The sequence below is a fragment of the Massilia aurea genome (genome assembly GCF_040790145.1).
GTDB lineage: Bacteria > Pseudomonadota > Gammaproteobacteria > Burkholderiales > Burkholderiaceae_D > Telluria > Telluria aurea_C.
This window is the reverse complement of the sequence record NZ_JBFMMP010000010.1, coordinates 57,672-171,113: the sequence shown is the minus strand read 5'-3', so window position 1 is coordinate 171,113 and position 113,442 is coordinate 57,672. Positions and strand designations below refer to the sequence as shown.

Below are 113,442 nucleotides of genomic sequence, written 5' to 3'. Positions count from 1 at the left end.
GCGCCACCTGCAGCGCCTTCATCGTGTCGTCGCGGCAATCCGGGTAGCCGGAGAAATCCGTTTCGCACATCCCGCCCACCAGCACGTTCAGCCCGCGCCGGTACGCCACCGTCGCCGCCACCGTCATGAACATCAGGTTACGTCCAGGCACGAATGTGTTCGGCAAGCCATTTTCTTGCATCTCGATCGCAACATTGCTGGTCAAAGCCGTGTCAGAGATCTTGCCGATCAGGGACAGGTCGATCATGTGATCGTCGCCCAGGCGCGTATCCCAGTCAGGGTTCAGCGCGCGCAGCTTGGCCAGCACGCCGGGGCGCACCGCCAGCTCGATCGCATGGCGCTGGCCGTAATCGAAGCCGATCGTCTCCACCCGCGCATACCGTTGCAAAGCCCATGCGAGGCAGGTCGTGGAATCTTGGCCGCCGCTGAACAGGACGAGTGCGGTATCGGTGGAGAGAATGGTCATGGTCGTATAGAAATAAAAAACGGCAGTCAACCGCGAATTCTGGCACAGATCGCCGCCGCCGTGGCCGGGAACCTGCGCTTGTCCAGACGCGCACGCGCAACGTTTCACGTCCGACATCGACTTTGCCAATCAGTTAAGATGCCAATGAGTATCCCAATGGAGCGTCACGTTGTCACGATCGAATCCCCACCAGCGCAAGGGTCCCCGCCAGCGCACCCTTCCTCCGCTGCTGCAACGTTCCCTGCTGGGTGTCGGCGCATTCGTGTTTGCCACTGCCGTGTATGCCCAGAGTACGACCGCTGTCGACTACACGGTGCGCATCGATGCACCGCGCGCGCTGGAGACGCTGCTTGAAGAAAACCTCGACCTGATGCGCTGGCGCGGCAATGCGCGCGTCGACCTCGACCAGCTGCAGCGCCTCGTCAAAGAGGCGCCGGCCCAGGCCACCAGCCTGATCGCCACCGAAGGCTACTACTCACCCAAAGTGTCGGTCGGCCTCGATACCAGCGGCGCCCGTCCGGTCGCGCGCGTGATCGTCGATCCGGGCCAGCCGGTGCTGGTCGGCGACGTCGACCTGGTGCTGCAGGGTTTTGCTGCCTTTGAAGAAGGCGGCGCACCGTTCGACGCCGGCGCCCTGCGCAACCGCTGGACGCTGCCGGTGGGCAGCCAGTTCCGCCAGGCCGACTGGGAAGGCGCCAAGAAGGGCCTGGTGCGCGATATCGCACAGAGCCGCTTCCCGCGCGCGCGCCTGGTCGAAACCAGCGCGACCGTCGACCCGGACTCGCGCCGCGCGCTGCTGCGCGTGGTGATCGATTCGGGCCCCGAGATGCGCTTCGGCGACTTGCGCATCCGCGGCCTGAAACGCTATCCGGCCCAGGTCATCACCAATCTCAACAAGATCAATCCGGGCGACCAGTACAGCGAAGCGGCGCTGCAGGCGCTGCAATCGCGCGTGCAGGACACCGGCTACTTCGCCAGTGTCGAAGTCAGCACCGACATGCGCGCCGTGCTCAATGCCGAAATCGCCGACATCAAGGACGACGCCGACAGCGACGCCAACCCTGCCACGCCGGAACCGGCAACCGGCCCGACCACGCTGCCGGTGGTCGTGCGCGTGACCGAGAACAAGCAAAAGAATGTCGAGGTCGGCGTGGGCTTCTCGACCGACACGGGCGGGCGGGCGCAGCTGAGCTACGACGACCTGAACGTGTTCGGCAAGCGCTTCAAGAGCGACCTGATCTACGAACAGAAACGCCAGACCGCCAAGGGCGAATTCTTCTGGCCGACCACGGCCAAGGGCTACAACGACAGCATCAGCGCCGGCGTCGAACGCGAAGACCTGCGCGGCGAACTGACCACGCTGGCCAGCGTCGCGGCGCGCCGCGCCTGGGGCACGCCGCTGCTCGAACAAAGCGTGACGCTCGAAGCGCTGACCGAAGAGCGCGAAGTGCAAGGCCTCGAGCCCACCCGCACCAAGAGCCTGCCGCTCACGTACAGCATCACGAAGCGCAAGCTCGACAGCCTGATCCTGCCAAACAACGGCTACGTGGTCAACGCACAGCTGGGGGGCGCCGTGCTGCCGATCCTGACGGATGAAAAATTCCTGCGCATGTACCTGCGCGGCATTTACTACAAGCCGGTCGGCACCGCCGGCACGCTGATCCTGCGCGGCGAAACGGGCGCCGTGGCCTCGAAGGAAAAGCTCGGCGTGCCGAGCACCTTCCTGTTCCGCGCCGGTGGCGACCAGTCGGTGCGTGGCTACGGCTATCAAGAACTGGGCGTGCAAGAAAACGGCGCCACCGTTGGCGGGCGTTACCTGGCCACCGCCAGCGCCGAATACCAGTACTGGTTCAAGCCGCCCTGGGGCGTGGCCGTGTTCTATGACGTCGGCAATGCCGCCGACAAGTTCGGCGACCTCAATCCCAAGTCGGGCTACGGCGTGGGCGCGCGCTGGCGCAGCCCGGTCGGTCCGATCAATGTCGACCTGGCCTATGGCCATGCAGTGCGCAAGGCGCGCCTGCACTTCTCACTCGGATTCACGTTCTGATGGATACACCTGACACCAATTCGACGCCCGATCAACCGCAGCCGGGCAAGCCGCGCCGCTGGCCGCGCCGCGTGGCCATTGGCCTGGTCGCCACCGGCGTCATCGTCGGCGGCACGCTGTGGTACCTGGGCCGTGAAACCACGCTGCAGATGATCGCCCAGCGCGTCGCCAGCGCCACCGGTGGCAAGCTCACGCTCACCGGCATTACCGGTTCGCTGTACGGCAAGATGTACATCGAGCGGCTGGTCTGGCGCACCGACGAACAGGTCGTTACCGCCAACAAGATCGCCATCGACTGGTCACCGAGCCAGGTGCTGTCGGGCGGCATCCTGATCGACCAGCTGTGGGCCGCCAGCGTGCGCATGCAGACGCTGAAAGAAACCGACGAGCCGTCCGTGCTGCCAGCGAGCCTGGCCCCGCCGTTCCGGGTCGAGGTCGACGATGGCCGCTTGAGCAACATGACGATGGTGAACATGGCCGGCGCCGAGACGCGCATCGACAATATCCGCGTGCGCGCCAAGGGCGACAAGCGCAGCTGGGTCGTGCAGAATGCGGCGGCCACCACGCCGTGGGGCCAGGTGGCGGCCAACGCCACCGTCGGCGCGGCGCGGCCTTTTAAAATCGACGCCTCGGCCAGCCTGACCCAATCACAGGCCAGCGCTGGCGCCCGCGCCGCGCAACTGCAATTGAAAGTCGGCGGCGACATCGAAAACGCCACGCTGATCGACGCCACCGGCACGGCCGGCCGCGCCATCGGCGACGCCCACTTCACGATCGCGCCGTACGCCGAGATTCCGCTGCGCGCGCTGCGCATCAATGGCCGCAACGTCGACCCGGGCTTCTTCAACCCCGCCCTGCCGACGGCCGACCTGACCTTCGCGGTGACCGGCAAGCTCGATGAACAACGCAATATCAGCGGCAGTGTCGACATCACCAACACCGGCCCGGAAGGCACGATCGACCAGCAACGCCTGCCGCTGCGCGCGGCGCGCGGCCAGCTGGGCGGCAATTTGTCGGCGCTGAACGTCTCGAATGTGCTGCTCGACTTCGGCGCGGCCGGCAAATTCACCGGTACCGGCGGCGTGCAGCGGGCCAAGGACGAAGAAGGCATCGGCACCGCGCGCTTCGCGCTGCACACCGACCGCTTCAACCTGCGCGAGGTGCATTCGGCCATGAAGCCAACCGCGATCAAGGGCGATATCGCGGTCACCAACGAAGCCACGCGCCAGACATTGGAGGCCAACCTGATCGACGCCGGCCTGCGCCTGAGCGCCCTGGCCACGCTCGAAAACAACGTGGCCACGCTGCGCGAAGCGACGCTGCGCGCCAGGCGTGGCAGCGTGACCGCCAGCGGCACGATGAACCTCGAAGGCGACCAGGCGTTCAAGGCCACGGCCAGCGCAAATCGGTTTGACCCATCAGAATTCGGCGACCTGCCGGCGGCCGACATCAACGCCACGGTCAACGCCGCCGGCATCTTGAGCCCCGCGTGGAAGGTCGATGCCGACTTCGCCGTGCGCCAGAGCCGCTTCATGAATCAACCGCTCAGCGGCAAGGGCAAACTGACGGCCGACGCCAAGCGCTTTGCCGGCATCGACGCCAGCCTGGCCCTGGGCCAGAACACGGTGGATCTGAAAGGCGCCTTTGGCGGCGCCGGCGACCGCCTGCAATGGCGCCTCGATGGCCGCCAGCTCGCCGCCGTGCGCGCCGACCTGTATGGCGCCGTGGTGGCCAATGGCGTCGTCACCGGCACCATGGCCGCGCCGCGCACGACCTTCGACGTCAACGCGCGCAACCTGGGCTGGGTCGATGCCCAGCGCAAGAACAATAGCGGCGTCGTGCGCGCCAAGGGCGAAGCCTGGCTCGGCGGCCCGGAAGACGCACGCGTGGTCGAAGTCAAGGCCACTGGCGCGACCGAACGCTTCAACCCGGCCGCCTTTGGCTCGCCATTGGCCGGCAATATCAACTCGACCTTCAGCGGCAACGGCCGCGCCGGCGCCGACTGGCGCGGCGCGCTCGACCTCAAGGTGGTCGACTCGACGCTGGCCAATTCGCCGTTCTGGGGCCATGCGCGCCTGGCGGCCGACCGCCGCCACGTGTCCGACGCCAATGTCGACCTGCACGTCGGCCCGAACGTCATCGCCGCCAATGGCAGTTTCGGCGCCGCGCGCGATGCGCTCAACTGGCGTATCGACGCGCCCCAACTGGCGGCATTCGGCCCTGAGTACGGCGGCGTGCTGCGCGGCTCGGGCGTGTTGTCGGGCACCGCCGATACGCCGTCGCTCACTGCCACCATCGCCGGCCAGAACCTGCGCGCGATGGGCACGCACACGGTGCGCTCGCTCAAAGCCAGCGCCAACCTGGGCTCCGGCCGTGGCGCGAGCGATCCGCTCGTCACCAACGTCGAGGTGCTCGATTACGCCAATGGCGATACGCGCGTGGCGTCCGTGCGCTTGACAACCGACGGCACGCGCGGCGCGCACACGCTGCGCCTGGCGGCGATGGGCGATGCGTTTGACGCCAATACCGAACTGCGTGGCGGCTTCACGAAAGACACCTGGAGCGGCACGCTGGCGGCGCTGCAAAATCGCGGCCGCTACGCCATGAACCTGCAAAAGCCGGTGCCCCTGAGCGTCAGCGCCGCGCCGGGCGGCGGCCTGGCAGGCTTGGCCAGCCCCGAACGCATCGCCTTCAACGGCGCCGTCATCGCGCTGGCCAACGGCAGCATCACGGTCGACACCTTGAGCAAGGACGGCGCGCGCTGGGCCAGCCGCGGCCACGCCGACAACGTGCCGCTGACGTACCTGGCCCAATTTTCACCGGCGCTGGCCGACAACGCGCGCGGCGACCTGACGCTGGGCGCCGCCTGGTCGGTCGACATGCGCGCGCCGCAGGCGCAAGGCGCCGCGCCTTCGCTGGCCGGCAATGTGCGCGTGTTCCGCGAAAAGGGCGACGCCATCGTCGGTGGCGACACACCCGTGGCCCTTGGCCTGCGCCAGCTGGAAGCGCGCGCCGAAGTGGTCGGCAGCAGCCTGCGCGTGAACCTCGACCTGGACGGCGCCCGCACCGGCGTGGCCAAGATCGAAGCGAACGCGCAGATGATCAACGGCCGCCTCGAGAGCGCCAGCCCGCTGCGCATGACGGCCGACGCCAACCTCCCGTCGATCGCCTGGCTCGCGGCGCTGGCCGGCCAGCCGGGCCTGGAACTCGATGGCGCGCTGCGCCTGGCCATGACGGGCGGCGGCACGATTGGCAAGCCGAGCCTGAACGGCAATCTCGACGGCGACAAGCTGGGCGTGCGCTGGGCCGATCAGGGCGTCAATCTGCGCAATGGCGAACTGCGGGCGCAGCTTGCAGGCGACCAGCTGCGTCTGGAGAAGCTGGCGTTCCAGGGCCGCCAGGGCGGCGCCGCCGCCAGCGGCTACGTGCGCTTTGCCGATGGCGCGCCGACGATGGACATTCGCCTGAACATGGACAAGCTCGAAGTACTTGCGCGCCCGGACCGCACCGTGATCCTCAGCGGCCAGGCATCGCTCGTGCGCGACGCCAGCCGCTTTGCCCTCGAAGGCAAATTCCGCGCCGACCGCGCCCTGATCGAATTCGCGCCGCAAGGCACGCCGACGATCTCGGACGACGTGATCGTGCTGGGCCGCGGCACGGCCAAGCCGACGCCGAAGACGAGCGAGAAGGAAGTGCCGCTCACGGTGGACCTGGCGGCCGACCTGGGCGACGACTTCCACATCCGCGCGATGGGCATCGACGCCTACCTCGCCGGCACGGCGCGCGTGCGCATGACCGGCAGCGGCCAGCCGCGCATCAACGGCACGATCCGCGCGCTCAATGGCACGTACGCCGCGTATGGCCAGAACCTGTCGATCGAGCGCGCCGTGATGACCTTCAGCGGGCCGTACGACAACCCGTCGCTCGACATCCTCGCGGTGCGCAAGCGTCCCGAAGGCGAGCAGCTGTCCGAGACCAACGTCGAAGCCGGCGTGCAGGTGCGCGGCACGGCGCAGTCGCCGACCGCGCGCCTGGTGTCCACGCCGAACGTGTCCGACAGCGACAAGCTGTCGTGGCTCGTGCTCGGCCAGGGCATGGAAGCGGCCAGCGGCGACCAGAAAGGCGTACTGGCCGCTGCGGCCGGCGCCCTGCTGGGCGGCAGCGGCGGCACGGGCGGCATCCAGTCGAAGATCGCCAATTCGCTGGGCGTGGATGAACTGGGCCTGAAACAGGGCGCCGGCGGCGGCGACGGTTCCGGGCTGGAAAGCACCGTGGTCACGGTCGGCAAGCGCATCTCGCAGCGCGCCTACCTGAGCTTCGAGCAAGGCACCAGCACCGCTTCGAGCCTGGTGCGCCTGCGCTACAAGCTGACGCCGCGTATTTCGCTGCAGTTCCAGACCGGGACCAACAGCGCGCTCGATGTGCTGTATTCCTGGGCCTTCGATTGATGGGCTAACGGGAGAGCGCCATGCAGACGATTCGCTGGGTGGTCGGTGCATGGTGTGCGACGTTGGCGCTGACTGCGCCGGCGCAGGATCGCGATAACCTGCTGCAGGCGCGCGACCGCGTCGAATGGGACGCCGGTGGCCTGTACGAAGGCCGCTTCGCCGACGGCACGCTGTTCCAGATCGACGTGCCCTACCCGGCGCCCGCCGGACTGCATGCCGACGGCAAGAACGTCATGCAGGGCGCTTACTGGTACCCGCGCCATTTCACCGGTTCAGTGCTGGCGCTAACGGTGCAACCAGGGGTGGGCGACATCATCGAACTGGCGCCATCGCACGACACCGGCGCACAAAGCGGCGAACGGTTCGCGCTCACGCTCGACGGCGGCAAGGTTGGTGGCACCGGTAGCTGGACCTCGGCCACGCTTGGCCGCCAGCTCACGTTTTCTCTGAAGCGCCTCGTGCTGTACCGGGCGGTGGCGCTTTCTCGCCCTTCGCCCGAAGCCTTCGCCGAAGGCAGCGACCGGCAATTTTCGTTTACCGCCCTGTTCCCCGTGCTGCCCGACGGCAGCGTCGACGACTGGGTGCGCACGACCGTCGCCGATTGCAGCGCCGACCTCGAATGCAGCAACAAGGTGCTGGTGCGCTCGCACTCGCCCACGCTGATGTCGCTTGAGGCGAGCACCTGGACCTACTCATATGGCGCGGCGCATGGCCAGTATCGCAGCGCGCTGCGCCACTACGCGCTTGGCAGCGGCGCACCGGTCCACACCCGCTTCACCAACTTTGTCGCCGCGAGCACCGCGTGCCGCGACAAGGTGTCCACTGCCCTGGTGACGAAGCTGCGCGCGCAACGCCTGTCGTGGCCGGAGCAAGGCGCGCTCGCCGACCTGCAAGAGCCGAAGTTCTTGCCTACCTCGACCGGCATTGCGTTTCAATGGGATCCGTACGAAGTGGGCAACTACGCCCAGGGCGCGCCCAGCGTGTTTCTCACGCAGGAAGAACTGGGTCAGTGCGTGGGCAAGCTGCCGGGTTACGACTGAAGCAGACGGCCGCGTCGCGCGCCAGGCGCCCCAGGAAGAAGCCGTTGAACAGGCCATAGACGAAGCAGATGGCCGGCGCACACCGCAGCGCCAGCGCCGGTTGCACGACCAGCAGCACCGACGTCGCATACTTGGTCACGAAGATCGCCAGCATGATCGCCAGCGCACTGGCACTGCCTTTCACGTGCACGTGCCCGGCGGTCGTCCCGGCGACGACGCGAATTGCGCCGAAGCGCCAGGCCAGCCATCCCGCCAGCATGCAACCGGCCGTCCACATTCCAGCAAGCGTCAAGCCGAGGTCGAACTTGCGCGTCATGTCGTGCAGCGACAGCGCGAGCATCACTGCCGGCAGCACGAACAGCCTGCGTGGTGCGACATCGCGATCGCGCATCTCGACCGCGCCACGCCACAGCAAGAACGCGAGAATCGCCCAGACGTAAAGGGGCGTATGGGTCAGGATCTGGATCAGCATGGTGCGCTCCGTGGCAGGTGAAAGGTGTGGCCAGTATGCGAGCGGGCCAGGCGCTGCGGGAGCGCATGCGACGAACCGGCCCTGCCTTGGCGCGAACTGCGCGCCACGCGGCGCGAACTTCGCCCTGGCCGGGTAGAATCCTGCCATGGCAAGCAAACACCCCATCTATCCCGGCCCTCGCACCGCACGCGGCGCGGTGCTCGCCGTGCTGTTGTCCAATGCCGACCAGGCAGGCAGCGAGCCGCTGCGCGGGCGCGTCACGCTGGCCGCGATCGTGCGCGCGCTGAAACGCAAATACAACTGGCCGATCGAGACCACCAGCTTCCCGTCCAACGATATCGATGGCCGCGCTACCTGGGCCACGGTGTACAGCCTGCCCCAAGGCGTGATCGATACGGCGCTGGCCGGCAAGGGCAGCGACTGGCTGCGCAGCACGAGCAGCAGCTCATGATTTGCATGCATGGATGCACGCATCATTTGATGATCCTGTATCATCAATAGATGGCCCGTGACAACATCAACGATATCCTCGTCTTCATCGCCGTTGCGCGCGAGCGCAGCTTCACCCGCGCCGCCGCCAGGCTGGGGATGAGCCAGTCGGCGCTCAGCCACATCGTGCGTGCGCTCGAAGAACGCCTTGGCGTGCGCCTGCTCACGCGCACGACGCGCAGCGTCTCGCCCACCGAAGCAGGCGAGCGCCTGCTGCAGAACGTGGGGCCGCGCCTGGAAGAAATCGATGCCGAGATCATCGCCATCAGCGATATGGGCGACAAGCCGGCCGGCACCGTGCGCATCACCGCGATCGACCATGTGATCGACACCGTGCTGTGGCCGCGCATCGCGCCGCTGCTGCCGCAGTATCCCGACCTGCACGTCGAAATCAGTTCGGATTACCGCCTGGTGGACATTGCGGCAGAACGCTTCGACATCGGCGTGCGCCATGGCGACCAGGTAGAAAAGGACATGATCGCGGTGCGCCTGTCGGCCGACGTGCCGATGCGGATCGTCGCCGCGCCGGCCTACTTTGCGCAGCGCGCCAGGCCGGCGTCGCTGCAGGACCTCATGCAGCACAACTGCATCAACCTGCGGCTGGCCAGCAGCGGCGGGCTGTATGCGTGGGAGCTGGAACACGAGGGCCAAGCATTCGAGGCGCGCGTGCGCGGCCAGGCAGTGTTTACCAACGTGCACCACATGCTGGCCGCAGCGCTCTCCGGCGTTGGCGTGACCTTCCTGCCCGAGAGCCTGATCGCGCCGCATGTGCAGGCCGGTCGCCTGATCAGCGTGATGGAAGACTGGTGTCCGAGCTTCCCCGGCCTGCACGCCTACTATCCGAGCCGCCGCCATTCGTCGCGCGCGCTCGGCCTGGTGATCGACGCGCTGCGCTATACCGGTTGAATTACACCGGCTGAACTACAAGGGTTGAGCGGCGCGGCCGGCGCGCCCCGCCAGCAGCGCCAGGACAGCGCCGGCCACCAGCACGGCGGCGCTGAAGCCGAAGGTTGCGACATGGCCGCTGGCGTCGAACAGCAGGCCGCCGCAGGTGGCGCCGAGCATGATCGCCAACTGCACCACCGCCACCATCAGGCCGCCGCCGGCTTCGGCATCGCGCGGCAGCGTGCGCGCCAGCCAGGTCCACCACCCGACCGGCGCCGCTGTCGCCACCAGGCCCCAGACCGCCAGCAGCAGCAGCGTCGCCGCCGCCGACTTGCCGACGACAAGCAGCGCCACGGCGATAACCGCCATGATCAGCGGGATCGCGATCAGGACCGTATACATGCGCGCCTTGAGCACGGCGCCGATCAGCGTGGTGCCGATAAACCCGGCCACGCCCAGTGCAAGCAGCATCAGCGACAGCGTCGGCACGTCGACGCCGGTGACCGTTTCAAGGAACGGCCGCAGATAGGTGAACAGCGCGAACTGCCCCATGAAGAACAGGCTCGCTGCCGCCATGCCGAGACAGACCTCGGGACGCTTCAACAACCCGAACATGCCGCCGGATGCATGCCGGTTTTCGGGACGCAGCGCCGGCAGGCTGAACCAGAGCCAGGCCAGGGCCACCGTCGCCACCGGCACCAGGCAAAAGAAGGCGCCACGCCAGCCAATCACCCCGCCCAGATAACTGCCCGCCGGCGCCGCAATCACGGTGGCCAGCGCATTGCCGCCATTGAGAATGGCCAGGGCGCGCGGCACGTCGGCCGACGGCACGAGGCGCATCGTGGTGGCTGCCGACATCGACCAGAAGCCGCCGATGGCAACGCCGATCAGCGCCCGGCCGACCATGAACAGCGGATAGTTCGGCGCGAACGCCGCGACGGTGCCGGAGGCGATCATCAGGCAAGTCAGCGCCAGCAGCAGCGTCTTGCGGTCAAGCCGGCCCACGACCGACGTCAGGCACAGGCTGGTCACCAGCGCGAAAGCACCGGAAATGGCGATCGACTGCCCGGCCTGGCCTTCGGTGATGCGCAGGTCGGCCGCCAGTGGCGTGAGCAGGCTGACCGGCATGAATTCGGACGCGACCAGGGCAAAGGCGGCGAGCGACATCGCCATCACGGCGCCCCATGCCGCAGGTTCGGCGGGCTTGCTGTCGCAAGCGACGGTAACAGTTGGATTCATTGGTTATGCAAGAGTAGAAAAAAACGCACCTCCCGCGCCGGAGGCACGGGAGGTGCGCAGAAAAAGGCCCGCTACGGGCCGAAGTTGGGCGAACTTGACCGAAGTTGGCCTACGCCGCCAGCGAGGCGCTGTCGATCACGAAGCGATACTTCACGTCGCCCTTGAGCATGCGCTCGTAGGCGCCATTGATCTCGTCGGCGCGGATCATCTCGATGTCCGACACGATGCCATGTTCGGCGCAGAAATCCAGCATCTCTTGCGTTTCCGGTATCCCGCCGATCATCGAACCGGCAATGGCGCGGCGCTTCATGATCAGGCTGAACACCTGTGGCGACGGGTGCGGCGAATCCGGCGCGCCGACCAGCACCATGGTGCCGTCGCGCTTGAGGATCTGCAAGAACGCATCGAGGTCGTGCGGCGCGGCGACCGTGTTGATGATCAGGTCGAGCGTCCTGGCCTGCGCGGCCATGGCGGCGGCATCCTTCGAGATCACGACTTCATCGGCACCCAGCGCCAGCGCGTCCTGGCGCTTCGATTCGGACGTGGTGAACGCCACCACGTGCGCGCCCATCGCGTGGGCCAGCTTGATGCCCATATGGCCCAGGCCACCAATGCCGACGATGCCGACCTTCTTGCCGGGACCGGCGTTCCAGTGGCGCAGTGGCGACCAGACGGTGATGCCGGCGCACAGCAGCGGCGCCACGGCGGCCAGCTGCTCTTGCGGGTGGGTCACGCGCAGCACGAAGCGCTCGTGCACGACGATCTGCTCGGAATAGCCGCCCAGCGTGTGGCCCGGTGCGTCGGCGGTCGGCGCGTTGTAGGTGCCGACCATATTGTCGCAATAGTTTTCCAGCCCTTCGCCGCAATCGGCGCAGGCCTTGCACGAGTCGACCATGCAGCCGACGCCGACCAGGTCACCGACCTTGTGCTGCGTGACGTGCGCGCCGACGGCCGACACGCGCCCGACGATCTCGTGGCCCGGCACGCACGGGAACTGCGAGCCGGCCCATTCGCCGCGCACGGTGTGCAGGTCGGAGTGACACACGCCGCAGAAGTCGATGGCGATCTGCACGTCATGCGCGCCCGGCGCGCGGCGCGTGATGTCCATTGATTCGAGAGGTTTGTCGGCAGCGTAGGCGCCGTAGGCTTTGACGGTCATGGGGTTCCTTGTGATGGTGCGATCGCGGCGCGGGCGCAGCGATCGGCTGAACAATCGACCAATATATAACCGAACGCGCGCGCGAGTAAGGCTATTTGATACATTGGGCATATGACGCCAGAACATGAATCCGCAGCCAGGGTGCGCACGTGGCGTCGCGCCATGGCACGACGTCTGGTGGCACAATACGCGCAGAGGACAGATTCGATTCATGCAGGGGCGGCGTTGCAGACAATGCCGCATTCCACACAGCTGAGGCGCATTGACACCATCCACCGACAATTCGGCGCTCGATTTCCTGCGCTTGTCCAGCAAGCGGCGGCCCGTGGCGCGCTTCGTGGTTGCCGCGACCGTACTGGCCTGCATCCTGCTGGTGGCGTTCGCCGCGTGGTTCATCTGGACCACGCGCCAGGCGCAGATCGCGCAGACCGCGATCGCCACCAGCAACGTCGCGCGCATGGTCGGGGCCCAGGTCGAATCGGCCATGAAGACGACGAATATGGCGCTGGCCAACGTCGCCGAGCGGGTCGAGCACGACGGCACCAGTCCTGCGGCCCTGGCGCGGCTGCAAGCGCACCTGGTCGAGCTGACCCACACCACACCCGAGCTGCATGGCATCTTCGTGTACGGCGAAGATGGCGCCTGGCTGGCCACGTCGCTGCACCAGACTATCGTTGGCAACAATGCCGACCGCGCCTATTTCCAGTACCACCGCGAGCGTCCGGGGCGCGAGATCCACGTGGCCCATCCCGTGCGCAGCCGCTCGACCGGCATCTGGGTATTACCGGTGTCGCGCCGCATCGACCATGCCGATGGCAGCTTTGCCGGCGTCGTGCTGGTGACGCTGAAGGTCAACTTCTTTGAAAAGATCTACGACGAACTCGATGTCGGCCGCACCGGCACGGTGCTGCTGGCGCTGGACGATGGCACGGTGGTCTACCGCCGCCCGTTCGACGAAAAAGTCATTGGCACCAACCTGTCGCACGGCGTGGTGTTCCAGGCGATTCGCAACAAGACGGCCGGCGCCGACTTCCTGACCGCCACGGTCGACAAGATCGAGCGGCTGTACAGCTACCGCCGGGTGGACCGCTTCGCCTTCGTCATCGCTGTCGGCCAGACCAAGGATGAATTGCTCGGCGACTGGAAGCGTTCGAGTCTGCTCATTGGCGCCGTCACGCTGCTGATCGCGGCGCTGTTCACCCTGTTCGCGCGCAAGCTGGTACGCCAGATCACCATCCGCGACCGGCTCGACCAGACCTTGCGCGCCTATTCCGAAGACCTGCAGCGCGACAACCTGGGCCTGCACGAACTGGCGCACACCGACAAGCTCACGCAACTGGCCAACCGGCGCCGCTTCGATGAAATGCTCGACCACGAATGGCGGCGTGCGCTGCGCAGCAAGGCGCCGCTGGCGCTGATCCTGATCGACGTCGATTACTTCAAGAAGTACAACGACCATTACGGCCATCCTGCCGGCGACGCATGCCTGCACAGCGTGGCGGGCGTCCTGACGGACAGGCTCAATCGCACCGGCGACCTGCCCGCGCGCTACGGCGGGGAAGAATTCGCCGTCATCCTGCCGGCGACCGACCTGCAGGGCGCAATGGCGGTGGCCGAGCGCATTCGCCAGGAAATCCTGGGCTTGCGCATCGCGCATGTGCAGTCGCCATTCGAGATCGTCACGGCCAGCTTCGGCGTGGCGTCCTTCGAACCCGATGGCAAGGATTCGCTGACCACCGCCGACCTGGTCGTGCGCGCGGACACGCAGCTGTATCAGGCCAAGGCTGCGGGGCGCAACCGGGCGTGCGGCGAAGCGTTCAGCGCCGCCGGCGTCGGCGCCGGGGTCAATTCAGGCGAGCGCCAGGCGTCGCAGTGAGGCGTCCACGCCGTGCAGGCTGTCGACTTCGCAGGTGGGGATCGCTTGCGATTCGTTGGCCAGGCGGCCCGGATTGAACCAGCAGCTGTCGATGCCGAAGCGGTTCGCGCCCAGGATGTCGGCGTCCAGGCGGTCGCCCACGATCACGGTATCGAGCTTGGCGAAGCTGCGCGCCATCTTGCTGGTGTAGTCAAAGAAGCGGCTATCCGGCTTGGCAAAGCCGCAGGCCTCGGATGTCGCGACGAACGACAGCGACGGCGCCAGGCCCGAACTGGCGATGCGCCGGTGCTGGACCGAATGCGCGCCGTTGGTGATGATGCCCACTTCGCCGATACCGGCGAGCCGCTCGCACAGCTGCACGGCGCCGTCGATCAGCACCACGGTATCGGCCAGCGCTTCGCTGAAGACATCGCTGGCCACATGCGGATCGAGGTCGATGCGATTATCGGCGAAGGTTTTGCGAAAACGTTCGATGCGCAGGAAGTCCTTGGTGACGGCGCCCTGTTCGAAGAGGCGCCACAGCGCGACATTGATCGCCTGATACTGCGCAAACAAGGCGTCGAGGCCATCGCGCAGGTCGAGGTGCGCCATCGTGCGCTGGAATGAGGCTTGTTCGGAAGCCCGGAAATCGAGCAGAGTGTCGTCGAGGTCAAACAGGAAAAGGCGGTGTTTCATTGCGTCCAACAGAAGAGCGGCAATGCTCCATGGTAGCACTCGCCGCCAACCTGCGTCAGCTGGGGTTTGGATCGGGCACCGGCTCTTCATCGTGCGGCAGATGGCCCGGCTGGTGGTGTGGATGCGGCGTCTCGAACGGCTCGGGCATCGGATCGTCGACGGGCGCCGGGTCGGGCGCGCGATGGGCGTGGATCGAAAACGGTGCGCGACATTGCGGCGCTGATGGCGCGGGGTAGCCTGCTTGCATGATGCGGTCCTCCAGGTGGCTGCTGGTCAAACCTACCTTAGCATGCCCGCCCGCGGCGCGGCGCGCGCCGGCAGTCGGCTACAATGCGGTCTTTCCGAACACCGCTGATTGCCGCCCCATGGAATTTTCGATCACGACCCTGGCCCTGCTCGTCCTGCCCCCGCTGCTGGTCTGGCGCATCTACGCGCGCATCAAGAAGCAGATGCTGCGCCAGCGCTCGATCTACCAGCGCCACTACACGGGCATCCTGGTGTTCAGTGCGATGATCGTGGTGCCGGCGGCGCAGCTGTTCACCAATCCCTACAACCTGGCGGCGCTGCTGGTGGGCGCCATTGGCGGCATCGGCTACGGCGTATGGGGCTTGAAGCTGACGCGCTTCGACGACACGCCCGAGGGTTATTATTTCACGCCGAATGCCCGCCTGGGCCTGGTGATGGCGATGATCCTGGTGGCGCGCATCCTGTACATCGGCGTCGAGATCTACGCCAACCAGGGCAAGGACTTGCCCACGCCGCAATTGAGCGACAGCCCGCTGACCATGCTGTGCGTGGGGCTCACGAGCGGGTATTTTGCGTGTTATTCGGCCGGGTTGCTGCGCTGGCGGCGAAAGATGAAGCGGGCGAGTTTGCAGGGGTGAAGTTGGGGTAGTACTTGGGTTCCCGCCTGCGCGGGAACGACGTTGTTTTATGCTGGAGGCACGCTACCTTGCGAGCTTCGGACACGTACCCAAGAACGTCGTTCCCGCCTCGGCGGGAACCCAAGTTCGCAGCAAACCCGAAACCCGAAAATCAAGCCGCTTTCGCCGCCTCTTTCCTTCGCTGCAGCACGAAAATCGGCTGCGCCCACTGCTGGTCCTTCTTCTTCTTGCTCGTGATGAGCGTCAGTTCCGACGGATCGTAGACGTCCGTGTTGTGCGTCAACGGCGTCGTCATCAGGTACTGGGCGTCGGTGTTCTTCAGGAACTCGCCGACCAGCTGGATGTTACGGATATCAAGGTGAGCGAACGGTTCATCGATGAACACGAAGCCGCCCGAGCCTTCCTCGGATTTCAACAAGCCAATCAGCAGCACCAGCGACTTCATGACCTGCTGGCCGCCCGACGCTTCGCCGTCGTTCATCCCGATCTGGTCCTTGCCGTCGAACTTGAAGCGAACGTGCAGGCCGGCCTGCGCCAGTTGCACGTCGTCGTTCTCCAGCCGCACCGGGTCGGCCTGCACGTCGATGCCGGCCAGGCCACCCAGTTCGCGGATGTTCTTGGTGTAGGTCTTGATCGTGTAGCGCAGGCGCTCGATGTAGGCGCCGCGTGCATTGCCGGTCGCTTCGATCGCGCGGTTGTTCTGGTAGCGACGCTCTTCGGTTTCCGTCTGGCGGCTGTCGAGCTGGTCGTGCAGGCGCGCATACTGGTCGATGACGGTGGCGTCGAGCTCCCAGTCTTCGCGCGCCAGCGAGCCTTCGAGCGACCCCAGGCGCAGGTTGACCTGGTGCGCGTTCTGGTGCTTGGCCACCAGGTCGCCGCGCCAGTTCGGGTTCTTCCACGCGCCGGGCACCGCGCGCCAGCTGCGGCGCAGTTCCAGCAGCGCTTTCGCGTGTTCGGTGCGCTGGTCGATCTGGCGGCGATGGTTCAGGCGCATGCCCGCCTCGGCTTCCGACAATGCCATGCGCGCGTTCTGCCACACGGTGTCGGCGCGGGTGCGCGCGACGGTGGCGTTCTTGCTCAGGGTTTGCAGCTCGCCCAGGCGCGCGCCCACGTCCATCCGCTCGGCTTTCAACGGCGCCAGTGCGCGCGCGGCTTCCTCGAATTCTTCCTGACGGGCAGACAGTTCCTTGGCCGCGTCCACGCCCGCGATGCGCGCTTTCAGGCCGCCCACTTCGGCGGCCAGCTTCGAAATCGCCAGCGTCAGCGCGTCTTCTTTCTGTTCCAGTGCCGGCAGCGACTTCTGGATCGCTTCCAGGCGCTGCGTTTTACCCGCCGCGCCGAAACGGTAGCGCGACGCTTCCACGAACAGCGAGCGCCCGCCGCGACGTTCGCGGTGGTAGGCGTCCGGCGTGATCCATTCGTCCGAGCGGCTCTTGAAGCCGTCATCGACCGAGTCCACGCGCACGATGCGCTCCAGCTGATCGATCAGCCAGCCCGGGGCCTTGCCAGAAAAACTCACCACCGACAGCAGGCTGTCGTCTTTGACGACCGGGGCGTTCACGCAGTCGGGCACGATGAAGTGGCGATAACGCTCCTTCTCGGCCAGGCGGTAGGCATTGGCTGCATCCGATGCTTTTTCGAGCAGCACGACCGACGCGTAACCACCGAGCACACCCTCGACCGCGCCCTGCCATTTCGGGTCGGTCACCTCGACGATGTCCGACAGCATGGCGTGGGCGATGCCCTCGTCGCGCAGCGCGCGCCGCATCAGGCGCTGCGCTTCAGGCTCGGGCATCGCGCTCTTGCCCTGCAGCTGGGAGATGGTCGCCATCTCGCCCGCGATTTTCGTCGACACGGCGTCGCGCGCGCTCTTCTGGCGCGCCAGTTCGGCTTCTTTTTCACCGAGCTGCTTGCCCACTTCGGCGATGTCGGCGCCAGCGTCAGCCGACAGCTTTTGCAGGCGGTCGCGCTGCTCGAGCAGGCTTTCCAGGGGTTTGAGGCGCGTGTTGACTTCGGTGAGCCGCTTGGCCAGCTCACCGCCCTCTTGCTCCAGTTGCGTTTCCTGTTTCTGCGCTTCGGTCAGCGCGCGCTGCTGGCTGGCCAGCTGGCTGCGTTTCTCGGCCAGTTGGCCATCGGCCTGCACCAGCGGCTTTTTCGCTTCGCGCAGCGTGCGCGAGACAAGCAGGGCTTTCTCGCGCGCCTCGTGGTATTGCAGCGCCGGCAGTACTTCTTCGTGCAGCTCGCGCTTCTCTTTGTGCAGATCCGACCACTGATGGTGGTTCGCCACGCGCAGGCGCAAGCCTTCGAGGTTGGTGCGCGAGGCTTCCAGTTCGGCCTCGAAGCGCTTCAGCTCAGTTTCAGTGTCGCGCTGGTGGCGCTTGGCTTCGTCGTAGGCGTCCAGCACTTCCTTGTCGCCGAAGACCTGGAACACCAGATCGAGCAACTGGCGCGGCGCGTATTCGCACAGCTTGTCGGTCTCGCCCTGCTCGAGCGCCAGCACTTTCGACATCGCCGGCGACAGGCCGGCCGACGCCAGGCGCTTGCGATAGTTTTCCACGCCGAGCCAGTCGGTCGCTTCGGTCACTTCCTCGATCTCGACGTTCCCCGGGCGCATCAGGTACTGGCGCTTCCAGTCGCCGCCGTTCTTCTGCACCTGGCAGAACAGCGTCACTTCATCGTCGGCGAAAAAGCCCGAGTGGCGAAACGGCCGGTTCGACAACTGGCGGCCGATCGGCTTGTTGTCGACGACCGCGCGCAGCCAGGCGCTTTGCTGGCCCGAGTGGCGCGCATAATGTTTATAGGTGCGGCCCATCGAACAATCGAGCCCGAACAGGGTGCGCATCGCGTCGAGCAGCGTGGTCTTGCCCGAGCCGTTCTGGCCAGCGATCGTGATGATCTTGGCGTCGAGCGGGATGTTCTTGATCCGCTGCCAGTAATCCCAGTGGACCAGTTCGAGTGATTTAATGTGGAACATCGGCTATCTCAATTCGGGGTCGGGGTGTCAGGAGCATCTGTGACGTCGGGGACGTCATCGGGCGGGACGGGATCGTTGGCGGCGTCAAGATCGACCGCATCTACTGGGGCCACGCGGCGCGGGGCCGCCGCCAGCGGGGCGCGCTTGAACACCTCGGACAGTGCGCCGTTGATGATGCGCTCCTTGAGCACGTCGGTGTCCATCATCAGGTCGAGCAGCGGGCCTTCCAGGATCACGTCGCCGCGGCGCTCGATGAAGCCCAGTTTCGACAGCACGCCCAGGTTCATGTCCATGCGTGTCTTCTTGCCCAGCTTGTCGCCGAAGTCCGACAGCAGCGCCGTGTACGAAATGCCGATCGACGTGTCTTCGGCGCGCGGAATCGACAACTCCTTCTCGAACATGTCGTTCTGGTCGTCGTCGATCATGGTGTGGGTTTCCTGGCGCTCGCGCTTGGGCAGGATGATCTGCGCCCACAGCACGACCAGCAGCGCCACGCCGTCGCGCGTCAGGCCGAAGTTATTGTTCTGCCAGATGTCCTTGGCCCCGAAGATCTTCGGCTCGACGTTGCGGTGCAGGGCCACGGTGACGTGGTCGGCGTAGACGTTATCGAGCAATTTGAGGCCCGATTCGAGCAGGCGTTTGTCGACTTCGGCGCGGAACTGGTCGTCCGACAGCGCGCGCTTGACCATCTTGTCGTCGCGGCGCAGGGTCTGGTGCGTCAGCAGGCGCGCGATCAGGATTTGTGCATCGTCATTCATGGGGCGGACTGTCCATCAGGAGTGGATTCGGCATTCAGTGAAAGGGTCGCGACCGACATGGCCGCCACTTCCGGGTCGTTCAGCTGGACCATCTCGTCGAGCGAAACAAACGTGAGCGGCAGGCGCGCGAGTTCGGCGGTCGCACCCTGCAGGCTCGCTTCGGACGCGTCGCCCAGCAGCGGCAGCAGCGACGCGCGGTACGAGGCCAGCGCGAACGTGGCCGGCAGCAGCGACTCATGCAGTTGCACCCGGCGCGGGCCGACGCTCGAAAATTCGGGGAAGTTGCCCAGGTTGGCGAAATCGGCCAGCTTGTTGATCCAGTCGTTCAGCTCGAGCTGCATCGCCGGATTGTCGTTGACCGTCAGCGGCGCATCCTGGCCGCTCGGCAGGCCTTTCGGGCCGGTCGAGATGATGCGCTCGGCCAGCAGTTCGGTTTCGGCCACGTCGATCATCTCGGCCGGCGTGCCGAACAGCGGCGTGACCGGGCGGTCGATGGCGCCGGCGGCCAGGCTGGCCAGGTCGTCGTGCGCCAGCAGCCAGCGTTTCACATCGGTGGTCGACAGGCCCGATTGGCCCAGATGCACGCGCTGGCGCTCGATCTGGTTCAGCGCGCGCGAGAACATGCCCTGCATATTCAGCAGTGCACTCTGCGCGCGGCCGATCGCCTGCGCCGCGCGGTGGGTGGCGGCGTCGGCCCGTTCGTCCGAGGTAATCGCGCGCAGGATGACCGAACCCTTCTCGACCCAGTCGCAGGCCATATGCCACTTGGCCTGCGAGGTGCGCAGGCGAAATTCGGAGCCGGATGCGATCGCATCGCGGAACTCCTCGGTAAGTTCGACCAGGCGGCCGAGCAGGTGTTTCAACTGGTCGACCGTGACACCGCCCACGGCCTGGGCGCCGGCCACTTGCGACAGCAGGAAGCCCATCTCGGCTTCGTCGCCTTCGGGTTTGCCCAGCGCCAGCAGCGTTTCGAGGGCCGACAGCACATTGCGCGCCAGCGGCGTGATGCGGTACACGGCGGCCGGGGCGTCCCAGGCCAGCAGGCCGTGGCCGCGCAGGCGGTTGAGCACCGTTTCCAGGCTTTCCGGGACCAGGTAGGCCAGCTTCTGGTTAATGTCGGCGCGCGAGAAGGCCGAGGTGGAGGCATCGCCGGCCAGTTCGCGCAGGACGAGCAGACGCACCAGCACGCCATCTTGCGTACCGTGGAACAAGGCGGTGAAGGCCGACAGCATCGGCTGGGCGCGCTTGAGGTGGAAGACTTGCTCGATTTCGTCGGGAGCAACGCCTTCCTGGAAGTGCACCTGCAGCGGATCAAGTTCCTGCGCTGTCGTCAGGGCGTCGGCAGCGTGGGCCGCGCCGGCTTGGGGGTCGATCATTGTGTAGTTGCCACTCTATAACCAGTCTCGTGCGCGGTCGAGACGGGTCTGTAGTGCATTTATTACCACAGACCCGGCCGGCTTCGCGGGGGCGTCAGTATAACAGTTCAGACTGGGCAATCCGGGAATGGCTGCCCGGAAAGGTGGCATCCGATACGTCGTTCCAGCGAAGGCTGGAACCTAATTCTGTTGCGAATAGCTAACATTCCTGTGGCTTGCGGCAAGGAACTTGGGTTCCAGCCTCCGCTGGAACGACGGGTTTGTGCTATCAGTTACGCCAGCATTACAACTTGGTCACGCTCTTGAGCGTCTGCTCGATGGTTTCGTCGCCGCCTTCCGTGAAGCGGATCTTGACGGGATACCACTCGTGCGCCGGCGCCAGCCAGACGTCGACGCTCTGGTCGCGGCTGCCCTTGAGCGCTGCGCGCGTGACGAGGATCGCATCGACCTCGCCCAGGCCCGTCTTGACCTTCTCGCTGCGCACGACCTTGAAGGTCCAGGCTTCAGCGCTGCTGCGCCCGGCCACGAAGAACGGCCACTCCGAGCCCGGCTTGAACTTGTCGCCGGCGGCGCGCGCCACGGCGGCCAGTTGCCAGGTGATCGAGACGCGGTCCTGCTCGCCGCCCTTGAGCGGGTAGGTCTTGTCGCCTTCCGAGAAGCTCATGGCCTTGGCCGAACGGTCGAAGGTGATCGAGGTGGGGTCCTTGCGCATGCGCTTTTCGGAAAATTCGGTCGGGGCCAGGCCGTAGGCGTCGATGACGCCCTGGCTGCGGTTGTCGAGCAGCGTGCCCAGAATCGCCACGCGCGACTCGATCCGCACGTCATACTTGCCGTCGCCGGCGCGCCAGGTGACGGTGGCGTCGCCTTTCAGCGCGAGGCCCTTCTGGCGCGCAGCCAGGTCGTAGGCCAGGTCGGCCGACGGCGGCAACTCGAACGCACGCTTGACGGCCGGATGGGCGGACTGGGCGGACGCGCCACCCAGTGCGAAAGTCAGCGCCAGGGCCGCGCCGATGTGTCGAATTTTGCTCATAGTCATATCAAGATCCTGAATGGTCCAAGGCGATATTATTCACTGTTTGCGTGGTTACTGCTCCATTGGGTTCGCTATTGCGAATCCGCACCGGGTACCAGCCGTGTGCGGGGGCCAGCCAGATGTCCAGGCGCGACTTGTAGGAACCCGGTTGCGGCGGGCGCGTCAGGTGCCAGGTTTGCAGTTTGCCGAGCCTGGTATCGATCTCTTCCTGCCCCACTACCTTGAAGCGGTAGATCGCCGCATCCTTGTCTTCGGCCACGAAAATATCGATGTCGCCGCTGAGCTGCTTCGGATCCCCGCGCGCGATCGCCGTCAGTTGCAGCGGGATGCTGGCTTTGTCCTGGGCGCCCGGCGGCAAGGGATGCGTCGCTTGCGAGGCCGAGAACGTCACCCGGGCCGAGCCCCAGTTGAAATGGGTGGCCGTCATGGCGCGCCCGCGCCGTTTTTCGGTCATGGTGATCGGTGCGAAACCCGTTTCGGCCACCGCGCCCTCGCTTTTCAAGACCACCAGGTTGACCCGCGCGAACACGACGCGGATGCCGGCTTCGACCTGGATCCGGTAGCTGTCCTCGTTCAGTTGCCAGGCCAGCACGGCCTCGCCCGACCACTCGGTGCCGTCGGCGTCGGTGCGCGCCACGTCGAGCGTGATCTTCGCGGGCGGGGGCATGTCGATGGTGTAGCGGCGCGTTTCGGGCGGCGGCGGCGGCCCTGGTGCCGGCATGGCTGGCGGGGCTTCGGGCGCCGGCGGCGTTGGCGCGGCTGGCGTTGGTGCGACCGGCGCAACGGCCTCGCCTGCCGGTTCGGCCGACACCGGCGCCGGCGCGGCGGCTTGCGTGATGCCGGCCGGGTTGCCCGGCAAGGCGACGTCCAGGGCCACCGGTGCGATTTCAAGCAGCGGCGGCGGGCCGGATTCGGCCACCGGCAACGGCACGGGCGCCGGCGTGACCGGCGGCGCGGTCTCGGGCAGCAACTGCGCCATCATCGTCGTCGGGCCGCTGTCGACACCAACCTGGCGCGGCAGGCCGAGATTGACGTCCAGCAGATCGAGCACCAGCCAGTGCAGCACGACGACCAGCGCAGCCATGACGAAGGAACTGCGGCGGCGGTGGAGGATGAACGGTGCTGGATGCATCCCGTTAGTGTAGCGCGGGCCTGCCTGGGCCGTTGTCCGGGTGGCGTGCCGGTGCGTAGTTTGCCAGCCCATAATCTGCTACGCTAGTACGACAACACCACGGAGACCGCTATGCTCAAGCCGCCCATGCCCGGAATGACCGACACCCTCGAATTCGTCAAGAACCTGTGGGGCGGCATGCATATTCCCGGCGCCATGCCGGGCATGACCGGCGTACCGGGCATGCCGCCGCTGCCCGGCGCCGGCATGTCGGTGGAAGACCTGGACAAGAAGATCGCCGACCTGAAGGCCGTCGAATCCTGGCTCACGCTCAACCAGAACATGCTGCACGGCTCGATCCAGGCCCTTGAAATCCAGCGCGGCACGCTGGCCACGCTCAAGGCAATGGGCGACAGCATGGCCCAGGCTATGGGCCAGAGCAACGTCGGCGAATCGTCAGTCGCGCCGTTCGCGCAATTCTTCGCGCAGATGGCGCAGGCCGCCACGCCGGCTGCCAGCACGCAAACGACGCCGACGCCGCCAACGCCGACCCCGCCGCCACCTGCGCCGGCGCCGGAAGCAGCGCAGGCTGTGCCCGACGCCACGGGCGCCGCCATGCCGGCCGCCGTGGCCTGGTGGAACCTGTTGCAAGACCAGTTCCGCCAGGCGGTGACCAGCACCATGCCGGCCGAGGGTACGGACGGCGCCGCTGCGCCGTCCAGCGCGCCCGACGCGCCAGCCGCGGAACCGGCCACGCGTGCCCGGCGCAATGGGCGCAGCAAGGCCGACAAGCCCTGACGCAACGCCGCTGCAAAGCCGCTTCCAGGGCTGCTTCTGACGCCGCTTCTTGATCGAGCGGGTAGTACACGCGCATAAACCGTGCTGAACTGATCGGGCGGCCCGCCCTTCCCCGGCCGCATTCCCGTTCAGCCGGAGCGCCCCATGCTACCCAGTGACCTGTCCCACCTGACGCCATCGCAGGTCGACGACCTGCGCCGCAAACTCGCCGCCGCCGGCTGCCAGCCACCACCCAACGCGCACACGATCAGTGAACTGCACGACGCCTTCGCGCTGCTGCGCCGCCGTCATAACCTGGCGTCATCGAACAGCATCGATGCCGACACCCTGCGCTGCCTGGACCTCGGCGCCGGCCTGCTGTTCGGCGAGGTGCTGCGCGATGAACTCGATCTGCTGCGCCCCGCCAGCAGCGAACCGCTCGACGCCGGCGTGCCGCCTGACCGCGCACGCCTGCATGCACGCGCCCACGGCGGCATGCTCGCCGGCCTGGCCTTGTCCGGCGGCGGCGTGCGCAGCGCCACGTTCGGGCTGGGCGCCCTGCAGGCATTGGCGCGCCACCGCTTGCTGGGCCGGATCGATTACCTGTCCACCGTCTCGGGCGGCGGCTTCGTCGGCGGCTGGCTGGCGCGCTGCCTGCACGCGCATGGCGGTGACATCCACAAGGTCGAAGCGCTCCTTGCACCGCCGGCCGGCAGCAGCGAGGCGCCCGAACTGCGCTTTCTGCGTCAGTACAGCAATTACCTGTCTCCGCAGGGCGGCATGTTCAGCGCCGATACCTGGACCCTGCTTGGCACCTATGTGCGCAACACAGGGCTGAACCTGACGATGCTGGTGGCGTGGCTGTGCGCCCTGCTGCTGTTGCCGCGCTTTGCCGTCTGGGGCATGCACCGGGTGGTGGCGCCGGACGGACCGTGGGCGCGCCTGGGCGATGTGGCCTGGATCGCGGGCGTGCTGCTGTTCTTGTGCGCCGTGTTCTGCATCGCGCTGTCGATCTCCAGCAAACCCGAAAGCTCGCGCGGCGTGCGCCGCTTTCCGCTGTCGCAGGGCGCGGTCCTGTGGTGCATTAATCTGCCGCTGCTGCTGGCGGGCTTTCTCGGCAGTCTCGCGCTGTGGCGCCACGGCGGCGCGGCGCCGGCGACGCTGCTATCGCCGCAACTGGCGGCCCGGCCCTACTGGCTGCTCGCGCCGGGCGTGGTCTACTTCATCGTCTGGGCCTGCGGCTGGTATCTGGCGCACGACCGGGCCAGTCCCTTCCGGCGCGCCGGCTACACCGTGTGCAGCGCCGGCGGCCTGGCGGTGCTGCTGGTGCTGCTCGAAGCCGCGCGCGCCTTTGCCCCCGCAGTGCTGGCGTGGCTGCCGGACGGCGGCGCGCAGCTGTCATGGTGGTTGTGCGGCGGCGCCGGCGTGCTGCTGGTGCTTGCCGCCTGGCTGGTCATGTACATGCACCTGCGCGCCGATCCGCCGCTGCGCGACCTGACGCGCGCCGATCTGGGCGAAGGCCTGTCGCACTTCGCCTGCGCGATGGGCGCGCTCACGCTGGGCACCATGCTGCTGCTGGTGGGGCTGGCGCTGCTGCCGTCGCCCAGCGCGCATCCGCTGCTCAATAACGCGATCGCCCTGGCCACCTTCGGCATGCCGTTGATGATGGCGCTGTTCGCCGTCACCATGAACCTCATGATCGGCCTGATCGGCCGCCAGTACAGCGACGCGAGCCGCGAATGGTGGAGCCGCCAGGGCGCCTGGAGCGCGATCTTCGCGCTCGGCTGGCTGGCCGCGTACGGCATCTGCTTCTTTTTCTCACCGCTGCTGCACTGGGCCTGGCTCACCTACGAGCCGTGGTCCAACCTGGGCACGCTGCTCGGCTGGCTGGCAATGACCGCCTTCGGCCTGAAAGCCGGCAGCGGCGGCGCCACCGGCGCGCGCGCCGCGCGCGATCCGAAGCTCGAACTGATGGCGCGCCTGGCGCCGTACGTGTTCACGATCGGGATCTTCGCCCTGCTCAGCAGCCTGGTGCAGCTGACGGTGGCGCCCCCGCGCCTGGACTGCCCCGGCGCCACGCTGGCCTGCGTGTTCGAGGCCCACGCCGATGCCACGCTGGCCACCGACGGCAGCACGCTGCTCGTGGCCTTCGCCTGCTTTCTCGGCGCCGCGCTGGTGCTTGGCTGGCGCGTCGACATCAACAAGTTTTCGCTCTACATGCTGTACCGGAACCGCGTCGTGCGCGCCTGGTTCGGCGCCGCCAACCGCGCGCGCCGCCCGCATCCGTTCACCGGCTTCGATCCCGACGACGACATGCTGCTGGCCGAGTCAAAGCACGCACGCCCGTACCCGATCGTGAACACGGCGCTGAACCTGGTGGGTGGCGAAGAACTGGCATGGCAGACGCGCCGCACCGCCTCGTTCGCATTCACACCGCGCTGGTGCGGCTATGAGCTGTCAGGTCCCGGGGGCACGGGGTGTTATCGCCCCACCGCCGCCTATGCCGCGCGCGCCGGCGTGGGCCTGGATGACGACGCCGGCGTGCGGCTCGGGATGGCGGTGGCGCTGTCGGGCGCCGCGGCCAGCCCGAACATGGGCGCGCATTCGTCGGCGCCGCTGAACTTCCTGATGACGATGTTCAATGTGCGCCTGGGGCGCTGGTGTCCCAACCCCGCGCGCCCGACCTGGACCAGTTCATCGCCGCCCATTGGCTTGTTCAGCCTCTTGTCCGAGCTGTTCGGCCAGCAGGGTGCCGATGCCGGCTACGTGCACCTGAGCGATGGCGGCCACTTCGACAACCTGGGTATCTATGAACTGGTGCGGCGCCGCTGCCGGCTGGTGATCGCGGTCGACGTCGGAAGCGATCGCGAGCACGCGTTCGAAGACCTGGGCAACGCGATCCGGCGCTGCACCACCGACCTGCACGTGCGGATCGACCTGGACGTGTCGCGCCTTGGCATCAAGCCGGACGACGGCTTGTGCCGCGCCAGCTGCGCCGCCGGCAGCATCCGCTACAGCCAGGCCGACCGCGACGCCGACGATGGCGTCATCCTGTACATCAAGCCGGCGATCGTCGGCAACGAGAATGCCGACCTGCTCAATTACCGCAAGCTGCATCCCGACTACCCGCATGAAAGCCTGGCCGACGGCTGGTTCGATGAAGCCCGGTTTGAAAGCTATCGGGCGCTCGGCGAACACGTGGTCGGGTGCGCGCTGGCCGAGGCGGCGCAGGCGGCGACGCCCGCCGGTGGCGATTGCGATATTGGCGTCCTGTGCGCGCAGCTGCTGCGCAAGCACGGGCCGGAGCGCCCGGGCGGCGCGTGAGCGGCCTACCCGAAGCGGTTGCTGTGCGTTGGTTTAGGAACCGGCGCTGGCTCGGGCGGCGCTTCGGCGGCCACTTCTTTCTCGTCTGGCGCATCGGCCGGCGTGGGCGCAGCAGGATCGGCTTTCGGGCGCAAGCCGCGTAGTTGCTCCATCAACTGGGCGAAGCGCTGCTGGCCCGGCTGCAGCTTGTCGACATGCTCGAGCACCGTGCGCGCCTCGACGTCGAGTTCCTCGTCGTAGCCGCTCTGCTGCATGTGCGAGATCGAGATCTGCACGGCGTTGAACAGCACCCGCACATTGTCCGGCAGCCGCTCGCGCGCCATGCGCATCCACTTGACCGCGTCGGGCAATTTGCCGCTCTTCCACAGCACGACGCCCTGGTTCATCAGGTCCACCGCTTCCTTGCGCGCGGCGCGGATGATGGCCGCGCCCTCTTCGCCCAGGCGCGCCTTGTCGAAGATGGCCTGCACCTCATCCTGCAGCAGGCTGTTGTCGTGGTTATTGCGTACCACGTGGGCCAGCACCTCGCCCGGCGTCTCTTTCACGCCCACCGCGAACAGCAGAATCGCCAGCTCGATGCAGATCGCCGTGCCGGGGCGCTTCGGGTCGGCGCCCAGCATCGTTTCGAGTTCATCCCCGGCGCGGCGCGCGTTGCGGTAGTCGCCGCTCTCATGATGGATCAGGCCTTCGGTGATCTTGGCGCGCAGCGCCATGTCGTCGTATTCGCTGCCGAAATCACGCTGGGCCAGCAGCAGCAGTTGCAACGCATCCTTGGTATTGTTTTTCAGGCCGCACACGCGCGCCAGGCCAAGGTAGGCGTCGGGCGTCTTGCGGATCGAGTACTCGCCGATCACCAGGCATTTGCGAAACGCCTTTTCGGCCAGCGCGACATTGCCCAGCTTGAGCGCGGCCTGGCCCAGGTTGCGCTGGCGCGGCACCGAGTTGGGCGAGAGCTTGGCCGCGCGCTCGAGGATCGCGGCAGCTTCGTCGTGCCGGCCCAGGCCCTGGTAGGCCAGCGCCAGCTGGTCGTAGGCGTCGATGTAGTGCTGGTTCTCGGCGATCACGGTCTGGAACATCTGGCGCGCCTGCTCGAAGTCGCCATCGGCCAGGCGGATCTTGCCCAGGCCCGCGCGCGCCCAGTGGTATTCGCGCTGGCCCAGCACCTGCTCGTACACCGCGCGCGCCCGCGCCGGCTGGCCGCTGCGCTCGAGCATGCGCGCCTTCATGCGCAGCAGCTCGATCACGTGCGCCCGATTGGCGGCGATCTGCTCGTCGCACAGGTGCGCCGCGCGCAGGTAATCCTTTTCCACGAAGGCCTGGTCGATCAGGCGGAAGATCTGCTTGCGGCGCCACACGCGGTTCAGGCGCGAGAGCAGCACGCCCTCGGTGATCGGCTTGACCAGGTAGGCATCGGGCTGGTGCTCGGCCGCGCCCATCACCGATTCGACGCTCTTTTCGGCCGACACCATCACGAACACGCTCGATGGCAGCAGCAACTGGCGGATGCGCGCTTCTTCGAGCACCTGCTGGCCGTTCTTGCCTTCGCCCAGGTTGTAATCGCACAGCACGACGTCGTAGCGGGTCCGGTTCAAGAGGTTCATGGCCTCGCCGCCGCTCGATGCCTGGTCGATATTGCGCGCCCCAAGGCTGCGCAGGCTTTCGCGCAGCAGCTGGCGGATGCCGGCGAAATCGTCGACGATCAGGTACTGCTTAGTGGCCCAGTCGATCTGCTCGAGCACCTTGGGCAGCGCAGACTCGGGCGCGGCGGGTGCAGCAGGCGCAGTGGCCGGCGTAATCATCGGCGCGCCAGGCGCGCCAGGCGCTGCGGACGTGGTCATGGCAGGGTCAGGATGAAGCAGCCGCCGCCAAGCGCGCCACCGTTCTCGAGCCGCACGGCGCCATGGCGCCCGCGATGGTGGTGCATGCGCGCCACCTCGCTCGAAAAATACAGGCCCAGGCCCGCGCTGTTGGTGGCGAAATTAACGCCGATGTCGCCGCTTTCGGGCGTGCCGGCCGCCAGCAGAGACGGCGGAAAACCGGCACCATTGTCTTCGACACGGATTTCAAGCTCGCCATCGACCTCGCGCGCGGCCAGCAAAATACGGTCGCGCGTGTAGTGAAGCGCGTTATTGACCGCATGCGAGACGACGCCGACGACCAGGTCTTCGTCGACATGCGCGATGACGTCGGCGTCAATCTGGAGTTCGAGCCGGATGCCGCGCGATTCAAGCAGCACGCGCGACAGCGCCACCACCTGCTCGACCACTTGCCCCACTTCGAGCGGCTGCGCATCGAACGGGTAGCCGGGCTTGCCGACCTGCTTGTACAGCGCAAGAAGCTGCATCAGGTTGTCGTTCAGGCGGCGCGTCTGGTACAGCATCTGGCCCATCTGGCCATATGCCTTCTCGGTCTCGGGCGTGGCGCCGTCGAGCAACCGCTCGAGCGTGCCGGACAGCACGCTGATCGAGTTCTTCATGTCGTGCGCCGTCACCGCGAGAAACAGGAACAGCTCGGGCGAATGTGGTGCATCTTCCATCGCGAACGTGTCTCCTTCGGCGGTTAAGAGTTGCTAGCGATAAATTATACCGGCTCGACCGGCACAGTTTGGACGCGTTTGCCCGGCTTGAGCGCACATTTGCGGCAACGCAACAACTAAACGTCAAAAGCGGTGTTGACGGGCTGGCGACCGCCACGGCGTGCGCGCAGCACGAACCGGGCCGGATCGAGTGCGTCGACCAGCGCCATCTCCAGCGGCAGCGGTTCGCCTTCCAGTTGGGCCGCCAGCAGCTCGGCCGCCAGCGGCGCCCAGATCAGGCCGCGCGAGGCATAGCCCAGCAGACCGTAGAGGCCCGGATGGCGCGGCACGTCGCGCAGGCGCTCGGTGCTGCCTGCGGCAGCGAAGTCGGGCAGACGGCCGACCAGCGGCAGACGGTCCGGCGCCACGCAGCGAAAGCCCACGCGGCCCGCGAGCGGCGCCGCCTCGGCCGCATGCGGATCGGATACCAGCGCGCGCAGGCGCGTGACGTTTTCACGCTGGCTGCTGGTACGCAGCGCGGGATCGGCGTCGAGGTCATAGGTCGCGCCGGCGCACAGCACGCCCTGCGCGGACGGCGTCAGGTAGGCTTCGCGGCACAGCACCAGCGGCAGCTGCGGCGCGGCGCCCGGCGCCAGGTGCGTGACCTGGCCGCGCAGCGCCTGCAGCGGCAGATCGGCGGCAAGCGCCATGCGGCGCGCGCCGGCGCCGCTGGCCAGCACCGCCGTCGGCGCCTCGGCCAGCACCGCGCCATCGGCGGCGCGCGCCAGCCAGGTCTCTTCTTCGTACTCCAGCGTCACGTCGCCCGCGCCGAAAAGTCGCGTCAGGCGCGCGCCGCACGAGGCCAGCAGCGCCTCGCACACGCTGCCCGGGCGCGCCCAGCCGCCTTGCGGGAACAGCCAGCCGCCGTCTGGCGCCGGCAGGCCAAGCAATGCTTCGGCATCGGCGGATTCGAGCCAGCGCGCGAAGTCCGGCGGCACGGTGTGTTCGTCCGCGATGACGCGGGAGACCGCCGCGTGATCGGCGTCGCGCGCCAGTTGCAGCACGCCGCAGGCAGCGCCGTCGAAGGCCTGGCCGACGCCGCCCAATTGCGCCCACAAGCGCAGCGCGTACAGGTAGGCGGCGCGCGTCAGGCGGGTCGGGACGTTGTCGTCGCGCGAGAGCAGCGGCATGAAGATGCCGGCCAGATTGCCCGAGGCTTCCATCGCCACGTCTGGATGCCGCTCGATCAAGGTGACGTGCCAGCCGCGCGCGCACAGACGCGCGGCCAGTGCGCAGCCGGCCAGGCCGGCGCCGAGCACCAGCGCATGGCGGACTGGCTGGGGCGTGACGGGCAGGCGCGGTTTGCGGCTGGCGAAGACCGCGTGGCCGGGATTCTCGAACACGAAGCCCTGCGCTGTCAGGGCGGCGCGCTGATCATCATCGAGTCCGGGCGCGGCCAGGCGCGCGCCAAGCGTCGTCAAGCGCGCCAGTGGGCGTGCGAACGCGCTGCCGGTTGCATCGTGCAGCCGGATGAGATCGAGATGCGCGTTGAGTTCGGCCAGCGCGGTGTCCAGCGGCGCCGCGAGCAGGTCGAGCGTAACGCCGGCATCGGGTTGCGGGATACGGTGAAAACCCGGCTGCAGATCTGTGGCCAGCGCCACCACGTGCAGGTACTGCGGGCGTTGCGGGTCGGCGCCCCAGGCCGCGATCAGGGCGGCGACGTGCGCGCCGTCGCCATAGTCGCTGTCGAAGACGGTGTAGCGCGTACGGCCCTGCCAGTGGTCCTGCACCTGCATGTCAGCGCCGCGTGCGACAGACGCAGTCGCGGTCATGGTCGTCGACCATGCCGATGCCCTGCATATACGCGTAGACGATGGTCGAGCCGACGAATTTGAAGCCGCGTTTGGCCAGGTCTTTGGACAGGCGGTCGGACAGCTCGGTGCGCGCCGGGCGGCCGCGGTCGGGCCAGTCGTTCACGATCGGCGTGCCGTCGACGAAGCTCCACAGGTAGGCATCGAGCGTCAGGCCCTGCTCGCGCATGGCCAGGTAGGCGCGCGCATTGGTGATGGCCGCCGCCACCTTCAGGCGGTTGCGCACGATGCCGGGATTGGCCAGCAGCTCGGCCTTCTTGTCGTCGTCGTAGGCCGCGATCTTGTGCGCATCCCAGCCATCGAACGCGGCGCGGTAGGTGTCGCGCTTGTTTAGGATGGTCTCCCACGACAGGCCGGCTTGCGCGCCTTCGAGATTGAGCATCTCGAACAGCGTGTTTTCATCGTGGCATGGCACGCCCCATTCGTGGTCGTGATAGGCGATGTAGCGCGGGTTGGCCATATTGGCCCAGGCGCAGCGGGTGATGGTCATCGCTTGGCACCGCGCGGCGGCGTCTTGCGCAGGCAGGCCAGCACCTCATCGACGCGGCCGGCGGCAACCAGCTCGGCCGGCGTGGTCTCGCCCAGCCCGGGCTGGATCGTGGTCATCCAGCGATCGGCTGCATCGTCGCTGCCGAGCAGCTGGCGTGCCTCGTGCATGACGGCGTAATGTGTCTGGGCCTTGCGCGAATGGTCCTGGAAGCGGGCTTGCAAGGCGTTGATGCTGTCCGGGGAAAGGCGGTCGGGATCGGTCATGGTGGTGGTCTCGGTGGCGTTCGGGGCATCATACCTTGCGGCGGCGCGAGCAACAGCCTTCTAAGCTGTGGGTCGGGGATTTGATTTCCTTAGGGCGGGCCACAATCTTCAATCTGATCAAGTGCTTAGCCTGCCGCGAGACCGCTTTCTTTTTAGGCATCGCGATATTCAATATGCCTTGTGCTATTCAAATGCCCAATTAAATAGTTCGCTTGGTTATCCCGCTGGACGAAACCTGTCTTGCTTTATCAAAATGATCGGCTGCTCTTGTTCCTTCCGATCTAATTGCATCGCTCCGCTGGTATCACGGCTTTAACCATACGCTTAGCCTGCTATGAGGCGCCCACTTCGTCACTCTCGTCCTGATCGCCACTTCCGACCTTTTTTACCCACCCCTGCTTTAAAGCCCACCGCACTTCAGTGCGCCAGGTGATGCGCCGGCCTGTTCTAGTGGTGTTCACCGGATCCGGCGCCTTCCCTGCCAGTTCTTCGAAAGAGGAGCAGCCCCAAATGATCTTCCAGAGCGCCCACTTGGCGGGATCGGTCTCTTCGTTTGCTTGTAGGCGATTCTTGATGAGAACGATGTAGCCTCCCTCAAGCCCTACTGGTTGTGTGCGTGCCATCAAGCTGACTTCGCCTCGCAAAGCTGTTGCCAACGCTCGCGGAAGATTTCTTCCTCAATCAGTTCGTCCATGCGACTTTCAGAGGGCGGAGCTACATCAACACCATCCCTTTGCAGGCTGAGATACGTCTTCAACATTGCATTTTTCTGCTCAAACCGCTCGACGAGCTCTTCCGTGGTGGCCTTGCTAAGACTTCCAGTTCCTTCGATGTAATTGCTTTCAGGGCCTAGAGAAATGTAGCGCTTAAAGCCGGCGTATCCGCCCATCCCGTTCTTTGCGTTGACCTCCCCGCACAGTGCTCCAGCTTTTGTGATGCGCTCGTTGCGGGTCTTTGCGCTCGCAGGATCTTTCAGCAAGGCCACCATTGGCGCCCGGGCATTCGGGATCGCCACCCACTCGCCGTACTTCCAGAGGAACAAAGCTACAGCGAGGGCCCCTAGGATGGCAACGCCGAGGAGAATAGTTTTGGCTTGGTTCATAGTAGCTATAGCTTCGGTTGGAATTTGTCCTGGTCAAACCCACTGACGTCGAACTCAAAAGCTGGTGCGCCGTTTTGGTATATATCAACAGCCAGACGTATGCGCTTCGCTTTCTTTAACTTGTTTAAAAAGCTGCTTTCATCGGAAAGAAATATAGTTTCGGAGCTATGGTCTGCTGGACCGTTTGCAGCGAATCGAATTGGCTTCTCATCATCAAATCGCACAAGTGCGCGACAACCTTGGTATGAGGGGCACAGGATTTGACCGCGCTCAATATAAAACAGGACGTCTTTCCCCTTACCTTGAGCACGAAGCGTTAAGGTTCCATGCTGCGCGCCAGAATATGGAAAGCCAAAAGATGCAGTATTGGAACTTCGCACGGTGGCCGTGTACCTTTTCTTGCCCGACATGGCGTCTTCGCTGATGTCATACTGCCATTGTTGGCCAATGGATTCGGCGCTAGGTTTGACTGGCGTTGTTGGAGCACTTTCGCCTTTGACAGATGGCGTACCGGCTGATCGGGTGCTCTTAGTAGTTGCCTTCGCTTCAGCGAGCTCTTTCTCGAGCGCGGTAATTTTCAAATTCGCGTCGGCAAGTCTTATCTTCGTTTCGGACAGCGATGAGTCCGGTGAACATGCGGACAGCATCACTGCCGCAGTCAGGACAAAGCCCAGTTTTTTCATGATCTTGTGTTCTTCGGCATCTAAGCGTGCCGTTTCGCTCACGTGAGTATAGTTGAGCTACCAGCGCCGAAATCTCGCCAATATTCACTGGCTACGCGCCGGCACTCAGTCGCGGGGAGCTCTTGCCACTCGATGTCAGCCGCGTCCGCCAGTAGTTCAAAAAGAGGCCGCTCCGAATCGATCGCGGCATATGTGTCAACGGCGACTGAAAACTGATATAGATTTTGTCGTCCCAGCGATTTAGGCCGATACACCTCTGTCACTGAGCATCGTCCGTGTCCAGCCCATTCCTGCAACATCTCGCCTTTCATTATCCCGGCCTGTCGATGGTGCTTCAGCGGTAGTTCTCACCTACGATCCGCACGATATGCGCGCGCCAGTAGTTCGGCCAGCGCGAGTGGCGCGACCACGTAGCCGAGCCGCAGCGCCGGGAACAGCACCTTTGAAAACGTGCCGACGTAGATGACGCAGCCGGCACGATCTAGGCTTTGCAGCGACGCCAGCGGCGGGCCGGTGTAGCGGTACTCGCTGTCGTAATCGTCCTCGATCACCCAGGCGCGGTTGGCCGTGGCCCAGCGCAGCAGCTCGAACCGGCGCGCGAGGCTCATCGTCACGTCCAGCGGCAGCTGGTGCGATGTGGTGGCGAACACCATGCGCGCGTCCGGATGATGCAGCGCGCCGTAGGCCACGCCCATCCCTTCGTCGGTGACCGGCAGCGTGAACATGCGCGCGCCGGCCACGCGCAGCGGCGCGCTGCGCCCTGGTAGCCGGGCGACTCGAGCAAGATGCCGTCGCCCGGCGCCAGCAATACAACTGGCGAAACAGCGGGATGTCGCCGCTGCGGTGCAGCGGGGTGGCGGCGATCAGGTCGTGGACATGCATGAAGACTGACGTTGAATTGCTACACTCATCTTGGCTGGAATTGGCTATTTTGAAAAGCCAATTCGCCATTTAGAATAAGCGTCATCGAATCTGGAAAGATTGCCATGAATCAGTTCGACGGCGGCCTGACGATCGTCATTGTGGAGACCCGCTGAATGTATTGCCCCGCCCGTTTCGCGCAGAAGGACCAAGCCTGTCTGCACGCCCTGATCGCCGAGCATCCGCTGGCGATACTCGTCACGCACGATGACGGCGCGCCGGATGCCGACCACCTGCCTTTTGAACTGGCGGCCGGCGGCGCCGTGTTGCGGGCCCACGTCGCGCGCGGCAATCCGGTCTGGCGGCGCGACGGGCAGCAGGTACTGGTGGTGTTTCGGGGGCCGGCGGGCTATGCCACGCCGGACCGCGTGGAAAAAGAAGAGACCGGTGGTCGGGTAGTGCCAACCTGGACCTACAACGTGGTGCATGTGCACGGCCGGCTGCGCACGATCGACGAGCCGGCCTGGCTGCTGGCGCAGGTGACGCACCTGACCGACCGCATGGAGGGCACGCAACCCGATCCGTGGGCGGTGAGCGACGCCCCGCCCGAGTATATCGATGCGATGTTGAAGGCCATCGTCGGCATCGAGATCGTGATCGAGCGGATCGAAGGCAAATGGAAAACCGAACCGCCGCCACGGGTGCGAGCGCACCCTGACGCCGGCCCGGTCAATGCCGACTCGCGATAAACGCTTAGTGGCTTGAGCCGGTGTGCCCTGCCGCGCCCGAGCTGCCGGTGCTGCCGGCCTTGCCGCTGGCCAACTGTTCAGCATGCTTCAAGTGCTCTTGCACGACGGGGATCATTTTGTCGACCTGACCTTTCACGTCAGTATCCTTGGCCGCTTTCGACGCTTTTTGCAACTTGGCCAGGGTTTCTTTGTGCGCGCCGACCCCGCCCTGCTTGGTATAGGCCTTGTCGAACGCGTCGCCACTCATTTTCTCGAGCTTGGCGCCCATGGCCTTGTGCTTGGCGTCCAGTTCGGTCGGCAGGGTCACGCCCTTGGATTGCGCCAGGGTCTGCACTTCGGTCAGCGCCTTGCCGTGGTCATCGACCATTTTCTGCGCGAATGCTTTCACGTCGGCGTTCTGGCCCTTGCTCTGCGCCATCTTGCCCATTTCAACTTCGGCCATGTTCGACATCGCCATGTCCATGATGGCTTTACGGTCGGCGGCAGTCAGCTTGGCCGTGCCGCTGGCGGTGGCGGCAGTGGTGCTGGCGCCCATTTGCGTGGACGCGGCGGTTTGCGCCTGCGCGCCAACCGAACCGAACATGGCTGCTGCAACCGACACGGCCAACAGGCGCTTGATGATTTTGGTATTTTGCATGGTGTATCTCCGTTTTCTAGACAGTATTGGGATCAGAACCGGCGTCATTGCCGGAACCCTTGCCTGGTGTTTTTAGTCGATTCGATACTGCTTGACTGACCCGCCTTGACGACGGTTATCAACGAAACAACATCGAGTGCGCCGACTGTATACCTGTGTCATCGAAACCAGCGCGCGTTAGCCAACAGGAAATTTTCGACGAAAAAAAGCCAGCCTCGGCGGGCTGGCTCGTACGCATGCAACGGCTGGCGCCGTGTCAGCGGAACTGCAATGTGGCCGTCAGATCGCCTGGCGGACGGGCGCCGCGCGCTTCGAACGCGGCATTGCGCGAAGCCAGGCCTTCGAGCAGCGGCAAGCCGTGCAGGCGCGTGATGAATCGCAGCACCGACGTGGTGTCATAAAAGTTATGGTCGACCGCGCCGCGCTTGGCGTGTGGCGACACGACAATCGCGGGAATGCGCGAACCGGGGCCCCAGCGGTCGCCCTTGGGCGGCGCCACGTGGTCCCACCAGCCGCCGTTCTCATCAAACGTGATTACCACCACCATGTCTTTCCACTGGGGCGACTTTTTCAGGTGCTCGATGATGTTGGCGACGTGGGCGTCACCAGACTCGATGTCGGAATACCCGGCATGCAGGTTCAGGTTGCCCTGCGGCTTGTAGAACGCCACGGCCGGCAACTTGCCGGCGACGACGTCGGCAATAAAACGGTTCGATATCGGGCTGTCGCCCAGACCGCCGTCGCGCAGGTGTTTGGCGCGCGCCTTCGTGCCTGGCGCGAATTGCTTGAAGTAATTGAATGGCTGGTGGTGGTACTGGAAGTTCGGCTTCTGGCCGGCGCCACGGCCGTCGAGCGCCGCTTGTTGGCCGCCGCCATACCAGGCCCAGCTCACGCCACGCGTGGACAGCAGGTCGCCAATTGTGTTGTAGGTTTGCGGCGGCAGCACGCCGGCGTCTTGCGGGTCGGCGTGCTGCGGGTCGCCATCGACCGCCGGGCGCACCCAGCTTGGCTGGTATGGGGGCGCCATCGTGTTCACGGCGTAGCCATCCGGCGTCATGGCGCCATTACGCACGAACTTCGGCTTGCCCTCGAGCGCCGACTTCGGCGAATCGGGCTCGAGCGCCAGGCGCACGCCCTGCGGGCCGTCGGCCAGCACCGCGATCTTCGACTTGGCCGCCGTCTGCGCGGCGTTGAAGTATTCCGGCACGCGGCCGCTGATCAGGAACTGGTGGTTCAGGTACGAGCCGCCAAATGCTGCCATGAAGAAGTTGTCGCACAGCGTGAATTCGCGCGCGATCTGCCACAGGCCGAGGTTTTTCGACGTTTCGCCGTAATAGCCCATCACCATGCCACCGGCATCCGACCAGGCGGCAAAGCCGTCGTTGCGGCCACCGTTGATCTGCATCTGGTTGTGATAGAACTGGTGCACCAGGTCGCGCGTGACGATCGCTTCCGGCAGCGGCTTGCCCTCGCTGTCCATCAGCTTGAATGGTGCGTTCGGCAATTTGGCAAATTGCTTTTCGTCGATCAGGTAATCCTTGCCGCCGATATTCTGGCGGCCCGGCACCATGCCGCCCCAGGTCTTGGGCAAGGTCGACAGGATCGAGCCGTCGCGGTCGCGCTGCTGCAGGCTGGCCGCCGGCACGCTCGCCAGGGGCACGGCCAGGCCCGGGAAATCGGCGAACAGATTGTTGAAGCTGCGGTTTTCCAGGTAAATCACGACCACGTTCTTGACGTGGGCACGCAGCTTGGCGTCCAGCGAACGCTTCGTTGGCGCCTTGGCGGCTGGCGCCGCACCGGCAACGCCCGGCAGCGTGCCGGCGCCGGCCACCATGCCGGCAGCGGCGGCTGCCTGGAAGATGCGCCGGCGCGCGGGGTTGCCTGGCTGGGTGGACGCGTCCGGTCCGGAATCTTGCTCGTTCACGTATTGCTCCTGTCGCTGGCGGCCTTGGCGACCGCAAAGCGGACATTATCGGTGCACTTTACGAGAGGAAACAAGCAGGAAAGAGTGAAAGCGTCCAGACCGTCAAACGGTTGTCACATTTAAGCAGCACAATGCAAGTGCTCCTTGGGAAGGGAACACGGCAGCGCAAGCTGCCCTACCGGCGCCGGCGGTCGGGAAATATACCGGCACCAATTCATTCAGATAGCAAGCTTGGCACGGCCCAGACGCGGGTCGTGACACCACCGATCGACAGCAGCTCAGCCGTACAGCGGCACCAGGATGTCGTAAGCATTGTCCGGGCGGGCGCCGTCGTCGACCGTTGGCGTGTAACGGCGATCATAGCGCTCCAGGCGGATACCCTCTTCATCGGCTTCCATGCCCAATTGTTCCATCGCCGCCGTGCCGGTCACGCGCGAGGCTTGTGCATGGACCATCGGGCCACGATGGGTCATCAGGGCATAACGGCGCGCCGGCACGGCAATACCGATCATGCCGGGCGGAAGCTGGCCCAAGTCAGCGACTTCGACCGCCACGCACTCGACCTTGACACCATCGGGCTGCGTCACGGACACACCGTAGCGCACGCCATTGTGCTCGCCCAGCTCACCTTCACGGGCGAGAAATGCCCTCCAGGTCTCGGGCAAATCCGCTTCCGGCATCGAGGTTGCCACCGAAGCTGACGCGGAGGTTGGCGCCGACGTTGCCGAAACTACCGGTAGCCCTGCAAGCTTCATTTCAGGTAGTGTGATGGTCGAGATGTGCATGATGTGGACTTCTAAAGAGACGAAAAGATTATAGGCTTATCGCTTCGTCAATATTAGCAACGTCGCAATCGTGCGCCTCGATTTCCCTGACAAAAAGGAGACAACCGTTGACTACTTCACTTAAAGCCTTGCTGAAAGAGCTGGAAACCTTCGGCGCGAGTCACGATGCGGCCCACGAGAACCGTGCCAGCCGCATGCTCAATATCACCCACGATACCGGCGAGTTCCTGGCCGTGCTGGTGCGCGCCATGCGCGCACGCCGTATTCTCGAGATCGGCACGTCGAACGGTTACTCCACGTTGTGGCTGGCTGAAGCGGCCGCAGCGCACGATGGCCTCGTCACGACGATCGAGTTGTCGCCAAAGAAAGTTGCAATGGCGCGCGATAACGTCGGCCGGGCCGGCCTGCAGGAGCGCGTGCGGCAGGTAGAAGGCGACGCTGGCGACCTGCTGGCCGCCGGCGACGATGCAGCGTTCGACATCGTGTTCCTGGACTCGGAGCGCACTGCCTACCTCGCCTGGCTGCCGCAGATCGGGCGCGTGCTGCGCCCGGGCGGGCTGATCGTGGTGGACAACGCCACCTCGCACGCGCAAGAACTGGCGCCCTTCATGCAGGCGTTGCGCTGCGCGCCCGGCTGGAGCACCAGCCTGGTCCCCGTCGGCAAAGGCGAATTTCTCGCTACCAAGCACTGAGCACTGTGTCCATGTACGGCGCCTGTGCAGTTCAGCCCCCGTTTCTTGCAATCCATCGCAAGGGCGGGGCTTGCGAGCTACGGCATGCCTAGAATGGACTCCATCAACTCACTGGAGAACATCATGAAACGTGCAGTCATCGTCGCCCTTCTGTCGCTCGCATCCCTCTCGGTCCAGGCCGCCGAACAGATGCGCAGCGTGACGCCGTTCAAGACCATCGATTCGCAAGGCCCGGTGAGCCTGGTGGTCGAAGTGGGCAAAGCGCATTCGGTGCGGGTCGAGGGCAACCAGAAATTCATCGACCGCGTCAAGACCGAGGTCGTTGGCAACGAACTGCGCCTGTCCTTCGCGGACAAGAACAGCAAGAACGTCAATATCGACGATGGCGAACGGGTGATCGTCACCATGCCCGAGCTGACCAGCTTCCGCGGCGAAGGCGCCGGCCTGATGATCCTGAATAATGTGCGCACCGAGCGCTTCGACGTGAACTACCGCGGCGCCGGCAGCCTGCAAATGAACGGCAAGGTCGGCCAGCTGCGCCTGAACGCCGAAGGCGTGGGCGAAGTCGAAGCCAAGGACCTGATCGCACAGGATGCCGACGTCACCTTCCGCGGCATCGGCGACGTGAGCGTGCATGCCACCAACAAGCTTAACGCCAGCGTGCAGGGCCTGGGCAACCTGACGTATTACGGCAAACCGAAGTCGGTGAGCAAGTCGGTGTCGGGCATCGGCAACGTCACCGCAGGCAAATAAGCATCACGCATTCACGAGATCGATCAGCACCTGCGCATGACACGGCGTACCCGGCCGGCACCAGCAGGCAAGGTCATGCCCCCGCAACGTGGCGTGCGCTGCTTGCGCCACCTGCCGCCCCGCCGGATCGATCTGCAGCCACAGGCGATACGCCGCCACCGCTTCTTCTACCGTCGGCATCGCGATATAGCGCCCTGCCGGTGTGCCCGGCGCCAGTTCGGGCAGCACCGAAAACGGATTACCCCACTTGCCGGGCCGCGCCACCGAGATGGTGTTGGGCGGCATGCGCCAACCCTTCTTGCGGCTCAGTTGCACACGTTGCACACGTTGCGGCGTAGTTGTTGACGTCACGGCGATCCTCGTCGATGGCTGCGCCGGCGATTCCGGCCCCAACTATCATACCGTCGCCAGACGCTCCTGCATCGACTGCGCGCCTGCGTTGCCGCAGGTGGCGGACAGGAACTCCATCAGGCCCTGCAAGGTCTCCACGCGCGCGCGATAAAAGATGAAGCGGCCTTGCTGACGCGGCGCGACCAGGCCCGCGTGCGTGAGTTCCTTCAGATGGAATGACAGGGACGATGCCGGCATATCGAGGGTTGCTGCAATATGGCTTGCGGACTGGCCCTGAGGGCCGGCCTGCACCAGAAGCCGAAACGCGGCGAAACGGGATTCCTGGGCAAGAGCGGAGAGTGCGACGATGGCGAGATTGGTTTGCATACTGACAGTCATGGTTCGATTCAACGGTCCCGGTCGCTTACACCGCCGGGCCACGGTTCGAATACTGTCGAATGACTTTGACAGGGTGATGACATTGGCGCTTGCCAGCGCAATTGCGTTGCTCCGGCAAGCCTGTCGTCACATTTTCTGGCGCTACGCATCTTCCATCAGCTCGTACCACATCGCGTTGAGGACGGCAAAAGCAGCCGCAAGCGGCAAGCCGAGTAGCCAGGCGAAATACCACATGGTGAAGTCCTTTCTGATTGTATTGTTCGCTGAATTAATAAGCGTGGTGTTTGCCGCCGCTGATGTCGCTCGGTACCACCTTGCCCCACATGACCTTGTAGACCCAGCTGGTATAGGCCAGGATCAGGGGCAAAAACATGCAGGTCGCCACCAGCATGATGAACAGCGTCAGGTGGCTCGACGACGAATCCCACACCGTCAGGCTGGCCTGTGGCTGGACCGACGATGGCAAAATAAACGGGAACATCGACGCGCCCACACTGAGCACGATGCCGGCGATCGACAGGCTCGACGTGAGCATGGCCACGCCTTCCCAGCGCCGCACCAGCGCGAGCAAGGTCAGCAGCGCGCCGACGATACCGGCCGCCGGCGCGAGCTGGGTCCACGGCTGCGCGGCATAGTTGGCGAACCAGATGCCCGATACACCCGCGTCGACGGTCTTGTACAGCGGATTGGATGGCCCGGTCATCACCACCTCGCTCGTGATGCGGTAGCCATCGACGAGGCTCCACAGCAGCACGCCGGCCACGGCGTACAGCAGCACGGTGGCAATCGCGGCGCGGATACCCCAGGCGCGCGAACGGCTGGCCACCAGGCCATCGGTCTTGAGCACCAGCCAGGCCGCGCCATGCATCACGAGCATGGCCACCGACACCAGGCCGCACAGCACGGCGAACGGATTGAGCAAGGCGAAGAAGTCGCCCTCGTAAAAAATCTGCATATCGGGTGCGAGCCTGAACGGCACGCCTTGCAGCACATTGCCCATCGCGACGCCAAAAATCAGCGCCGGCACGAAGCCGCCAACAAACAGCGCCCAATCCCAGGTCGTGCGCCAGGCGATGCTGTCACGCTTGCTGCGATATTTAAAGGCGACCGGGCGCAGGATCAGCGCCAGCAGAACCGCCGCCATCGCCAGGTAAAAGCCCGAGAACGAGACCGCATACAGCTGCGGCCAGGCGGCAAAGATCGCGCCGCCGCCCAGCACGAGCCAGACCTGGTTGCCTTCCCACACGGGGCCGACGGCGTTGATGACGACCCGGCGTTCCAGGTCGGTATTGGCGACGAATGGCAGCAAGGTGCCGGTGCCCAGGTCGAAGCCATCGGTGACGGCAAAGCCCACCAGCAGAACGCCCAGCAGCAGCCACCAGATGATGCGCAGCGTGTCGTAGTCGAGAAGCATATGAAGAATCATGGTGTGTTACTCCGCAGTGATCATGGGCGCAGTGCGCATTGCCGGCGTGGTGCCGACCAGTGGGCTGTGGGCGCCCGGGGCGTGTTCGGGTTCGTCTTCCGGCCCCTTGCGAATGGCCCCCAGCATCAGCTTCATCTCCACCACGATCAAGACCGAATACAGCACGACGAAACCGATCAGGGTCGTCAACACGGTCTGGATGCCGAGGTTCGACACCGCCACGGCCGTGGGCAGCACACCCTCGATGGCCCATGGCTGGCGGCCCAGCTCGGCCACGATCCAGCCGGCTTCGGCGGCAATCCAAGGCAACGGGATCGACCACACGGCCACCTTCAACAACCACGGATGGGCGTCCAGATGGCGGCGCGCCGACAGCCAGAAGAATACGGCCGTAAGCACGATGAAATACATGCCCAGGCCCACCATCACACGGAACGACCAGAACAGCGGCGCGACCTGCGGCACAGTATCGAGGGCAGCCTGTTTGATCTGCGCGTCGGTGGCCTGGCGCGGATCGTCGACGTAGCGCTTGAGCAGCAGCGCATACCCAAGCACGGCGCTGTGCTCCTCGAAGCGCGCCTGCAGGGCCGGCGGCACGGCAGCGCGCCCACCCAGTGCGCGGATCTGCTCGAGCGCGTCGTACGACTCGATGCCCTGGCGAATGCGCACTTCGGCCAGCTTCACCAGGTCGTTGATGCCGGGGATCTCGTTGCCCAGCGAGCGCGTGCCGATCAGGCCCATCACCCAGGGAATGTGAATCGCATAGTGCGTCTCGCGCGCGTCCTGGTCAGGAAAGCCGATGGCGGTAAAGGCGGCCGGCGCCGGCTGCGTTTCCCACATGGCTTCAACGGCAGCGAGCTTCATCTTCTGGTGCTCGGTGGCCATATAGCCGCTTTCATCGCCCAGCACCACCACCGACAGCGACGCGGCCAGGCCGAACGCGGCCGCCACCGTCATCGAGCGCTTGGCCAGTTCGACGTGGCGGCCCTTGAGCAGATACCAGGCCGACACACCGAGCACGAACATCGCCGCAACCACGTAGCCGGCCGACACCGTGTGCACGAACTTGGCCTGCGCCACCGGATTGGCCAGCACCGCGCCGAAGTCGGTCACTTCCATGCGCATGGTCTGCGGATTCAGGGCGGCGCCGATCGGGTTCTGCATCCAGCCGTTGGCGATCAGGATCCACAGCGCCGACAGGTTGGTGCCGATTGCCACCAGCCAGGTCACGACCATGTGCTGCACTTTCGACAGGCGATCCCAGCCAAAGAAGAACAGGCCGACGAAGGTCGCTTCCAAAAAGAACGCCATCAAGCCTTCGATTGCCAATGGCGCGCCGAACACGTCGCCGACGTAGTGGCTGTAGTAGCTCCAGTTCATCCCGAACTGGAACTCCATCACGAGGCCCGTCGAGACGCCGATGGCGAAGTTAATCCCGAACAGCACGCCCCAGAACTTGGTCATCTGGCGCCAGATCGGCCGGCCCGTCATCACATACACGGTGTCCATGATGGCCAGCAGCATGGCCAGCCCCAGCGTAAGGGGAATGAACAAAAAGTGGTACAGCGCCGTCAAGGCAAACTGCAGTCGGGAGAGCCCGACAACGTCGAGATCCATGGTGAATCCTTTCTTTTCAGGTACATCGTTGGTTGGTTGTTGTTATTGATTGCGCAGTGCGTCCAGCGCCGCATCGAATGCCTGGGTGCCGCGCCGCAGGTCGGCATCGATGCGGCCGTCGTTCATCACGAGCAGGCGGTCGGCCAGCGCCGCCTCGCGCCGCAGGTGGGTAGCCACCAGCAGCGTGCGCCCTCGGGCGTTCAAGGCCAGGCGTGCCAGCACGTCCAGCGCGGTGGCGCCGTCGAGCGCCTCGGTCGGTTCGTCGAGCAGCCAAAAGTCGGCCCGGCGCAGCAGCAATCGCGCCAGCGCCAGGCGGCGCGACTGGCCGCCCGACAGGCCAAGGCCACCCTCGCCCAGCGGCGTGTCGAGTCCGCGCGCGAAGCCCTGCACGTCCTGGTCCAGGCCGGCCGCATGGAGCGCGGCCCACAATTGGTCATCCGTGGCAGCGGGATCGGCCAGGCGCAGGTTATCGCGCAGGCTGTCGCAGAACAGCTCGGTGCGCTGGGTGAGCCAGGTGCAAGGCCGTGCCCACACCTGGCCTTCATGCGCGGCCAGTTCGCCAGCGGCCAGCGCCAGCAGCGTCGACTTGCCCACGCCGCTGCTGCCCACCACGGCGACCCGCTCACCGACGCCGATGCGCAGGTCGATGGCGTGCAGCGCCGCGCCCGCGCGACCGGGATGGACCACGCTGGCGGCGCACAGCTGCAGCGCGTCGCTGGCCTCGAGCGGCGTTGGCGTCGGCGTCGGCGTGGCGACCTTGTCTTGCCGGCGCAGGCGCGGCGCCACGCGGCGCGCCGCCAGCCAGCTGCGCCCGGCGTCGATCGCGCCGCGCCGCAGCGCGGAAAACGGTTCCAGCGCGCCCAGCGCGATCAGCAGCGCCAGCGCGGCGGCGGGTGCGCCGAGCGCCTTGTGCTGTGCCAGCGTGCCCACCGCCAGCAGCACGCCAGCGACTGTGAGGTGGCCGCCAACCGCATAGACCCAGCCGGCGCCGGTCTCCAGACGGTGCAGCGCATCGTCGTGGCGCGCCAGATTGGCGTCCAGGCGCGCGACCTGCGCGCATTGCGCCGGGAGGCGGCCGGCCATCGCCAGGTCGGTCTGCCCGGCGACCAGGTCAATGGCCTGGGCGCGCAAGCGTTCCAGCGCACGGGCGCGGCGCAGGGCGGTCGGCCGCGCCAGGCGCGCCACGGTAAAGGTCACGCCCCAGCCGAACACCAGCAGCCAGCCGAACATCGCCATGCCGAGGCGCCAGTCGAGGTTCGCGAGCACCACACCGGCCAGCAGCGCCGCGCCGCAGGCGGCACACGCCGGCACGACCAGGCGCAGGTAGATCGATTCGAGGACGTCGATGTCGCCCGTCAGGCGAAACAGCAGGCGCGAGGGGCGGCGCAGCAAGGCGCGCGCCGCCTGCGGCGTGGCCCAGCCGCGAAAGAGCCGCTCGCGCAATGCGGCCAGCACGCCGAACGTGGCGTCGTGCGTGACGGTGCGCTCGGCATAGCGGCCGAACGTGCGGCCCAGGGCCAGCAGCCGGATCGCGGCGCTCGGCACGAATACATTGAACATGACGGTGCCCCCGGCCAGCCCGGCCAGCGCAGCGGACGTGATGAACCAGCCCGACGTGCCCAGCAGCGCCATCCCGGCCAGCACCACCAGCGTCGCCAGAAAGGCGCCGAGCGCCAGGCGCCGCCCGCCGCTCTGCAAAAACAGGGACAGCACCGGTTTCATGTCGTCATCGAATCTCATGCTGCGCTCCGCTGGATCAGTGGTTCGCCGATGCGCACGACGCGGCCCAGGCGCGCGGCCAGGGCCAGGTCGTGGGTGGCGACGATCATGGTGCGGCCCTGCGCCAGGCGCAGCAGGGCGTCGGTCACGCCGGCGGCGGTGTCGCGGTCGAGGTGGGCCGTGGGTTCGTCGACCAGCAGCAGCCCGGCGTGCGGCGCGCAGACCGCGCGCGCCAGCGCCAGGCGCACCAGCTCGCCGCCCGACAGGCCAAGGCCGCCCTCGCCCAGGCTCTCGCCCGGGTTGGCATGCTGAATGTGGCCAAGGCCCGCTCGTCCTACCGCGTTGCTGACGGCATCGACCGTGACGCCAGCGCGCTCGAGCGCCACATTGGCACGCACCGAGCCGGCAAACACGTGCGGCTTCTGCCCGATCCAGGCCATCCGTGCGCGCAGGCCGGCGGCCGATGCGTCGTCCAGCGGCACGCCGCCGATGCGCACGGCGCCGCCACCTGCCGGCGCAAGACCGGCGACGATCGACAGCAGCGTGGTCTTGCCGCTGCCGCTGGGGCCGACCAGCGCCACGTGTTCACCCACGCGCACATACAGGTCCTGGCCGTCGAACAGCGGCGCCTCGCCCGGGTGGGCAAAGCGCAGGCCGTCGATATCGACCGATGGCGCGCGGCCGATGCGCAGCGCCCCACCCGGCGCGTCCAGCGCTGCCAGCGCGCCCGGCAGCGGCAAGCCGGCCGACTGCAGCTTGTCCAACGCCTCGAGCGCCGCCTCGCCGGCCGCCCTGTCGTGCCACACCGCCGCCAGTTCGCGCAGCGGCTCGAAAAACGCCGGCGCCAGCAGCAGCACAAATAACCCTTCGAACAAGGTCAGCTGGTTGCCCCAGCTGCCGGGCCCGATTTCGCCAAGCAGATGAAAGCCCACGTACACCGCCACCAGCGCCACGCCCAGCGCCGAGAACAATTCGAGCGCGGTCGACGACAGGAAAGCGATGCGCAGCACGCGCATGGTGCTGGCGCGCACGGCCTCGCTCGTTGCCCGCACCCGGCCGGCGGTGGCGTCGACGGCGCCCAGCGCGCGCAGCGTCGACAGGCCGCGCAAGCGGTCGAGCAAAAAACCGCTCATGCCGCCGACCAGTTGCAGCTGCGCTTCGCTGGCGGCCTTGGCGCGCCAGCCGATGACGGCCATGAACAGGGGAGTCAGCGGGGCGGCCAGCACCAGGATCAGCGCGGCGACCCACGAGAAATACGCCACCACGAGCGCGATGGCGGGCGGCGCCAGCGCCACACGCAGGCGCGCCGGCCCGTAGCGCAGCAGCCATGGCAGCACGGCTTCGGCCTGCTCGGCAACGATGCTCGCGGCCTGGCCGGACGCCAGGCGCGCCCGGTCCAGCGGCGAGCGCGCCGCCAGGGCGTGCACGGCGGCCTGGCGCATGGCGGCGAGCTGGCTGCGCGACGTCGCGAACAGGCAGCGCGCGCCCCACGCTTCGCTGCTGGCGCGCAGCATGCCAAGCAGCAGGAACGCCAGCGCCGGCAGCAGCATGTCGGCCAGGCCGGCGCCCTGCGCCAGACGCGCTACAGCATGGGCCAGCAGCGCCGCCTGCGGGATCCACAGCAGCGCCGCGCCGCTCAGCACCAGGGTGGCGCTGCGGGCGGGACCGGCTGATGCCGCCGCGCCACGGGGTTTGCTGCATGGCATGATTATTCTCCGAACCTGTTGGTGAAAAAGCGGCAGACGTCCTGCAACAAGCTTTCTGAATTTTCTAAAACTTCAGGAATTTCAAAAGTTAGACGGATTATGCGCGTGAACTTTTGGTTTGTCTGCAATGGGTGACCAGGTTAGTCGGGAATTACGAATGTATTAACAACGTGGCCCAAAACGCGGGCGCGCGTGGTGCGTGTCCGGGTGACGTGGGATAATCCTGCTTTCACAAGCATCGAAAAGTTCGCAACCATGACGCCACTTGTCCAAACGTTTGTCAGTCACTTCGGCGAGATGGGCAGCCGCTGGGGCATCAACCGCACGGTGGGGCAGATCTATGCCCTGCTCTTCGTCTCCGAAGAACAGCTGCATGCCGACGACATCGGCGAGAAACTCGGCATCTCGCGCTCGAACGTGAGCATCGGCCTGAAAGAATTGCAGTCGTGGGGCCTGGTGCGCCTGTCGCGCATTCCGGGCGACCGCCGCGAATACTTCACGTCGCTGGGCGATGTGTGGGAAATCTTCCGCGTGGTGGCCGCCGAACGGCGCCGGCGCGAAGTCGCCCCCACCCTGTCGGTGCTGCGCGAATCCCTGCTGGCCAATGCCAAGAATCCCGAAGACAAGTTCGCGCAAGAACGCATGCGCGAGATGCATGAGCTGGTCGACCTGGCCAATAACTGGTTTGACGACCTGCAACGCCTGTCGCCGGAATCCATGGCGCAGCTGATGAAGATGGGCTCGAAGGTGCAGAAGCTGCTGTCGGCCAAGGATCGCCTGTTCGGCGCGAAGGAAGCCAAGGAAGCGAAAGAGGAGTAGGAATTTTCGCATCAGGTTCAGGTTGCGTCCCGCAAGGCTCAGGTCTATGCTGGTCTGATCGGCATGCGACACGTAGAAATGCAGTGGGTACGATTTTTCGGATCACTCTTTCCCGGGACGGCGTCATGACACCTTTCAGGCTTCTTCTGGATCGCGCTCGGCTGGCCATCTGCCTGCTCTTCCTGGCATTGGCCGGCGTCACCGGCGCGGTAAGCGCGCAAGATATCGCCAGCAAGTTCGCCCAGGTCAATGGCGTGCGGTTGCACTACCTGGTCGCCGGCAAGGGCGAGCCCATCGTCCTGCTGCACGGCTACGCGGAGACCTCGCATATGTGGGTGCCGCTGATCAGGCAGCTCGCAAAAACCCATCTCGTGATTGCGCCAGACCTGCGCGGCGCCGGCTCGTCCGATGCGCCCGAGAACGGCTATGCCAAGGTCGACCTGGCCCGTGACATCCACGCGCTGGCCGGCTCGCTCAAGCTCGGCCAGGTCCAGCTGGTGGGGCACGACATCGGCCTGATGGTGGCATACGCCTACGCGGCCCAGTTCCCGGGCGAGGTCAAGAAGATCGTGCTGATGGACGCCTTCCTGCCCGGCGTGGGCAACTGGAGAGATGTGTGGCTGCTGCGCGACCTCTGGCATTTCCATTTCTATGGGCCGACGCCGCTGGCCCTGGTGAGCGGGCGCGAGCGCATCTACTTCGAGCACTTCTGGAACGACTTCGCCGCCGACAAGACACGCTCGGTACCGGAAGCCGATCGCCGCTTCTACGCGAAACAGTATGCCAAACCCGGGCACATGAAAGCCGGGATGGAATACTTCCGCAATTTCGAGCAGGATGCCGCGCAGTTCGCCGAGCTGGCCAAAACGCCGCTGCCGATGCCCATGCTGGTGCTGGCCGGCGAAAAGGCCAGTGGCGATGTGCTGATTACCCAGGCGCGGCTGGTGGCCACCAATGTCGATGGCGTGATCGTCAAGGGGGCCGGCCATTGGCTGATGGAAGAAGCGCCCGATGTCGTGATTCCAAAGCTGGTTGCGTTTCTGACCAATTGAAGCAGTTGCCATCGCCATAGCCGTGCTCGCCTCTTTTGGCTGAGCGGCTAGACTGGGCTTTTCCCTTATCAGTCCAGTCCATGAATATCGCTTGTATCGCCTGGGGCTCGCTGCTCTGGAAACCCGAAGGCTTGAAGCTCGCGTCCGGCTGGCATCCGGACGGGCCCGCCATGCCGATCGAATTTGCGCGCCAGAGCGACGATAGTCCTGAACTGGCGCTCGTGCTGTGCGAGCGCGCGCGCCTCATGCCCACCTACTGGGCCTATGTCGCTACCAACGATCTACAGAACGCCCGCGCCATGCTGCACGCGCGCGAAAAGATCACACCAACCCGGCCCGAATGGATCGGCAGTGTCTGGGCCAAGGACGGCGCGCGAGAGAATCCGCGCGTGGCCGCCTGGCTGCGCACCAAGGGTATCGACGCCGCCATCTGGACTGCGATCCCGCCAAAGTTCGATGGCGAGAACGGCCGCGTGCCGACGGCCGACGAAGTGGTGACATGGCTGGGCAGTTGTACGGGGGAGCAGCGCGCCGCCGCCGAGCATTACATCCGCCGCACGCCGGCCCATATCGACACGCCCTACCGCCGCATCATCGCCGCGCGTCTTGGCTGGCGCGCGCTGCGCGAAGCGCACGTCACGCAGATGCGCTGACGGCCGCGGGGCTGTCCGCTGCTGCCACGCAGTGCCTGACCCACGCCCGCACGTACTCGCCCGCCACTGTCGCGATCGACGTCGGAAAGTGAATGAAGCCGTGCGGCGCCTCGGGCACCACGTTCAGTTCGGTGGCGGCCACCTGCCGCCAGCGCTGCGCCAGCCGCACCGTGTCATCGATGAGCGGATCGCGGCTGCCGACGATCATCAACGCCGGCGGCATGCCGGCCAGGTCGCCGAACAGCGGTGACAGCGGCGGCTGACGGCGCGCGGCGTCGTCGAGGCCGGGCGTGAGCATGCGCAGGCCAGCAAGCATGCGCGGCCCGTCGAGCACCAGCGTGGCCGGCCCTGCACTGCGCACGCTGTCGGTGCCGGCCATGTCGTAGACGCCGTAGTACAACACCGCGCCGGCGATGCGCCCGAGCAGCGCCGGCCAGGCCCGCAGCCGCTGCAGCGTGGCCGCAGCCAACTGCGCACCTGCCGACTCCCCCACCACGACGACCGGCAAGCCGTCGTACTCTGGCAAGCCATCGTGCAGCAGCCAGCGCGCAACGGCCAGGCATTCCTCCATCTGATGATGCACCGAGACGCGCGGAGCCAGGCGGTAGTCGACCGACACCACGGCCAGGCCACACTTGCTGGCAAAGTCCGCATTGAAGGCGTCGTTCATCCGCGCATTGCCGATCACCCAGCCGCCGCCATGGATGTCGAGCACCAGGCCGGCCGCCGGTCCGTGCGGGCGCACGATGCGGATCTGCACCTGCATTGCCTCGATCACCACGGTGCGTGTCTCGACCTGCAGGCCGGCGCGGCGCAACTTTCGGTCGGCGCCGCATTGGGACAGGCGCAGCAAAGCCTGCAGGAGCGGCGCCATGAAACGATGGCGCATGCCGAAGCGCGGCATGCGAGAAGGCCTGGCATTGAAGCGTTTCGCTTCGTCCAGCACGGCGTCGTCGAACGTCATTGGCATGAAGGGCTCCTGGCGCATGAGAGAGGCAATCCGGATCAATCCGCAGGCAGGCGCACAACAGCGTTCAGTCCGCCCTCGGGATGGTTCGACAGTGCCAGCCGGCCGCCATGCGCCTCGATCACGCCGCGCGCAATGCCCAGGCCCAGCCCCATGCCGCCGTCGTTCTGCTCGCGGCCATGGGCCAGTCGCACATACGGATCGAAGAGGCTGGCAAACGCTTCATCCGGTACGCCGGGTCCGTGGTCGCGCAGGCAGATCAGCACACTACCCGGTTCATGACGCACGCTGATCTCGGCGCGCGCGCCATAGAACAGCGCGTTGTCGAGCAGGTTGCCGAGCGCGCGCTTGAGCGCCAGCGGCTTGCCACGCACGGTCATCCCGGTCGGCTGCCAAGCCACGACATGGCCGGCCAGTTCCGCGCTGCGCACCATGCGGCCCAGCATCGTGTCGAGCTTGATCTCGGTCGGGTTTTCGTGGATGTCGCTGTCCTTCACGCATTGCAGCGCACCCTTGACCATCATATCGAGTTCATCGAGATCTTCTTCGAACTCGTCGCGCAGCGCTTCATCGTCCAGCAGTTCGGCGCGCAGCTTGAGCCGCGTGATGGGCGTGCGCAGGTCGTGCGAAATCGAGATGAACAAGCGCTCGCGGTCGTCGATGTAGCGTCCGATGCGCTCGCGCATCGCGCTGAACGCGCGCGCGGTGTTGATGAATTCACGGCTGCCGGTTTCGGGTAGCGGGCGCGCCTCTTCGTCATGGCCCTGCCCCAGCGCCGAAGCGGCATCGGACAACGCGGCCAGCGGGCGCGTGATCGAGCGCACGACCAGCAGACAAAGCAGAAGGACCACCGCCAGCGACAGGATTTGCGGCATCAGGCGATCCCACGCGAACGGGTCGCTGCTGTCGAGGAAATACGGGTTCGGCATCAGCGCCGCCATGTACAGCCAGTTACCCGGCTCGATCTCGGTCTGGATCACCAGGATCGGGGCCGGGTCGGGCTTGAGCAGCAGCACATGCTGGACCCAGGCGGCGGGCAAGTCGTCCAGGCGCACATCGTGTTCGGCCACCACGAGCCGGTTGGGCTGGGCGAAGGCGAGCCGGAAACCCGGTGAATGCGGCAGGTCGCTCCTGAGCGTGGCGTCGACGGTGGCGATCACGCTGTGCGCGAGCGGGTGCGGCGCGATTTCCTCGATCGGCACGTAGGCATGATTGAGGTTGACGAAAAAGCGGGTGCCGCCCATTTCACGCAACTGCTGGATGATCAACAGCCGGTAAGCCGGCGGCAGGCTGCGAAAGAAGCGGATCGCACCGGCCGCGCTGTGCGCCACATATTGGGCCGACGACTGCGCCTCGACCTGCGACCTGGCGCGCAGCTGGCTGGCCCAGATCGCGCTGGCCGCCAGTTGCGTGACCAGCACCCCGGCCACCATTACGAGCGTCAGGCGGCCAAGGAGCGAGGCCGGCACCAGGCGCTGCAACGGCTGGCGCAGCGTGCGCGCCAGCCAGTTGCCGGCACGGCTAGACACTGGACACGCTGACGTCGGCCGAGAACACATAGCCGGCCCCGCGCACCGTCTTGATCAAGGCTGGTTGCTTGCCGTCGTCGTTCAGGCGCAGGCGCAGGCGGCTGATCTGCACGTCCAGCGAGCGATCGAGCGGGCCAGCGTCGCGCCCGCGCGTTTCCTCGCACAGCAGGCCACGATCGAGGATCTTGCCGGGGTGTTCGGTGAAGTATTTGAGCAGCTGGAAATCGAGCCCGGTGAGCGCCACCGGGTTGCCTTGGCTATCGGTCACCTTGCGCTCCATCAGGTCGAGCGTGAAGCCGACGAACCGGTGGTAGCGCACCGACGGCGCTTCGGGCGCGGCGCGGCGCAGGATCGCCTTGATACGGGCCAGCAGCTCGCGCGGGCTGTAGGGCTTGGCGATATAGTCGTCGGCGCCGAGCTCCAGACCGACGATGCGGTCGGTTTCGTCCGAGCTGGCCGTGAGCATGATGATCGGTACGTTCGAGCGCTGGCGCACCTGCTTGCACAGCGCGAAGCCATCGGTGTCGGGCAGCATCACGTCCAGGATCACCAGCGACAAGCCCTCGATGTGTGCATGGAACTCGGCCAGGAAGCTCTCGCCATTGTGCGACAGGATCACTTCGTACTGGTTTTTCTCCAGATACGTCTTGAGCAGCACGCGGGTCTTTTGGTCATCGTCTACGATCAGTATCTTGCGCACCCGGCGTCCCCTGGCTGGTTATATTGAATAGTCTGAACAAGGCCGCCAGACGGCGCTGCGCCACGGCCACCGGCACGCTGTCGTCGAGCACATAGCGGTGCACTTCGGCGATGATGGCGTCGCGGCTCGCTTCGTCGGTCGCCATCCGGTGCACGAGGCTTGGCGCCTGCACGGCCTCGCCGCTGGCGAAGATGGTCCACGAGGCCCTCGAACAGCTGTCCATGCGTGCCGGCTCGGCATCGCGCCGCACCGGCACCGCGCCCTTGAGAAGATTGAAGTCGGCCTGGATCGACGGCGACAGCAGCAGGCGCGCCATCTTTTCCTGGGCCTGACTGTGCCGGTAGTCGCCGGCGAACATCGACAACGTGTCGACACTGTACAGGTGATACCCGCCGGTGCCCGGTGCGCCGACGCAGCCGTAATCCTGGTCGAGCACCATCCTGTTCTCGCCCAGCTCGGGCTTGGCCCAGTCGCCCATGATCATCATGCCGGCCTGGCCGGCGGCGAAGCGGCGCACGACGTCGGTCCAGGGGCGCTCGGCCAGCTGGCCCCCGGCCCAGCCCTTGATGGTGCGCAGGCGCTGCAGGGCGCGCGCGGTACGCGCATCGAAGGCCGCGGCGGGACTGCGGTGCACGAACAGCTCGCGATAGAACGCCGGCCCGCTCTCGGCCAACACCAGGTTCTCGAACAGTGCCGCCACCTGCCAGGGTTCGCTGCTTTGCGCCAGCGGCTGCACCCCGGCGGCCAGCAGGCGCGCGGCGACGGCGTCGAATTCGTTCCAGGTGGTGGGCGGCGTCAGTTTGAGGCGGGCGAACAGCGCGCGGTTGTAGAACAGGGTATTGACGCGATGGATGCCGAGCGGCGCGGCCATCGTGTGCTTGCGGTACTGGACGAGGTTCTGGATGGTGGGGAACAGCACGCCGCTCCAGTTGTCGGCGACGGCCACGTTGTCGAGTTCGAGCAGCAGGCCCATTTCGGCCCATTCCGCCACCGACACCCCGATGATCTGCGTGACTTCCGGCGCATCGCCGGCCAGCACCCTGCCCTTGAGGACCTTGCCGGCGCCGATGCCGGCGCCGCCGGGAATGGCGGCGTCCTGCCACTGCACGCCTTCCTTGCCCAGACGCTGCGCCAGCAGGTCGGCGGCGCGGCGCTCGCTGGCCGAGGTCCACCAGTGCAGGACCTGCAGGCCGGAGGCCGGTGCGGCGCTTGACGCCACGGGCGCTGGCGGCACGATCGCGAGCATCGGCGCCGCCGCCTGCGCGGCGCCGTGGCACATGCAGGCGGCCAGCATGGCGGCAGGCATAGCGGCGGGCCAGACGCGTCGGTGGCGACAGCGCTGCCAGCGATTCCAGAACCAGGCCACTTTTCCGATCGACGCTATCACCCGATATCCCGCAGAAAACGCTGATTATAGCGCCGCCACTGCCTGCCCAACGGGCATTTCGGGCCATCGGGGTCAGCGGCGATCGATGCGCGCCACCAGTCCCGCCCTGCCATTGCGATCAAAAGCCGCGACCTGGATCAGACCCCGTTCGGTGATCGGTCCGGTCACCGGCTTGCTGGTGGCGCCCGGCGTGCTGCCGTCGGTGGTATAGCGCAGCGCAATGCCCGGCAACACATGATTGACCAGCACCCGTTCGCCGTCGAGCAGCAAGCCAGGCGGCGCGATGCGGTACGCCACGGCGCTGCCATCGAGGTCGAGGCGCGGCAGCACGCGCTGGCCCAGGGCGTTGACGAAACCCGACCAGGCGCCGCGATGAAGCGTCGCTGCCTTGGCGGCGTCAGGCTCGGTGACCCAGGCCGGATCCGGCGCCCAGGCACGTTCGGCCACCGCCAGCAGGCGCGGCATGACCAGGTAATCGATGCCGGCGGGGTCGCGCACGGTTTCCGTGAACAGCGTCGCTTCCAGCCCGCGCACGCGCCGCTTGCCGTAGTCGGTCAGGCCGTCCTTGCCGATGCGCGCGGCGTCGGTCGCATTCTTGAGGTAATCGAACGGGATGAAGTCGTAGGTCGTCTCCAGCTCGACGTAGTCGCCCCAGTTCATGCCCGGCTCTTCCGGATTCGGGTTGTACGCCATGTCCATATACAGCTTGGTCACCGGCGCGAGCACGATATCGTAGCCGGCATTGGCCAGCCGGTAGGCCAGGTCTTCGGCGCCTTCGGTGTTGTTCCAGACCCAGGCGCTGAAACCCTTTTGCGTGAAGCGCGGATTGGGGATCAGCTTGTTCTTGCCATGCAGGGTCGTCTTGCGCGCCGCGAGTTCTTCCCAGCCGGACGTGTACAGGCCATGCTTGCGCAGCATGCCGTCGACCCGTTCGTAGAAATAATCCCACAAGTCGGCCGTCGATTCCAGCTGGTGCTTCGCCATCATGGCGCGGCTGGCCGGCGACTGTTCCCAGGCGCCATTGGGCAGTTCGTCGCCGCCCATGTGGATGGTGTGCAGCGGCACGCCGGCCTCGCGGTGCAGCTTGACCACTTCGTCCACCACGTGCTGGACGAACGTGAAGCTCGATTCCAGGCCCGGATTGAGCACGTGGTCGTTGTACAGCTGCGGCGATTTGTAGACCGACTTGTCGTCGAAGTCGTTGAGCAGGTACTTGGCCGCATCCTTGTCGCCGGCAGCCTTCAGGCGGTGATAGCGCGCTTCCATCGCCTGTACCGCGGCGCGTGCGTGGCCCGGCATTTCGATCTCGGGAATCACCTCGATGTGGCGCGCAGCAGCGTAGCGCAGGATCTCGATGTAATCGGCGCGGGTGTAATAGCCGCTGCCGCTCGCATCGCGCGGGTCGGGCCCGGAGCCGTAGGCCGGCCGCAGGCGCACGCCCGGTTTCGCGCTGTGACCGCGCACGGCGCCGATCGACGTCAGTTCGGGCAGGCCGGCAATCTCGAGGCGCCAGCCTTCGTCTTCGGTCAGGTGGAAGTGGAATTTGTTCAGCTTGAAGCGCGCCATCAGGTCGAGCCACTTGAACACCGTCGCCTTGGTATGGAAGTTGCGCGAGACGTCGAGCATGAAACCGCGGTACTCGAACCGTGGCGCGTCGACGATCGTCACCTCGGGCAGCGATTGCGCGGTGGCGCCGGGCAAGGGCAGCAGGTCGCGCAGGGTGTGCACGCCATGGGCCACGCCGGCCGGACTGTTGCCGACGATCGTGATGCCGCCGTTGTTTCCACTGCCGGCGCGCACCGTGAGACTGTAGGCTTCGGGCGAGGTCTGGCCTTCGACCTTGCCCACGCTCAGGCGCACTGCCGGCCCATGGCCCTTCAGATTAGCGGGAAACAGCGAGCGCACCAGGGCCGCCTCGCCCGCCAGCGCCGGCGCCGCGCTCACCGACGGCATGCCCGCCAGGCGCAGCGCGCCGCTGCCTTGCTGCAGATGCAGGGGCGTGGGCAGCACCGGCGGCAGCGCATCCGCCGGCAGCAGGTCGGCGCGCAGGTTGCTGCGATAGGTATCGGCTGCCGTGACCACCGGCTTCACGCCGATATCGCCCTTGTCGAGCTGCTCGGGCCGCGTCACCGGCAACAGCGCGAAGTCGCCGATCGCCATGCCGATATCCGGCTGCGCGTCATACACCAGGTACGGTCCGATCGGCGCACGCGCCATCTTGATGATCGGCTGCGGGTGGTAATAGTCGATGTTGATCGTCTGGCCCGGCGCCAGGCCCGCAAAGCCCGGTTGCGGCAGCAGCCGGAACAGATTGCCCGACACCTGCTCCATGCGCAGACCGCCTGTCACCGGGCCGGTGACGACGCCGTCCATGCTGTTGAAGTACAGCGCCCAGCCACTGACCGGCAGTGGCGCGCTGTCGTGATTGGCCAGGATCATGCGCGCCTGCGCCCGCCCCTGCGGCATCTGCGGCGTGTACTCGTTGCGCAGCAGTTCCCAGCGCATCTGCAATCTGGCGGCGCTGGCGACGCTGCTGGCGACGCTGCTGGCCACCACTGCAGGTGCGGCCTGGTTTGCCGGCGCGGCGGCCTTGCTGGCCGACGTGAACGCAGCCAGGAGCAGCGCCGCCAGCGCGCAGCGTCGAATCATGTTTGTCTTGTCCAAGAATTTCTCCAATCCAGCCAAAAAAAATACGGTCGTCGTTCAGGGTTGCGGCGGCTTGTACCACCGGTCGAAATCGCGTTGCAGCGTGGCGGCGGCCGGCTCCGGCGCCAGCGTACCTTTCAACACATCGGCGTTGACGCGCCACAGCACGCTTTCCATGCTGGGTTGCCCCCGGTGCAGCACCTGGGCATTCAGCCGTACCGTCGATGCGCAGCTGTTGCGCCACTCGACCATCTGCTTGGCCACCGGATTGCGCACGGCGATCAGGTGATTCGACAGCGTGAAGAAGCCGGTCAGCCGGTTGCTGTAGATATCGGCAAATTCCTGCGAGCCGACCCAGGCCAGGAACTTGAAGGCGTCGGCCTTGTTCTTCGACTTGCGGTTCACGCCCAGTCCCAGGTCCATGTGATCCGAGATGAAGCAGGGGTCACCCCGCCGTTTGACGGGTGCGGCGAACACGCCCAGTTCCAGGCCGGGCGTGGTGCCAAAGCGCGCGATATCCCACGACCCTGCCGGATAGATCGCCGCGCGGCCACCGGCGAACATGGCCTGGCTCTGGGCATAGGTTTGCGTGGCGGCGCCCGCGGGCAAGTACGTGCCCATCCGCGCACCGAAGCGCAGCGCCTCGACGAAAGGCGCATCGGTCAAGCGGGCGCGCCCTTCGGCCAGCGCTTTCTGGCCGGCCTGGCCGCGCCAGAAATTCGGGCCGATGTTGGTAAAGACCAGCTGGCTCGCTTCCCAGCCATCGGCCAGGCCAAGCGCGAGCGGCGTCACACCGTGCTTCCTGAGCACGTCGAGCACGCGAAAAAACTCGTCCACGGTGCGCGGCGCCTGCAGGTCGTACTTCCTGAAGATGGCCTTGTTGTACATGAAACCGTGGATCACCGAGGCCACCGGCATGCAGAAGGCGTCCTTGCCGCCGGCCGTCTGCCAGGCCAGCAAGGCGCCCGGCTCGAAATACTGCATGCCCGGTTTGCCATCGAGGCGCTCGAGATGGCCCTGGGCGTACAGCGCCAGCGAGGCGTCGAACGGCCGGCATGCGACCAGGTCGCCGGCGCTGCCGTCGGCCAGGCGCGCCGCGAGCCGTGCGTCATAGTCAGTGGGCGCAGTCGGTGCGAATCTCACCTCGATGCCGGGATGGCTTCGCTGGAACGCCGGAATCAGCACGTTTTCCCACAGCGCCTTGTCGTCCACGCGCCAGCTCTCGATCAGCAGGGTGCCGGCGCGGGTGAGCGGCGCTGCCAGCATCAGCAGTGCAAAGGCAAACAAGACAGCGAATCGCATCGACCGGCCCTTCTCAATAATGCGCGTACGGATTCTTGTTCCGGTTCGCGTAATACAGCCAGGCCGTGCCCGCCACGCTGCCAGAGCTGGTGAAGCTCGCATCGGCATTGCGTGTCGCGTACGGCATGCTGCCCAGCTTATCGACCATGTAGTTGAGCGACTCGAGCATCTGGTTGGCGCCGTTGCCGGCGCACGCCATGGCGGGCGCGCCCTGGCGCATGGCCATGATCGCGCCCAGGCTGCCCTCGCTCCACACGAACGGCGTGGCAGACGGCGCGTTGTCGTAGATGACGTCGTAGAAGCCGACGATCCCGGTCACCTTGCGCGACGGGTAATCGAGCCGCCCGTCCACGTTGAAATAGTCGCACATCGCCGGCAGGGCGGCGGCGAAGTTCTGGCCCGCGCTGCCGGTGTTTCCCAGCGCGAGGACCGACCACGAATAGGTATCGAGATAGCGCTCGCTCGTGTTGAGCGTTTGCGTGTTGGCGTCATAGCCGCCCAGGAAGCGCGTGCCGTTCCACAGGCCCTCGGACATGCCGCGCAATGCCGCGGCGGCGGCGAGGTACGGCGCGCCGCCATTGAGCGCGTGGTACTGGTGCATGCTGGCGTAGGCATCGAGCTGGTGCTCCAGCGCGAAGATGCCGGTGCGGCCCGGCACGTAGTTGGTCGGGGCGAAGCGCAAGCCGCTGCGGCTGGCGCCATTGATCGTCACGGGCACGATTTGCGCGCGCAAATAGTCGTGCAGGCGGGTCGACATCGCCAGGTACTTCGTGCTGCCGAAGGCTTTCTGGTAGGCGTTCAGCGCCATGCCGAGCCAGGCGTTCGCCCCGGCGATGCGCATGTCCACCCCGGGACTGGCGTCGGCGCCATCGGTCAGGTAGGCAAACACCCAGGCGCCCGACGCCGTCTGCGACGCGGCCAGGGCATTGAGGATCTGGTCGGCGCTGGCCTGCTCGCCGGCCAGGCTGAAGGCGATCACCGCCAGCGCCTGGTCGTACAGGAACGCCGAATCCATGTCGTGGAAGCTGCGGATCAGGCGCCCCGCGCCATGCGGCCCGCCAGTGACCTGCGGCGTGTTCATCATGCGCTGGAGCGCGGCGATCTGCGGGTTGGTGGACGGCGCCGGCGCGGGAAAATAGGCGGCGGTATAGGCCGTGAGCGCCGCCGGATCGACCGGCAATGACAGCTTGGTCGTGCCCGTGATCTGCCCGCTGCAAAAGCCGGCGGCAGCGTTGCAGTTGGCCCCGGAGAGCGGATTGTAGGACGCCGGGTGGAGCACCAGCACGGCGCGGTCGGCGCTGCCCACCGCGCGTGGCAGGGTGAGCGTGAACGTGCCGTTGGCATCGATGACGGCGGTCGCATCGGCCTGGTAATAGAACACGTCATGGTGCACGAACACCCCGATGCGGTAATCCTGCACGCTGCCGGCCTGCAGCGCATGCGAACCGCGAAACACGGTCTGCGTGGCCGATTGCGTCAGTTGCGAGACACCGAACGCCACCGCCGGCGCGCTGGCCAGGGGCGGCTCGTTGTACGGAAAATCCCAGCCCGACCAGACCGGCCATGGCGCTGCGGCGGCGACGGCCACGGGCGCCGTCGACAATTGCCGTGACATGCCCGCCTGCGCGCCGCCGTCGGCGCCGTTGCCGCCGCAACCAGCCAGCACCATCATGCCGGCGCCGGCCAGCGCCGCCATCACACCGCCACGACCATTGTTCGCATCACGCATCGCGTTCTCCTCAAGGCTGTATTGCTGACAGTTGCCGCCTGGCCGCCAGTGGCGGCCAGGCGATCACGCTGTTATCACGCCGTTACCACGCCGTTACCAGTCGGCGCTCACGCGCAGGCCGAACATGCGCGGCTCGTTGTACTGGCCGATGACGTACCCCGGATCGACGATGCGCGCGTTGTTCTTGGCAAAGACATCGTTCAGGTTGTTCACGTACAGCTCGGCGCGCCAGTTGCCGCCTGGTGCACCGAGACGCAGCGAGGCGTCGTAGGTGGCGTAAGCGCCCTGCTGGTTGCCAATCTTGGCGTTGTCCAGGTTCTGGATGCTGAAGTACATCTTGTCTTGCCAGCGGGCCGACAGGCGCGGTGTGAGTTCATAGTCGCCGGCCAGCATGAAGCGCTGCGAGACTTCGATCCGGGCCGAGTTGCGCGGTGCATTCGGTAAATCATTCCCCACCACGTTCGCCGGGAAGCGGCCGACCAGCGCCTGGTTCGGACCGGTGTAGCGCACGCATGGCTCGACGCCGTAGGTGGCGCGAAACGGGCCGCACGGCACATCGCGCCAGGTCTGGGTGTAGTCCGGATACGACACCACCTTGGCGCGCAGGTGGGCGTACTGGAAGTTCACTTCGGCGCCAGCCCATGGCCGGTATTTGCCTTCCAGTTCCAGGCCCGAGATTTTCGCTTCGGCTGCATTGGTGGTGCCGTACAACACGGCGGAATCGCACGATGGATTGGCCGCCGTGCACGGGATGGCCGGGATGATCTTGCCCATCTCGACCGCGCCGGTCATCTGCATGTCCTTGTAGCGGCTGTGGAAGGCGGTGGCCGAGAACGACAGGCGGTTGTCCAGCATGCGGCCCTTGTAGCCGACCTCGAAATTGGTCAGCGTTTCAGGTTTCCATGGCAGGAACGTGTAGTGCGGGCCCGGCTCGCGGTCGGCGCAGTTGCCGCCCAGGCCACGGGCGCAGATATTCTGCTTGTCGCTGAAGCCGCCCGCCTTGTAGCCGGTCGAGAGCGAACCGAACACGAAGTCGTCCGGCGTGACCTGGTAGCTCAGGCCGAGGCGCCAGGTGAACTTGTTCCACGAGTCGCGGTTGCTGCTCACGTCGGGCGTGATGCCGGCCATGCCGGCCACACCGTAATACGAACCCATGCCCGGTTTCAGGTCGCTGCTGTTAAAGAAGCGGCCCGGGATCGGCGTGTACTGGCCCTGGAAGTACGAGTACGGGTCGCCCGTCGTGCCCGAATCGTAGAATTTGCCGTCCTTGTCTTCGCGCACGTCGCGCGTCATGCGCCCGCCGACCGTCAAATTCCATTTTGGCGCGAAGGCCCAGTCGACCTGGCTGAAGGCGGCCATCGATTCGGCCTGGCGATCGGTCTGGCTGTACAGGTTGTAGTACGGCGCGCCCGGTGCATTGACCATCGCCGAGATCGAGTCTTCGCCGAATTCGATCGCGTTCTTCTCGTGCATCCAGAACAGGCCGGTGACGTAGCGCAGATTGCCCTGCTCGCCGCGCAATTGCAGTTCCTGCACGGTCGTCTTGAATTTCGACGAGTTGGTGAATCCGGCCGAGTCATTGACGAAGCCGCCGTAGATATTGATGTCGTCGGCCAGTGGCTGGTAACCGGAATCGCCATCGCGGATCTGGCGGCGCTTCTGCACCGAGTGCGACACATTGTATTCAACTGTGGCGGTAGGCGTCAGGCTCCAGGTCAGGCGGTTGCGGAAGGTGTCGATGTTCCAGTCGAGCTCACCCGGCCGGTTGATCTTGACGTCCCACTGCCCGCCCGGACAGGCGTGGGCGGTGCCGGCCGCCATCGTGCAATCCTTGAGCGCGATGTCGCCGGCGCCCTTGTTGGTGTAGCGCTCGTAGGCGCCGAGCCATTCGAGATTGTTGGCGATCTTCCAGCGGCCCTGCAGGCGCGCCGCCCATTCGTCCTTGTTGCCGTACGCGTCGCTGGAACCGACCTTGCGGTTGAACCGCTGGTCGACATCGGGGATGACGTTGCCGGCCGCATCGCGCGCGGGCGTCACGCCGAACTGCGGAAAATCGGCGGCATAGAAATCCTGCTCCTGGTTAAGGTAGCTGTCACGCTTGATGACCATCATCGTGGCGCGCATCGCGAAGGTGTCGCTCACCGGGATGTTCTGCACGGCCGTCACCTGGCGCAGGTTGTAGCGCCCGATCGTCAGGCCGGCATTGCCTTCGGTCGAATTGAATTGCGGCTTGTTCGGAATGATGTTGATGCTGCCGCCGGTCGCATTGCGGCCGAACAGCGTGCCCTGCGGCCCGCGCAGCACTTCGACCTGTTCCAGGTCGAACAGCAGCGCCAGCGCCGACTGCGGGCGCGGCGTGTAGATGCCATCGACGTTCAGGCTCACCGCCGGATTGCCGATCTCGGTGAAGTCATTGCTGCTCACGCCGCGTACCGAAATCTTCACGCCCGAGCTGCCATCGGTCGCGCTGCCCAGTTGCAGGTTGGGCACTTCGCCGCTCAGGCCGCGCACGTCGGTGATGCCCTTGCGGGTCAGTTCATCCTGGCCGACTGCGGTGACCGAGACCGGGGTACGCAGCAGCGAGGTCGAATGACGCGTTGCCGTCACCTTCACTTCGGCGATCGCTTCACCGGTGCTTTGCCGGGGCGTCGTCGGCGTTGCGGTATCTTGCGCCAGGGCCGGCATGGCGATGCAGGCGCTGGCGACAGCCACACTGATCAGCGTTTTATTTGGTTTCAGTAGAGACATCCGGTGCTCCTGGTATGAAATGAAAAACGATGGACCGCGCAGCGACGCCGTGCGGACAGTTCCTGATGGTGCAATTGGTGTAGCGGAAGCGGTATGGCGTCACGACCTGCCGCGGCCCCAGCGACGGATCTTGTGGCCGTACGCCGCATACCAGAGGATCAGGGCGTAGCACGGCAGCAGCATCCAGTAGGCGCCGCGCGAGGTGTTCAGGTCGGCCAGGTGGCCATACAGCAGGGGCAGGACCGCACCACCGGAAATCGCCATCACCAGCAGCGCCGAGCCGCTCGCAGTGTAGCGGCCCAGTCCCTGCAGGGCCAGGGGCCAGATCGCCGGCCACACCATGGCGTTGGCCAGGCCGAGCAGCGCGAGCAACATGACCGTGTCGGGTACCGTCGGCACCCCTGCCCAGCCGATGAGAGCTTGCGAGATGCCGCTGTCGGTAGCGGAACCGGTAGCCACCCCGATTGTCAGCAGCAGGCCTGCCACCGCCGAGAACAGCAAGGCGCGCTGCTGCGAGAGGTAGCGTGGGATCGCGACCACGCCGATCAGGTAACCGAGCACCATGCACATCATCGTGTACGACGTCAACACGCCGAAGTTGGCCACATTCAGTTCATGCCCATACAGGCCGATGGTGTCGCCGGCAATGACTTCCACGCCGACGTAGGCGAACAGCGCCAGCGCGCCAAAGACCAGTTGCGGGAACTGCAGCACGCCGGTACGCTCGACGCCGACGCCCGGGCTGTCGGTCTCGGGCTCGATATCGCGCAGATTCGAACAATGGATGAACACCATGATCACGAACAGCACCGCCGCCATGCAGATATACGGCAGCACCAGCCGCTCGGACAGGCCGGCGCGGGCGGCGGCGCGGGCGCTCGGGTCAAGCGCCTCGAGCGCGGTATGCGAGAAGCTGTCGATGTCGGCCAGCATCAGCGTGGAGAACACCAGCGGCACCACCACCCCGGCGCCCTTGTTGAACAAGCCCATGATGCTGATGCGCATTGCGGCGCTCTCACGCGGGCCAAGGCAGACGATGTAGGGATTGATCGCGGTCTGCATCAGGGTCATGCCGCTGGCCAGCGTAAACAGCGCCACCAGGAACAGTTCGTAGCGTGCGCTTTGCGCCGCCGGGATGAACAGCAGCGCCCCGACGCACATGATGCCCAGGCCGATCGTCATGCCCTTCTTGTAGCCGGTCCTTACCAGCACGGCGGCCGATGGCAGGGCCATGGCGGTGTAGGCGATGTAGAACGCAAAGGTCACCCACAGGGCCTGGAAATTGTTCAGGCCGCAGACGATCTTCAGGAACGGCACGAGTGACCCGTTGAGCCAGGTGACAAAGCCGAGGATGAAGAACAGCAGGCCGACGAACGCCATGCCGAGTACGACGTCGCGTCTGGAATTGCCGGCCTGCGGTGCGCTGGCGAGGGTCACAGCCATGATGCACCGCCCATGTCGATGACTGCCAACAGTGCACACGGCAGGCGGTGCGGGATCGTCTTGAACTGTTGCATGAATGTCCTCGTGTTATCGATGATTCATGCTAGCAGCGGCGCAAGGCGGCAACCAGCCGGGGGCTGATGGCGCATAACCATATGATTTTATTGAAATGTCTCTCGAGGACGAGGGGGTGGCGCTAACACTTCTTTACAAACAGCGGCGACTGACGGCGCGCATCGCGGCAATAGCAGTGTCCTTGCTTGCAAAACTTTACAAATCAACGCGAGAAATTACAGGAGTGTGACTTCAGCACCACAAGACGCCGATTACGTCTGAACCAAGCTGTTTTCAGGCTACTATATCGGAAGTCGGTATGTCGTTAGTCGATACACACATGCATGGGAGGTTTCTTGGACATCAACTACGCGAAATACCTGCCCCTGTCCGAAGCCACCTATTACGTCCTGGCCGCGCTGCACGAACCTCTGCACGGCTATGCGCTGATGCAAAAAGTCGAAGCGATGAGCGAGGGAAATGTGGTGATCGGTCCAGGCACCTTGTACGGCGCGTTCGCCACGCTGGAAAAGCAGGGCCTGATCGACAAGGTGAGCGAGATCGACCGGCGCAAGACCTATGCGCTGACGAGCAAGGGACGCCTGGTGCTGGCCGAACAAGTACGACGCCTTGGCATCATGGTCCGCAATGGACAATTTGCGGTTTCAACATCCAATCAGGGAGACGCAGCGTGAGCAAGACAGTGACGAAATTCAGGTTTTTCTTCGCTCATCAGGATGAGGAGCAGGAAGCATGGCTGCGCGCCATGGCCCAGCAGGGCTTTCATCTGATCAACGTGAATCCGCTGTGCTTCTGGACATTTCGCATCGGCGCGCCTGCCGACATCGTCTACCGCCTTGATTTTCCTGGCACGGGTAGCGACCCGGCATTCGCGCAACTGATGGATGACGCGGGCTGGTCGCTCGCCGCCGCCACGGTCGGCTGGCATTATTGGCGCACGCCGGCCGTCGATGGCCGGGTTCCCGAGATCTTCACCGACAGTGCATCGAAAGCCGAAAAGTTCAGGCGCCTGGTCTCGGTGCTCGTCGTCAGCGGCCTGCCGCTGTTCATCATCCTTCTCACGATCGACAAGCAGCGCGCCTATGCCCAGTTGTCCGTGCCGTCGCTTGTCATTCTGGGCACGATCGTCAGCCTGTATCTGGGCACTGTCGGCTATTCGGTCGTGCGCTTGCGCCAGCGCTTGGGCCGACTGCAAGGCCCGCTGGCTCGCTGAAATGGGAGCAGCCGGCGGAGATGGCATGCCAGTGCAACGTCACAATACGGAACTTTGTACGGATCGTCAGAATTTATAGCCGATATGCAAGATTTCACGAATAAAAAGGTAAATACGATGCATCCTGTTGCTGATTCGTTATTTAACTCTCCATAACTAACTCAGCATTTCATCAAATTTACCGGTTTTCATCGGTCTGATCAGTATCAATCAAGCAATCACCGCGGGAAATTCAAGGAATTTGACGATGCTCGGCATCAAAAATACAACGGTTGTTGCTCCCAATCTATATTTTTCAGGTCTAATGTCGACATACACTGTTGTCCACGACCATGATGCCCACTGCAGCCAACCTGACACCTGTCCACCGCCAAGCCGATCGTCTTCTCATCGTCGTTCTCTGGGCCATGCTGGGGTTTTCGCTGGCGCTGGCAGGTATCCATGACACCCTGACGTGGTCGCTGGTGGTGGGCTTGCCGATTGTCGCACTGGCGAGCGGTGTCACGTTCCTGGCCAGCGGCACCCTGTCGAGCCGCATGGTCAATGCCGCCGCCCTGATGGCGATGTGCGCCCTGCACATCCATCAAGGCAATGGCCGGGAAGAGCTGCATTTCGGGATTTTTGTTTCGCTCGCAATCTTGCTGTGCTACCGCGACTGGCGCGTGATCATGCTCGCGGCAGGCCTGACCGCCGTGCACCATTTCAGCTTCAACTATCTTCAAGAACTCGGCTATGGCGTCATTTGCCTGACCAGACCGGGCCTGGCAATCGTTTTCATCCACGCCGGATACGTCATTGTCGAGACCATGGTGCTGTGCTACATCGCCCTGGTGCTGCAACGCGAAGCGCTACGTTCGGCCGAGCTGCGCGCCAGCGTGTCGATGCTCCAGGCGCAGCACGGCATCATCGATCTGCGCACGCTGGCGCCGGCCACCAGCAGTAGCGGCCGCGCCCTGCGCGACGTGCTGCACACGCTGCAGGCGGCGATCGGTCAGGTGCGCGACACGGTCGACACCACTCGCGGCGCGGCCAGCGAGATCGCCGAAGGCAGCGCACTGCTGTTCGAGCACTCGCGGGACCAGACCGAGGCATTCGGCCGCGCCGCTGCCTCCATCGACGAACTCGGCGACATCATCCGTACCAATGCCGATCACGCCCACCAGGCCAATGCACTGGCGACGCAGGCATCTGGCATTGCCGCCGTCGGCGGACGCCAGGTGGCTGTCGTCGTCGAGCGCATGGGGTTGATCGACACGTCGTCGCGCCAGATCGCCGAGATCACTGCCGTCATCGATGGCATCGCGTTCCAGACCAATATTCTTGCGCTCAACGCCGCAGTGGAGGCAGCCCGCGCCGGCGAACAAGGGCGCGGTTTTGCCGTTGTCGCCGCTGAAGTGCGGCAGCTGGCCCAGCGTTCGGGCGACGCCGCCCGCCAGATCAAGGGACTGATCGAGGAATCGGTGCGTCAGGTCAGCGCCGGCAGCAAGCTGGCCCAGGAAGCCGGGCGCACGATGGACGACATCGTGTCGAGCGTGACCAATGTGACGGGCGTGGTCGGCAAGATCAGCGTGGCCGGCGAAGAACAGGCGGTACGTGTAACAGCGATATCGGATGCCATCGACGCCATGGACAAGTCCCTGCAACACAATGCCCAGATGGTCAGAAAGACCGCCACGGCGGCCGACTCGCTGCAGCAGCGCGCCCATGGCCTGGCACAGGTCGTGAGCATTTTCCGGCTCGATACGCCGGACGCGGCGCGGCTGGCGCTGCCATAAGCGCTGCAGCAAGCGCCGGGTCATTCACGCCATCTCAGGCGCCACGGGCGCCGTTATCACCGTAATACGCATCACATCACCATCAATGTCATTCATGTCTCAGATTCCGGCGGCGCGCAGCGTTGCCTCCACCGCCGTACTGCTGTGCCTGCTGGCCTGGCCGCACGGCCAGGCAAAAGCGCAGATGAAATCGACCATCACCGGCTTCGGCACTGCTGCCGCCGTCCATTCCACGCAAGACCAGGGAGACTATACGGTCAACCCCAACTCTCCCGGCCAGGCGGGCCATTCCAGGGAATGGGCCTTCGATGTGGATAGCCGTGCCGGTGCGCAGCTGGATGTGCAGTTCGACAAGCGCTGGTCGGCCGTGGTGCAGGTAACGCAAGAAAAAAGCGTCGAGAATTCGTATAAAACTTACCTCACCTGGGCCAACGTGAAGTTCCAGGCAACGCCGGAGTTGTCGCTGCGCGCCGGTCGCATTGCGCTGCCGCTGTTCCTGGCGGCCGATTACCGCAAGGTGGGTTACGCCCTGCCCTGGCTGCGCGCGCCGGTCGAGCTCTACAGCCTGATACCGATCGCCAACAGCGATGGCGTCGATGCCTCTTACCGCTGGCAGTCCGGCGAGGTCAAGCACGAGACCACGCTCTCGCTCGGCCGCGCCACCGCACGCCTGAACAAGGATGTCACCGGCAAGGCCCGCAATATCGTCGGCCTTACCGAAAGCGCAACCGCCGGCGCCCTGACGCTGCGCTTTACCGCGGCCCAGACGCTGCTCGCGGTGCCGGGCGCCGAAGCACTGTTCGATGGCTTGCGCGCCTTCGGGGCGCCAGGCGAGGCACTGGCGCAGCGCTACGATCCCGCCAAGCGCCATGTGCGCGTGTTCAGCGCCGGCTTCAACTACGATCCGGGCGACTGGTTCGTTACCGGCGAAAGCGGCCGCATCAACACAGGCTCGATCCTGGGCGACCAGACCGCTTCTTATCTTTCGGCAGGCCGCCGCTTCGGCAACGTGGCGCCGTATGCCACGTATGCGCGCCTGGTTGCCAACCTTCCCACGTACACGGCCGGCTTGCCGCTGGAAGGCTTGCCGCTCGAGGCGGCAGCCGTGGCGGGCTTCTTGAACGACACCCTGAACTTCCAGCTGCGCCAGATCGGTGTGCAAGACACGGCCAGCGTCGGCGTGCGCTGGGATGTCGCCCCGAACGTTGCCCTCAAGGCGCAGCTCGACCGGGTCACGCCGCGCGGCGGCTCCATCGGCACCCTGATCAATGTCCAGCCCGGCTTCCGGTCCGGCCAGAGCTTCAACGTGATCAGCCTTGGCATGGATGTCGTATTTTGACCATGATGAACCGCTTGCTGCGCCCTATTTTCACGTGCCTGTGCCTGTGCCCGGCACTTGCGCTGTCGCCTCACGCCGCCCGGGCGGCAGACCTGGCGGTGATCGTCTCGGCACGCAGCCCCGTGATGACGCTGCGTGCCGACCAGGTTGCCGAGATCTTCCTGTCCCAGACCAATCGCTTCCCGAACGGCAGCGAAGTCGTGCCGATCGACCAGGATCTCGGTTCGCCATTGCGTAACGAGTTCTACAGCAAGGTGACGCACCGTACCCCTGCCCTCGTCAAGGCCCATTGGGCAAGATTGATCTTCACCGGCCGTGGCCAGCCACCAGCGGAGGTGGCCGGCAACGATGCCATGCGCAAGATGATCGCAGAGAACCCGGGGATGATCGGTTATGTCGAGCGCAGTGCGCTCGACGCCAGCGTGCGCGCAGTGCTGATCGTGCGCTGACCGAACGCCCGCCCCTGGCCGCAGGCATCAACCGCCGTTTTCCCGGTATTGCGCAAACAGCTGCCCGACGAAATCGACGACCGCCCTGACGCGTGCACTCGTGCGCAGGCCACTGTGCATCGACAGCCAGATATCCTGGTCGAGCTCGGGAATGTGCGGCAGCGCGGCGACCAGGTCATGCGCCTCGACGGCAAGAAAGGTGGCCAGCACACCCAGGCCGGCGCCATGGGCGACGCCATCGAGAATACCGAGGCCGTAGCTGCAGCGCATCCACGGCGCGCGCGCGCCAGGCAGCGCCCGCAGCCAGCGATCGGAGTGGAACTCGGCGCGCGGCTCGTCGAACCCCACGAACGGCACATCAGTCCAGTCGCGCCTGGCCAGGGCGGCCGCATGACGCGTTGCGACATCCCGGCTGCAGTACAGGCCGAAGGACAGGGTGCCGATCTGGCGCGTGACGAGGTCGAGTTGTTCGGGCCGATAAGGACGGATCGCGATATCGGCCTCGCGCCGCGCCAGGTTGTAGGGGCGGTGGGAGGTGACGATTTCCACTTCCACATCGGGGTAGGCATCGTGAAATGGCGCAAAGCGCGTGGTAAGGAAATACGATAACCACTCGTCGGTGTTGATCCGCACCACACCGGACGCCCCGTGCGCATTCTGCTGCGCCCGCGCATGCTCGACTTCCAGCGCGATGTCGCCCATCTGCTCGGCCAGCGCGAACACATCCGCACCGAACGCGGTCGGGATGCAACCGCTCTGGAAACGTTCAACGAGTTTTTGGCCCACCGCGTCTTCGAGCTGGTCGAGCCGGCGAGACAATGTGGCCGGGCTCAATCCCGCCTTCCTTGCGGCGCCCCGCAAGGTGCCCTCCTGCGCAATCAGCGACAGCAGGCGCAGATCATCCCAGTTCAAGTGTTTCATATCCGGAGCACTATGCCTCGAATTCTGGTCTATGTGTACATTTATTGACTATGCGATGATGTTTTCCTTGGCGCTGCACGACCCCGCGGTCAGTCTGCACGCCCTGACAATAACAAGGAGCAAACCATATGCGCACATTCCGCGACCGCGTCCGCCACGCCCTGCTGTTCGAGGCCGTGGCCCTGGCCATATTCATTCCCGGATCGGCAGCGCTGTTCGACCAGCCGGTACAGGACATGGGCGTGATCGGCGTCGTGTCGGCTACCGTCGCCACACTGTGGAACTTCGTCTTCAACCTGGGATTCGACCGCGTCATGCTGCGCCTGCGCGGCAGCGTTCACAAGACGATGGCGATCCGGGTCGCGCACACCGTCCTGTTCGAGGCGGGCCTGGTCGTCATGCTCATTCCAATGATCGCCTGGTACCTGGGCATCGGCCTGTGGGCGGCCCTGGTCATGGATCTTGCGATCGTGACCTTTTATCTGGTGTACGGTTTTCTGTTCAATCTTGCCTATGACCGCGTGTTCCCCATTGCGGTGCAGGCGCGGCACGTACAGCCGTGCTGACGATCATCGGCGCCACCGGACCAGTGCGCGCGCTGGCGCTTCACAAGTGCTGCGGGAGGGTGGCGAGTTTGTCCGGGTTGCGCATCACAAAAACCGCGACGATGTGCGCGCCATCCACGATGAACGCCTGCGCCGATTCGAGCTTGCCGTCCACGTAGCGCAATAACCCCGGTTCGCCGTTCACGCTCGCCGACCGGTACACCACCTGCCGTGGGTATTGATGCTCGACGGACCAGAACACGCCCGCCACCCTCCCGGCGCCGCGCAGGATGCGCATGAAGGACTTCACCTTGCCGCCACCGTCCGAGACCAGCTGGACGTCGTCGGCCATTAGCGAACGCATGGCGTCCATATCCCCCTTGCCCGCCGCATCCCGGAACGCAGCCAGCAGTTCCCGATGCGCATCGACCGGGACCGTGAAGCGTGGCCGCTCCTGCTGCACCCGGCCGATAGCGCGGTGCACCAGTTGGCGGCAGGCGGCCTCCGATTTGCCCAGCGCCGAGGCAATATCGGCGTAATCGGTGTCGAACACCTGGCGCATCAGGAATGCAGCGCGTTCTTCCGGGGCCAGGCGCTCGAGCACCCACATGAAGGCCACCGACACGTCGCTGGCCATTTCGACGGCGCGCTCCGGCGTGTTCTCATCCAGCTCGACCAGGGGTTCCGGCAGCCACCAGCCGATGTACGCTTCGCGGTCCGCCTTGCTGGAGCGCAAGCGGTCGATGGCCAGCCGGGTCGTCACCGTCACCAGCCAGGCCTCGAACGACTGCACGGCATCCTGGTCGGCGCCATGCAGGCGCAGCCAGGCATCCTGGACGACATCCTCGGCATCGGCGCGGATGCCGAGCATGCGATAGGCAATCGAAAACAGCCGGGGCCGCAGTTCGTTGAAGACATCCTGGGCCGGTAGCTGGCGTTGATCGTTCATGACTGGCAGCCGATCGAAGATTAAAAGCCCGGGGCGGGCTGCTCGGGGATCTGGTTGCGCAGCGCGAGGTTCAGCACGTTCCAACCGCGTATGGCGGCGATAACGTAGCTGAGCTCGACGATTTCCGTTTCGCTGAAATGCTCGCGCAGTTCGCCGTAAACAGCGTCGGTGTCGTCGCGCTGCGGCAGCGCATTGACGGCGTCGGCCCAGCCCAGTGCCGCCCGTTCGCGCGCGCTGAAGAACGGCGCCTCGCGCCAGCCGGCGATGGCATTGAGGTGGCGCGGATCGGCGCCCTGCTTGAGCAGTGAGCGCCAGTGCATGTCGACACACACGCCGCAGCCATTGACCTGCGACACGCGCAGGTTGACCAGCTCGAACAGGCGCTCGCCGATCGAACTCTTGCCGACGGTCTTCGACAAGTTGACCAGCGCATGCAGTGCGTTGGGGGCGAGGGAAAAAAATGGCAGGCGGGCAGCAGAAGACATGGTGGACCTTTTCGGTTCAGCGAGAGCGCACGATGCGCTCTCTACACCTGTCAGACGCGCCGGCCCGCGCGCTTGTGACAGCTTTGAGCGACATGTTGTGCTGTCATGCGCCCTGCATCACAGCCGGCCGACCGTTCGCCGCCCCTACTGCCCGCTATCCGCATCGGCCGACCACACCGCCAGCTCGTAGCCATCCGGGTCGATGAAGTGGAAACGTCGCCCGCCGGGAAACGAGAACACGGCGCGGCTGATGCTACCGCCGGCGGCCTCGATGCTGCGTTGCGCGCGTACCAGGTCGTCCGAGTACAGGATGACCAACGCGCCGCCCGGCCGGACCGGCTCGCCGACCGTGAAGCCACCGGTCAGCCGGCCGTCGGTAAACTCCGTGTAGTCAGGGCCGTAGTCGGTGAAAGTCCAGCCGAATGCGGCGCCATAGAATGCCTTGCTTCTGGCGATCTCGAGAACGTTGAACTCGATGTTATCGATCTGGCTCTCTTTGCCTCGTGTGCTCATCACTCCCTCCTGTCAGGTTGAACGCGGTATACCTCAGTCGAACTTGCTGAAATCCGGCTTGCGCTTCTCGAAGAACGCGGTGAACGCCTCTTTCGCTTCGGCCCCACCGAGCATCGCGCTGAAGCGCTCGTTCTCGGCCGCGATCGTGTCTTTCACTTGCGCAGTGCGCGAGCGGCGCATCAGCGCCTTGGTCGTCCGGATCGATGCGGGCGGCAGCTTGACCAGTTTCGCCGCCTGCGCCTGCGCGAACGCCAGCAGTTCAGCGGCCGGCAGCACGCGCGCGACGATCCCCATCTCCAACGCCTCTTGCGCCAAAAACGGCTCGCCCAGCATCAGCTTTTCAGCGGCGCGCGTGTAGCCGGCCGCCTGCGCGATCAGCAGCGACGACGCAAACTCGGGGCACAGGCCCAGTTGCGTGAACGGCATCGAGAACTTGGCGTTGTCGGCCGCGTAGACCAGGTCGCAGTGCATCAGCAGCGTGGTGCCGATGCCGACGGCGGCGCCGGCCACGGCAGCGACCACCGGTTTGGTGCAGGCTTCCAGCGCCAGCATGAACTGGAACACGGGACGGTCAGCCGTCATGGCGCCTTCGCCGGCGTTGTTCAGAAAATCATCGAGGTCATTCCCGGCCGTGAAAATCTCGGGCTGGCCGGTGATCAGGATGGCGCGCACGTTCGTGTCTTCTTCGGCGGCGGTCAAGGCGTCGGCCATCGTCTGGTACATCGCGCCGGTGATGGCGTTCTTGCGCTCGAGACGGTTGAAGGTGATGGTGAGGATGCCGTCGGCGGTGGTGGTCAGGATGGTCATGGTGGTGGTCTCCGCATTATTCTGTACGTCGGATGGACGCGTGGGCGGGACATGACTGGCATGCCCCGCCCACGCGGTGATGGCTGGCGCTTGATTACACGCGTTCGATGATGCCCGCCGCGCCCATGCCGGCGCCGACGCACATCGTCACCATGCCGTACTTCAGGTTATTCCGACGCAGCGCGTGCACGACGGTCGCGGCGCGGATCGCGCCGGTGGCGCCCAATGGGTGGCCCAGGGCGATCGCGCCGCCCAGCGGGTTGACCTTGCTGGTGTCGAGATTCAGGTCGCGAATCACGGCCAGTGCCTGCGCGGCAAACGCTTCGTTCAGCTCGATCCAGTCCAGCTGGTCTTGCGTGATGCCGGCGGCGGCCAGCGCTGCAGGGATCGCGAACTTCGGACCGATGCCCATGATCTCTGGCGGCACGCCGCGCACGGCGAACGACGAGAACTTGGCCAGCGGCGTCAGGTTGTGCTCGCGCAGGATTTTTTCGCTGACGACGATCAGCGCACCGGCGCCGTCCGACATCTGCGACGAGGTCGCGGCGGTCACCGAGCCCTTGGCCGCGAAGACCGGCTTGAGCTTGCCCATGCTTTCCATGCTGGCGTCGGCGCGCGGGCCTTCGTCGGTATCGACGGTGCGCTTCTTGATGTCGATCTGGCCAGTGGCCAGGTTTGGCGTGCGGGTGATGACCTCGACCGGGGTGATCTCGTCCTTGAAGTAGCCGGCCTGCTGCGCGGCAATGGCGCGGCGGTGCGATTCCAGGCCAAAGGCGTCCTGGTCTTCGCGCGAGATCTTCCACTGGTTGGCGACATTCTCGGCCGTCAGGCCCATGCCGTAGGCCAGGCCCACGTTCTCGTCCTTGAACGTGTCCATATTGATCGAAGGGTGGTGGCCCATCATCGGCACCATCGACATCGATTCGACGCCGCCGGCGATCATCACGTCGGCTTCGCCCACGCGGATGCGGTCGGCCGCCATCGCCAGCGCGGTGATGCCCGAGGCGCAGTAACGGTTGACTGTCACGCCGCCCACGGTGTTTGGCAGGCCGGCCAGCACCACCGAGTTACGGGCGATGTTGAAGCCCTGCTCGGCTTCCGGGAACGAGCAGCCGATGATCGCATCGATGATCAGCGCCGGGTCCAGGTTCGGCACGGCCGCCATGGCGCCGCGGATCGCGTGCACCAGCAGGTCGTCCGGGCGGGTCTTGTTGAACATGCCGCGCGGCGCCTTGCCGATCGGGGTGCGGGTCGCTGCGACGATGTATGCGTCTTGAAGTTGTTTGCTCATGTCAGTGTCCTGTTCTGTCGACGCTTAGTTGCGCACTGGCTTGCCGGTCTGCATCATGCCCATGATGCGTTCCTGCGTTTTCGGATTGTTCAGCAGTGCCACGAACGCCTTGCGTTCCAGGTCGAGGATCCACTGCTCGCTGACCACACTGCCCTGGTCGATGTCGCCGCCGGTGACGATCTCGGCGATGGTGTCGCCCAGCTGGTAGTCATAGGCCGAGATGAAGCCGCCGTCGCGCATATTGACCATCTGGCCGCGGATGGTGCCCCAGCCGTAACGGCCGGTGACCGGGAACGTGCGGCGCACCGGCGCCCGATAACCGGCGTCGAACATGGCGCGCGCGGTGGTTTTCGCCACGTGCAGCAGTTCATACGCATTGAAGACAATCACGTCGTCTTCCTTCAGGTAGCCCATGGCCTTGGCTTCGAGCGCCGATTTCGACACTTGCGCGGTGGCCGCGTTCATGAAGCCGTTTTTCAAAAATTGCAGGATGTCGTTGCCCTTGGCTTCAGTTGCCGCGCGCAGCGCCGCTTCTTTCAGGCCGCCGCCGGCCGGCACCAGGCCCACGCCCACTTCGACCAGGCCGATATACGACTCGATCGACGCCACGCGTTTCGACGCATGCAGCGCCAGCTCGCAGCCGCCGCCCAGCGCCAGGCCCGCCACTGCCGCAACCACCGGCACGTTCGAGTACTTGAGCGCCATGAAGGTGTCTTGCAGCTCGCGCACGATCGGCTCCATCGCCTTCGCGCCGCCGGCCATGAAGGCTGGCAGGGCCGATTGCAGGTCGGCGCCGGCCGAGAACGCGCCGCCTTCGGCCGCGTCAGTGTTCCAGATCACGATGCCCTTGAAGCCGGCTTCGGCTTCTTTCAGCGCGCGCTGCAGGCCCTTGATGACGCCATCGCCGATGACGTGCATCTTGGTCTTGAGCGAGACGACCAGTACGGCGTCGTCCGAGTGCCACAGGCGCACCGAGTCGTCTTCGAACACGGTGGTGCCGGCGGTTTTTGGATCGGCGGCGCCGAGGCCCACGACCGGTGCGCGGAACTGCTGGCGCTGGTACACCGGCAGATCGGACAGCGGCACGTAGCCACTGCTCGCCACCGAGTACGAACCTTCCGGCGTGTGCACGCCCTTCTCTGCAACCTGGCCTTCGAAGACCCAGGCTGGCAGCGGTGCATCCGACAGCGCTTTGCCGGCCTCGATGTCTTCTTTCACCCACTGCGCGATCTGGGTCCAGCCGGCGCCCTGCCACGTTTCGAACGGGCCGACGCTCCAGCCGAAGCCCCAGCGCATCGCGAAGTCGATGTCGCGCGCGTTGTCGGCGATCGACTCGAGGTGGAACGCGATGTAGTGGAAGGCATCGCGGAAGATCGCCCACAGGAACTGCGCCTGCGGGTTGGTCGACTCGCGCATGGCCTTGAATTTCTTGACCGGGTCTTTTTCTTTCAGGATGCGCGCGACGATGTCGGCCGCTTTGCCGCCGCCGGTCACGTAGTCACCAGTGGCGAAGTCCAGGCGCTGGATCTCCTTGCCGACCTTCTTGTAGAAGCCCGCGCCCGATTTCTGGCCGAGCGCGCCTTTTTCGATCAGCTTGGCCAGGATGGCCGGGGTCTTGTAGACGTTGAAGAACGGGTCGTCCTTCAGGTTGTCTTGCATGGTCTTGATCACATGGCCCATCGTGTCCAGGCCGACCACGTCCGCCGTGCGGAAGGTACCCGACTTGGCGCGACCCAGTTTTGCGCCGGTCAGGTCGTCGACCACATCCACGCTCAGGCCGAATTTCTCGGCTTCGACCATCGTGGCCAGCATGCCGAAGATGCCGACGCGGTTGGCGATGAAGTTCGGGGTGTCTTTCGCGCGCACGACGCCCTTGCCCAGGGTCGAGGTCAGGAACGTTTCGAGCTGGTCCAGGATTTCAGGACGCGTGTCCGTGGTCGGGATCAGTTCCACCAGGTGCATGTAGCGCGGTGGGTTGAAGAAGTGCACGCCGCAGAAACGGGCCTTGAGCTCACTGTCAAACCCTTCGGCCAGCTTGTTGATCGACAGGCCCGAGGTGTTCGACGCGAAGATCGCGTTCGGCGCGATATGCGGCGCGACCTTGGCGTACAGGTCATGTTTCCAGTCCATGCGCTCGGCGATGGCTTCGATGATCAGGTCGCAGCCAGCCAGGACGTCGAGGTTGTCCTCGTAGTTGGCTACTTCGATCAGGGCCGCATCATCCTTGTTGCCCAGCGGAGCTGGCGACAGTTTTTTCAGGTTCTCGATGGCGCGCAGGACGATGCCGTTCTTTGGACCCTCTTTGGCAGGCAGGTCGAACAGGACGACTGGCACCTTGGCGTTCACGCAGTGGGCGGCGATTTGCGCACCCATCACGCCGGCGCCGAGGACGGCGACTTTCTTGACGATGAAATTGGACATGTGTATTCCTTATTCCTTGGTTGGCTCGTCGTTCCCGCGAAGGCGGGAACCTAAGTTTGCACGCGTTACCACTGCGCTGAACTTGGATTCCCGCCTACGCGGGAATGACGGTCTTGAGTGTCGCCATGCTGCCAACGCAGCCGAAGCGACGGCTCTGTGTTTTGTTAGAACAGATCAGCATCCAGCGCCGTCAGGTTCGCGGCGCCCGAACGTGCCTGGCGGATCAGCATCGCGGTCTCGGGATACAGGCGCGCGAAGTAGAAGCGGATGGTTGCCAGCTTGGCTTCGTAGAACTTGTCGCCCGAGTCGAGTTTGGCCAGTGCGATCTTGGCTTGCTGCGCGAACAGGTAGCTGTAGACCAGGTGGCCGGCAACGCGCAGGTAAGGCACGGCGGCGGCGCCCACTTCGTCCGGGTTCTGGAAGGCCTTCATGCCGATTTCCATCGTCAGCTTGGTGACTTTGTCGCCCAGCTCGCCCAGCGGCGTGACGAATTCCGACATTGCCTCGTCCAGGCCGTTGTCTTCGACAAACGACTTGATCTTCTCGCCGAACTTGCGCAGCTTGGCGCCGTTGTCCATCAGGATCTTGCGGCCCAGCAGATCGAGCGACTGGATGGTGTTGGTGCCTTCGTAGATCATGTTGATGCGCGCGTCGCGCACGTACTGCTCCATGCCCCACTCGGCGATGTAGCCGTGGCCGCCGTAGACCTGCATCGCTTCGGACGTCGCGATCCAGCCGTTGTCGGTAATGAATGCCTTGATGATCGGCGTGAGCAGTGCGACTTCGTCAGCCGCTTCCTTGCGCACGTCTTCGTCGGTATGGTTCAGTTCACGGTCGATCTGCAGCGCGACGTATGACGAGAACGCGCGGCCGCCTTCGGCGTAGGCTTTCGCCGTCAGCAGCATGCGGCGCACGTCCGGGTGCACGATGATCGGGTCGGCTGGCTTGTCCGGTGCTTTCGGGCCCGACAGGCTGCGCATCTGGATGCGGTCTTTCGCATACGCCAGCGCGTTCTGGTATGCCACTTCGGTCAGGCCCAGCGATTGCATGCCCACGCCCAGGCGGGCCGCGTTCATGAACACGAACATCGCCTGCAGGCCCTTGTGCGGCTGGCCGATCAGGGTGCCGCGCGCGCTGTCCAGGTTCATCTGGCAGGTCGAGTTGCCGTGGATGCCCATCTTCTCTTCGATGGCGCCGCAGGCGATGCCGTTGCGCTCGCCCAGCGAACCGTCTTCGTTCGGCATGAACTTCGGCACCAAAAACAGCGAGATGCCTTTCGAGCCTTCCGGCGCGTCGGGCAAGCGTGCCAGTACCAGGTGGATGATGTTGTCCGAGATGTCGTGTTCGCCGGCCGAGATGAAAATCTTCGAGCCGGTGATCAGGTAAGTGCCGTCGCCTTGCGGTTCGGCCTTCGAGCGCAGGAGGCCCAGGTCGGTGCCGCAGTGCGCTTCGGTCAGGCACATGGTGCCGGTCCATTCGCCCGACACCAGTTTTGGCAGGTACAGGCGTTTCTGGTCGTCGGTGCCGTGTTCGAGCAGGCACTCGTAGGCGCCATGCGACAGGCCCGGGTACATCGACCAGGCCTGGTTCGACGAATTGAGCATCTCGTAGAACGAATTGTTCAGCGTGATCGGCAAGCCCTGGCCGCCGTATTCCGGATCGCACGCCAGCGCCGCCCAGCCGCCTTCGACGTACTGCTTATAAGCCCCCTTGAAACCCTTCGGCGTGGTCACGGATTTGTCGGCCGCGTTGAACGTGCAGCCTTCGCGGTCGCCCGAGTGGTTCAGCGGGAACAGCACTTCCTGGGTGAATTTTGCACCTTCTTCGAGTACCTGGTTGATGATGTCGGCATCGATTTCCTGGTATTTCGGCAGATCCTTGAATTCTTCGGTGACATTGAGGAACTCGTGCAGAACGAACTGCATATCCCGGATTGGCGCGACGTACTGACCCATGGTTTTCTCCTGAAGAATGTGACGATTATTGGACGTGACAGGCGGCCTTATGCCGCCTGGTGGTCTTGCGATTGTTGGTGGTTGCGGTAATGTTCGATCAGGCGCTCGAAGCCGGCGCGCGCCCGTTCGACAGCGCCGGGATTACGCAGGAAACGCGCATCGTGATGCAGCGCCAGGATCAGGCCATGCATCTCGAACACCAGCTGCTCGGCGTCGACACCGGCGCGCAGGTGCTGCAGTTCGATCGCCTGCTGCACGCTGCGCAGCAAGGCGCCCTGCCAGGCGCGCACCATCGACACCAGCTCTTCGCGGATCGGGCCTTCGCGGTCGTCATACTCGACGGCCCCGCTGATATAGATGCAGCCGGATGCGATCTCGACCGACACGCGCTTGACCCAGCGCGTGTACATCGCCACCAGGCGCGGCAGGCCGCGGGTTTCCTTGATGCTCGGGTAGAAAACCTCTTGCTCGAAACGGTGGTGGTACAGCTTGACCACCTCGAGCTGCAGGTCTTCGCGCGAACCGAAATGGGCGAACACGCCGGATTTGCTCATGCTCATCCGGTCGGCCAGGAGGCCGATCGTCAAGCCTTCGAGGCCATTGCGGCTGGCGAGCTCGAGCGCGACGTCGAGAATGGCCGCCCGCGTCTGTTCGCCCTTGCGCATGAATTTTGCTGAAGTACTGATAGCTTCCCCTGGTCTCGAAAAAATCCGAACGCTCGTACTATTATCTATCGGGCCTGGAATGTCAAACGGGAACTTAGAGGTGGCAGTCTAGTGATGCTTGACAACGATTGGCACAGGGAGAACGTGCCGCAGCGCTGGCCCTTCCAGCCGCCGTGGGTGGCAGAAAGGGCTTGGTCGTTTCAGCGATAAAGGTACAGCATTTTTGGCGAAACCGGGTAGGCATTTGCACGCGGCGCGGGGAGTGAGTTCCCAAGATGATTCACTGCTGCACAGCATAGTACCGTTGACCTGAAAACGTCGTTCCAGCGTAGGCTGGAACCTCATGTCGGCATCGTTGCCGCAAAAACTGATAGCGGCCCGCAGCGGACTTGGGTTCCAGCCTTCGCTGGAACGACGTATTGATGCTGACGAAGGCATGAGCGCTGGCGTATCGGTCCGCTCAGGTGCTTTACTCCTCGGTCGCGCGGCTCAGGGCGCGCCGATCCTGCTTGGTCGGGCGCCCCTTGATGTCAAGGCTCGGCTCAGGGTACAGGCGCCTCGCCACCTTGTCATTTTCGCGCTTGGCGATGCTCTCGTCGGTCTCGAAATACAGCGTGCGCGCCACCGGGGCGCCGCCGCGCGCGCCCGAGATGGCGGCCACGATGATTTCCCAGCGATCCGAGCCGTTATCGATGGTCATCTTGTCGTTGATCTTGACCGTGCGCGCGGGCTTGACCGCTTCGCCGTCGATGCGCACCCGGCCCCGCTCCACCGCATCTTGCGCCAGCGAGCGCGTCTTGAAAAAGCGCGCTGCCCACAACCATTTGTCCAGCCGGACGCTTTCTTTGTCTTTGTCCATTCTTGTATCCTTTATTACGAGTACCCGATCGCGCACACCCGCATCACGAGTTTATAGCCGAAATACGCGCAGCCGTTGACCGCGCGGCGCAGCCAGCCGATGTCGGCAAATTCGTGCGGACAGACCTCGACCCCGTCCGCGATCCCGCGTTCGATATGCGCGCGCATCGAGGCCGAAAAAATCGGATCGTCCACCACCACATTGGCTTCCTGGTTCACGAACAGCGACAGGCCGTCGCAATTGCTCGAGCCGACCGTGGCCCAGTTGTCGTCCACCACCGCCACCTTCGCGTGCAGCTGCGTCTTGCGGTACTCGACCACGCGGATGCCGTCGGCCAGCAGTTTTGGGTAAAACGATTGCGCCACCGCGTCCTGGATAGCGAACTCCCCTACCCCGATGAGCAGCGTGACGGCGACGCCGCGTTGGGCCGCGTGGGCGAGCGCCTTGCGAAACTTGCGGCCCGGTGCAAAGTATGGCGTGGCCAGCAGCACGCTGTGGCGCGCGTGGCCCAGCGCCTGCAGATAGGCGCGCTGGATGGTCGTGCGATTGCGCAGGTTGTCGCGCACCACGAATGCAGCGCGGGCGGGACTCGCGCACGATGGCGGCGGCTGCTTGCGCATCTCGCGAAACAGTTCCAGGCGCTTGCGCAGGCGCAGGCGGCCGGTGCGCGTCCATTGGCCTTGCGCTTCGTGGTGGATCTGCGCGACGAGCGGGCCGCGCAGCCGCACCGTGAAATCCCAGCGCGGCGCCGGCAGCCGGTGGCCGTCGGCGTGGTCGCACAGCCAGTCATCGTTGACATTGATGCCGCCGACAAAGGCGATCTCGCGGTCGATCACCGTGATCTTGCGGTGCGAGCGGGCGATGCCGCGCTTGCACAGCGGATTGAACACGCGATACTGGGCGCCGGCATCGGTCAGCACCAGGCCGAGCCGCGAGGTGACGCGGTGGCCGGTGCCGAACCAGTCGACCAGCACCCGCACCTTCACGCCGCGCCGGGCGGCGCGCGCCAGGGCGTCACGTATGGCGTCACCCGTTTCGTCTTCGGCGAAGATATAGGTTTCGAACAGCACCTCGTGCTGCGCGGCGTCGAGCGCGGCAATCAGCGCCGGGAAGAACGCGACGCCACTCTCCAGCAGGGTGATGTCGTTGTGGTCGACGAAGGTGAGGCTGCGCATGCGAGCGGCCGCGTGGCCTCAGCCCAGCTCGAGTTCCGCCACGATCGGTGCGTGGTCGGACAGCTTGGCCCACAGGGGGCCGTGCATCACCTGCGCGGAATTGACCTTGAAGCCGCGCACGTAGATACGATCGAGCCGGAACCACGGCAGCATCGCCGGGAACGTGCGCGCCGGCGCCAGGCGCGGCTTGCGGCCGGCCCAGCTGCGCACCATGTCGCCCATCGGCGAGCGCGGGCCCAGTTCGTCGAACACTTCGGTCACGCCCAGGCCGGTGCGCAGCTTGTCGGACAGCGTGTTGCGCCAGTCGTTGAAGTCGCCCGCGATGATCACCGGCTCGCCGTTCGGCGCGGATGAATTGACGGCGTCGATCAGCGACTGCGTCTGACGCCCGCGCCCGCCTTCGAACAGGCCCAGGTGCACCACATAGCAGTGCACCGGACACTCGGGCGTGCCCAGCACGCAGTGCAGGATGCCGCGCTGCTCGTAGGCGTGATCCGAGACGTCGTGGTTGTGCGAGTTTTCAATGGGATAGGTGCTCAGCAGCGCATTGCCGTGGTGGCCGTGGTCGTAGACCGCGTTCATGCCGTAGGCCGTGTGGTGCAGGTCGGAGGCGAAATAATCGTACTGGGCCGTTTCGGGCCAGTGGCGATGGCCACGGTCTTCCTTGCCAAAGCGTGCCTGGTGCCGGTCGTGCCGGCCCTGGACCTCTTGCAGAAAGACGACATTCGCGTCGAATTCAGCGATCGCTTTCTTCAGTGCGATCACGCGGGGCGTGCTGCGCAAGGAGGAGACGCCCTTGTGAATGTTATAGGTAGCCACACGAATTTTCATGGGAACATTCTACCCGGATCGGACCGCTGTTCTCGTGAAACAGACCCAATCGTGCGCCGTGGGTGTGTTGCCGGCGCCGGCTGAACGTTCATTGCAAAAATACTACATCAAAGAAATTTTATTTCACAGGATACCAACGCGCGAGCTGGTGGGACAGTTGCAGGATCGCTTCGGCATTCGAGGACGAGAAGCAGCGGTCGGCCGCTTCAAGGCAAGGCAGCCAGGCGCAGGCAACGTGTTCGCGTGGACTGAGAGTGATGGGGATGTCGCGCGGTACGCAAACAGAGAATACGTGCTCGGTATTCCGGGTCACGCCGGGAGCGTAGCGGTGACGCCAGACGGGATAGATTTCGTAGATATTCGACAACTGCCAGTCACGCAAGATGATTTGTTCGCCGTCGACAAGGATACCGGTCTCTTCGAACAGTTCGCGCGCGGCAGTCTCTGACAGCGGCTCGTCGAGCCGATCGAGCGAGCCGGTGACCGACTGCCAGAGCCCCGGCGGACCGGCGCGTTCGATCACCAGCACGTCCAGGTCGGACGTGTGGATGACGACCAGCACCGATTCGGGGATCTTGTAGGCTTGCATGGCAACAGAAGCCAGGCGATCGGGCCGGCGGCGGCTGCCGCCGGCCCGACACCATTACGCGACCTTCGGTTCGTTACGCAGGCGAATATGCAGCTCTTTCAATTGCTTCTCGTCGACTTCGGACGGCGCATTGGTCAGCAAGCACTGCGCGCGCTGCGTTTTCGGGAACGCGATCACGTCGCGGATCGACTCCGAGCCCGTCATCAGCGTGATCAGGCGATCCAGGCCAAAGGCCAGGCCACCGTGCGGCGGCGCGCCGTATTGCAGCGCATCCAGCAAGAAACCAAATTTGAGCTGCGCTTCTTCGGCATCGATCTTCAGCGCGCGGAACACCTTGCTCTGGACTTCTTCGCGGTGAATACGGATCGAACCGCCACCGAGTTCCCAACCGTTCAGGACCATGTCGTAGGCCTTGGCGATGCAGGCGCCCGGATTGGTCTCGAGCATGTCTTCGTGGCCGTCTTTCGGGGCCGTGAACGGGTGGTGCGTCGCGGTCCAGCGGTCGCCGTCCTCGTCGTAGTCGAACATCGGGAAGTCGATCACCCACAGCGGCGACCAGACGTCGTCGAACAGGCCGGCCTTCTTGCCGAATTCGGAGTGGCCGATCTTCACGCGCAGCGCGCCCAGGGCATCGTTGACGACCTTGGCTTTATCGGCGCCGAAGAAGATCAGGTCGCCGTCTTGCGCGCCCGTCAGTTCCATCACTTGCGCGAGCACCTCGTCGGACAGGTTCTTGACGATCGGCGACTGCAGGCCGTCACGGCCTTTTGCCTTCTCGTTGACCTTGATGTAGGCCAGGCCACGGGCGCCGTAGATCGCGACGAACTGGGTGTAGGCATCGATCTCCGAACGCGGCATCGAACCGCCCTGCGGCACGCGCATGCCGACCACGCGGCCGTTAGGCAGGTTGGCGGCGCTGTTGAACACCTTGAACTCGACCGTCTTCATCAGTTCGGTCAGTTCGGTGAACTCGAGCTTGACGCGCATGTCGGGTTTATCGGAACCGTACATCGCCATCGCGGTGGCGAAGTCCATCACCGGGAATGGGTTCGGCAGTTCGATGCCGGTGGTGTTCTTGAACACCACGCGCATCATTTCTTCGAACATGTCGCGAATCTCTTGCTCGGTCAGGAACGAGGTTTCGCAGTCGATCTGGGTGAATTCAGGCTGGCGGTCGGCGCGCAGGTCTTCGTCGCGGAAGCACTTGGTGATCTGGTAGTAGCGGTCGAAGTTGGCGACCATCAGCAGCTGCTTGAACAGCTGCGGCGACTGCGGCAGCGCGAAGAAGTTGCCCGCGTTGACACGCGACGGCACCAGGTAGTCGCGCGCGCCTTCCGGGGTCGACTTGGTCAGCATCGGGGTTTCGATGTCGATGAAGCCCAGGTTGTCGAGGTACTTGCGCACTTCCATCGAGACCTTGTAGCGCAGCTTCAGGTTGTGCTGCATCTGGCCGCGGCGCAGGTCGAGCACGCGGTGCGTCAGGCGGGTGGTTTCCGACAGGTTGTCGTCGTCCAGCTGGAACGGCACAGGCACCGAGGCGTTGAGCACTTCGACTTCGGTTGCGGTCACTTCGATCTTGCCCGACGCCAGGTTGGCGTTGACGGTGCCTTCGAGGCGGTTGGTCACGGTGCCGACGATGCGCAGGCAATACTCGTTACGCACGTGCTCGGCAGCCTTGAAGACGGCGGCGTTGTCCGGATGGCAGACCACCTGCACCAGGCCTTCGCGGTCGCGCAGGTCGATGAAGATCACACCGCCGTGGTCACGGCGGCGGTGCACCCAGCCGCACAGGCTGACGGTTTGGCCCAGCAGTTCCTCGGTGACGAGGCCGCAGTAATTGGTACGCATGGTGGACATAGTTTTCGTTCCAGGTTGGTTGATTTGTCGGCGCCGCCATCACGGGCGGCCCAGATTCTGTGGTGCGTTATTTGGCAGCAGCGATATTTGCAGCACTGAGCGGCACATGGTTCGGCGCGACCACGCCCATCGAGACGATGTACTTGAGCGCCGCGTCGACGGTCATGTCGAGTTCTTTCACACGGCTGCGTTCCATCATCAGGAAAAAGCCCGAGGTCGGGTTCGGCGTCGTGGGCACGTACACGCTCACGAAGTCGCCCACCAGGTGGTTGCTCACGTCGCCGCCCGGCACGCCGGTGAGAAACGCGATCGTATACGAATCGGCGTGCGGATACGGGATCAGGACCGCCTGGCGAAAGGCATTGCCGGAGGACGAGAACAGCGTGTCCGAGACTTGCTTGACGCTGCCGTAGAGCGAGCTGACGACCGGCACGCGCTTGAGCAGGCGCTCGCCCACGCGCACGACGTACTTGCCGACCAGGTTATTGGTGAGCAGGCCCGTGACGAACACGATGGCCAGCGTCAGCACCGCGCCGATACCCGGCACGTCCATGCCGAAGAACTGGCGCGGCTGCCAGGCGGCCGGCACGAACATCAGGGACTGGTCGAGTGTGCTGATGATCAGGCTCAGGACCCAGGCCGTGATGGCCAAGGGCACCAGCACCAGCAGGCCGGTGATGAAATATTTACGCATCGGATTATCCCGTTATTCTTGTTGGCGCGGCGCGATGCCGCTGCGATCAGGTGCTGCTCTTGTCGCCGCCGCTGCTGCCGGTACCACTGCTGCCCGTGGCTGGCGCGGCCGGGGCTGGCGCGGCGGCGGCTGGCGTTGCCGGCGCCGCAGGTGCGCCCGGCTCGCCGGATGCGCCGGCAACCCCGGCGGCAGTGCCGGTCGCCGGCGGCGTGCCGCCACGGAAATCGGTCACGTACCAGCCCGAGCCCTTGAGCTGGAAGCCGGCCGCAGTCACCTGCTTCTTGAACGATGGCTTGGCGCAGGATGGGCAGACGGTCAGGACCGGATCCGATATCTTTTGCAGTACATCTTTGGAAAAACCGCATTCTTCGCAGCGATAGGCATAAATCGGCATTCTGGTGCTCCGCAAAAATCTTCAAAACCCTGAATTATAAAGCTTTTGCCGCGGCTTTTACGGAATGCGGCTTGGCAGAGGCACAATGGCGCCGACGTCAACGATACTGGGCGTTCCGATGTTGTTTTTCACCATCTTCAACGCCGATTCATTTGCCCGTGCATCGCCATTGGTGATGTAATACGCGTTCCTTGAAGAAACAGAAGGCGGCGAGATGTCTGCATCAGCGCCGCCCATAAAAGAACACAGCTTATCGGGCCCGCGCAAGCGGGCTTTTTCTTGGCCGCCCGGTTACAGGAAGTACAGCGCCGTGAGCCCGGCGCAAAAGCCCGTCGCCAACAAGGTCAGGAACGTGAGCATGCGATTGGTGCGGCGCTGCTCCACCACCAGCATCGCCATCATCTCGGCATTGGCAATGTGCGGGTGCTGCCCCTTCGACTCGCGTTCGAGCGCCTGGTGCACCAGGCGCGGCAGTTGCGGGAAGATCTGCGCGTAGCGCGGCGCCTCGGCCTTCAGGCGCTCGACCAGGCCTTGCCAGCCCACCTGCTCCGCCATCCAGCGTTCGAGGTACGGTTTCGCGGTCTTCCACAAATCCAGATCCGGGTCGAGCTGACGGCCCAGGCCTTCAATATTGAGCAGCGTCTTTTGCAGCAGCACCAGTTGCGGCTGCACTTCGACATTGAAGCGGCGCGAGGTCTGGAACAGGCGCAATAAAATCTGGCCGAACGAGATGTCCTTCAGTGGCCGGTCGAAAATCGGCTCGCAGCAGGCGCGCACGGCCGATTCGAGTTCATCGACGCGCGTGCTCGGCGGCGCCCAGCCCGATTCGATGTGCGCTTCGGCCACGCGCTTGTAGTCGCGTTGGAAGAACGCCAAAAAGTTCTGCGACAGGTAATCCTTGTCGAAGTCGGTCAGGGTGCCGACGATGCCGAAGTCCAGCGCGATATAGCGGCCCAGCGTTTCCGGCGCGGTCGACACCAGGATATTCCCGGGGTGCATATCGGCGTGGAAGAAACCGTCACGGAACACTTGGGTGAAGAAGATCTCCACGCCATCGCTCGACAACTTCTTGAGGTCGACCCCGGCCGCGGCCAGGCGGTCGATCTGCGATACCGGCAAGCCGTGCATGCGCTCCATCACGATCACGCTGCTCGAGCAATAGTCCCAATACATCTCGGGCACCATCAGCAGCGTGGAGTTGGCGAAGTTGCGGCGCAGCTGGCTGGCGTTGGCCGCCTCGCGCATCAGATCGAGTTCGTCGTGCAGGTACTTGTCGAATTCGGCCACGACCTCGCGCGGCTTCAGGCGCCGCGCTTCGCTCCAGACCGCTTCGATCAGATTGGCGGCCATGCGCATCAGCGCCATGTCTTCGTCGATCAATTTCTTCATGCCGGGCCGCAGTACCTTCACGGCGACTTCTTTACCATTTTTCAGGGTGGCGAAGTGCACCTGGGCGATCGAGGCCGAGGCCACCGGCTCGCGCTCGAAGTGCGCGAACAACTGATCGGGATGGGTGCCGAGCGAGCGCGTGATCTGCGCCACGGCCAGATCCGAGCCGAACGGCGGCACGCGGTCTTGCAGCATGGCCAGTTCGTCGGCGATATCGGGCGGCACCAGGTCGCGCCGGGTCGAGAGCACCTGACCGAATTTCACGAAGATCGGGCCCAGCTCTTCCAGCGCCTGGCGCAGGCGCACGGCGCGCGGCGACGTGATCGTGCGCCAGAAGAAGAACGTGTTCATCAGGCGCGCGGTGCGCGGTGCGTTGATGCTGGTGACGGCGATTTCGTCCAGGCCGTACTTGGTGAAGACGGTGAGAATGCGCAGCAGGCGCAGGAATTTCAATATCATCGACGATCCGGATTCTGGTCTGCGCTTGAAGCATTAGTGAAAGAAGGTTGGCCGGCGCTGCGTTGGGCCAGCGCTTGCTCGAGCCGCGCGATGCGCTTGGCGCTGCGCTCGACGTCGTCGCGCAGGCGCACGACGTCAGCGGCGAAAGCGTCGCGCTGGGCGGGCCGCACCAGCACCGGCCGCTCGTCGGCCAGAAATTCGGCGACGTTCTCGGCCAGGCGGCGCCCTGCTTCGCCCAGGCCGCTGACGACGCGCTGTGCGCCCTGGTGCAGGCGATAGGCGCCAACCGGGCCCACCACTTTTTCAAGATCGTACTCGGCGTCCCAGCGCAGGCCATTGGCCAGTTGCGAGATCACGTTGGCAAATTCGGCGTCGCCCTCGATCTTCACGTACGACAGCGCGCGCGTGCGGTCTTGCGCGATCAGCGGCAGGTCGGCCGGCTTGATGCGGATGGTGACGTTGGCCGGGCCGGCGTCCTGGCTCGCCTCGAACAGGCCGTCTTTTGCGACCAGCACGCGCAGTTCGACCACGCCGGCATCGATGCAAGCTTGTTTGCCGACATGACGTGCGAGCGCGGCCCGCGCCCAGGCTTCCTGGGCCAGCAAGTGGTTGATCGCGGCGACGGCTGGCACGGCCAGCGCGCGCTCGGGCGACAGGGTCGACCGGAATGGAAGATTCGAAAACATGGCGAGACTAACCCTCAAAAAACAAAACCGCCCGGGTTGATTCGGGCGGTTTTGATCTTACCAGTTCGCCGGGCGCACACCCGGTGACACGGATTGTTTGCGGAAAAATAATTCCGTCGGTTTAAGGCACATTTAATTCGGCTGCTGGATGCCGGCCAGCACCCAACCACCCGCGCCAGAGAGCGGCTTGGACATATTCCAGACCTCGACGAACGGCTCTGGCAGCGCATCTTTCGCGCTGCGGATCATGGCGTTGAACTGTACGCTGGCCAGGTAATCGGTGGCGGTCTGCTCGATGCCGAGCAACTGCGCATCGATATTGACGACGTCGGTGAAGTCGGCGACCGCGCCGCGCTCCTGGATCTGCAATTTCAGTTCGGCAAACACTTCAGGCGAGGTGAATTCGCGCAGGTCGTTCGTGTCGCCGCGGTCCCATGCCGCCTGCATGCGGATGAACGACGATTTGGCGTGACGCAGGAAGCTCTCGCTGTCGAAGTCGGCCGGCACGCCCCATTGCTGGTGCGCGGCTGGTGCGGCGGCATTGCCGAAGCCCGTCGAATGCAAACCGCCTTTGTCCAGCGCGACGCCGCCCTGGTACGCGGTTGGCTGCGGACGCAGCCCCGAGCCAATTTCAGGCGTGCCAACGCCACCAGCTGCCTGCGGCTTGAAGCCGCCGAAACCGGCTGCCGATGGATTGGCTGGCGTGTCCTTGCGGCGGAACATGCGCACCAGGAACAGGATGACGAGGCCGAACAGCGCGAACATCAGGATGCCGGCGATGATACTGGCCATCGCGCCGCCAATGCCCAGGTGCGACAGCAGCATGCCCAGGCCCAGGCCCAGCAGTGCGCCGCCCAGGATATTGCGCATCATGCTTGGTTTTTTGGCCGCTGCCGCAGCGCCCGCCGCGCCGGCCGTTGCACCGGCGGCGGCTGGCGTGGCCTGGTTCGGGGTCTGGCGCTGCATGTTCTGTGCGGGTGCCGGCGCCGGGGCCGGCATCTGGCGCACAGCCTGCGACTGGCGGCCCACCGAGCGCTTGCCGCCCATCGGGCGCGCGAAGGCCTCGGCCACCATCGAGAATGCGGTGACTGCGAGGAGCGTCGTGACCAGGAATTTTTTCATTGTCTCCGTCCTTGTGTGTTGAAACTACAGTTTGATACCGGTGTGCAAAGCGGCCACACCCGCCGTCAGGTTGAAATACTGGACCCGTTCCAGTCCCGCCTCTTGCATCATGCCCTTCAGGGTGTCCTGGTCGGGGTGCATGCGGATCGATTCGGCCAGGTAGCGATAGCTTTCGGCGTCGCCCGCGATCTTCTGGCCCAGCCACGGCAGCACCGAGAACGAATACACGTCGTAGGGCTTTTGCAGCGGCGCGATCACTTTAGAAAATTCAAGTACCAGCAATTTGCCGCCAGGCTTGAGCACGCGGTGCATCTCGGCCAGGGCCTGATCCTTGTGCGTCATATTGCGCAGGCCAAAGGCCACGCTGACGCGGTCGAAGTAATTGTCAGGGAACGGCAATTTTTCGGCGTTACACAACATGGTTGGGGTGACAAGCCCCTTGTTCAAGAGACGATCGCGGCCAACGCGCAGCATCGACTCGTTGATATCGGTGAGCCAGACTTCGCCCGACTTGCCCGCCTGCCTGGCAAAGGCCTTGGCCAGGTCGCCCGTGCCACCGGCGATGTCGAGCACCTTGAAGCCGGGCCGCACGCCCGCCTGCGCGATCGTAAACAGCTTCCAGGCGCGGTGCAGGCCGGCCGACATCAGATCGTTCATGACATCGTACTTCGCGGCGACCGAGTGGAAGACCTTGGCGACTTCCTGGACCTTCTGGTCCTCGGCGACGGTTTTGTAGCCGAAGTGGGTGGTGTTCGTCATATATGCAGGCAGGTTAGGGGTTGCCACATTATACAAGGACGCGAACAAGGGGCCGCGCCGCCTGCAAGGCGGTACGAGATGGCGTTCGGTGACGGGCGATTACGTACGACGTAGCTGTTTGGATTCAACTTCTTTGTCTTGTGGGATACCCGCAACGCATCTACGCACGCTGGGTTATTTCGGCGAAAATCACGTTGCGCACCCCTATCCGCATACAGCGGCCAGGACTAAGATCAATACCAAGAGACACACTCTATTTTCACTTCACAATGCGAAATATCAAACGTTTAGTTCGATTTTGCACTTGTCATTAGATTTTTATCAATGGTTGTGCGCCATGCTTTCTGCATTTTTGGTTTAATTAACATTATTTTTCGGCCGGCGCTGTGCCGGTTGTTGCTCCCATCGCCGTTGAATGGTCCCCGTGGTGTGCCGGGATGCATGGCAGCGTAGCGGGTGTCAACGCGTCATGATGAGGACAACAGTGCCGGTTAAACGTCTTATCTGCATTACGAGCAAGGGCAGCGCGCATGCCCACGCCTGCCACGGCGCCATGCCTGGTTGGGATGTGTGCGTCGTCGAGCACCTGGCTGCCGCGCGCAAGGTATTGTCCCAGCAGCATTATGGCGTGGGCCTCCTGCTCGACAGCAGCGATGGCGCGGACGACGCCGGGATCGAACGCTTCCTGCACCAGCACCACCACATGCGCTGGGTTGGCGTATTCGACGCGCACCGCCTCGACCAGCCGGCGCTGCGCGAACTGATCGCGGCCCACCTGTTCGACTTTCATACCCAGCCGGTCGACACGCTGCGGCTGCAGCACTCGCTGGGCCACGCCCACGGCATGGCGACGATGGCCGCGCGCGTGGCCCCGCACGGGGGCGCCACGCGCCACAGCCATATCGACGGAATGTCAGGCGCCATCGCCCGCCTGCGCTCGCACATCGACAAGATCGCCGCGGTCGACGCGCCGGTCTTGATTTGCGGAGAAAGCGGCAGTGGCAAGGAATTGGCGGCGCAGGAGATTCATCTGCAGTCGCAGCGCGCCTCGGGCCCGTTCATCGCCATCAATTGCGCGGCAATGGCGCCGGCGCTGATCCATTCAGAATTGTTCGGCCACGAACGCGGCGCATTCACCGGCGCCACGCGCGACAAGCAGGGCTTGCTCGAAGCGGCGTCCGGCGGCAGCATTTTCCTTGACGAGATCGGCGACCTGCCGCTCGACCTGCAGGCGAGCTTGCTGCGCTTCTTGCAAGAGCGCGTGATCTACCGGGTCGGCGGCACCCGCACCATCGCCGTCGACGCGCGCGTGATCACCGCCACGCACGTGAACCTGCCTCAGGCCGTGGCAGAAGGACGCTTCCGCGAAGACTTGTACTACCGCCTGAGCGTGTTCCCGATTCGCGTCCCGGCGCTACGTGAACGCAAGGAAGACTTGCCGCTGCTGACCGATCTCATCTTCAACAAATTCGCCAGCGAACGCAGCCCGCAACTCAAGGGCGTCAGTCGCGAAGCCTTGCTCGCCATGGCGCGCTACGACTGGCCCGGCAATGTGCGCGAGCTGATCAACCGGGTGCGCCGCGCCATGGTGCTGGCTGAACATCGCCTGATCATGCCGGAAGACCTGGATCTGCCGGGCGTCGGCCAGATCTGCCCGCTGGGTGAAGGCGTGGGCCTGGGGTCCTCGCGTCTGAGCGCCGAGCGCGTGGCCATCGGCGAAAGCCTGGCGCGCACTGGCAACAACATCAGCCGCGCCGCGCGCGAGCTGGGTGTATCGCGCATGACGCTGTATCGCCTGATGGCCAAGCACGAGATTTCGGTGTAAGCGTCATTCTTCACATGGCGTCAGCCACGTCCTACCGCGTTCCCCCTTGAATTCACAGTGATTTCATGCAGCGTGCTTGCCATCGGGCAGCACGCCAAGTGGCGTTGCTCACTCTGGGCACCAAGCCTGCTGGTTACAGTTTGATACAGTTTGATGACCTGTTCGACAACTCTGTAACACGCCCGAGACAGTTGTCGATACAGCTATTGGCATGCTTCATTGTTCTACCGATCGCAAGGCAAACTCATCAAACAACTCCTACAAAATCAATGACTTGAACAGGCGAGCTTCGCTGGCACGAGACCTGCTATTACGGAAGTGGACCGAGCGTCACGGGACCTCGGGAAACTTAAACAGTGATATTAGGGGAGCAACAATGAAGCGCACTATCCTGGCAACCGCGATCGCCCTGGCATTCAGCATGGCTCACGCACAAGAGAACACCGTAAACGACGTCCGTGGCGGCAACACCCAAACGTCGACGATGCTCAACACGACCAATACCAACACCGACAACAGCTCGCTCACCGACTCCCGCAACAGCAATAACACTGCGACGACCACCAATACCAGCACCGACAACAGCCAGGCCAACAGCAACAACATCGCGACCAACACCAACAACAGCCAGGCCGACAGCAACAACACGGCAACCAATACCAACACGTCGACCAACACCAACAATAGCCAGACCGACAGCAACAACACGGCGACCAACACCAACACCAACACGAGCACGAGCACGAACACGAACACCAACAATAGCCAGAACGACAGCAACAACACGGCCACCAACACCAGCACGAATACCAACAACAGCCAGAACGACAGTAACAACACGGCCACCAATACCAACACGAACACCAGCACCACCACGAACACCGCCAACAACCAGGTGGACAACTCCGACAACCGCGTCACGAACAACACGACGACCAACAGCAACAGCCAGACCAGCAACCAGTCCGACACCCGCACCAACACGACGACGATCGACAGCAACGACACGACCGACATCGCGACCACCACCACGACCACCAACAGCAGCGACAGCAGCCAGGACAGCTCGGGCCAGAACAACAGCTCGGGTGACGCCAATGCCGAAGTGGCCGGCGCAGCAGCAGCCAACAACGGCGGCAGCGCAAGCTCGTCGGTGGCGAATTCGTTCAACACGTCGTCGGCAACATCGACCAGCGCCCTGACCGGCAACGTCAGTGGCAACACCATCAGCAACATCGGCAACACCGCGCAAAACACCGGCGGCGCGAATGGCGCAGCCGGTGTCGGTGCGGCAGGCGGCGTCGGCAATGGCGGCGCGGCCAGCGGTACTGGCGCAGCCGGCGGTGCAGCCTCGGGTGCGGCAGGCGCGGCAGGCGGCGCGGGTGGCTATGCAGCAGCAGGCACGGCATCGACCGGCGCCTCGACCGTCGGTAACGCAGCTGGCGGCGCCGGTGGCGCAACCGGTGCTGCGGGCGCCACTGGCGGCGCAGGCGCTGCCGGGGCCATGGGCGGCTACGCTGCCGGCGGCAATGGCGCCGCAGGCGGCATGGGCACGGGCGGCGCAGGTGCAGCAGGCGGCGCGGCCAATGGCGGCTCGGGCGCGGCAGGCGGCGCGGCCATCGGTGGCGCCGGTGGCGCGACCGGTTCGCTGGCTGGCGGCAATGGCGGCGCCAGCGGCGTCGCAGCAGGCGGCGCGGGCGGCGCCGGCGGCGGCACCGGTTCGGCAACGGGCGGCGCAGGCGCAGCAGGCGGCCTGGGCGGCGCGGGTGGCATGGGCGGCACCTCATCGGGCTCGAGCCTGACCGCTTCGAACGGCGCTGGCGGCGGCGCGGCCAGCATCGGCGATGCCACGGCGACCTCGGGCGCAGGCGGCATGCCGGGCACCGAAACGGCCGGCACCGGCGGCGCCAGCGGCGCACCGACCAATACCGGCGGCACCAGCACGGCTGGTAGCCCGACGAGCGGCGCGAGCACCAACGGCGCTGGCGACTCGATGGCAGGCATGGGCGGCGCGGGTGCAGCTGGCGGCGCCGGCGGCTCGGGCGAAGCGGCATCGAACACGTCGGGTAGCGGCGCAGCAGGCGGCGCCTCGACCGGCGGCACCGGCGGCGCTGGCGCGGCACTGGCCGGCACGGGTGGCGCAGGCGCCACCGGCACGGCAGGCACCGGTGGTTCGGGCGCAGCAGGCACGGCCGGCATGGGCGGCAACGGTGCAACCGGCACCGGCGGCGCAGGCGGTGCGGGCCAGGGTGGTACGGCCGGCGACGGCGGCATGGGCGGTTCGGGCGCCGAAGCGACCGCATCGACCGGCACCGGCGGCGCGGGCGGCGCGTCCACCGGCGGTTCGGCCACGGGCGGCTCGGCCACCTCGGGTGATGCAACATCGGGCGCCGGCGGCAGCGGCGGCGCCGGTGGTGCGACCACCTCGGGCGCAGGCGGCTCGGGTGGCGAAATGGTTGCCGGTGCAGGAACCGGCGGCTTCGGCGGCGCGGGCGCCGGCGGCGATGGCGGCACCAACAACGTCACCGCAGGCTCGTTCGACATGTCGAACTCGATGAACAACATTGCCCAGTCGGCAGCCGGTATCTCGATCATCAGCCAGAACAATGGCTTCTCCTCGCTGATCCAGCAAAGCGTCAATGTTCAGTCGAACATGAACGTCGGCGGCACCGCGCCAAGCGGCGGCGTCCAGTAATCAGGCAACGGGTCAGGCGCAGGCAGCCACCGGCTTGCCTGCGCCTGACTCCCGCCATGCGGCGCTTTGCCCGCATGGCGGTTCTATCGAGCGAGGCACCATGAAACGATTCCACCAGATTGGATGTATCTTGCTGGCGGCAGGCGCTGTCCTGCCACCGGCCGCCCAGGCCACCGAACCGGCCAAGCTGCCGGTGGTGGTGAGCTTTCTGTCGAGCGTGAACGTGGCGCCGGCAGCCGGCGACGATCTCGCGAGCGCCTGGGGCAAGACCACCGACGCCGCCATCCTCGGCGACCTGCGCGGCGGCGCCGACATCATCACCACCGAGGCGACGCTGGGCGGCACGGTCGGCAACAACACGGCCACCAACGTCACTACCGGGATGAACGTGATCAGCGGCGGCTCGTTCGCCAATTCGTCGGGCTTGCCGGTCGTGATCCAGAACTCCGGCGCGAACGTCCTGATCCAGAACGCGACCGTCATCAACCTGCAATTGCAATGAGCATGACACGAGGCTTTTTTCTGATCGCACTGTGCGGCGCCCTGCTGGCGCCGCAGGGTGCGACTGCGCTTGATCTGGCCGGGGTCGGGCGCGTCAATGTACCGGTCACCAGTCTCAAGGACATCAAGTTCCAGCGCACCCTGCGCCAGCAATATGACTACAGCTGCGGCGCCGCCGCGCTGGCCACGCTGCTGTCGCACCACTATCACACGCCGACGCCCGAACAGGACGTGTTCCAGCAGATGTACGCCACAGGCGACAAGACCAAGATCCATAAAGAAGGTTTTTCGCTGCTCGACATGCAGCGCTTTTTGGCCACGCGCGGTTTTCGCGCCGACGGCTTCAAGCTGCCCATCGAAAAACTGATCGCTGAAAAACTGCCGGCCATTGTCCTGATCACCGACCGCGGCTTCAACCATTTTGTCGTCGTCAAGGGCGCCGAAGACGGCCGCATCCTGATCGGCGATCCGTCGACCGGCAACCGCGTCGTGAGCATGGAACGGTTCCAGGAAATCTGGCGCAACAAGATCCTGTTCGTGATCCACAGCCACAAGGAGCAAGTCGCTTTCAATACGCCGGAAGACTGGCGCGGCGCGCCGCGTGCGCCGCTGGGCGCCGGCATGCACCAGGACCAGCTCAGCGCGACCCTGCCGAAGTTCGGGCCGGGCGATTTTTAACGGGGACCCACGATGCGCCTTCCACCTTACCTTTTGTACGCTGCCCTGCTGGGTGTGCTCGCGGGCGCCCTGCCGCTTGCCAATGCCACCGAGCCAACCGTGCCCGTGCTCGGCAAGCCGGTCGCAGCCGCCAGCCTGGACGCCGCCCGTGGCGGCTTCGAGGTCGCCGGCGGCCTGTCGCTCTCGCTCGGCATCGAGCGCGTGGTCTCGGTCAATGGCGAAATCCTGGCGCGCACGAATATCGCCATTCCCGACCTGGCGGCCATGACGGCCGAGCAGGCGCGGCTGACCCAGGATGCGCTGGGCGCAGCGCGGATGATCCAGATCGGCGGCAACAACTATGCCGCCGCCGATCTGAACCTGCCGAATGGCGCGACGCTGCTCCAGAACACGCTCAGCGGCCAGGATATCCGCACCGCGACCACCATTTCGTCGACCGTCAACAGCATGTCGCTCATCAAGGACATCAATTTCCAGTCGACGATCCGCGATGCCGTCGTGCGCTCCGCTGGCGGGCTATGAATTTATTAAACCACTAACAATTATTCTGGAGAATCTGGATGTATTCACACGTCGCGCGGCTCGGCGCTGCGGGCCTGGCGGCCGCCCTCCTGGCGCCGCCCGTGCTTGCCCAACAAGGTACTACCCTGCCGGATGCTGGCGCGAAGCCATCGCACAGCGAATTATCGCAATTGAAGGATGAACTGGCCGAACAGCGCGCGCTCGTCAATCGCCTGCTGCAGGAAGTCCAGGCGCAGCGCGAGCAGTTGCAGCGCATGGGCACGCCGGCCGATGGCGTGCTGCTGTCGCAGCAACGCGGCGCCGGCGGCTCGATGAGCGGCCAGGCGCCGGTGGCCGAGCCGCCCGTGTTGCCGCCGGCGGTGACCGGGGTGCCGTCGCCGCTGCCGCCGCAACCGCGGCCGAACCAGCCCGGGGTACCAGCCCCGGCACAGGCCCAGCCCGCCGCGCCGGCGCAGGCGCAGAACGACAGCCGCCAGCAACCGAACCGGCCGCCCGAAGTCGCACCGATCGGCGACCAGCCCGGCGTGCTTACCGCGCCCGGCACCTATGTGCTCGAGCCATCGATGCAATACGGCTACTCGTCGAGCAACCGCGTGGCGCTGGTCGGCTACACCGTCATCCCCGCATTGCTGATCGGCCTGGTGGACGTCCGAGAAATCAAGCGCAACACCTTCACCACGGCGATCACCGGCCGCACCGGCATCAACAACCGGATGGAAGTCGAGGTCAAGGTGCCGTATGTGTACCGCTCGGACGCCACCGTCAGCCGCGAACTGTTCACCGGTACTGCGGTCGAACGTGTGTTCGACACCACCGGCAAGGGCATGGGCGACGTCGAAGTCGCCGGGCGCTACCAGCTCAATACCGGCGGCGCCGACAAGGGCTATTACATCGCCGGCTTGCGCTACAAGAGCCGCACGGGGCGCGATCCGTTCGAGGTCGTCACCGATTGCGACCGCCGCTGCGTCGGCGAGAACGTCACCGGTACCGGCCTGCCGCTGGACTTGCCCACCGGCTCGGGCTTCCACTCGCTGCAAGGCACTCTGACCTGGCTGTATCCGTCCGATCCGGCCGTGTTCTTCGGCAACCTGAGCTACGTGCACAACTTCAAGCGCGACGACGTGACACGCCTGGTACGCAACGGCGAACGCGAACCGCTTGGCTCGCTGCAGCCGGGCGCCGTGCTCGGCTTTAACTTCGGCATGGGGCTGGCGCTCAACGACAAGGCCTCGCTCAGCCTCGGCTACGACCACAGCACCATCGGGCGCATGCGCCAGAACGGCGCCACCTCGATCGGCTCCGTGCGCACGCAGCTGGGCACGCTGCTGCTGGGGTATTCGTACCGCTTGAGCCCGAAACGTACGCTCAATATCGCGGTGGGCGCAGGCGTGACCCGCGACACGCCGGACGTCACATTGACGCTCCGCTTACCGATGACTTTCTGATCGGAAATTTAATATTGAAATCAGTCATGCTGCGGGGATGACTTGTGGTAAATACGAAGACGATTGAAAAATCTTGCTTCCAATTTAAGAGTTTGCCCTATAATCAGATTCGCAATGTAAGGCGTCACCCTGGTTCTTGTCCTAGGTACGCAAACAGGGCATCAACGTAAAATTAATTTTTGAGGGAATAAAAATGGCGACTGGCATTGTTAAATGGTTCAACGACGCAAAAGGTTTCGGTTTCATCACGCCTGACGGCGGTGGCGAAGACCTGTTCGCGCACTTCTCGGCGATCAACGCCAACGGCTTCAAGTCGCTGCAAGAAAACCAGCGCGTGACGTTCGACGTCACCACCGGTCCTAAAGGCAAGCAGGCTTCGAACATCCAGCCGCAAGCTTAAGTTCCGCTGTAGTCGATACCTTGTCCGCTACGGCGGGCAAGCAAAGCAAAAGAGCACATCTCCGGATGTGCTCTTTGTCGTTATGGGGTCAAATTTTTTGCTGTGTGATTGTCTGTGGCGGGCACAACACATTGAGAACCCCGCATTGCGCCAGCGCATGACCCTGATGCTTTGCCGTCGCACTTGACCGTTTCATCAAGTTAACGACAACCCGCTCGAGCTCTCCCCAGGGTCGACCGCCATCAGGATGCACCAGGCCTGCGTGATTGCAGAAGGCGACCCGGACATGACGATCGATGGCATCCCGGTGGCGTTCGACGGCCATGCCACCAGTTGCGGCGCCCGCCTGATATCGACGGCCACCGACAGTGGCCGCGACTGACGCCACGCGTTATCTACCTTACTTGCAGCCGCAACTACCCGAGCCGCAACCGCCGCCGCCCGACTTCGCCGCCGCCACTTGGGCGAACTGCGTCACCGGCGCGCGGCCGCTTTCTTCGTCGTAGCCGGCCGCCTGCAGGCGCGCCACGTACTGCTTCCACAGCGATTCCTGGCTGCGGCCCAGCTCATACAGATAATCCCAGCTGAAGATGCCGGTATCGTGGCCGTCCGAGAAGGTTGGCTTGATCGCGTAGTTGCCGACCTGCTCGACGTCGGCGATGCCGACTTCGCGTTTGCCAAGTTGCAGCACTTCCTGGCCCGGGCCGTGGCCCTTCACTTCGGCCGATGGCGAGTACACGCGCAGATATTCGAAGGGCAGCGAAAAAGCGCTGCCGTCGTCGTAGGCGACGTCGAGCACGCGTGATTTCTGGTGGACGGTCAGTTCGGTTGGATGTGGCATGGCACTCTCTATATCAGGAAAAACGGCGCGCGATGGCAGCGCCCAATTGGTCGCACAGCGCGCGACGCGCCGCGAGGATAGCAGGTTCCGTCGCACGCACCGCCTGCGCCCACACGGGGGCCGGGAAATGCGCATCGTCGGCGTAGCGCGGGATGATATGCCAATGCAGGTGCGGCACCACGTTGCCCAGACTGGCCACGTTGATTTTCAGCGGCTGCATCACTTCGCGCACGGCCTGCTCCACCCGGAACACGGCCTCGTTGACGAGCAGGCGGTCATCGAGGGACAGGTCGCTCATCTCGCGTACATGGTCGTGCCAGATCACGCGGCAAAAGCCGGGATAGTTCGCGTCGTCGACGACGATGACGCTGAACTTCTCGCCGGCCCAGACGGCGGGCGCCGCGAGGTTGCACAGTTCGCAGCCGGGTTCGCGCAGCGTCATACCAGCACCCGCTCGATGCCGCCGGCGTTGGCGCGCGCGACGTACTCTGGCAGCCAGTTCTCGCCCAGCAGGTGCTTGGCGATTTCGACGACGATGTAGTCGGCCGTGGTGCCCGAGTCGTCGTTGTAGCGGCTCAGGCCCTGCAGGCACGATGGGCAGCTCGTGAGAATCTTGACGTCGCCCTTGAAGCCGTCTTCGCGCAGTTTGTCGGCGCCCTTGACCATCTCGCCTTCCTTGCGCGAGCGGACCTGGGTGGCGATGTCCGGGCGCGAGACGGCGAAGGTGCCGGACTCGCCGCAGCAGCGGTCGTTCTTCTCGATTTTTACATTGTCATGCGTGGCCACCAGCGCATTGACCGTCTTGATCGAATCCTGCAGCTTCATCGGCGTGTGGCACGGCTCGTGGTACATGTAGCGGGTGCCGTTCACGCCTTCGAGCTTGACGCCCTTCTCGAGCAGGTATTCATGGATGTCCATGATGCGGCAGCCCGGGAAGATCTTCTCGAACTGGTACGTCGCCAGCTGGTCGTAGCAGGTGCCGCACGAGACCAGCACCGTCTTGATGTCGAGGTAGTTGAGCGTGTTGGCCATGCGGTGGAACAGCACGCGGTTATCCGTCACCATCTTCTCGGCCTTGTCGAACTGGCCGGCGCCACGCTGCGGATAACCGCAGCACAGGTAACCCGGCGGCAGCACGGTCTGCACGCCCACTTCCCACAGCATCGCCTGCGTGGCCAGGCCCACTTGCGAGAACAGCCGCTCCGAACCGCAGCCCGGGAAGTAGAACACGGCCTCGGTGTCGGCATTGGTCTTCTTCGGATTGCGGATGATCGGGACGATCTTGTCGTCTTCGATGTCGAGCAGCGCGCGCGCCGTTTTCTTCGGCAGGTTCCCCGGCATCTTCTTGTTGATGAAGTGGATGACCTGCTCGCGCACGGGCGCCTTGCCGACCGTCGGCGCGGGCGCGGCCAGCTGCGGCTTGGCGAAGCCCTTGAGCATGCGGTTGCCGAAGCGCTGCGCCTTGAAGCCGAAATCGACCATCACCTTGCGCGTGGCGTTGATGGTGGTCGGATCGGTGGCGTTGAGGAAGAACATCGCCGCGCGGTTGGCCGGCTTGAAGCTGCGCTTGTCCATCTTGCGCAGCAGATTACGCATATTCATCGACACGTCGCCGAAGTCGATGTTCACCGGGCAGGGCGTGACGCATTTGTGGCACACGGTGCAGTGGTCCGACACGTCTTCGAATTCTTCCCAGTGGCGGATCGAGACGCCGCGGCGGGTCTGTTCTTCGTACAGGAATGCTTCGATCAGCGCCGACGTGGCCAGGATCTTGTCGCGCGGCGAATACAGCAGGTTCGCCTGCGGCACGTGGGTCGTGCACACGGGTTTGCATTTACCGCAGCGCAGGCAGTCCTTGATGCTGTGGGCGATCTCGCCGATATCGCTCTGCTGCATGATCAGGGACTCATGCCCCATCAGGCCGAACGACGGCGTGTACGCGTTGCGCAGGTCGGCGTGGGCGCCTTCCAGGTTGAGCAGCTTGCCCTTGTTGAAGCGCCCTTCCGGATCGACGCGGATTTTATAATCGCGAAATTCCTGGATCTCTTCATCTTTCAGGAACTCGAGCTTGGTGATGCCGATACCGTGCTCGCCCGAGATCACGCCGTCGAGCGAGCGCGCCAGCTTCATGATGCGCTCGACAGCCTTGTGCGCGTCTTGCAGCATGTCGTAGTCGTCCGAGTTCACCGGCAGATTGGTGTGCACGTTGCCGTCGCCGGCGTGCATGTGCAGCGCGACGAACACGCGCGAGCGCAGGATGCGCTTGTGGATCGCCGTGCTCTCGTCGAGGATGCAGGTGTAGGCGCTGCCGTTGAAGATCTGGCGCAGCGGCGCGCGAAGTTCTGCTTTCCAGGAGACGCGCACCGTGTGGTCCTGCACCGCGTCGAACAAAAGCGCGGCCGGCTGGATCGCCAGGCGCGCAGCGATCGCGCCCGACAGATGGTCGAGCCCCAGCGACTCGAGCTGCTCGCGCACGTCGGCCAGCGGCTGGTCCAGATTGGCCAGGATGAAGGTCCAGCGCGTGGTCACCAGGTCGACCAGCGCGCGCGCCTGCAGTGGACGGTCGCCCATGATCTCGTCGCGGTCGACGCCTTCGCCGCCGCTGGCGTCGTCGCTCTTGGCCAGCGGCAGATGGTCGCTCGCCAGATAGGTGCGCAGGGCGTCGGCCAGCTGCAGCTTGTTCTTGATCGACAGCTCGACGTTGATGCGCTCGATGCCGTCGGTGTACTCGCCCATGCGCGGCAAGGGGATCACCACGTCTTCGTTGATCTTGAAGGCGTTGGTGTGACGCGCGATCGCCGCCGTGCGGGCGCGGTCGAGCCAGAACTTCTTGCGCGCTTCAGGGCTCACGGCCACGAAGCCTTCGCCCACGCGGGTGTTCGCGATGCGCACCACTTCCGATGCGGCGATCGCCACCGCGTTCTCGTCGTCGCCGACGATGTCGCCGAACAGCGCCATTTTCGGCAGCACGCCGCGCTTGGATTTGGTGGCGTAACCGACTGCGCGCAGATAGCGCTCGTCGAGGTGTTCCAGGCCCGCCAGGCGCAGCGTGGCAAACGCCGGATCGCCGTTCTTCGGCAGGCTATTGAGGTAATTGGTGATCTCGACGATCGACGGAATCGCATCGCGCGCCTGGCCGAAGAATTCGAGGGCCACGGTGCGCGTGAACTTCGGCATCTTGTGCAGGATCCAGCGGCCCGACGTAATCAAGCCATCGGTGCCCTCTTTCTGGATGCCCGGCAGGCCGGAGAGGAATTTGTCGGTGACGTCCTTGCCCAGGCCTTCCTTGCGAAAGCGCTTGCCGTCGATGATCAAGGTCTCGGTACGGAACGGCGCGCCTTTCGGGGCGCCCTTCGTCGACGGATGCGTCCACTCGAGCAAGAATTCGGCCGTCGGCGCATCGTGGATCTTGCCCAGGTTGTGGCCAATGCGCGTGACATCGAGCCAGTCGCCGTTGGGGTCGACCATGCGCCACGACGCCAGGTTGTCGAGCGCGGTGCCCCACAACACGGCCTTCTTGCCGCCCGCGTTCATCGCGATATTGCCACCCACGCAGGACGCGTGCGCCGAGGTCGGGTCGACCGCGAACACGAAGCCGGCCTTCTCGGCCGCCTGCGAAACGCGCTGCGTGACCACGCCCGCATAGGTGTGGATGGTCGCGTAGTCGCGATCCAGGCCCGGCATGGCGGTCATTTCAACCTCGCCGATGCCGATCAGTTTTTCAGTGTTGATCACGGCCGACATGGGCGTGAGTGGAATCGCGCCGCCCGTGTAGCCAGTGCCGCCGCCGCGCGGGATGATGGTCAGCCCCAGTTCGATGCAGCCCTTGACCAGGCCGGCCATCTCGTCTTCGGTGTCTGGCACCAGCACCAGGAACGGGTACTCGACGCGCCAGTCGGTGGCATCGGTCACGTGCGAGATGCGGTGCATGCCGTCGAAGCGGATATTGCGCTTGTCGGTGTACGCGCCCAGCACCTTCAGGGCGCGCTTGCGCAGATCATAGGTGTCGGCGAACTCGCGGCCGAAATCGTCAACGGCGCGGCGCGCGCTGGCCAGCAGTTGCTCGACGGCGCTGCTGCGCGCTGCGGCCACGGCCGGATCGCCGTCATCTTGCGCGTCGACCGTGGTGCGGCGCTTGTCGACTTCGGCCAGGCGGTGGTGCAGCGCTTCGATCAGCTCGGCCCGGCGTTTCGGGTTGTCGAGCATGTCGTCTTGCAGGTACGGGTTGCGGCGCACGACCCAGATGTCGCCCAGCACCTCATACAGCATGCGCGCCGAGCGGCCGGTCTGGCGGGCTCCGCGCAGGCTATCGAGCAACGCCCACGACGACTCACCGAGCAGCCGGATCACGATTTCGCGGTCCGAAAACGAGGTGTAGTTGTACGGAATCTCGCGCAGGCGCGCGGGGGCGTTATCGGCTAGCAGGGTATGGATGTGTGCGGGGGCGTTCATGAATATTCGTCGACTCTCGGACAGGCCCGAAGGACGTTCATTCTATCGTATTGCGTTGCACCACGCTTGGGCGGGCCCGTCCGCCGGATGAGCCCGACGCAACAAAATATTCATCCCGTTTTGAAAATGCAAACATTGTTTGCCTGCAAGCGCTGGGTTGCATCATTTATTAAGATGTGCAGCGTGAATGGCATACGTCATCCGGCCAGGTTTGCACCGTTTTCAGGCATCTAAGACGATCTCAGCGCTGCGCCGGCGGAATCTCTTTGAGGGATGCGGCGAAAGCGGCGTGCTCGGCCGGATCTACCGGGCGATGCTTCGGTGTCGTACCAGCCGGGTCGTTACCAAGGTAGTTGCCATCCTTGCGATCATGCGCCGGCCGAACCGGTCGCGGCGCGAAGCCGCCGCCGCAATTAGGGCACACGTCGAGTAACACGGTATCGACGCAGGCGGCGCAGAAGGTACATTCGTACGAGCAGATGCGCGCCTGTTCGGACGCCGGCGGCAGCCCGACGTTGCAGTGTTCGCAGGTGGGACGCAGTTCAAGCATGGAAACACTCCTCGGTGGCACGGCGGATGGCTGGCAGCGCCAGTCTATCCCGGAATTTAGCCAAAAACCCGCGACAGCAGATCGGCAATTGACTTCCAGAAACTGTCAGGCACATACAGCAGCGCCAGCGTCATGGTCAGGTAGCGGGCAAATTTACCGATCGCCATGTACATCAGGCTCGGCCAGAACGGCAGGTGCAGCCAGCCGGCCAGCGTGCACAGCGGATCGCCCACGCCCGGCAGCCACGACAGCAGCATGGTCTTGGCGCCATAGCGCTTGAGCCAGCCGAACCAGCGGCTCTGGCGCTCTTTGGCGAACGCCACCTTGGCGCGGTAGCCGAGGAAGTAATCGACCGCGCCGCCCAGCGTGTTACCCAAGGTGGCCACCAGGATCGCCGGCCAGAACATGGCCGGATTGGCCTTGATCACCGCGAACACGGCCGGCTCGGAGCCGAGCGGCAGCAGCGTGGCGGAAATAAAACTGATGATGAAGACCGAGGTCAGCCCAACGGTCGGCGCCGCAACGAAGTCAAGCAGCCATTGAACAGCGGTTTCGATCATGCGAGCTTAGGCGAGTGAAATAGACGTCCATTATAATGGTCCGGTACTTTCGTCACGACACGATACGATCAGCCTGCCACCCAGCGCCGCGTATCGTACTGCGCGCCACGGTCACCCACCCTAGCGGAACAGTTCGCGTCGTCCGTCCCGCCAGCCGCATCGGCCTGACTTTTGTGTTTCGACCATGACTACCGACTATCTCAAGAAAATCCTGACCGCCCGCGTCTACGACGTCGCCGAACAAACCCCGCTCGACCTGGCGCCCACGCTGTCGGCGCGCATGGGCAACCGCATCTACTTCAAGCGCGAGGACATGCAGAGCGTGTTCAGCTTTAAATTGCGCGGCGCTTACAACAAGATGGCCAACCTGACGCCCGAGCAGCGCGCCCGCGGCGTGATTTGCGCCTCGGCCGGCAACCACGCCCAGGGCGTGGCGCTGTCGGCCTGCCGCCTCGGTTGCCGCGCGCTAATCGTGATGCCCACCACCACGCCGGGCGTGAAAATCGACGCGGTGAAAGCGCGCGGCGGCGCCAGCGTCGAGATCGTGCTGCACGGCGATTCGTACACCGACGCCTACAACCACGCCCTGCTGCTGGAAAAAGAACAGCGCATGACCTTCGTGCACCCGTTCGACGATCCGGACGTGATCGCCGGCCAGGGCACGATCGGCATGGAAATCCTGCGTCAGCATTCCGGTCCGATCCACGCGATTTTTGTCGCCATCGGCGGCGGCGGCCTGATCGCGGGCATCGGCGCCTACGTCAAGCAGATTCGCCCGGACATCAAGATCATCGGCGTGCAGACGCTCGATTCGGACGCGATGGCGCGCAGCCTGAAGGCCGGCCACCGCGTGACGCTCAACGACGTCGGCCTGTTCTCGGACGGCACCGCCGTGCGCCTGGTGGGCGAAGAAACCTTCCGCGTCGCGCAACTGGTGGTCGACGAGATCATCCTGGTCGATACCGACGCCATCTGCGCCGCGATCCAGGACGTGTTCCAGGACACGCGCAGTATTCTCGAGCCGGCTGGCGCACTGGCCGTGGCCGGCGCCAAAGCGTATATCGAGCGCTCGCAAATGGACCGCGAGCCGGTCAAGGGCGAGACGCTGGTGGCCGTTGCCTGTGGCGCCAACATGAACTTCGACCGCCTGCGGTTTGTCGCCGAGCGCGCCGAACTGGGCGAATCGCGCGAAGCCGTGTTCGCCGTGACCGTGCCCGAACAGCGCGGCAGCTTCCGCCGGTTCTGCGGCCTGGTCGGCCCGCGCAATGTCACTGAATTCAATTACCGCATCAGCGATGCCAGCGAAGCGCATGTGTTCGTCGGCGTGCAGGTGGGTAGCCGCAGCGAATCCGGCCTGCTCGCGCGTACGTTCGAAGAGCACGGCTACAAGACGCTCGACCTGACCGGCGACGAGCTGGCCAAGCTGCATATCCGCCATCTGGTCGGCGGCAAAAGTTCGCTCGCCCATGATGAATTGCTGTATCGTTTCGAGTTCCCCGAACGGCCGGGCGCGCTGATGCGCTTCCTGGACAGCATGGCGCCGAACTGGAATATCTCGCTGTTTCACTACCGCAATCAAGGTGGCGACGTGGGCCGCATCCTGGTGGGGCTGCAAGTGCCGCCGACCGAGATGGGTGAGTTCAGGCAGTTTCTGGCGTCGCTCGGTTACCGTTACTGGGACGAAAGCAGCAACCCCGTCTATAAATTGTTTTTGGGGGCGTAGGCCCTATATATTGCATTGAAGCTAGCGTCAATCTTCCGCTAACGCCAAGACCGTCGTTCCCGCGAAGGCGGGAACCCAAGTGTGCCGGCACCCAGGCTACGCTTGATGAAAGTGGCGGCATTACGAACTTAGGTTCCCGCCTTCGCGGGAACGACGTTCAAACGCTGCGTGTGCTCCATACGCTATCGGCGTGGACGCTTTTACCCTTTTCATATGAATACCCCTGACCAATCGCCCCTCGGCAAATCCTCCGCCTACCAAAGCCAGTACGCACCCGAACTGCTGTTCCCGATCGCGCGCCAGCAAAAGCGCGATGAACTCGGCCTGTCCGGCACGCTGCCTTTCTTTGGCGTCGATATCTGGAACGCCTACGAACTGTCGTGGCTGAACATGCGCGGCAAGCCACAGGTGGCGATTGCGACGATTACGGCCCCGGCCGATTCGCCGAACATCGTCGAATCGAAATCGTTCAAGCTGTACCTGAACTCGTTCAACCAGACCCGTCTGGCCGGGCCGGACGCCCTGCTCGCCCTGCTGCGCGACGATCTGTCGGATGGCTTCGGTGCGCCGGTCCATGTCACGCTGACCAGCCCGGAAGCGTTCGGCGGCATCAGGATGGGCGAGCTCGACGGTGTGCTGCTGGACCGCCTCGACGTCGAGATCGACGACTATTCGCCGGCCCCGCAACTGCTCAGCGCGAACCACGAGAACGGGCAAGTCGAAGAAACCCTGGTGTCGCACCTGCTCAAGTCGAACTGCCTGGTCACCGGCCAGCCCGACTGGGGTACGGTGCAGATTCGCTATGTCGGCCCGCAAATCGACCAGGAAGGTTTACTGAAATACCTGATCGGTTTCCGCGAGCACAATGAGTTTCATGAGCAGTGTGTCGAGCGTATCTTCATGGACGTGCTGCGCCAGTGCCAGCCAACCAAACTGGCCGTGTATGCCCGTTACACCCGGCGCGGCGGCCTCGACATCAACCCATGGCGCGCCAACTTCTCCACCGGCAAACCACCGAATCTGCGTGGCGCGCGCCAGTAAATATCTCGTTTCTGTCAGGATACGCTTCGCACGGCTGTACGATTTTGGCGACAGCTGCGCGCCGGGACTGGCATTCTTTCACCGCCTGCCGCGCTGCTGGATCTGCTCATTTTTTCAGCATATCGTGTGCAAAAATCGGCCAATCTCAGCGCCAGCATGCATTTGCCTGCCTCGCTTTGCGATTTGTTAAAGAAATTGCGTGACCGTGTTGATGGAAATCAACACCATTATGGTCCCGTTTCGACGGGTATCGTGCGACTGTCCCGCCAACTGGCGCCGCTGTCGCGATTTCGAGTGTCCCGGGCATAAAACAGGCCTATAATCCGTGCTCGCAAGCACTCTACTTGTGCCACGTACCAGTGCCGCGCACTCGTGCCACGCACCCCAAGTTATGACCAATTTAAGCAAAATCCTCTCGCTCGAAAACGTCCAGCTCGACATCGAAGTGTCCAGCAAAAAGCGCGCCTTCGAGCAAGCCGGCCTGATCTTCGAGAACAATTGCGGTATTGCCCGTTCGATTGTGTCCGACAACCTGTTTGCGCGCGAGCGTCTCGGCTCCACCGGCCTCGGCCATGGCGTGGCCGTCCCGCATGGCCGCATCAAGGGCAGCAAAAGCCTGAAGGCGCCGATGGCCGCTTTCGTGCGCCTGAAAGAGCCGATTCCGTTCGAATCGCCCGATGGCCAGCCGGTCAACCTGCTGTTTTTCCTGCTGATCCCTGACCACGTCACGCAGCAGCATCTCGAGATCCTGTCGGAAATCGCCGAACTGTTCTCGGACGAAGCGATCCGCACCGCCCTGGCCACCGATGCCGATCCGAAAGCGGTCCACGAGCGCATTATCAACTGGCAACCCAGCCTGCAAGCTCTGGGTTAAACTCCACGTCACTGCTACCGCGCGGCAATGACGTCGCGCGCCTTTTTTTGCGACGACGACGATGCCCATGCTGCAGTCCCCGCTGACCATTCAACGGCTGTACGACGATAACCGCGACAGCCTGCAACTCGGCTGGTTCGCGGGCTTTCCCGGCGGCGAACGCCAGATCGCCGGCGACGCCGCGTCGGCCGCCGACCAGGTCGGTCACCTGAACCTGATCCACCCGGGCCGCATCCAGGTCTTCGGGCACCAGGAACTCAATTACTACCACCGCCTCAAGGCCAATTCGCGCACCCACGTGATTGGTGAACTGATCGGCGGCGGCCCGCCGGCGCTGATCATCGCGCAAGGCCTCGAGACCCCGCCCGACATTCTCGCCATCTGCGACGAGCAGAACATCCCGCTGTTTTCCACGCCGCTGCCGGCAGCGCAGGTGATCGACTTCCTGCGCGTATACCTGTCCAAGAAGCTGGCCCAGCGCGTGATCATGCATGGCGTGTTCATGGATGTGCTGGGCGTGGGCGTGTTGATCACCGGCGACTCGGGCCTGGGCAAGAGTGAACTGGGCCTGGAGCTGATTTCGCGCTCGCATGGCCTGGTGGCCGACGATGCGGTGGAATTTTCGCGCATCGCGCCGAACATGATCGAGGGCCGCTGCCCGCCGCTGCTGCAAAACCTGCTGGAAGTGCGCGGCCTGGGCCTGCTGGACATCAAGGCGATCTTTGGCGAGACGGCGGTGCGCCGCAAGATGCGTCTCAAGCTCATCGTGCACCTGGTCAAGCGTGGCGCGCTCGATGAAGAAGTCGAGCGCCTGCCGTTCCACTTCCCGACCGAAGACGTGCTGGGCCTGCCGATCCGCAAGGTCGTCATCCCCGTGGCGGCCGGCCGCAACATCGCCGTGCTGCTCGAGGCGGCGGTGCGCAACACGATCCTGCAACTGCGCGGCATCGACACGCTGCAGGAATTCATGGAACGCCAGCGCCAGGCCATGAGCGCCGACTGACCCATCGCGAGCGGCCCGCAGGTGTACGGCGGGCCGGCGCTTGCGGTATCATCGACCCATGCACATCGTCCTCATCACCGGAATCTCTGGCTCGGGCAAATCCGTGGCCCTGAATGTCCTGGAAGACGCGGGTTACTACTGCGTCGACAATCTGCCGCCGGCCCTGCTGACGGCCCTCGTCAATACCGTCAGCGAAAGCGGCATCGGCAAGGTCGCCGTTGCGGTCGACGCCCGCAGTGCCGAGTCGCTGGCCGAACTGCCGGTGAGCGTGCTGCGCCTGCGCGAAGATGGCCATTCGGTCAAGGTCATGTTCCTGACCTCGAGCACCCATTCGCTGGTGGCGCGCTTTTCCGAAACACGCCGCAGCCACCCGCTGTCGCACGAACTGCGCCCCGGCGAAAACCCGGCCTCGCGCCGCACCCTGATCGAATGCATCGCCGAAGAACGCGAGCGCCTGTCGTCGATCGAGAACCTGGGCCACGTGATCGACACGTCCGAGCTCTCGTCGAACAAGCTGCGCGGCTGGATCAAAGAGCTTGCCGAGATCGACCACGCGCCGCTGACGCTGTTCTTCGAGTCGTTCGCCTTCAAGGTCGGCGTGCCGCTCGACGCCGACTTCGTGTTCGACGTGCGCGCGGTCCCCAATCCGTATTACGACCTGGCGCTGCGCCCGCTCACGGGCAAGGATGCGCCGGTGATCGCGTTCCTCGATGCGCAACCGAGCGCGGTCGAGATGCTGTCCGATATCCAGAACTTTGTCGCCAAGTGGCTGCCGTCGTTCAAGACCGACAACCGCAGCTATCTGACGGTGGCGGTTGGCTGCACCGGCGGGCAGCATCGTTCGGTGTACATGGCCGAGCACCTGGGCGCGCACTTTGGCGCCACCGAGCGGGTGATTGTCAGGCATCGCGAGCAGCCGAAGAACCCGACGTCTTGATCCGATCGATCAACAGGTAGTACCGCCAGTAGCAGCACGTCGTTCCCGCGGAGGCGGGAATCCAAGTCTTTTGCATCGTGACTGCGTCAAACCTATCGGTCTGCGAGCACCTTGGATTCCCGCCTCTGCGGGAATGACGTTTTACCTTACGTGAATAGAATGCCGCACGCGTGCAGCGCTATACAAGATCCCTGAGCGGATGCGCATGCGCCGGCCACACCGGTTCAAAAAAGCGCGCCACCATCTGGTCAGTCACCAGGCCGAGCGACGCTGGATTCCACTGCGGCGCATTGTCCTTGTCGATCACCAGCGCGCGCACGCCCTCCAGCACCTCACCATGCTCGAAGTTGCGGCGTACGAGCGAGCGCTCCATGCGCAGGCAGTCGGCGACATCGAGCGCCGCGCCGCGCAGCAGCAGTTCGCGCGTCACGCACATCATCAGCGGCGAGCGCTGACGCATCGCGCTCAATGCCTTCTGCGCGAACGGCGATGCGTCGCCCTCGAGCGAGGCCAGAATCGCTGCCACCGAGTCCGCGCCGAAGTGCGCATCGATGCGCGCGCGGTTGGCCTGCAGTTCGCTCTCGCCCACGGGCGCCGCCGCGAACGCACGAATCGCCGCAGGCAGCTGTGCACCAGGCGTCGTTTCAATCAGTGCGTTCAAGGCCGGCAGGTCGGTACTCGCGACAAACACGTCGGCCAGGCCCACGTACAGCGCATCGGCCGCGCCGATCGTCAGGCCGGTCAAGCCGAGGTACATCCCCAACCGCCCCGGCGCATGCGACAGGAAATGGCTGCCGCCGACATCCGGGAACAGGCCGATATTCACCTCGGGCATGGCCATCCTCGTGCGCTCGGTCACGATGCGCAGGCCGCATTCGGGCCCACTCTGCGCGATACCCATCCCGCCGCCCATCACCACGCCATCCATCAGCGCGATGTACGGCTTTGGATAAAAATGGATCAGGTGATTGAGCGCGTATTCTTCGGTAAAAAAATCTTCGAGCAGCGCGCTGCCGCCTTGCGGCGTGGCGTTGCCAACCTCGTGAAAGAAGCGGATATCGCCGCCCGCGCACAGTGCTTTCTCACTGCTGCTGGTGATGAGCACAGCATCGACGCCGGCGTCAAGACGCCACTCGAGCAGGATCGCAGTCAACGCGCGCACCATCGCGAGCGACAGTGAATTGAGCGCCTTCGGGCGGTCGAGCGTGATGATGCCGGTGCGGTTGGCAATGCGAGTCAGGACGTGGTCAGGCATGGCGAAAATCCGTCGTGGAGAGACAGGTATTCTATCCGGAGCCAGACGCAAAAAGGGCGTCCCCGAAAGACGCCCTTAGCGATGGTGCCCTGCGCCGGGTCAGGCCGCAGCAGCGTCTTGTTCGCCAATGTCCAGGCGTTTGATCGATGCGCGCGTATGGTCTTGCAGCATCTGCTTGTGCTTCAGGATCTGTCGATCCAGTTTATCCATCAACATGTCGATCGCGGCATACAGGTCTTGCGCGACGCTCGCCACGTGCAGGGTCTTGCCCGACACCTGGACGTTGATTTCAGCTTTCTGCCTTTTTTCTTTTTCAGTGAGGTTATCGACGGCCAGGAAGACGTGGGTATCTATGACTTGATCGAAATGGCGAATAATGCGCTCGAGCTTATTCTGAACGTATTCACGGATGGCGGGGGTTACTTCGAGATGGTGGCCACTGATGGTGAGGTTCATACACACTCCTTTAAAGATGTCGCACTGCTGAAGGCCACACAGGCGCTGAAGGCACAGACTGTGTGAGCGGCGCTGTTACAAGGCTTTGCGGAGACTGACGGGAGGGATCTTGAGCGCTTCGCGGTATTTTGCGACCGTGCGGCGGGCAATGACCATGCCTTGTTCCCCGAGCATCTCCGCGATCTTGCTGTCGGATAATGGGTTCTTAGGGTCTTCTGCTCCTGTCAATTGTGCGATGAGCGCACGTATTGCCGTTGAGGATGCTTCTCCTCCCGCTTCGGTTGCAACATGGCTACCGAAGAAATACTTCAACTCGAACATGCCGTGCGGGGTCAGCATGTATTTCTGGGTTGTCACACGCGAGATCGTGCTCTCGTGCAGGCCTAGTGTATCAGCTATCTCGCGCAAAACAAGGGGCCGCATGGCAACCGCGCCATGGCTGAAAAAGTTGCGCTGGCGCTCGACAATGGCCTCGGCCACGCGCAGGATCGTGTCAAAACGCTGGCGCATATTCTTGATGAGCCACTTCGCTTCTTGCATCTGCGCGCCCATCTGGCTCTCGCTGCGGCCCGTCTTGAGCATATTGGCGTACAGGCTATTTACGCGCAGGCGCGGCATGACGTCCGGGTTCAGCGTGACAGCCCAGCCGTTCTTGGCGCGCCGCACGATCACGTCCGGCACCACATAATCTGACACATTCGAAGCGAACGCGGCGCCCGGATGCGGATTGCACTGGCGGACCACGGCCTGCACTTCGCGCAGGTCTTCGTCGTCGCAGTCGAGCGCTTTTTTCAGCTTGCTGTATTCGCGCTGCGCGAACCAGGTCAGGTAGCCTTCGACAACCGTCAAGGCCATGCGCCGCGTGACCATCGGCACGCCCGGCATGCGCCGGATCTGCAGCGCCAGGCATTCGGCCGCACTGCGCGCGCCCACGCCC

General features: G+C 64.8%; 100 protein-coding genes and 1 pseudogene (2 of these 101 running past the window's edge). 34 read left to right on the top strand and 67 right to left on the bottom strand.

What is annotated here, in order from left to right; genetic code table 11:
* A protein-coding gene (gene queC, locus AB2N08_RS15370; RefSeq protein WP_367611531.1) for a 7-cyano-7-deazaguanine synthase QueC crosses the window boundary here: on the bottom strand, positions 1 to 466 show its 5' portion. 269 nt of this gene lie to the left of the window's left edge; only the first 466 of its 735 coding nucleotides appear in the window; the start codon lies at positions 464 to 466; the stop codon falls past the left edge of the window.
* Between the two features lie 169 nt (positions 467 to 635).
* Between queC and AB2N08_RS15365 the strand changes: the two genes are divergently transcribed.
* Genes AB2N08_RS15365 through AB2N08_RS15355 form a run of 3 tightly spaced genes read left to right on the top strand, consistent with a single transcriptional unit; the run spans position 636 to position 8,001 of the window.
* Positions 636 to 2,513: an autotransporter assembly complex protein TamA gene (locus AB2N08_RS15365; protein ID WP_367611530.1), complete on the top strand. Its 1,878-nt coding sequence runs from the start codon at positions 636 to 638 to the stop codon at positions 2,511 to 2,513.
* Positions 2,513 to 6,961 (top strand): translocation/assembly module TamB domain-containing protein, encoded by a 4,449-nt coding sequence (locus AB2N08_RS15360; RefSeq protein ID WP_367611529.1) that lies wholly within the window; start codon positions 2,513 to 2,515, stop codon positions 6,959 to 6,961. Before AB2N08_RS15365 ends, AB2N08_RS15360 begins: the two co-directional genes overlap by 1 nt.
* A gap of 20 nt (positions 6,962 to 6,981) precedes the next feature.
* On the top strand, positions 6,982 to 8,001 hold the full coding sequence (locus AB2N08_RS15355; protein ID WP_367611528.1) for an RsiV family protein: 1,020 nt from the start codon (positions 6,982 to 6,984) through the stop codon (positions 7,999 to 8,001).
* Here AB2N08_RS15355 and AB2N08_RS15350 read toward each other — a convergent pair.
* Positions 7,949 to 8,473 carry a DUF6622 family protein gene (locus AB2N08_RS15350; RefSeq protein WP_367611527.1) on the bottom strand — a complete coding sequence of 175 codons (525 nt, stop codon included), beginning with the start codon at positions 8,471 to 8,473 and terminating at the stop codon, positions 7,949 to 7,951. The two genes, AB2N08_RS15355 and AB2N08_RS15350, sit on opposite strands and share 53 nt — an antisense overlap.
* A 145-nt stretch (positions 8,474 to 8,618) precedes the next feature.
* On the opposite strand from AB2N08_RS15350, the gene AB2N08_RS15345 reads away from it, so the two are divergent.
* Positions 8,619 to 8,924 carry a hypothetical protein gene (locus AB2N08_RS15345; protein WP_367611526.1) on the top strand — a complete coding sequence of 102 codons (306 nt, stop codon included), beginning with the start codon at positions 8,619 to 8,621 and terminating at the stop codon, positions 8,922 to 8,924.
* 50 nt (positions 8,925 to 8,974) lie between these two features.
* Entirely contained in the window at positions 8,975 to 9,868 is an 894-nt protein-coding gene (locus tag AB2N08_RS15340; protein WP_367611525.1) for a LysR family transcriptional regulator, read from the top strand.
* A 15-nt stretch (positions 9,869 to 9,883) separates the two neighbouring features.
* On the opposite strand, the gene AB2N08_RS15335 is transcribed toward AB2N08_RS15340, so the two are convergent.
* Positions 9,884 to 11,086 carry an MFS transporter gene (locus tag AB2N08_RS15335; protein WP_367611524.1) on the bottom strand — a complete coding sequence of 401 codons (1,203 nt, stop codon included), beginning with the start codon at positions 11,084 to 11,086 and terminating at the stop codon, positions 9,884 to 9,886.
* Positions 11,087 to 11,195: 109 nt separating this feature from the next.
* Complete coding sequence (locus AB2N08_RS15330) at positions 11,196 to 12,245, bottom strand: NAD(P)-dependent alcohol dehydrogenase (protein ID WP_367611523.1); 1,050 nt, start codon at positions 12,243 to 12,245, stop codon at positions 11,196 to 11,198.
* 262 nt (positions 12,246 to 12,507) lie between these two features.
* On the opposite strand from AB2N08_RS15330, the gene AB2N08_RS15325 reads away from it, so the two are divergent.
* Entirely contained in the window at positions 12,508 to 14,121 is a 1,614-nt protein-coding gene (locus AB2N08_RS15325) for a GGDEF domain-containing protein (protein WP_367611522.1), read from the top strand.
* On the opposite strand, the gene AB2N08_RS15320 is transcribed toward AB2N08_RS15325, so the two are convergent.
* Together AB2N08_RS15320 and AB2N08_RS15315 are read right to left on the bottom strand one after the other, a co-directional pair.
* Positions 14,095 to 14,796, bottom strand: a complete 702-nt coding sequence (locus AB2N08_RS15320; protein WP_367611521.1) for a YjjG family noncanonical pyrimidine nucleotidase — start codon at positions 14,794 to 14,796, stop codon at positions 14,095 to 14,097. The two genes, AB2N08_RS15325 and AB2N08_RS15320, sit on opposite strands and share 27 nt — an antisense overlap.
* 55 nt (positions 14,797 to 14,851) lie before the next feature.
* A complete protein-coding gene (locus AB2N08_RS15315) occupies positions 14,852 to 15,043 on the bottom strand; it encodes a hypothetical protein (RefSeq protein ID WP_367611520.1) in 192 nt (63 codons plus the stop codon).
* Positions 15,044 to 15,161: 118 nt separating this feature from the next.
* Between AB2N08_RS15315 and AB2N08_RS15310 the strand changes: the two genes are divergently transcribed.
* On the top strand, positions 15,162 to 15,680 hold the full coding sequence (locus AB2N08_RS15310; RefSeq protein ID WP_367611519.1) for a hypothetical protein: 519 nt from the start codon (positions 15,162 to 15,164) through the stop codon (positions 15,678 to 15,680).
* A 151-nt stretch (positions 15,681 to 15,831) separates the two neighbouring features.
* Here the strand turns inward: AB2N08_RS15310 and AB2N08_RS15305 are convergent, their stop codons facing one another.
* From AB2N08_RS15305 to AB2N08_RS15285, 5 genes are all read right to left on the bottom strand, one after another.
* Complete coding sequence (locus AB2N08_RS15305) at positions 15,832 to 18,654, bottom strand: ATP-binding protein (RefSeq protein ID WP_367611518.1); 2,823 nt, start codon at positions 18,652 to 18,654, stop codon at positions 15,832 to 15,834.
* A gap of 8 nt (positions 18,655 to 18,662) precedes the next feature.
* On the bottom strand, positions 18,663 to 19,412 hold the full coding sequence (locus AB2N08_RS15300) for a hypothetical protein (protein WP_367611517.1): 750 nt from the start codon (positions 19,410 to 19,412) through the stop codon (positions 18,663 to 18,665).
* Complete coding sequence (locus AB2N08_RS15295) at positions 19,409 to 20,788, bottom strand: hypothetical protein (protein WP_367611516.1); 1,380 nt, start codon at positions 20,786 to 20,788, stop codon at positions 19,409 to 19,411. Before AB2N08_RS15295 ends, AB2N08_RS15300 begins: the two co-directional genes overlap by 4 nt.
* 283 nt (positions 20,789 to 21,071) lie before the next feature.
* A complete protein-coding gene (locus AB2N08_RS15290; RefSeq protein WP_367611515.1) occupies positions 21,072 to 21,818 on the bottom strand; it encodes a DUF3108 domain-containing protein in 747 nt (248 codons plus the stop codon).
* Positions 21,819 to 21,825: 7 nt separating this feature from the next.
* The gene (locus tag AB2N08_RS15285; protein WP_367611514.1) at positions 21,826 to 22,953 is read right to left on the bottom strand and encodes a DUF3108 domain-containing protein; all 1,128 of its coding nucleotides are present in this window, start codon (positions 22,951 to 22,953) and stop codon (positions 21,826 to 21,828) included.
* 111 nt (positions 22,954 to 23,064) lie between these two features.
* Between AB2N08_RS15285 and AB2N08_RS15280 the strand changes: the two genes are divergently transcribed.
* Entirely contained in the window at positions 23,065 to 23,730 is a 666-nt protein-coding gene (locus AB2N08_RS15280; protein WP_367611513.1) for a PhaM family polyhydroxyalkanoate granule multifunctional regulatory protein, read from the top strand.
* 144 nt (positions 23,731 to 23,874) lie between these two features.
* On the top strand, positions 23,875 to 27,033 hold the full coding sequence (locus AB2N08_RS15275) for a patatin-like phospholipase family protein (protein ID WP_367611512.1): 3,159 nt from the start codon (positions 23,875 to 23,877) through the stop codon (positions 27,031 to 27,033).
* Positions 27,034 to 27,038: 5 nt separating this feature from the next.
* On the opposite strand, the gene AB2N08_RS15270 is transcribed toward AB2N08_RS15275, so the two are convergent.
* The 9 genes and pseudogenes from AB2N08_RS15270 to AB2N08_RS15230 all read right to left on the bottom strand — a co-directional run.
* Complete coding sequence (locus tag AB2N08_RS15270) at positions 27,039 to 28,871, bottom strand: tetratricopeptide repeat protein (RefSeq protein WP_367611511.1); 1,833 nt, start codon at positions 28,869 to 28,871, stop codon at positions 27,039 to 27,041.
* Positions 28,868 to 29,569, bottom strand: coding sequence for a sensor histidine kinase (locus AB2N08_RS15265; protein ID WP_367611510.1), 702 nt, complete (start codon positions 29,567 to 29,569; stop codon positions 28,868 to 28,870). The genes AB2N08_RS15270 and AB2N08_RS15265 overlap by 4 nt, the downstream gene beginning before the upstream one ends.
* Before the next feature lie 116 nt (positions 29,570 to 29,685).
* On the bottom strand, positions 29,686 to 31,380 hold the full coding sequence (mnmC, locus tag AB2N08_RS15260; RefSeq protein ID WP_367611509.1) for an FAD-dependent 5-carboxymethylaminomethyl-2-thiouridine(34) oxidoreductase MnmC: 1,695 nt from the start codon (positions 31,378 to 31,380) through the stop codon (positions 29,686 to 29,688).
* Entirely contained in the window at positions 31,346 to 31,909 is a 564-nt protein-coding gene (locus AB2N08_RS15255; protein ID WP_367611508.1) for a DNA-3-methyladenine glycosylase I, read from the bottom strand. The genes mnmC and AB2N08_RS15255 overlap by 35 nt, the downstream gene beginning before the upstream one ends.
* On the bottom strand, positions 31,906 to 32,172 hold the full coding sequence (locus tag AB2N08_RS15250) for an antitoxin Xre/MbcA/ParS toxin-binding domain-containing protein (RefSeq protein ID WP_367611507.1): 267 nt from the start codon (positions 32,170 to 32,172) through the stop codon (positions 31,906 to 31,908). Before AB2N08_RS15250 ends, AB2N08_RS15255 begins: the two co-directional genes overlap by 4 nt.
* 332 nt (positions 32,173 to 32,504) lie before the next feature.
* A complete protein-coding gene (locus tag AB2N08_RS15245; protein ID WP_367611506.1) occupies positions 32,505 to 32,795 on the bottom strand; it encodes a hypothetical protein in 291 nt (96 codons plus the stop codon).
* Positions 32,795 to 33,274, bottom strand: a complete 480-nt coding sequence (locus AB2N08_RS15240) for a hypothetical protein (RefSeq protein WP_367611505.1) — start codon at positions 33,272 to 33,274, stop codon at positions 32,795 to 32,797. Before AB2N08_RS15240 ends, AB2N08_RS15245 begins: the two co-directional genes overlap by 1 nt.
* Positions 33,275 to 33,279: 5 nt before the next feature.
* Positions 33,280 to 33,999, bottom strand: a complete 720-nt coding sequence (locus tag AB2N08_RS15235) for a hypothetical protein (protein WP_367611504.1) — start codon at positions 33,997 to 33,999, stop codon at positions 33,280 to 33,282.
* A gap of 326 nt (positions 34,000 to 34,325) precedes the next feature.
* A pseudogene (locus AB2N08_RS15230) lies at positions 34,326 to 34,768 on the bottom strand (aminotransferase class I/II-fold pyridoxal phosphate-dependent enzyme); the annotation flags it as partial.
* 226 nt (positions 34,769 to 34,994) lie between these two features.
* Between AB2N08_RS15230 and AB2N08_RS15225 the strand changes: the two are divergent.
* Complete coding sequence (locus AB2N08_RS15225) at positions 34,995 to 35,567, top strand: FMN-binding negative transcriptional regulator (protein ID WP_367611503.1); 573 nt, start codon at positions 34,995 to 34,997, stop codon at positions 35,565 to 35,567.
* Between the two features lie 4 nt (positions 35,568 to 35,571).
* Here the strand turns inward: AB2N08_RS15225 and AB2N08_RS15220 are convergent, their stop codons facing one another.
* The 3 genes from AB2N08_RS15220 to AB2N08_RS15210 all read right to left on the bottom strand — a co-directional run bounded on the left by AB2N08_RS15220 (position 35,572) and on the right by AB2N08_RS15210 (position 38,883).
* Complete coding sequence (locus AB2N08_RS15220) at positions 35,572 to 36,204, bottom strand: DUF4142 domain-containing protein (protein WP_367611502.1); 633 nt, start codon at positions 36,202 to 36,204, stop codon at positions 35,572 to 35,574.
* 256 nt (positions 36,205 to 36,460) lie between these two features.
* Entirely contained in the window at positions 36,461 to 38,128 is a 1,668-nt protein-coding gene (locus AB2N08_RS15215; protein WP_367611501.1) for an acid phosphatase, read from the bottom strand.
* A 278-nt stretch (positions 38,129 to 38,406) separates the two neighbouring features.
* On the bottom strand, positions 38,407 to 38,883 hold the full coding sequence (locus AB2N08_RS15210) for a GyrI-like domain-containing protein (RefSeq protein ID WP_367611538.1): 477 nt from the start codon (positions 38,881 to 38,883) through the stop codon (positions 38,407 to 38,409).
* A 137-nt stretch (positions 38,884 to 39,020) separates the two neighbouring features.
* Between AB2N08_RS15210 and AB2N08_RS15205 the strand changes: the two genes are divergently transcribed.
* Both AB2N08_RS15205 and AB2N08_RS15200 read left to right on the top strand, forming a co-directional pair.
* Positions 39,021 to 39,605, top strand: coding sequence for an O-methyltransferase (locus tag AB2N08_RS15205; protein ID WP_367611500.1), 585 nt, complete (start codon positions 39,021 to 39,023; stop codon positions 39,603 to 39,605).
* 123 nt (positions 39,606 to 39,728) lie between these two features.
* Positions 39,729 to 40,358 (top strand): head GIN domain-containing protein, encoded by a 630-nt coding sequence (locus tag AB2N08_RS15200; protein WP_367611499.1) that lies wholly within the window; start codon positions 39,729 to 39,731, stop codon positions 40,356 to 40,358.
* Positions 40,359 to 40,361: 3 nt separating this feature from the next.
* Here AB2N08_RS15200 and AB2N08_RS15195 read toward each other — a convergent pair whose 3' ends face one another.
* From AB2N08_RS15195 to cydD, 7 genes are all read right to left on the bottom strand, one after another.
* Positions 40,362 to 40,709 (bottom strand): DUF4326 domain-containing protein, encoded by a 348-nt coding sequence (locus AB2N08_RS15195; protein ID WP_367611498.1) that lies wholly within the window; start codon positions 40,707 to 40,709, stop codon positions 40,362 to 40,364.
* 45 nt (positions 40,710 to 40,754) lie between these two features.
* On the bottom strand, positions 40,755 to 41,075 hold the full coding sequence (locus AB2N08_RS15190) for an ArsR/SmtB family transcription factor (protein ID WP_183554016.1): 321 nt from the start codon (positions 41,073 to 41,075) through the stop codon (positions 40,755 to 40,757).
* Between the two features lie 153 nt (positions 41,076 to 41,228).
* Positions 41,229 to 41,321, bottom strand: coding sequence for a cytochrome bd-I oxidase subunit CydX (gene cydX / locus AB2N08_RS15185; RefSeq protein WP_367611497.1), 93 nt, complete (start codon positions 41,319 to 41,321; stop codon positions 41,229 to 41,231).
* A gap of 34 nt (positions 41,322 to 41,355) precedes the next feature.
* Entirely contained in the window at positions 41,356 to 42,513 is a 1,158-nt protein-coding gene (gene cydB, locus AB2N08_RS15180) for a cytochrome d ubiquinol oxidase subunit II (RefSeq protein ID WP_367611496.1), read from the bottom strand.
* 6 nt (positions 42,514 to 42,519) lie between these two features.
* Positions 42,520 to 44,130: a cytochrome ubiquinol oxidase subunit I gene (locus AB2N08_RS15175; RefSeq protein ID WP_367611495.1), complete on the bottom strand. Its 1,611-nt coding sequence runs from the start codon at positions 44,128 to 44,130 to the stop codon at positions 42,520 to 42,522.
* A gap of 42 nt (positions 44,131 to 44,172) precedes the next feature.
* Positions 44,173 to 45,870: an amino acid ABC transporter ATP-binding/permease protein gene (locus AB2N08_RS15170; RefSeq protein WP_367611494.1), complete on the bottom strand. Its 1,698-nt coding sequence runs from the start codon at positions 45,868 to 45,870 to the stop codon at positions 44,173 to 44,175.
* Positions 45,867 to 47,555: a thiol reductant ABC exporter subunit CydD gene (gene cydD / locus AB2N08_RS15165; protein ID WP_367611493.1), complete on the bottom strand. Its 1,689-nt coding sequence runs from the start codon at positions 47,553 to 47,555 to the stop codon at positions 45,867 to 45,869. The genes AB2N08_RS15170 and cydD overlap by 4 nt, the downstream gene beginning before the upstream one ends.
* A 255-nt stretch (positions 47,556 to 47,810) precedes the next feature.
* On the opposite strand from cydD, the gene AB2N08_RS15160 reads away from it, so the two are divergent.
* From AB2N08_RS15160 to AB2N08_RS15150, 3 genes are all read left to right on the top strand, one after another.
* Positions 47,811 to 48,374: a GbsR/MarR family transcriptional regulator gene (locus AB2N08_RS15160; RefSeq protein ID WP_367611492.1), complete on the top strand. Its 564-nt coding sequence runs from the start codon at positions 47,811 to 47,813 to the stop codon at positions 48,372 to 48,374.
* A gap of 125 nt (positions 48,375 to 48,499) precedes the next feature.
* Entirely contained in the window at positions 48,500 to 49,426 is a 927-nt protein-coding gene (locus tag AB2N08_RS15155; protein ID WP_367611491.1) for an alpha/beta fold hydrolase, read from the top strand.
* An 80-nt stretch (positions 49,427 to 49,506) separates the two neighbouring features.
* On the top strand, positions 49,507 to 50,079 hold the full coding sequence (locus tag AB2N08_RS15150) for a hypothetical protein (RefSeq protein WP_367611490.1): 573 nt from the start codon (positions 49,507 to 49,509) through the stop codon (positions 50,077 to 50,079).
* Here AB2N08_RS15150 and AB2N08_RS15145 read toward each other — a convergent pair.
* From AB2N08_RS15145 to AB2N08_RS15105, 9 genes are all read right to left on the bottom strand, one after another.
* Entirely contained in the window at positions 50,063 to 51,049 is a 987-nt protein-coding gene (locus tag AB2N08_RS15145; RefSeq protein ID WP_367611489.1) for an alpha/beta hydrolase, read from the bottom strand. The two genes, AB2N08_RS15150 and AB2N08_RS15145, sit on opposite strands and share 17 nt — an antisense overlap.
* Positions 51,050 to 51,084: 35 nt before the next feature.
* A complete protein-coding gene (locus AB2N08_RS15140) occupies positions 51,085 to 52,479 on the bottom strand; it encodes an ATP-binding protein (RefSeq protein WP_367611537.1) in 1,395 nt (464 codons plus the stop codon).
* Positions 52,480 to 52,567: 88 nt separating this feature from the next.
* Positions 52,568 to 53,275 (bottom strand): response regulator, encoded by a 708-nt coding sequence (locus AB2N08_RS15135; RefSeq protein ID WP_367611488.1) that lies wholly within the window; start codon positions 53,273 to 53,275, stop codon positions 52,568 to 52,570.
* Entirely contained in the window at positions 53,247 to 54,581 is a 1,335-nt protein-coding gene (locus AB2N08_RS15130; RefSeq protein WP_367611487.1) for an ABC transporter substrate-binding protein, read from the bottom strand. Before AB2N08_RS15130 ends, AB2N08_RS15135 begins: the two co-directional genes overlap by 29 nt.
* A 153-nt stretch (positions 54,582 to 54,734) precedes the next feature.
* A complete protein-coding gene (locus AB2N08_RS15125) occupies positions 54,735 to 57,311 on the bottom strand; it encodes a family 20 glycosylhydrolase (protein WP_367611486.1) in 2,577 nt (858 codons plus the stop codon).
* A 54-nt stretch (positions 57,312 to 57,365) separates the two neighbouring features.
* The gene (locus tag AB2N08_RS15120) at positions 57,366 to 58,610 is read right to left on the bottom strand and encodes an ABC transporter substrate-binding protein (protein ID WP_367611485.1); all 1,245 of its coding nucleotides are present in this window, start codon (positions 58,608 to 58,610) and stop codon (positions 57,366 to 57,368) included.
* A gap of 13 nt (positions 58,611 to 58,623) precedes the next feature.
* Positions 58,624 to 60,339 carry a hypothetical protein gene (locus AB2N08_RS15115; protein WP_367611484.1) on the bottom strand — a complete coding sequence of 572 codons (1,716 nt, stop codon included), beginning with the start codon at positions 60,337 to 60,339 and terminating at the stop codon, positions 58,624 to 58,626.
* 93 nt (positions 60,340 to 60,432) lie between these two features.
* Positions 60,433 to 63,087, bottom strand: coding sequence for a TonB-dependent receptor (locus tag AB2N08_RS15110; protein WP_367611483.1), 2,655 nt, complete (start codon positions 63,085 to 63,087; stop codon positions 60,433 to 60,435).
* A gap of 99 nt (positions 63,088 to 63,186) precedes the next feature.
* Positions 63,187 to 64,530, bottom strand: a complete 1,344-nt coding sequence (locus AB2N08_RS15105) for a sugar MFS transporter (RefSeq protein ID WP_367611482.1) — start codon at positions 64,528 to 64,530, stop codon at positions 63,187 to 63,189.
* 398 nt (positions 64,531 to 64,928) lie between these two features.
* Between AB2N08_RS15105 and AB2N08_RS15100 the strand changes: the two genes are divergently transcribed.
* From AB2N08_RS15100 to AB2N08_RS15080, 5 genes are all read left to right on the top strand, one after another.
* Positions 64,929 to 65,279, top strand: coding sequence for a PadR family transcriptional regulator (locus tag AB2N08_RS15100; protein WP_367611481.1), 351 nt, complete (start codon positions 64,929 to 64,931; stop codon positions 65,277 to 65,279).
* Positions 65,276 to 65,818, top strand: coding sequence for a DUF2812 domain-containing protein (locus AB2N08_RS15095; protein WP_367611480.1), 543 nt, complete (start codon positions 65,276 to 65,278; stop codon positions 65,816 to 65,818). Before AB2N08_RS15100 ends, AB2N08_RS15095 begins: the two co-directional genes overlap by 4 nt.
* Positions 65,819 to 66,150: 332 nt before the next feature.
* Positions 66,151 to 67,593 (top strand): methyl-accepting chemotaxis protein, encoded by a 1,443-nt coding sequence (locus AB2N08_RS15090; RefSeq protein WP_367611479.1) that lies wholly within the window; start codon positions 66,151 to 66,153, stop codon positions 67,591 to 67,593.
* 85 nt (positions 67,594 to 67,678) lie between these two features.
* Positions 67,679 to 68,932, top strand: a complete 1,254-nt coding sequence (locus AB2N08_RS15085; protein WP_367611478.1) for a hypothetical protein — start codon at positions 67,679 to 67,681, stop codon at positions 68,930 to 68,932.
* Positions 68,933 to 68,934: 2 nt separating this feature from the next.
* Positions 68,935 to 69,381: a phosphate ABC transporter substrate-binding protein gene (locus tag AB2N08_RS15080; protein ID WP_367611536.1), complete on the top strand. Its 447-nt coding sequence runs from the start codon at positions 68,935 to 68,937 to the stop codon at positions 69,379 to 69,381.
* A gap of 27 nt (positions 69,382 to 69,408) precedes the next feature.
* Here the strand turns inward: AB2N08_RS15080 and AB2N08_RS15075 are convergent, their stop codons facing one another.
* Complete coding sequence (locus tag AB2N08_RS15075; RefSeq protein WP_367611477.1) at positions 69,409 to 70,302, bottom strand: LysR family transcriptional regulator; 894 nt, start codon at positions 70,300 to 70,302, stop codon at positions 69,409 to 69,411.
* Positions 70,303 to 70,430: 128 nt separating this feature from the next.
* On the opposite strand from AB2N08_RS15075, the gene AB2N08_RS15070 reads away from it, so the two are divergent.
* Positions 70,431 to 70,868 carry a PACE efflux transporter gene (locus AB2N08_RS15070; RefSeq protein WP_367611476.1) on the top strand — a complete coding sequence of 146 codons (438 nt, stop codon included), beginning with the start codon at positions 70,431 to 70,433 and terminating at the stop codon, positions 70,866 to 70,868.
* A 40-nt stretch (positions 70,869 to 70,908) separates the two neighbouring features.
* On the opposite strand, the gene AB2N08_RS15065 is transcribed toward AB2N08_RS15070, so the two are convergent.
* The 19 genes from AB2N08_RS15065 to ubiE form a co-directional block, all read right to left on the bottom strand.
* A complete protein-coding gene (locus AB2N08_RS15065) occupies positions 70,909 to 71,796 on the bottom strand; it encodes an RNA polymerase sigma-70 factor (protein WP_367611475.1) in 888 nt (295 codons plus the stop codon).
* Positions 71,797 to 71,816: 20 nt separating this feature from the next.
* Complete coding sequence (locus tag AB2N08_RS15060) at positions 71,817 to 72,281, bottom strand: carboxymuconolactone decarboxylase family protein (RefSeq protein WP_367611474.1); 465 nt, start codon at positions 72,279 to 72,281, stop codon at positions 71,817 to 71,819.
* 144 nt (positions 72,282 to 72,425) lie between these two features.
* Positions 72,426 to 72,794, bottom strand: a complete 369-nt coding sequence (locus AB2N08_RS15055; protein WP_367611473.1) for a VOC family protein — start codon at positions 72,792 to 72,794, stop codon at positions 72,426 to 72,428.
* A gap of 33 nt (positions 72,795 to 72,827) precedes the next feature.
* On the bottom strand, positions 72,828 to 73,601 hold the full coding sequence (locus AB2N08_RS15050) for an enoyl-CoA hydratase (protein ID WP_367611472.1): 774 nt from the start codon (positions 73,599 to 73,601) through the stop codon (positions 72,828 to 72,830).
* A gap of 94 nt (positions 73,602 to 73,695) precedes the next feature.
* Complete coding sequence (locus AB2N08_RS15045) at positions 73,696 to 74,892, bottom strand: acetyl-CoA C-acyltransferase (RefSeq protein ID WP_367611471.1); 1,197 nt, start codon at positions 74,890 to 74,892, stop codon at positions 73,696 to 73,698.
* Positions 74,893 to 74,916: 24 nt separating this feature from the next.
* Positions 74,917 to 77,313 (bottom strand): 3-hydroxyacyl-CoA dehydrogenase/enoyl-CoA hydratase family protein, encoded by a 2,397-nt coding sequence (locus AB2N08_RS15040; protein WP_367611470.1) that lies wholly within the window; start codon positions 77,311 to 77,313, stop codon positions 74,917 to 74,919.
* Positions 77,314 to 77,477: 164 nt separating this feature from the next.
* Positions 77,478 to 79,268, bottom strand: a complete 1,791-nt coding sequence (locus AB2N08_RS15035; protein ID WP_367611469.1) for an acyl-CoA dehydrogenase C-terminal domain-containing protein — start codon at positions 79,266 to 79,268, stop codon at positions 77,478 to 77,480.
* 47 nt (positions 79,269 to 79,315) lie between these two features.
* Positions 79,316 to 79,933 (bottom strand): TetR/AcrR family transcriptional regulator, encoded by a 618-nt coding sequence (locus tag AB2N08_RS15030; RefSeq protein WP_367611468.1) that lies wholly within the window; start codon positions 79,931 to 79,933, stop codon positions 79,316 to 79,318.
* A gap of 469 nt (positions 79,934 to 80,402) precedes the next feature.
* Positions 80,403 to 80,792, bottom strand: coding sequence for an RNA-binding S4 domain-containing protein (locus AB2N08_RS15025; protein WP_367611467.1), 390 nt, complete (start codon positions 80,790 to 80,792; stop codon positions 80,403 to 80,405).
* A 14-nt stretch (positions 80,793 to 80,806) separates the two neighbouring features.
* A complete protein-coding gene (clsB, locus tag AB2N08_RS15020; protein WP_367611466.1) occupies positions 80,807 to 81,967 on the bottom strand; it encodes a cardiolipin synthase ClsB in 1,161 nt (386 codons plus the stop codon).
* 18 nt (positions 81,968 to 81,985) lie between these two features.
* Entirely contained in the window at positions 81,986 to 82,798 is an 813-nt protein-coding gene (locus tag AB2N08_RS15015; RefSeq protein WP_367611464.1) for an endonuclease/exonuclease/phosphatase family protein, read from the bottom strand.
* A gap of 118 nt (positions 82,799 to 82,916) precedes the next feature.
* Positions 82,917 to 83,387, bottom strand: a complete 471-nt coding sequence (gene nudB, locus AB2N08_RS15010; protein ID WP_367611463.1) for a dihydroneopterin triphosphate diphosphatase — start codon at positions 83,385 to 83,387, stop codon at positions 82,917 to 82,919.
* Between the two features lie 54 nt (positions 83,388 to 83,441).
* Complete coding sequence (aspS, locus tag AB2N08_RS15005; RefSeq protein WP_367611462.1) at positions 83,442 to 85,244, bottom strand: aspartate--tRNA ligase; 1,803 nt, start codon at positions 85,242 to 85,244, stop codon at positions 83,442 to 83,444.
* 67 nt (positions 85,245 to 85,311) lie between these two features.
* Positions 85,312 to 85,938, bottom strand: coding sequence for a DUF502 domain-containing protein (locus tag AB2N08_RS15000; RefSeq protein ID WP_367611461.1), 627 nt, complete (start codon positions 85,936 to 85,938; stop codon positions 85,312 to 85,314).
* A 46-nt stretch (positions 85,939 to 85,984) separates the two neighbouring features.
* A complete protein-coding gene (locus AB2N08_RS14995; protein WP_367611460.1) occupies positions 85,985 to 86,332 on the bottom strand; it encodes an FmdB family zinc ribbon protein in 348 nt (115 codons plus the stop codon).
* 291 nt (positions 86,333 to 86,623) lie between these two features.
* Positions 86,624 to 88,180 carry a ubiquinone biosynthesis regulatory protein kinase UbiB gene (gene ubiB, locus AB2N08_RS14990; protein WP_367611459.1) on the bottom strand — a complete coding sequence of 519 codons (1,557 nt, stop codon included), beginning with the start codon at positions 88,178 to 88,180 and terminating at the stop codon, positions 86,624 to 86,626.
* Positions 88,177 to 88,866, bottom strand: a complete 690-nt coding sequence (locus AB2N08_RS14985) for a ubiquinone biosynthesis accessory factor UbiJ (protein WP_367611458.1) — start codon at positions 88,864 to 88,866, stop codon at positions 88,177 to 88,179. The genes ubiB and AB2N08_RS14985 overlap by 4 nt, the downstream gene beginning before the upstream one ends.
* A 132-nt stretch (positions 88,867 to 88,998) precedes the next feature.
* Positions 88,999 to 89,988: a Tim44 domain-containing protein gene (locus AB2N08_RS14980; protein ID WP_367611457.1), complete on the bottom strand. Its 990-nt coding sequence runs from the start codon at positions 89,986 to 89,988 to the stop codon at positions 88,999 to 89,001.
* A 24-nt stretch (positions 89,989 to 90,012) separates the two neighbouring features.
* Entirely contained in the window at positions 90,013 to 90,747 is a 735-nt protein-coding gene (gene ubiE, locus AB2N08_RS14975) for a bifunctional demethylmenaquinone methyltransferase/2-methoxy-6-polyprenyl-1,4-benzoquinol methylase UbiE (RefSeq protein ID WP_367611456.1), read from the bottom strand.
* Between the two features lie 484 nt (positions 90,748 to 91,231).
* Between ubiE and AB2N08_RS14970 the strand changes: the two genes are divergently transcribed.
* From AB2N08_RS14970 to AB2N08_RS14935, 8 genes are all read left to right on the top strand, one after another.
* Positions 91,232 to 92,572: a sigma-54 dependent transcriptional regulator gene (locus tag AB2N08_RS14970; protein WP_367611455.1), complete on the top strand. Its 1,341-nt coding sequence runs from the start codon at positions 91,232 to 91,234 to the stop codon at positions 92,570 to 92,572.
* A 376-nt stretch (positions 92,573 to 92,948) separates the two neighbouring features.
* The gene (locus AB2N08_RS14965; RefSeq protein ID WP_367611454.1) at positions 92,949 to 95,267 is read left to right on the top strand and encodes a hypothetical protein; all 2,319 of its coding nucleotides are present in this window, start codon (positions 92,949 to 92,951) and stop codon (positions 95,265 to 95,267) included.
* Positions 95,268 to 95,367: 100 nt separating this feature from the next.
* Entirely contained in the window at positions 95,368 to 95,769 is a 402-nt protein-coding gene (locus AB2N08_RS14960; RefSeq protein ID WP_367611453.1) for a hypothetical protein, read from the top strand.
* Positions 95,766 to 96,446 (top strand): C39 family peptidase, encoded by a 681-nt coding sequence (locus tag AB2N08_RS14955; protein ID WP_367611452.1) that lies wholly within the window; start codon positions 95,766 to 95,768, stop codon positions 96,444 to 96,446. The genes AB2N08_RS14960 and AB2N08_RS14955 overlap by 4 nt, the downstream gene beginning before the upstream one ends.
* Positions 96,447 to 96,458: 12 nt before the next feature.
* A complete protein-coding gene (locus tag AB2N08_RS14950; RefSeq protein ID WP_367611451.1) occupies positions 96,459 to 96,968 on the top strand; it encodes a hypothetical protein in 510 nt (169 codons plus the stop codon).
* 38 nt (positions 96,969 to 97,006) lie between these two features.
* Positions 97,007 to 98,413 (top strand): hypothetical protein, encoded by a 1,407-nt coding sequence (locus tag AB2N08_RS14945; RefSeq protein WP_367611450.1) that lies wholly within the window; start codon positions 97,007 to 97,009, stop codon positions 98,411 to 98,413.
* Positions 98,414 to 98,606: 193 nt separating this feature from the next.
* Positions 98,607 to 98,813 carry a cold-shock protein gene (locus tag AB2N08_RS14940; protein ID WP_183554103.1) on the top strand — a complete coding sequence of 69 codons (207 nt, stop codon included), beginning with the start codon at positions 98,607 to 98,609 and terminating at the stop codon, positions 98,811 to 98,813.
* 262 nt (positions 98,814 to 99,075) lie between these two features.
* A complete protein-coding gene (locus AB2N08_RS14935; protein WP_370662423.1) occupies positions 99,076 to 99,195 on the top strand; it encodes a PAAR domain-containing protein in 120 nt (39 codons plus the stop codon).
* 18 nt (positions 99,196 to 99,213) lie between these two features.
* Here the strand turns inward: AB2N08_RS14935 and AB2N08_RS14930 are convergent, their stop codons facing one another.
* From AB2N08_RS14930 to AB2N08_RS14910, 5 genes are all read right to left on the bottom strand, one after another.
* Positions 99,214 to 99,654 carry a gamma-butyrobetaine hydroxylase-like domain-containing protein gene (locus tag AB2N08_RS14930; RefSeq protein ID WP_367611449.1) on the bottom strand — a complete coding sequence of 147 codons (441 nt, stop codon included), beginning with the start codon at positions 99,652 to 99,654 and terminating at the stop codon, positions 99,214 to 99,216.
* Between the two features lie 13 nt (positions 99,655 to 99,667).
* Positions 99,668 to 100,096 carry an HIT family protein gene (locus AB2N08_RS14925; RefSeq protein WP_367611448.1) on the bottom strand — a complete coding sequence of 143 codons (429 nt, stop codon included), beginning with the start codon at positions 100,094 to 100,096 and terminating at the stop codon, positions 99,668 to 99,670.
* Positions 100,093 to 104,106: a DUF3683 domain-containing protein gene (locus tag AB2N08_RS14920; RefSeq protein ID WP_367611447.1), complete on the bottom strand. Its 4,014-nt coding sequence runs from the start codon at positions 104,104 to 104,106 to the stop codon at positions 100,093 to 100,095. The genes AB2N08_RS14925 and AB2N08_RS14920 overlap by 4 nt, the downstream gene beginning before the upstream one ends.
* 241 nt (positions 104,107 to 104,347) lie before the next feature.
* A complete protein-coding gene (locus AB2N08_RS14915) occupies positions 104,348 to 104,656 on the bottom strand; it encodes a DUF1272 domain-containing protein (protein ID WP_367611446.1) in 309 nt (102 codons plus the stop codon).
* A 56-nt stretch (positions 104,657 to 104,712) separates the two neighbouring features.
* Positions 104,713 to 105,216 (bottom strand): YqaA family protein, encoded by a 504-nt coding sequence (locus AB2N08_RS14910; protein WP_367611445.1) that lies wholly within the window; start codon positions 105,214 to 105,216, stop codon positions 104,713 to 104,715.
* 184 nt (positions 105,217 to 105,400) lie between these two features.
* Between AB2N08_RS14910 and ilvA the strand changes: the two genes are divergently transcribed.
* The 5 genes from ilvA (at position 105,401) to rapZ (ending at position 110,794) form a co-directional block, all read left to right on the top strand.
* A complete protein-coding gene (gene ilvA, locus AB2N08_RS14905; RefSeq protein WP_367611444.1) occupies positions 105,401 to 106,939 on the top strand; it encodes a threonine ammonia-lyase, biosynthetic in 1,539 nt (512 codons plus the stop codon).
* A gap of 213 nt (positions 106,940 to 107,152) precedes the next feature.
* On the top strand, positions 107,153 to 107,980 hold the full coding sequence (queF, locus tag AB2N08_RS14900; protein WP_367611443.1) for an NADPH-dependent 7-cyano-7-deazaguanine reductase QueF: 828 nt from the start codon (positions 107,153 to 107,155) through the stop codon (positions 107,978 to 107,980).
* Between the two features lie 391 nt (positions 107,981 to 108,371).
* Positions 108,372 to 108,854 (top strand): PTS sugar transporter subunit IIA, encoded by a 483-nt coding sequence (locus tag AB2N08_RS14895; protein ID WP_367611442.1) that lies wholly within the window; start codon positions 108,372 to 108,374, stop codon positions 108,852 to 108,854.
* Positions 108,855 to 108,921: 67 nt separating this feature from the next.
* Positions 108,922 to 109,857, top strand: a complete 936-nt coding sequence (gene hprK / locus AB2N08_RS14890) for an HPr(Ser) kinase/phosphatase (protein ID WP_367611441.1) — start codon at positions 108,922 to 108,924, stop codon at positions 109,855 to 109,857.
* Between the two features lie 58 nt (positions 109,858 to 109,915).
* Positions 109,916 to 110,794 carry an RNase adapter RapZ gene (rapZ, locus tag AB2N08_RS14885; RefSeq protein ID WP_367611440.1) on the top strand — a complete coding sequence of 293 codons (879 nt, stop codon included), beginning with the start codon at positions 109,916 to 109,918 and terminating at the stop codon, positions 110,792 to 110,794.
* 178 nt (positions 110,795 to 110,972) lie between these two features.
* On the opposite strand, the gene AB2N08_RS14880 is transcribed toward rapZ, so the two are convergent.
* From AB2N08_RS14880 to AB2N08_RS14870, 3 genes are all read right to left on the bottom strand, one after another.
* Positions 110,973 to 112,049 carry an enoyl-CoA hydratase/isomerase family protein gene (locus AB2N08_RS14880; protein WP_367611439.1) on the bottom strand — a complete coding sequence of 359 codons (1,077 nt, stop codon included), beginning with the start codon at positions 112,047 to 112,049 and terminating at the stop codon, positions 110,973 to 110,975.
* 99 nt (positions 112,050 to 112,148) lie between these two features.
* Entirely contained in the window at positions 112,149 to 112,505 is a 357-nt protein-coding gene (hpf, locus tag AB2N08_RS14875) for a ribosome hibernation-promoting factor, HPF/YfiA family (RefSeq protein WP_367611438.1), read from the bottom strand.
* Positions 112,506 to 112,580: 75 nt separating this feature from the next.
* Positions 112,581 to 113,442 carry the 3' portion of an RNA polymerase factor sigma-54 gene (locus tag AB2N08_RS14870; protein ID WP_367611437.1) on the bottom strand. Its footprint extends 623 nt past the window's final position, so the window shows 862 of its 1,485 coding nt (coding positions 624-1,485); its start codon lies beyond the right edge, outside the window; it ends in the stop codon at positions 112,581 to 112,583.

What these genes read in the sequence shown, in the direction of transcription:
- AB2N08_RS15340 (WP_367611525.1), top strand. Translation starts at nt 8,975, where the DNA reads ATGGCCCGTGACAACATCAACGATATCCTCGTCTTCATCGCCGTTGCG.
- AB2N08_RS15100 (WP_367611481.1), top strand. Translation starts at nt 64,929, where the DNA reads ATGGGAGGTTTCTTGGACATCAACTACGCGAAATACCTGCCCCTGTCC.
- AB2N08_RS15335 (WP_367611524.1), bottom strand. Translation starts at nt 11,086, where the DNA reads ATGAATCCAACTGTTACCGTCGCTTGCGACAGCAAGCCCGCCGAACCT.
- AB2N08_RS15045 (WP_367611471.1), bottom strand. Translation starts at nt 74,892, where the DNA reads ATGAGCAAACAACTTCAAGACGCATACATCGTCGCAGCGACCCGCACC.
- AB2N08_RS15075 (WP_367611477.1), bottom strand. Translation starts at nt 70,302, where the DNA reads ATGAAACACTTGAACTGGGATGATCTGCGCCTGCTGTCGCTGATTGCG.
- AB2N08_RS14985 (WP_367611458.1), bottom strand. Translation starts at nt 88,866, where the DNA reads ATGTTTTCGAATCTTCCATTCCGGTCGACCCTGTCGCCCGAGCGCGCG.
- AB2N08_RS15130 (WP_367611487.1), bottom strand. Translation starts at nt 54,581, where the DNA reads ATGCCTGCCGCCATGCTGGCCGCCTGCATGTGCCACGGCGCCGCGCAG.
- AB2N08_RS14980 (WP_367611457.1), bottom strand. Translation starts at nt 89,988, where the DNA reads ATGAAAAAATTCCTGGTCACGACGCTCCTCGCAGTCACCGCATTCTCG.
- AB2N08_RS15320 (WP_367611521.1), bottom strand. Translation starts at nt 14,796, where the DNA reads ATGAAACACCGCCTTTTCCTGTTTGACCTCGACGACACTCTGCTCGAT.
- AB2N08_RS15140 (WP_367611537.1), bottom strand. Translation starts at nt 52,479, where the DNA reads ATGGTGGCCGGGGTGCTGGTCACGCAACTGGCGGCCAGCGCGATCTGG.
- AB2N08_RS15220 (WP_367611502.1), bottom strand. Translation starts at nt 36,204, where the DNA reads ATGCAAAATACCAAAATCATCAAGCGCCTGTTGGCCGTGTCGGTTGCA.
- AB2N08_RS15115 (WP_367611484.1), bottom strand. Translation starts at nt 60,339, where the DNA reads ATGCGTGATGCGAACAATGGTCGTGGCGGTGTGATGGCGGCGCTGGCC.
- AB2N08_RS15305 (WP_367611518.1), bottom strand. Translation starts at nt 18,654, where the DNA reads ATGTTCCACATTAAATCACTCGAACTGGTCCACTGGGATTACTGGCAG.
- AB2N08_RS14950 (WP_367611451.1), top strand. Translation starts at nt 96,459, where the DNA reads ATGCGCCTTCCACCTTACCTTTTGTACGCTGCCCTGCTGGGTGTGCTC.
- AB2N08_RS15330 (WP_367611523.1), bottom strand. Translation starts at nt 12,245, where the DNA reads ATGACCGTCAAAGCCTACGGCGCCTACGCTGCCGACAAACCTCTCGAA.
- cydX (WP_367611497.1), bottom strand. Translation starts at nt 41,321, where the DNA reads ATGTGGTATTTCGCCTGGCTACTCGGCTTGCCGCTTGCGGCTGCTTTT.
- AB2N08_RS15120 (WP_367611485.1), bottom strand. Translation starts at nt 58,610, where the DNA reads ATGCGATTCGCTGTCTTGTTTGCCTTTGCACTGCTGATGCTGGCAGCG.
- AB2N08_RS15270 (WP_367611511.1), bottom strand. Translation starts at nt 28,871, where the DNA reads ATGACCACGTCCGCAGCGCCTGGCGCGCCTGGCGCGCCGATGATTACG.
- cydD (WP_367611493.1), bottom strand. Translation starts at nt 47,555, where the DNA reads ATGCCATGCAGCAAACCCCGTGGCGCGGCGGCATCAGCCGGTCCCGCC.
- AB2N08_RS15080 (WP_367611536.1), top strand. Translation starts at nt 68,935, where the DNA reads ATGATGAACCGCTTGCTGCGCCCTATTTTCACGTGCCTGTGCCTGTGC.
- AB2N08_RS15175 (WP_367611495.1), bottom strand. Translation starts at nt 44,130, where the DNA reads ATGGATCTCGACGTTGTCGGGCTCTCCCGACTGCAGTTTGCCTTGACG.
- AB2N08_RS15015 (WP_367611464.1), bottom strand. Translation starts at nt 82,798, where the DNA reads ATGAAAATTCGTGTGGCTACCTATAACATTCACAAGGGCGTCTCCTCC.
- AB2N08_RS14915 (WP_367611446.1), bottom strand. Translation starts at nt 104,656, where the DNA reads ATGCTTGAACTGCGTCCCACCTGCGAACACTGCAACGTCGGGCTGCCG.
- AB2N08_RS14910 (WP_367611445.1), bottom strand. Translation starts at nt 105,216, where the DNA reads ATGATCGAAACCGCTGTTCAATGGCTGCTTGACTTCGTTGCGGCGCCG.
- AB2N08_RS15105 (WP_367611482.1), bottom strand. Translation starts at nt 64,530, where the DNA reads ATGGCTGTGACCCTCGCCAGCGCACCGCAGGCCGGCAATTCCAGACGC.
- AB2N08_RS15190 (WP_183554016.1), bottom strand. Translation starts at nt 41,075, where the DNA reads ATGCAAACCAATCTCGCCATCGTCGCACTCTCCGCTCTTGCCCAGGAA.
- AB2N08_RS14960 (WP_367611453.1), top strand. Translation starts at nt 95,368, where the DNA reads ATGAAACGATTCCACCAGATTGGATGTATCTTGCTGGCGGCAGGCGCT.
- AB2N08_RS15000 (WP_367611461.1), bottom strand. Translation starts at nt 85,938, where the DNA reads ATGCGTAAATATTTCATCACCGGCCTGCTGGTGCTGGTGCCCTTGGCC.
- AB2N08_RS15110 (WP_367611483.1), bottom strand. Translation starts at nt 63,087, where the DNA reads ATGTCTCTACTGAAACCAAATAAAACGCTGATCAGTGTGGCTGTCGCC.
- AB2N08_RS15265 (WP_367611510.1), bottom strand. Translation starts at nt 29,569, where the DNA reads ATGGAAGATGCACCACATTCGCCCGAGCTGTTCCTGTTTCTCGCGGTG.
- AB2N08_RS15035 (WP_367611469.1), bottom strand. Translation starts at nt 79,268, where the DNA reads ATGGGTCAGTACGTCGCGCCAATCCGGGATATGCAGTTCGTTCTGCAC.
- AB2N08_RS15210 (WP_367611538.1), bottom strand. Translation starts at nt 38,883, where the DNA reads ATGAAGCTTGCAGGGCTACCGGTAGTTTCGGCAACGTCGGCGCCAACC.
- AB2N08_RS15150 (WP_367611490.1), top strand. Translation starts at nt 49,507, where the DNA reads ATGAATATCGCTTGTATCGCCTGGGGCTCGCTGCTCTGGAAACCCGAA.
- AB2N08_RS14955 (WP_367611452.1), top strand. Translation starts at nt 95,766, where the DNA reads ATGAGCATGACACGAGGCTTTTTTCTGATCGCACTGTGCGGCGCCCTG.
- clsB (WP_367611466.1), bottom strand. Translation starts at nt 81,967, where the DNA reads ATGCGCAGCCTCACCTTCGTCGACCACAACGACATCACCCTGCTGGAG.
- AB2N08_RS15245 (WP_367611506.1), bottom strand. Translation starts at nt 32,795, where the DNA reads ATGGCACGCACACAACCAGTAGGGCTTGAGGGAGGCTACATCGTTCTC.
- AB2N08_RS15280 (WP_367611513.1), top strand. Translation starts at nt 23,065, where the DNA reads ATGCTCAAGCCGCCCATGCCCGGAATGACCGACACCCTCGAATTCGTC.
- AB2N08_RS15355 (WP_367611528.1), top strand. Translation starts at nt 6,982, where the DNA reads ATGCAGACGATTCGCTGGGTGGTCGGTGCATGGTGTGCGACGTTGGCG.
- nudB (WP_367611463.1), bottom strand. Translation starts at nt 83,387, where the DNA reads ATGCAAGCCTACAAGATCCCCGAATCGGTGCTGGTCGTCATCCACACG.
- AB2N08_RS15055 (WP_367611473.1), bottom strand. Translation starts at nt 72,794, where the DNA reads ATGAGCACACGAGGCAAAGAGAGCCAGATCGATAACATCGAGTTCAAC.
- AB2N08_RS15050 (WP_367611472.1), bottom strand. Translation starts at nt 73,601, where the DNA reads ATGACCATCCTGACCACCACCGCCGACGGCATCCTCACCATCACCTTC.
- AB2N08_RS14995 (WP_367611460.1), bottom strand. Translation starts at nt 86,332, where the DNA reads ATGCCGATTTATGCCTATCGCTGCGAAGAATGCGGTTTTTCCAAAGAT.
- AB2N08_RS15155 (WP_367611491.1), top strand. Translation starts at nt 48,500, where the DNA reads ATGACACCTTTCAGGCTTCTTCTGGATCGCGCTCGGCTGGCCATCTGC.
- AB2N08_RS15125 (WP_367611486.1), bottom strand. Translation starts at nt 57,311, where the DNA reads ATGATTCGACGCTGCGCGCTGGCGGCGCTGCTCCTGGCTGCGTTCACG.
- AB2N08_RS15350 (WP_367611527.1), bottom strand. Translation starts at nt 8,473, where the DNA reads ATGCTGATCCAGATCCTGACCCATACGCCCCTTTACGTCTGGGCGATT.
- AB2N08_RS15285 (WP_367611514.1), bottom strand. Translation starts at nt 22,953, where the DNA reads ATGCATCCAGCACCGTTCATCCTCCACCGCCGCCGCAGTTCCTTCGTC.
- AB2N08_RS14920 (WP_367611447.1), bottom strand. Translation starts at nt 104,106, where the DNA reads ATGAACGCCCCCGCACACATCCATACCCTGCTAGCCGATAACGCCCCC.
- AB2N08_RS15200 (WP_367611499.1), top strand. Translation starts at nt 39,729, where the DNA reads ATGAAACGTGCAGTCATCGTCGCCCTTCTGTCGCTCGCATCCCTCTCG.
- rapZ (WP_367611440.1), top strand. Translation starts at nt 109,916, where the DNA reads ATGCACATCGTCCTCATCACCGGAATCTCTGGCTCGGGCAAATCCGTG.
- AB2N08_RS15240 (WP_367611505.1), bottom strand. Translation starts at nt 33,274, where the DNA reads ATGAACCAAGCCAAAACTATTCTCCTCGGCGTTGCCATCCTAGGGGCC.
- AB2N08_RS15255 (WP_367611508.1), bottom strand. Translation starts at nt 31,909, where the DNA reads ATGACCATCACCCGCTGCGCCTGGGCCAATATGGCCAACCCGCGCTAC.
- AB2N08_RS15300 (WP_367611517.1), bottom strand. Translation starts at nt 19,412, where the DNA reads ATGAATGACGATGCACAAATCCTGATCGCGCGCCTGCTGACGCACCAG.
- AB2N08_RS15145 (WP_367611489.1), bottom strand. Translation starts at nt 51,049, where the DNA reads ATGCCAATGACGTTCGACGACGCCGTGCTGGACGAAGCGAAACGCTTC.
- hpf (WP_367611438.1), bottom strand. Translation starts at nt 112,505, where the DNA reads ATGAACCTCACCATCAGTGGCCACCATCTCGAAGTAACCCCCGCCATC.
- AB2N08_RS14895 (WP_367611442.1), top strand. Translation starts at nt 108,372, where the DNA reads ATGACCAATTTAAGCAAAATCCTCTCGCTCGAAAACGTCCAGCTCGAC.
- AB2N08_RS15060 (WP_367611474.1), bottom strand. Translation starts at nt 72,281, where the DNA reads ATGTCTTCTGCTGCCCGCCTGCCATTTTTTTCCCTCGCCCCCAACGCA.
- AB2N08_RS15345 (WP_367611526.1), top strand. Translation starts at nt 8,619, where the DNA reads ATGGCAAGCAAACACCCCATCTATCCCGGCCCTCGCACCGCACGCGGC.
- AB2N08_RS15250 (WP_367611507.1), bottom strand. Translation starts at nt 32,172, where the DNA reads ATGACCGATCCCGACCGCCTTTCCCCGGACAGCATCAACGCCTTGCAA.
- ubiE (WP_367611456.1), bottom strand. Translation starts at nt 90,747, where the DNA reads ATGACGAACACCACCCACTTCGGCTACAAAACCGTCGCCGAGGACCAG.
- AB2N08_RS15030 (WP_367611468.1), bottom strand. Translation starts at nt 79,933, where the DNA reads ATGCGCAAGGGCGAACAGACGCGGGCGGCCATTCTCGACGTCGCGCTC.
- AB2N08_RS14945 (WP_367611450.1), top strand. Translation starts at nt 97,007, where the DNA reads ATGTATTCACACGTCGCGCGGCTCGGCGCTGCGGGCCTGGCGGCCGCC.
- AB2N08_RS15225 (WP_367611503.1), top strand. Translation starts at nt 34,995, where the DNA reads ATGTATTGCCCCGCCCGTTTCGCGCAGAAGGACCAAGCCTGTCTGCAC.
- AB2N08_RS14925 (WP_367611448.1), bottom strand. Translation starts at nt 100,096, where the DNA reads ATGACGCTGCGCGAACCCGGCTGCGAACTGTGCAACCTCGCGGCGCCC.
- ubiB (WP_367611459.1), bottom strand. Translation starts at nt 88,180, where the DNA reads ATGATATTGAAATTCCTGCGCCTGCTGCGCATTCTCACCGTCTTCACC.
- AB2N08_RS15315 (WP_367611520.1), bottom strand. Translation starts at nt 15,043, where the DNA reads ATGCAAGCAGGCTACCCCGCGCCATCAGCGCCGCAATGTCGCGCACCG.
- aspS (WP_367611462.1), bottom strand. Translation starts at nt 85,244, where the DNA reads ATGTCCACCATGCGTACCAATTACTGCGGCCTCGTCACCGAGGAACTG.
- AB2N08_RS14880 (WP_367611439.1), bottom strand. Translation starts at nt 112,049, where the DNA reads ATGCCTGACCACGTCCTGACTCGCATTGCCAACCGCACCGGCATCATC.
- AB2N08_RS15160 (WP_367611492.1), top strand. Translation starts at nt 47,811, where the DNA reads ATGACGCCACTTGTCCAAACGTTTGTCAGTCACTTCGGCGAGATGGGC.
- cydB (WP_367611496.1), bottom strand. Translation starts at nt 42,513, where the DNA reads ATGATTCTTCATATGCTTCTCGACTACGACACGCTGCGCATCATCTGG.
- AB2N08_RS15290 (WP_367611515.1), bottom strand. Translation starts at nt 21,818, where the DNA reads ATGAGCAAAATTCGACACATCGGCGCGGCCCTGGCGCTGACTTTCGCA.
- AB2N08_RS14965 (WP_367611454.1), top strand. Translation starts at nt 92,949, where the DNA reads ATGAAGCGCACTATCCTGGCAACCGCGATCGCCCTGGCATTCAGCATG.
- AB2N08_RS15310 (WP_367611519.1), top strand. Translation starts at nt 15,162, where the DNA reads ATGGAATTTTCGATCACGACCCTGGCCCTGCTCGTCCTGCCCCCGCTG.
- AB2N08_RS14940 (WP_183554103.1), top strand. Translation starts at nt 98,607, where the DNA reads ATGGCGACTGGCATTGTTAAATGGTTCAACGACGCAAAAGGTTTCGGT.
- AB2N08_RS15065 (WP_367611475.1), bottom strand. Translation starts at nt 71,796, where the DNA reads ATGAACGATCAACGCCAGCTACCGGCCCAGGATGTCTTCAACGAACTG.
- AB2N08_RS14930 (WP_367611449.1), bottom strand. Translation starts at nt 99,654, where the DNA reads ATGCCACATCCAACCGAACTGACCGTCCACCAGAAATCACGCGTGCTC.
- queF (WP_367611443.1), top strand. Translation starts at nt 107,153, where the DNA reads ATGAATACCCCTGACCAATCGCCCCTCGGCAAATCCTCCGCCTACCAA.
- mnmC (WP_367611509.1), bottom strand. Translation starts at nt 31,380, where the DNA reads ATGACCGCGACTGCGTCTGTCGCACGCGGCGCTGACATGCAGGTGCAG.
- AB2N08_RS15025 (WP_367611467.1), bottom strand. Translation starts at nt 80,792, where the DNA reads ATGGACAAAGACAAAGAAAGCGTCCGGCTGGACAAATGGTTGTGGGCA.
- hprK (WP_367611441.1), top strand. Translation starts at nt 108,922, where the DNA reads ATGCTGCAGTCCCCGCTGACCATTCAACGGCTGTACGACGATAACCGC.
- AB2N08_RS15040 (WP_367611470.1), bottom strand. Translation starts at nt 77,313, where the DNA reads ATGTCCAATTTCATCGTCAAGAAAGTCGCCGTCCTCGGCGCCGGCGTG.
- AB2N08_RS15295 (WP_367611516.1), bottom strand. Translation starts at nt 20,788, where the DNA reads ATGATCGACCCCCAAGCCGGCGCGGCCCACGCTGCCGACGCCCTGACG.
- AB2N08_RS15070 (WP_367611476.1), top strand. Translation starts at nt 70,431, where the DNA reads ATGCGCACATTCCGCGACCGCGTCCGCCACGCCCTGCTGTTCGAGGCC.
- AB2N08_RS15275 (WP_367611512.1), top strand. Translation starts at nt 23,875, where the DNA reads ATGCTACCCAGTGACCTGTCCCACCTGACGCCATCGCAGGTCGACGAC.
- AB2N08_RS15085 (WP_367611478.1), top strand. Translation starts at nt 67,679, where the DNA reads ATGTCATTCATGTCTCAGATTCCGGCGGCGCGCAGCGTTGCCTCCACC.
- ilvA (WP_367611444.1), top strand. Translation starts at nt 105,401, where the DNA reads ATGACTACCGACTATCTCAAGAAAATCCTGACCGCCCGCGTCTACGAC.
- AB2N08_RS15090 (WP_367611479.1), top strand. Translation starts at nt 66,151, where the DNA reads ATGATGCCCACTGCAGCCAACCTGACACCTGTCCACCGCCAAGCCGAT.
- AB2N08_RS15170 (WP_367611494.1), bottom strand. Translation starts at nt 45,870, where the DNA reads ATGAGATTCGATGACGACATGAAACCGGTGCTGTCCCTGTTTTTGCAG.
- AB2N08_RS15360 (WP_367611529.1), top strand. Translation starts at nt 2,513, where the DNA reads ATGGATACACCTGACACCAATTCGACGCCCGATCAACCGCAGCCGGGC.